Annotated in this window: 86 protein-coding genes, 2 tRNA genes, 1 pseudogene and 1 riboswitch (1 of these 90 cut by a window edge); of the genes and pseudogenes, 45 read left to right on the forward strand and 44 right to left on the reverse strand. The window is 63.1% G+C overall.

Going from position 1 to position 98536, the window contains the following annotated elements; genetic code table 11:
- The 9 genes from tsaE to AB5Y80_RS03455 form a co-directional block, all read left to right on the forward strand.
- On the forward strand, positions 1 to 197 hold the 3' end of the coding sequence (tsaE, locus tag AB5Y80_RS03415) for a tRNA (adenosine(37)-N6)-threonylcarbamoyltransferase complex ATPase subunit type 1 TsaE (RefSeq protein WP_029313846.1). The gene continues 277 nt to the left of window position 1, outside the view; 197 of the gene's 474 nt are visible here — the last part of the coding sequence; the start codon falls outside the window, past its left edge; it ends in the stop codon at positions 195 to 197.
- Positions 188 to 1738, forward strand: coding sequence for an N-acetylmuramoyl-L-alanine amidase (locus AB5Y80_RS03420; RefSeq protein ID WP_048208301.1), 1551 nt, complete (start codon positions 188 to 190; stop codon positions 1736 to 1738). The genes tsaE and AB5Y80_RS03420 overlap by 10 nt, the downstream gene beginning before the upstream one ends.
- A gap of 106 nt (positions 1739 to 1844) precedes the next feature.
- Complete coding sequence (gene mutL, locus AB5Y80_RS03425) at positions 1845 to 3728, forward strand: DNA mismatch repair endonuclease MutL (RefSeq protein WP_201969580.1); 1884 nt, start codon at positions 1845 to 1847, stop codon at positions 3726 to 3728.
- 92 nt (positions 3729 to 3820) lie between these two features.
- The gene (gene miaA / locus AB5Y80_RS03430) at positions 3821 to 4738 is read left to right on the forward strand and encodes a tRNA (adenosine(37)-N6)-dimethylallyltransferase MiaA (RefSeq protein WP_080990034.1); all 918 of its coding nucleotides are present in this window, start codon (positions 3821 to 3823) and stop codon (positions 4736 to 4738) included.
- A gap of 72 nt (positions 4739 to 4810) precedes the next feature.
- Positions 4811 to 5074, forward strand: coding sequence for an RNA chaperone Hfq (gene hfq / locus AB5Y80_RS03435; protein WP_368172523.1), 264 nt, complete (start codon positions 4811 to 4813; stop codon positions 5072 to 5074).
- Between the two features lie 63 nt (positions 5075 to 5137).
- Complete coding sequence (hflX, locus tag AB5Y80_RS03440) at positions 5138 to 6424, forward strand: ribosome rescue GTPase HflX (RefSeq protein ID WP_368172524.1); 1287 nt, start codon at positions 5138 to 5140, stop codon at positions 6422 to 6424.
- 93 nt (positions 6425 to 6517) lie between these two features.
- Positions 6518 to 7669, forward strand: a complete 1152-nt coding sequence (gene hflK / locus AB5Y80_RS03445) for an FtsH protease activity modulator HflK (RefSeq protein WP_010673195.1) — start codon at positions 6518 to 6520, stop codon at positions 7667 to 7669.
- Positions 7670 to 7672: 3 nt separating this feature from the next.
- Positions 7673 to 8557: a protease modulator HflC gene (gene hflC, locus AB5Y80_RS03450; RefSeq protein ID WP_323941823.1), complete on the forward strand. Its 885-nt coding sequence runs from the start codon at positions 7673 to 7675 to the stop codon at positions 8555 to 8557.
- A 91-nt stretch (positions 8558 to 8648) separates the two neighbouring features.
- Positions 8649 to 8837, forward strand: a complete 189-nt coding sequence (locus AB5Y80_RS03455; protein ID WP_010673197.1) for a DUF2065 family protein — start codon at positions 8649 to 8651, stop codon at positions 8835 to 8837.
- 88 nt (positions 8838 to 8925) lie between these two features.
- Here AB5Y80_RS03455 and ispB read toward each other — a convergent pair whose 3' ends face one another.
- On the reverse strand, positions 8926 to 9897 hold the full coding sequence (gene ispB / locus AB5Y80_RS03460) for an octaprenyl diphosphate synthase (RefSeq protein WP_010673198.1): 972 nt from the start codon (positions 9895 to 9897) through the stop codon (positions 8926 to 8928).
- A gap of 242 nt (positions 9898 to 10139) precedes the next feature.
- Between ispB and rplU the strand changes: the two genes are divergently transcribed.
- The 4 genes from rplU to AB5Y80_RS03480 all read left to right on the forward strand — a co-directional run bounded on the left by rplU (position 10140) and on the right by AB5Y80_RS03480 (position 13855).
- On the forward strand, positions 10140 to 10451 hold the full coding sequence (gene rplU, locus AB5Y80_RS03465; RefSeq protein WP_005304210.1) for a 50S ribosomal protein L21: 312 nt from the start codon (positions 10140 to 10142) through the stop codon (positions 10449 to 10451).
- A 17-nt stretch (positions 10452 to 10468) separates the two neighbouring features.
- Positions 10469 to 10726: a 50S ribosomal protein L27 gene (gene rpmA, locus AB5Y80_RS03470; RefSeq protein ID WP_010673199.1), complete on the forward strand. Its 258-nt coding sequence runs from the start codon at positions 10469 to 10471 to the stop codon at positions 10724 to 10726.
- A 189-nt stretch (positions 10727 to 10915) separates the two neighbouring features.
- Entirely contained in the window at positions 10916 to 12118 is a 1203-nt protein-coding gene (gene cgtA / locus AB5Y80_RS03475; protein ID WP_010673200.1) for an Obg family GTPase CgtA, read from the forward strand.
- A gap of 366 nt (positions 12119 to 12484) precedes the next feature.
- Positions 12485 to 13855 (forward strand): YjiH family protein, encoded by a 1371-nt coding sequence (locus AB5Y80_RS03480; RefSeq protein ID WP_010673201.1) that lies wholly within the window; start codon positions 12485 to 12487, stop codon positions 13853 to 13855.
- Positions 13856 to 13925: 70 nt separating this feature from the next.
- Here the strand turns inward: AB5Y80_RS03480 and AB5Y80_RS03485 are convergent, their stop codons facing one another.
- On the reverse strand, positions 13926 to 16811 hold the full coding sequence (locus AB5Y80_RS03485) for an HD domain-containing phosphohydrolase (RefSeq protein WP_323941826.1): 2886 nt from the start codon (positions 16809 to 16811) through the stop codon (positions 13926 to 13928).
- A 216-nt stretch (positions 16812 to 17027) separates the two neighbouring features.
- On the opposite strand from AB5Y80_RS03485, the gene AB5Y80_RS03490 reads away from it, so the two are divergent.
- Positions 17028 to 18017 carry a luciferase-like monooxygenase gene (locus AB5Y80_RS03490; protein ID WP_010673203.1) on the forward strand — a complete coding sequence of 330 codons (990 nt, stop codon included), beginning with the start codon at positions 17028 to 17030 and terminating at the stop codon, positions 18015 to 18017.
- A gap of 184 nt (positions 18018 to 18201) precedes the next feature.
- Complete coding sequence (locus AB5Y80_RS03495; protein ID WP_041211140.1) at positions 18202 to 18687, forward strand: 2TM domain-containing protein; 486 nt, start codon at positions 18202 to 18204, stop codon at positions 18685 to 18687.
- A gap of 126 nt (positions 18688 to 18813) precedes the next feature.
- On the opposite strand, the gene AB5Y80_RS03500 is transcribed toward AB5Y80_RS03495, so the two are convergent.
- Genes AB5Y80_RS03500 through lptD form a run of 6 tightly spaced genes read right to left on the reverse strand, consistent with a single transcriptional unit; the run spans position 18814 to position 25612 of the window.
- The gene (locus AB5Y80_RS03500) at positions 18814 to 19635 is read right to left on the reverse strand and encodes a symmetrical bis(5'-nucleosyl)-tetraphosphatase (protein WP_039040022.1); all 822 of its coding nucleotides are present in this window, start codon (positions 19633 to 19635) and stop codon (positions 18814 to 18816) included.
- Positions 19636 to 19641: 6 nt separating this feature from the next.
- Positions 19642 to 20004 (reverse strand): Co2+/Mg2+ efflux protein ApaG, encoded by a 363-nt coding sequence (apaG, locus tag AB5Y80_RS03505; RefSeq protein WP_010673206.1) that lies wholly within the window; start codon positions 20002 to 20004, stop codon positions 19642 to 19644.
- Between the two features lie 4 nt (positions 20005 to 20008).
- Positions 20009 to 20821 carry a 16S rRNA (adenine(1518)-N(6)/adenine(1519)-N(6))-dimethyltransferase RsmA gene (rsmA, locus tag AB5Y80_RS03510; RefSeq protein WP_010673207.1) on the reverse strand — a complete coding sequence of 271 codons (813 nt, stop codon included), beginning with the start codon at positions 20819 to 20821 and terminating at the stop codon, positions 20009 to 20011.
- A complete protein-coding gene (gene pdxA / locus AB5Y80_RS03515; protein WP_368172532.1) occupies positions 20811 to 21806 on the reverse strand; it encodes a 4-hydroxythreonine-4-phosphate dehydrogenase PdxA in 996 nt (331 codons plus the stop codon). The genes rsmA and pdxA overlap by 11 nt, the downstream gene beginning before the upstream one ends.
- A gap of 50 nt (positions 21807 to 21856) precedes the next feature.
- The gene (surA, locus tag AB5Y80_RS03520) at positions 21857 to 23149 is read right to left on the reverse strand and encodes a peptidylprolyl isomerase SurA (protein WP_048208296.1); all 1293 of its coding nucleotides are present in this window, start codon (positions 23147 to 23149) and stop codon (positions 21857 to 21859) included.
- 30 nt (positions 23150 to 23179) lie between these two features.
- Positions 23180 to 25612, reverse strand: coding sequence for an LPS assembly protein LptD (lptD, locus tag AB5Y80_RS03525; RefSeq protein WP_039040025.1), 2433 nt, complete (start codon positions 25610 to 25612; stop codon positions 23180 to 23182).
- A 174-nt stretch (positions 25613 to 25786) separates the two neighbouring features.
- Between lptD and AB5Y80_RS03530 the strand changes: the two genes are divergently transcribed.
- The 3 genes from AB5Y80_RS03530 to djlA are packed head-to-tail and all read left to right on the forward strand — an operon-like array spanning position 25787 to position 28306.
- Positions 25787 to 26797, forward strand: a complete 1011-nt coding sequence (locus AB5Y80_RS03530; protein WP_128296465.1) for an aminoglycoside phosphotransferase family protein — start codon at positions 25787 to 25789, stop codon at positions 26795 to 26797.
- Entirely contained in the window at positions 26794 to 27462 is a 669-nt protein-coding gene (gene murU / locus AB5Y80_RS03535) for an N-acetylmuramate alpha-1-phosphate uridylyltransferase MurU (RefSeq protein WP_183149409.1), read from the forward strand. The genes AB5Y80_RS03530 and murU overlap by 4 nt, the downstream gene beginning before the upstream one ends.
- 19 nt (positions 27463 to 27481) lie before the next feature.
- Entirely contained in the window at positions 27482 to 28306 is an 825-nt protein-coding gene (gene djlA / locus AB5Y80_RS03540) for a co-chaperone DjlA (RefSeq protein WP_039040028.1), read from the forward strand.
- Positions 28307 to 28391: 85 nt separating this feature from the next.
- Here the strand turns inward: djlA and AB5Y80_RS03545 are convergent, their stop codons facing one another.
- The 4 genes from AB5Y80_RS03545 to AB5Y80_RS03560 all read right to left on the reverse strand — a co-directional run bounded on the left by AB5Y80_RS03545 (position 28392) and on the right by AB5Y80_RS03560 (position 33152).
- Positions 28392 to 29747 carry an NCS2 family permease gene (locus tag AB5Y80_RS03545; RefSeq protein ID WP_010673214.1) on the reverse strand — a complete coding sequence of 452 codons (1356 nt, stop codon included), beginning with the start codon at positions 29745 to 29747 and terminating at the stop codon, positions 28392 to 28394.
- Between the two features lie 255 nt (positions 29748 to 30002).
- Positions 30003 to 30332 carry a hypothetical protein gene (locus tag AB5Y80_RS03550; protein WP_201901547.1) on the reverse strand — a complete coding sequence of 110 codons (330 nt, stop codon included), beginning with the start codon at positions 30330 to 30332 and terminating at the stop codon, positions 30003 to 30005.
- Between the two features lie 111 nt (positions 30333 to 30443).
- A complete protein-coding gene (gene ettA, locus AB5Y80_RS03555; protein ID WP_010673216.1) occupies positions 30444 to 32111 on the reverse strand; it encodes an energy-dependent translational throttle protein EttA in 1668 nt (555 codons plus the stop codon).
- A 198-nt stretch (positions 32112 to 32309) separates the two neighbouring features.
- Positions 32310 to 33152: a lytic transglycosylase domain-containing protein gene (locus tag AB5Y80_RS03560; protein ID WP_041214605.1), complete on the reverse strand. Its 843-nt coding sequence runs from the start codon at positions 33150 to 33152 to the stop codon at positions 32310 to 32312.
- A gap of 312 nt (positions 33153 to 33464) precedes the next feature.
- On the opposite strand from AB5Y80_RS03560, the gene AB5Y80_RS03565 reads away from it, so the two are divergent.
- From AB5Y80_RS03565 to AB5Y80_RS03575, 3 genes are read left to right on the forward strand one after another with little or no spacing between them, the layout of a single operon-like run.
- The gene (locus AB5Y80_RS03565; protein ID WP_124813446.1) at positions 33465 to 34205 is read left to right on the forward strand and encodes a glycosyltransferase family 2 protein; all 741 of its coding nucleotides are present in this window, start codon (positions 33465 to 33467) and stop codon (positions 34203 to 34205) included.
- Positions 34205 to 34564 (forward strand): lipid-A-disaccharide synthase N-terminal domain-containing protein, encoded by a 360-nt coding sequence (locus tag AB5Y80_RS03570; protein WP_042864347.1) that lies wholly within the window; start codon positions 34205 to 34207, stop codon positions 34562 to 34564. Before AB5Y80_RS03565 ends, AB5Y80_RS03570 begins: the two co-directional genes overlap by 1 nt.
- A complete protein-coding gene (locus tag AB5Y80_RS03575) occupies positions 34554 to 36242 on the forward strand; it encodes a glycosyltransferase family 39 protein (protein WP_323879725.1) in 1689 nt (562 codons plus the stop codon). Before AB5Y80_RS03570 ends, AB5Y80_RS03575 begins: the two co-directional genes overlap by 11 nt.
- Positions 36243 to 36284: 42 nt before the next feature.
- Here the strand turns inward: AB5Y80_RS03575 and AB5Y80_RS03580 are convergent, their stop codons facing one another.
- Both AB5Y80_RS03580 and AB5Y80_RS03585 read right to left on the reverse strand, forming a co-directional pair.
- On the reverse strand, positions 36285 to 37283 hold the full coding sequence (locus AB5Y80_RS03580) for an NAD-dependent epimerase (RefSeq protein ID WP_368172525.1): 999 nt from the start codon (positions 37281 to 37283) through the stop codon (positions 36285 to 36287).
- Positions 37280 to 38629: a UDP-glucose/GDP-mannose dehydrogenase family protein gene (locus AB5Y80_RS03585; protein ID WP_202015625.1), complete on the reverse strand. Its 1350-nt coding sequence runs from the start codon at positions 38627 to 38629 to the stop codon at positions 37280 to 37282. Before AB5Y80_RS03585 ends, AB5Y80_RS03580 begins: the two co-directional genes overlap by 4 nt.
- Positions 38630 to 38921: 292 nt before the next feature.
- Between AB5Y80_RS03585 and AB5Y80_RS03590 the strand changes: the two genes are divergently transcribed.
- Positions 38922 to 39530: a YitT family protein gene (locus AB5Y80_RS03590; RefSeq protein WP_039040037.1), complete on the forward strand. Its 609-nt coding sequence runs from the start codon at positions 38922 to 38924 to the stop codon at positions 39528 to 39530.
- A gap of 97 nt (positions 39531 to 39627) precedes the next feature.
- On the opposite strand, the gene AB5Y80_RS03595 is transcribed toward AB5Y80_RS03590, so the two are convergent.
- Genes AB5Y80_RS03595 through AB5Y80_RS03605 form a run of 3 tightly spaced genes read right to left on the reverse strand, consistent with a single transcriptional unit; the run spans position 39628 to position 42308 of the window.
- Positions 39628 to 40419: a heme ABC transporter ATP-binding protein gene (locus AB5Y80_RS03595; RefSeq protein WP_041214610.1), complete on the reverse strand. Its 792-nt coding sequence runs from the start codon at positions 40417 to 40419 to the stop codon at positions 39628 to 39630.
- Positions 40420 to 40434: 15 nt separating this feature from the next.
- Positions 40435 to 41466, reverse strand: a complete 1032-nt coding sequence (locus tag AB5Y80_RS03600; RefSeq protein WP_042881318.1) for an iron ABC transporter permease — start codon at positions 41464 to 41466, stop codon at positions 40435 to 40437.
- Positions 41463 to 42308, reverse strand: a complete 846-nt coding sequence (locus AB5Y80_RS03605; protein ID WP_119197366.1) for a hemin ABC transporter substrate-binding protein — start codon at positions 42306 to 42308, stop codon at positions 41463 to 41465. Before AB5Y80_RS03605 ends, AB5Y80_RS03600 begins: the two co-directional genes overlap by 4 nt.
- 167 nt (positions 42309 to 42475) lie before the next feature.
- Here AB5Y80_RS03605 and hutX point away from each other — a divergent pair, with 167 nt between their 5' ends.
- Positions 42476 to 42988 (forward strand): heme utilization cystosolic carrier protein HutX, encoded by a 513-nt coding sequence (gene hutX, locus AB5Y80_RS03610; RefSeq protein WP_041214612.1) that lies wholly within the window; start codon positions 42476 to 42478, stop codon positions 42986 to 42988.
- Entirely contained in the window at positions 42985 to 43542 is a 558-nt protein-coding gene (gene hutZ / locus AB5Y80_RS03615) for a heme utilization protein HutZ (protein ID WP_010673228.1), read from the forward strand. Before hutX ends, hutZ begins: the two co-directional genes overlap by 4 nt.
- 64 nt (positions 43543 to 43606) lie before the next feature.
- On the opposite strand, the gene AB5Y80_RS03620 is transcribed toward hutZ, so the two are convergent.
- The 3 genes from AB5Y80_RS03620 to AB5Y80_RS03630 are packed head-to-tail and all read right to left on the reverse strand — an operon-like array spanning position 43607 to position 45588.
- A complete protein-coding gene (locus AB5Y80_RS03620) occupies positions 43607 to 44014 on the reverse strand; it encodes a hypothetical protein (protein WP_368172526.1) in 408 nt (135 codons plus the stop codon).
- A gap of 39 nt (positions 44015 to 44053) precedes the next feature.
- Positions 44054 to 44605, reverse strand: coding sequence for a cysteine hydrolase family protein (locus AB5Y80_RS03625; RefSeq protein ID WP_039040040.1), 552 nt, complete (start codon positions 44603 to 44605; stop codon positions 44054 to 44056).
- Positions 44606 to 44619: 14 nt separating this feature from the next.
- Positions 44620 to 45588, reverse strand: coding sequence for a ChaN family lipoprotein (locus tag AB5Y80_RS03630; protein ID WP_216987942.1), 969 nt, complete (start codon positions 45586 to 45588; stop codon positions 44620 to 44622).
- Positions 45589 to 45784: 196 nt separating this feature from the next.
- Between AB5Y80_RS03630 and AB5Y80_RS03635 the strand changes: the two genes are divergently transcribed.
- The 4 genes from AB5Y80_RS03635 to AB5Y80_RS03650 all read left to right on the forward strand — a co-directional run bounded on the left by AB5Y80_RS03635 (position 45785) and on the right by AB5Y80_RS03650 (position 55803).
- Positions 45785 to 47878 (forward strand): TonB-dependent hemoglobin/transferrin/lactoferrin family receptor, encoded by a 2094-nt coding sequence (locus tag AB5Y80_RS03635; RefSeq protein ID WP_042881282.1) that lies wholly within the window; start codon positions 45785 to 45787, stop codon positions 47876 to 47878.
- A gap of 260 nt (positions 47879 to 48138) precedes the next feature.
- Complete coding sequence (locus AB5Y80_RS03640) at positions 48139 to 49281, forward strand: 3-phenylpropionate MFS transporter (protein WP_010673233.1); 1143 nt, start codon at positions 48139 to 48141, stop codon at positions 49279 to 49281.
- 63 nt (positions 49282 to 49344) lie between these two features.
- Positions 49345 to 52806, forward strand: a complete 3462-nt coding sequence (locus AB5Y80_RS03645) for a PAS domain-containing hybrid sensor histidine kinase/response regulator (protein ID WP_010673234.1) — start codon at positions 49345 to 49347, stop codon at positions 52804 to 52806.
- A gap of 201 nt (positions 52807 to 53007) precedes the next feature.
- Positions 53008 to 53094: riboswitch (cyclic di-GMP riboswitch) on the forward strand.
- Positions 53095 to 53205: 111 nt separating this feature from the next.
- Positions 53206 to 55803 (forward strand): glycosyl hydrolase family 18 protein, encoded by a 2598-nt coding sequence (locus tag AB5Y80_RS03650; RefSeq protein ID WP_368172527.1) that lies wholly within the window; start codon positions 53206 to 53208, stop codon positions 55801 to 55803.
- A gap of 140 nt (positions 55804 to 55943) precedes the next feature.
- Here AB5Y80_RS03650 and AB5Y80_RS03655 read toward each other — a convergent pair whose 3' ends face one another.
- Both AB5Y80_RS03655 and crp read right to left on the reverse strand, forming a co-directional pair.
- Positions 55944 to 56744 carry a putative RNA methyltransferase gene (locus AB5Y80_RS03655; RefSeq protein ID WP_368172528.1) on the reverse strand — a complete coding sequence of 267 codons (801 nt, stop codon included), beginning with the start codon at positions 56742 to 56744 and terminating at the stop codon, positions 55944 to 55946.
- A 127-nt stretch (positions 56745 to 56871) separates the two neighbouring features.
- Positions 56872 to 57510, reverse strand: coding sequence for a cAMP-activated global transcriptional regulator CRP (gene crp, locus AB5Y80_RS03660; RefSeq protein WP_010673237.1), 639 nt, complete (start codon positions 57508 to 57510; stop codon positions 56872 to 56874).
- 373 nt (positions 57511 to 57883) lie between these two features.
- On the opposite strand from crp, the gene AB5Y80_RS03665 reads away from it, so the two are divergent.
- Both AB5Y80_RS03665 and AB5Y80_RS03670 read left to right on the forward strand, forming a co-directional pair.
- On the forward strand, positions 57884 to 58288 hold the full coding sequence (locus AB5Y80_RS03665) for an OsmC family protein (protein ID WP_010673238.1): 405 nt from the start codon (positions 57884 to 57886) through the stop codon (positions 58286 to 58288).
- 48 nt (positions 58289 to 58336) lie between these two features.
- The gene (locus tag AB5Y80_RS03670; protein ID WP_010673239.1) at positions 58337 to 58636 is read left to right on the forward strand and encodes a hypothetical protein; all 300 of its coding nucleotides are present in this window, start codon (positions 58337 to 58339) and stop codon (positions 58634 to 58636) included.
- Between the two features lie 69 nt (positions 58637 to 58705).
- On the opposite strand, the gene AB5Y80_RS03675 is transcribed toward AB5Y80_RS03670, so the two are convergent.
- The 3 genes from AB5Y80_RS03675 to AB5Y80_RS03685 form a co-directional block, all read right to left on the reverse strand.
- Positions 58706 to 59239, reverse strand: a complete 534-nt coding sequence (locus tag AB5Y80_RS03675; RefSeq protein WP_319904133.1) for a hypothetical protein — start codon at positions 59237 to 59239, stop codon at positions 58706 to 58708.
- A 16-nt stretch (positions 59240 to 59255) separates the two neighbouring features.
- A complete protein-coding gene (locus AB5Y80_RS03680; protein WP_010673241.1) occupies positions 59256 to 60125 on the reverse strand; it encodes a phosphoribulokinase in 870 nt (289 codons plus the stop codon).
- 235 nt (positions 60126 to 60360) lie between these two features.
- The gene (locus tag AB5Y80_RS03685; RefSeq protein ID WP_010673242.1) at positions 60361 to 60606 is read right to left on the reverse strand and encodes a YheU family protein; all 246 of its coding nucleotides are present in this window, start codon (positions 60604 to 60606) and stop codon (positions 60361 to 60363) included.
- A gap of 89 nt (positions 60607 to 60695) precedes the next feature.
- Here AB5Y80_RS03685 and AB5Y80_RS03690 point away from each other — a divergent pair, with 89 nt between their 5' ends.
- The gene (locus AB5Y80_RS03690; protein WP_010673243.1) at positions 60696 to 61847 is read left to right on the forward strand and encodes a GGDEF domain-containing protein; all 1152 of its coding nucleotides are present in this window, start codon (positions 60696 to 60698) and stop codon (positions 61845 to 61847) included.
- Here AB5Y80_RS03690 and AB5Y80_RS03695 read toward each other — a convergent pair.
- The 3 genes from AB5Y80_RS03695 to AB5Y80_RS03705 form a co-directional block, all read right to left on the reverse strand.
- Positions 61829 to 62812: a hydrolase gene (locus AB5Y80_RS03695; RefSeq protein ID WP_323879738.1), complete on the reverse strand. Its 984-nt coding sequence runs from the start codon at positions 62810 to 62812 to the stop codon at positions 61829 to 61831. The genes AB5Y80_RS03690 and AB5Y80_RS03695 overlap by 19 nt on opposite strands.
- Before the next feature lie 51 nt (positions 62813 to 62863).
- Complete coding sequence (locus AB5Y80_RS03700; protein ID WP_039040047.1) at positions 62864 to 63763, reverse strand: chemotaxis protein; 900 nt, start codon at positions 63761 to 63763, stop codon at positions 62864 to 62866.
- Positions 63764 to 63901: 138 nt separating this feature from the next.
- On the reverse strand, positions 63902 to 64588 hold the full coding sequence (locus AB5Y80_RS03705; protein WP_301479823.1) for a hypothetical protein: 687 nt from the start codon (positions 64586 to 64588) through the stop codon (positions 63902 to 63904).
- Between the two features lie 39 nt (positions 64589 to 64627).
- Here AB5Y80_RS03705 and AB5Y80_RS03710 point away from each other — a divergent pair, with 39 nt between their 5' ends.
- Positions 64628 to 64834, forward strand: a complete 207-nt coding sequence (locus tag AB5Y80_RS03710; RefSeq protein WP_010673247.1) for a YheV family putative zinc ribbon protein — start codon at positions 64628 to 64630, stop codon at positions 64832 to 64834.
- A gap of 146 nt (positions 64835 to 64980) precedes the next feature.
- On the forward strand, positions 64981 to 65607 hold the full coding sequence (slyD, locus tag AB5Y80_RS03715; RefSeq protein WP_103244369.1) for a peptidylprolyl isomerase: 627 nt from the start codon (positions 64981 to 64983) through the stop codon (positions 65605 to 65607).
- A 64-nt stretch (positions 65608 to 65671) separates the two neighbouring features.
- On the opposite strand, the gene AB5Y80_RS03720 is transcribed toward slyD, so the two are convergent.
- Entirely contained in the window at positions 65672 to 65887 is a 216-nt protein-coding gene (locus AB5Y80_RS03720) for a SlyX family protein (RefSeq protein WP_010673249.1), read from the reverse strand.
- Positions 65888 to 65901: 14 nt separating this feature from the next.
- A complete protein-coding gene (locus AB5Y80_RS03725; protein ID WP_368172529.1) occupies positions 65902 to 66870 on the reverse strand; it encodes a WD40 repeat domain-containing protein in 969 nt (322 codons plus the stop codon).
- A gap of 119 nt (positions 66871 to 66989) precedes the next feature.
- Here AB5Y80_RS03725 and fkpA point away from each other — a divergent pair, with 119 nt between their 5' ends.
- Positions 66990 to 67799, forward strand: a complete 810-nt coding sequence (fkpA, locus tag AB5Y80_RS03730) for an FKBP-type peptidyl-prolyl cis-trans isomerase (protein WP_029313875.1) — start codon at positions 66990 to 66992, stop codon at positions 67797 to 67799.
- Between the two features lie 148 nt (positions 67800 to 67947).
- Positions 67948 to 69351, forward strand: a complete 1404-nt coding sequence (locus tag AB5Y80_RS03735; RefSeq protein WP_323941845.1) for a sigma-54 dependent transcriptional regulator — start codon at positions 67948 to 67950, stop codon at positions 69349 to 69351.
- 69 nt (positions 69352 to 69420) lie between these two features.
- Here AB5Y80_RS03735 and AB5Y80_RS03740 read toward each other — a convergent pair whose 3' ends face one another.
- The 3 genes from AB5Y80_RS03740 to AB5Y80_RS03750 form a co-directional block, all read right to left on the reverse strand.
- Positions 69421 to 70287, reverse strand: a complete 867-nt coding sequence (locus tag AB5Y80_RS03740) for a tetratricopeptide repeat protein (RefSeq protein WP_323940108.1) — start codon at positions 70285 to 70287, stop codon at positions 69421 to 69423.
- A 98-nt stretch (positions 70288 to 70385) separates the two neighbouring features.
- Entirely contained in the window at positions 70386 to 70721 is a 336-nt protein-coding gene (locus AB5Y80_RS03745; RefSeq protein ID WP_201920540.1) for a hypothetical protein, read from the reverse strand.
- 115 nt (positions 70722 to 70836) lie between these two features.
- Positions 70837 to 71175: a DUF2956 domain-containing protein gene (locus AB5Y80_RS03750; RefSeq protein WP_042016818.1), complete on the reverse strand. Its 339-nt coding sequence runs from the start codon at positions 71173 to 71175 to the stop codon at positions 70837 to 70839.
- Positions 71176 to 71421: 246 nt separating this feature from the next.
- On the opposite strand from AB5Y80_RS03750, the gene ushA reads away from it, so the two are divergent.
- Complete coding sequence (ushA, locus tag AB5Y80_RS03755) at positions 71422 to 73092, forward strand: bifunctional UDP-sugar hydrolase/5'-nucleotidase UshA (RefSeq protein ID WP_041211202.1); 1671 nt, start codon at positions 71422 to 71424, stop codon at positions 73090 to 73092.
- Positions 73093 to 73285: 193 nt separating this feature from the next.
- Here the strand turns inward: ushA and AB5Y80_RS03760 are convergent, their stop codons facing one another.
- Positions 73286 to 74140, reverse strand: a complete 855-nt coding sequence (locus AB5Y80_RS03760) for a Tim44 domain-containing protein (protein ID WP_010673257.1) — start codon at positions 74138 to 74140, stop codon at positions 73286 to 73288.
- A gap of 421 nt (positions 74141 to 74561) precedes the next feature.
- Here AB5Y80_RS03760 and dnaB point away from each other — a divergent pair, with 421 nt between their 5' ends.
- A complete protein-coding gene (gene dnaB, locus AB5Y80_RS03765) occupies positions 74562 to 75956 on the forward strand; it encodes a replicative DNA helicase (RefSeq protein WP_039040054.1) in 1395 nt (464 codons plus the stop codon).
- Between the two features lie 138 nt (positions 75957 to 76094).
- A complete protein-coding gene (gene alr / locus AB5Y80_RS03770) occupies positions 76095 to 77168 on the forward strand; it encodes an alanine racemase (protein ID WP_041214623.1) in 1074 nt (357 codons plus the stop codon).
- Positions 77169 to 77325: 157 nt separating this feature from the next.
- On the opposite strand, the gene putA is transcribed toward alr, so the two are convergent.
- Complete coding sequence (putA, locus tag AB5Y80_RS03775; protein WP_368172530.1) at positions 77326 to 81273, reverse strand: trifunctional transcriptional regulator/proline dehydrogenase/L-glutamate gamma-semialdehyde dehydrogenase; 3948 nt, start codon at positions 81271 to 81273, stop codon at positions 77326 to 77328.
- 398 nt (positions 81274 to 81671) lie between these two features.
- On the opposite strand from putA, the gene AB5Y80_RS03780 reads away from it, so the two are divergent.
- Positions 81672 to 82109: a VOC family protein gene (locus tag AB5Y80_RS03780; RefSeq protein ID WP_039040057.1), complete on the forward strand. Its 438-nt coding sequence runs from the start codon at positions 81672 to 81674 to the stop codon at positions 82107 to 82109.
- A 199-nt stretch (positions 82110 to 82308) separates the two neighbouring features.
- Here AB5Y80_RS03780 and fumC read toward each other — a convergent pair whose 3' ends face one another.
- A complete protein-coding gene (fumC, locus tag AB5Y80_RS03785; protein ID WP_323941847.1) occupies positions 82309 to 83700 on the reverse strand; it encodes a class II fumarate hydratase in 1392 nt (463 codons plus the stop codon).
- Positions 83701 to 83822: 122 nt separating this feature from the next.
- On the opposite strand from fumC, the gene AB5Y80_RS03790 reads away from it, so the two are divergent.
- From AB5Y80_RS03790 to AB5Y80_RS03800, 3 genes are read left to right on the forward strand one after another with little or no spacing between them, the layout of a single operon-like run.
- Positions 83823 to 84251 (forward strand): MarR family winged helix-turn-helix transcriptional regulator, encoded by a 429-nt coding sequence (locus AB5Y80_RS03790; protein ID WP_039040059.1) that lies wholly within the window; start codon positions 83823 to 83825, stop codon positions 84249 to 84251.
- A gap of 36 nt (positions 84252 to 84287) precedes the next feature.
- A complete protein-coding gene (locus tag AB5Y80_RS03795; protein WP_041214625.1) occupies positions 84288 to 85349 on the forward strand; it encodes an HlyD family secretion protein in 1062 nt (353 codons plus the stop codon).
- A gap of 7 nt (positions 85350 to 85356) precedes the next feature.
- Entirely contained in the window at positions 85357 to 86895 is a 1539-nt protein-coding gene (locus tag AB5Y80_RS03800; RefSeq protein WP_048208249.1) for a DHA2 family efflux MFS transporter permease subunit, read from the forward strand.
- A gap of 66 nt (positions 86896 to 86961) precedes the next feature.
- Here AB5Y80_RS03800 and pepE read toward each other — a convergent pair whose 3' ends face one another.
- The 3 genes from pepE to AB5Y80_RS03815 all read right to left on the reverse strand — a co-directional run bounded on the left by pepE (position 86962) and on the right by AB5Y80_RS03815 (position 90379).
- Positions 86962 to 87690, reverse strand: a complete 729-nt coding sequence (gene pepE, locus AB5Y80_RS03805) for a dipeptidase PepE (RefSeq protein WP_103260730.1) — start codon at positions 87688 to 87690, stop codon at positions 86962 to 86964.
- A gap of 120 nt (positions 87691 to 87810) precedes the next feature.
- Positions 87811 to 88422, reverse strand: a complete 612-nt coding sequence (locus AB5Y80_RS03810) for a response regulator transcription factor (protein ID WP_277856185.1) — start codon at positions 88420 to 88422, stop codon at positions 87811 to 87813.
- 1 nt (position 88423) lies between these two features.
- Complete coding sequence (locus AB5Y80_RS03815) at positions 88424 to 90379, reverse strand: PhnD/SsuA/transferrin family substrate-binding protein (RefSeq protein WP_323941850.1); 1956 nt, start codon at positions 90377 to 90379, stop codon at positions 88424 to 88426.
- A 260-nt stretch (positions 90380 to 90639) separates the two neighbouring features.
- Here AB5Y80_RS03815 and dsrO point away from each other — a divergent pair, with 260 nt between their 5' ends.
- The 3 genes from dsrO to AB5Y80_RS03830 are packed head-to-tail and all read left to right on the forward strand — an operon-like array spanning position 90640 to position 95631.
- Positions 90640 to 91428: a sulfate reduction electron transfer complex DsrMKJOP subunit DsrO gene (gene dsrO, locus AB5Y80_RS03820; protein WP_042649144.1), complete on the forward strand. Its 789-nt coding sequence runs from the start codon at positions 90640 to 90642 to the stop codon at positions 91426 to 91428.
- Positions 91418 to 92524 carry an NrfD/PsrC family molybdoenzyme membrane anchor subunit gene (gene nrfD / locus AB5Y80_RS03825; RefSeq protein ID WP_323941852.1) on the forward strand — a complete coding sequence of 369 codons (1107 nt, stop codon included), beginning with the start codon at positions 91418 to 91420 and terminating at the stop codon, positions 92522 to 92524. The genes dsrO and nrfD overlap by 11 nt, the downstream gene beginning before the upstream one ends.
- Complete coding sequence (locus AB5Y80_RS03830; protein ID WP_368172531.1) at positions 92524 to 95631, forward strand: tetrathionate reductase subunit A; 3108 nt, start codon at positions 92524 to 92526, stop codon at positions 95629 to 95631. The genes nrfD and AB5Y80_RS03830 overlap by 1 nt, the downstream gene beginning before the upstream one ends.
- A gap of 56 nt (positions 95632 to 95687) precedes the next feature.
- Here the strand turns inward: AB5Y80_RS03830 and AB5Y80_RS03835 are convergent.
- The 5 genes and pseudogenes from AB5Y80_RS03835 to AB5Y80_RS03855 form a co-directional block, all read right to left on the reverse strand.
- A pseudogene (locus tag AB5Y80_RS03835) lies at positions 95688 to 96993 on the reverse strand (endonuclease/exonuclease/phosphatase family protein).
- 82 nt (positions 96994 to 97075) lie between these two features.
- Positions 97076 to 97807, reverse strand: coding sequence for an EAL domain-containing protein (locus AB5Y80_RS03840; protein ID WP_323941856.1), 732 nt, complete (start codon positions 97805 to 97807; stop codon positions 97076 to 97078).
- A gap of 113 nt (positions 97808 to 97920) precedes the next feature.
- A complete protein-coding gene (locus AB5Y80_RS03845; protein WP_010673275.1) occupies positions 97921 to 98193 on the reverse strand; it encodes a hypothetical protein in 273 nt (90 codons plus the stop codon).
- A 136-nt stretch (positions 98194 to 98329) separates the two neighbouring features.
- A tRNA-Tyr gene (locus AB5Y80_RS03850) sits at positions 98330 to 98414 on the reverse strand.
- 31 nt (positions 98415 to 98445) lie between these two features.
- Positions 98446 to 98530: transfer RNA gene (locus AB5Y80_RS03855), tRNA-Tyr, on the reverse strand.
- Between the last annotated feature and the right edge of the window lie 6 nt (positions 98531 to 98536).

Below are 98536 nucleotides of genomic sequence, written 5' to 3' on the forward strand. Positions count from 1 at the left end.
TCATGGGCATTCGCGACTATTTCGCCGCCGATACCCTCTGCCTGGTGGAGTGGCCAGAGAAGGGCGACGGCTGGCTGCCAGCCCCGGATCTCGAGATCACCCTGAGTTATGCAAACGAGCAGCGCGAGGTGCAGATTGATGCCCGCACTGCTATCGGCGAAGCCATTCTGGAACGGTTGTCATCTCAGTGCGCGTGATCCTTGTTTTTGTTCTCTCCCTGATGGCATTGCCCACCTGGGCCAATCAGCTCAAGAGTGTGCGGGTGTGGCCATCACCGGACAACACCCGGGTGGTGCTCGACATGAGCAGCGCCCCCAATTTCAACTACTTCACCCTGACCGGTCCGAACCGTCTGGTCATCGACCTGAAAGGGGCGAGCAACGCCACCAACCTGGCCCGCATCGAGAACAAGAGCGAGCTGGTGCGCAAGATCCGCGAGAGCACGCCGCTGGAGAAGGGGGGCCTGCGACTGGTGCTGGATCTCGGCTCTGCCATCAAGCCGGTGGTCTTCCCGCTGGCGCCGGCAGGCCCCTATGGCCACCGTCTGGTGATCGATCTTCCCTATGAAGAGAAGGGGAGCGCTGCGGCGCAGCCCGCTCCCGTCGGGGGACACGGCAAGGCCATCGTCATCGCCATCGATCCTGGTCACGGTGGGGAAGACCCGGGCTCCATCGGCCCGCGCCGCACCTACGAGAAACGGGTGACCCTGGCGGTCTCCCAGAAGCTGGCGGCCCTCATCGACCGGGAGCCCGGCATGCGAGCCGTGCTGACCCGCCGTGGCGACTACTTCGTCGATCTCAACAAACGCTCCGAAATCGCCCGCAAGGCCAAGGCCGACCTGCTGGTGTCGGTGCATGCCGACAGCTTCCACAACTCGACTCCTCGCGGCGCCTCCGTCTGGGTGCTGTCGACCAATCGCGCCAACCGCGAGATGGGTAGCTGGCTCGAGAAGCAGGAGAAACAGGGGGAGCTGCTGGGGGGCGTTGGCAAGGTATTGGCCGAATCCGATCCCAACCCCTATCTGGCGCAGACCTTCCTGGATCTCTCCATGGACAAGTCCAGGGCCGAGGGCTATGACGTCAGCCGCCAGATCCTGCGCTCGCTCGGCCGGGTGGCCAGATTGCACAAGAAGGCGCCGGAACATGCGAGTCTGGCGGTGCTGAAGGCGCCGGACATCCCCTCGGTACTGGTGGAGACGGGCTTTATCTCGAACCACGCCGAGGAGAAGCTGCTGGCCACCGCCAGCTATCAGGATCAGCTGGCCCGGGCCATCTTCGAGGGGATCCGCAACTATTACCGCAGTCATCCGACCAAGGGGCCCATGCTCACCGGCAAGGGCCAGGTTGCTGCCCCGCCGCGTCAGGCGCCTGCCAGCAAGCCGGTCGCTGTCAGCAAGCCGGCTGCCCAGCCAACGCAGCAGGTCGTAACCAACCGGATGCCGGCGAGCGAGCCCTATCGCGTCGGTGATGGCGGCGCCCCGGTCAGCAGTGTCGGCAGCGCCTCCGGTGCCGGCGTGATCAAACCTTACAAGGTCGCAGCCCAGGAGCCGAGTGCGCCGGTAGCCAGCGTGCAGAGCAACGACAAGTCCAACATGATCCGCCACGTGGTGACCCGTGGTCAGAGTCTTTCCCGTCTCGCCGAGAAACACGGGGTGAGTCAGGCGCGACTGGTGGAGATCAACAAGCTCAAGTCACGGGACATCCAGATAGGGCAGGTGCTCTATATTCCGCGAAAATAGCGCGGGCTGAAGAACGCCGCTCTTCTCTGCCGATGGCAGGGAGGGGCGGTGAGCGTTGATGGCGCCAGGTCCACCTCTTCCCCTTTTTCATCTGCAGGAGCAAGCGATGCCAATCCGTATATTGCCGCCGATTCTGGCCAACCAGATTGCTGCCGGTGAGGTCGTGGAGCGGCCCTCCTCCGTGGTGAAGGAACTGGTGGAAAACAGCCTGGATGCGGGGGCTGACCGGGTCGAGATCGACATCGACAAGGGAGGCGCCAAGCTTATCCGCATTCGTGACAACGGCTGCGGTGTCGCCAGGGATGAGCTGGTGCTGGCGCTGTCGCGCCACGCCACCTCCAAGGTGGCGACCCTGGACGATCTGGAAGGGATCAACAGCCTGGGCTTTCGCGGGGAGGCGCTCGCCTCCATCAGCTCCGTCTCCCGCCTCACCTTCACCTCCCGTACGGCAGAGCAGAGCGAGGCCTGGCAGGCCCAGGCGGAAGGGCGCGAGATGAGCGTCACCGTCAAGCCGGCAGCCCACCCGGTGGGCACCACGGTGGAGGTGGTGGATCTCTTCTTCAACACCCCGGCGCGGCGCAAGTTCATGCGCAGCGAAAAGACCGAATTTGCCCACATCGACGAACTGGTGCGCCGCATCGCGCTCTCCCGCTTCGACGCTACCCTGATCCTGCGCCACAACGGCAAGGTGGTGCGCCAGTACAAGGCGGCCAACACGGTGGCGGAGCAGGAGCGCCGCCTCGCCGCCGTCTGCGGTTCCCCCTTCATGCACCATGCCCTGGCGGTATCGAGCGAACACAGCGACGTGCGGTTGTGGGGCTGGCTGGCCACCCCGGCAGGAGCCAGGCCGCAGAACGACCTGCAATACACCTATGTCAATGGCCGCATGATGCGGGACAAGCTCATCAATCACGCCATTCGCCAGGCCTATGACGAGCTGCTGCCCGCCGATCGCTTCGCGGCCTATGTGCTTTATATCGAGCTGGATCCCCGCCAGGTAGATGTCAACGTCCATCCGGCCAAGCACGAAGTGCGTTTCCATCAGGCGCGTCTCATCCACGACTTCATCTTCCAGGCGCTGTTTACCGCCTTGCGCCACGACGGAGCAGGGAGCGCCACCGATGCACCCCTGGCCGAGACCCAGGTCGAGCTGCCGGGCAGCCCGGAGATCACCTATCCGGGTCAGGCGCCGCGCACCGAGTGGTACGGTGCCGAACACGGCTATCGGGCTCCTGCCCCTGCACGAGATGGCGACGGCGTGCGGGAAGGCGGTGGTGGCAGGGGAGGACACTACCAGCCTCCCGAACCCCCGAGCCGGGCCGCGATGCGAGGCATGGGCGCCTTGCTCACCACCCTGCCCGAGGTGGCGACGCCGGCATCCCGGCCCGGAGCCGAGAGCGGTGCCGTCGAGACGCCAGCCCGAACGGGGGAGTGGCGCGCCCTGAGCCTGGTCGAGCAGGCCTATCTGCTGATGGAGCGTCAGGGGCAACTGGCGCTGCTCTCCCTGGTGCGCGCCGAGCGTCTGTTGCTGCGCCACTGGCTGCTGGATGCCTGGGGCCAGGGGCTGGCGGCCCAGCCTCTGTTGCTGCCGGTCTCCTTCAAGCTGCCGAAAAACCTGGTCGCCCTGGTGGAGGAGCGGGAACGTCTGCTCAAACGCATGGGGCTGGAGTTGAAAAGCGGGGGACGCGACACCATGATCCTGACTCGGGTGCCCGCCCTGCTGCGCCAGACCGATCTGGCCCGCCTCTTACCCGAATTGTTGCAATTGGTCGAGAGCGGATCTGACAGTGATGCAGACGCGCAGGCTGGAGTACTATGCCAGTGGTTGGTGGAACAAGGCATAAGTGCCGAAAAAATATACGATTTTGCCACTGCCACCCGGTTGTTGACGGAACTTGTTGCCGATTTCAGTGACCAACTGGCAGACGTTCGCATGGTGCGCCCGTTGCCGCTGGCGAACGTGCTGGCCGAGTTTGCCGATGGCAACTGACGGCGTCTCGTCGTCTGTTGCATCCATATGACCAGTTTTATGCCGGCTCGCCCGTGAAGTGGCGGCCGAAGGGAGTGTTTAACGTGGCTGACTTGCCGACTGCAATTTTTCTGATGGGGCCGACGGCCTCCGGCAAGACGGATCTCGCCATTGAACTGTGCCAGGCCCTGCCCTGCGACATCATCAGCGTGGACTCCGCGCTCATCTATCGCGGCATGGACATAGGCACCGCCAAGCCGACGCCAGCCGAGCTGGCGCAGGCCCCGCATCGGCTCATCGACATCCTGGATCCCGCCATGAGCTATTCGGCGGCGGATTTTTGCAAGGATGCCCTGCGGGAGATGAAAGAGATCGCCGACCGTGGCCGCATTCCGCTGCTGGTGGGCGGTACCATGCTCTATTTCAAGGCGCTGCTGGAGGGGCTTTCTCCGCTGCCTTCCGCCGATCCCGCCGTGCGGGCCGGCATCGAGGAAGAGGCTGCCCGCCTCGGCTGGCAGGCGCTCCATGACGAACTGGTGCGCATCGACCCGGTGGCCGGTGCCCGCATCCACCCCAACGATCCCCAGCGCCTGTGCCGGGCGCTCGAGGTTTACCGCATCAGCGGCAAGACCCTCACCGAGCTGACCCAGGTACAGGGAGAGGGGCTGCCCTACCGGGCGCTGCAGTTTGCCATCGCGCCGAGGGATCGGGCCGTGCTGCACCAGCGCATCGAACAGCGGTTTGACAAGATGCTGGGCAGCGGCTTCGAGCAGGAGGTCAGGGCGCTTTACGAGCGGGGGGATCTCACCCCGGATCTTCCCTCCATTCGCTGCGTGGGATACCGCCAAATGTGGGACTACCTGGCGGGGGAAGTGGAGTATGATGAGATGCGTTATCGCGGCATTGTTGCCACCCGCCAGTTGGCCAAGCGTCAGATGACCTGGTTGCGCGGTTGGCCTGATGTGACCTGGTTGGAATCTGGTGAGTCTGGCAATCTGGCCAGGGTCGTCGCCCAAGCTGGTCCGGCTTGACACTCCTGTATAATCAGGTTGTTATATTGAATATCCGGTGTTTAAAAACAACAAACTATAAGGAAAAGAAAGATGGCTAAGGGGCAATCTCTCCAAGACCCGTTTTTGAATGCGCTGCGCCGTGAGCGTATTCCTGTTTCTATCTATTTGGTGAACGGCATCAAACTGCAGGGTCAGATCGAATCGTTTGACCAGTTTGTCATTCTGCTGAAGAACACCGTGAGCCAGATGGTCTATAAGCACGCCATTTCCACCGTGGTGCCGGCCCGTGCCGTCAACCATCACCAGCACACCCCGGGCGCCGCCGGTGAAGAGCAGGGTGAAGCCGAGGCGTGATATCCTGCGGCGAGTCCACTCGCCAACTCAGATCCATCATGATACCTGTCAAGGAGCAAGCGCTTGTTTGACCGTTACGAAGCTGGTGAACAGGCCGTTCTGGTACATGTCAACTTCAGCGATGAGGGCGAGCGGGAGGATCTGGACGAGCTCAAGATGCTGGTGAGCTCGGCCGGGGTCAATGCACTGGGGGTGATCACCACCAGTCGCAGCGCACCCAGCGCCAAATTTTTTGTCGGCAGCGGCAAGGCGGAAGAGATCGCGTCCCAGGTCCAGATGCTGGACGCCGACGTGGTCATCTTCAACCATGCCCTGACCCCCGCCCAAGAGCGCAACCTGGAGCGTCTGTTCCAGTGCCGGGTCGTGGACAGAACAGGCCTTATCCTCGATATCTTCGCCCAGCGCGCCCGCACTCACGAAGGCAAGTTGCAGGTCGAACTGGCCCAGTTGCGCCATCTTTCCACTCGTCTGGTGCGAGGCTGGACCCACCTTGAGCGACAAAAGGGGGGGATCGGTCTGCGCGGCCCGGGTGAAACCCAGCTTGAAACCGACCGACGCCTGCTGCGTGAGCGCATCAAGGCCATTTTGCGCCGCCTCGACAAGGTGGCCAAGCAGCGGGAGCAGGGGCGCCGTGCCCGCAACCGCAACGAAGTGCCGACCGTTTCTCTGGTGGGGTATACCAACGCCGGAAAATCCACTTTGTTCAACCAACTTACAGATGCCAGCGTGTATGCTGCCGACCAATTGTTCGCAACCCTGGACCCCACCCTGCGCAAATTGGTGATCCAGGATGTGGGTGATGTGATCCTGGCGGATACAGTTGGATTTATTCGGCACTTGCCCCATGATCTGGTCGCGGCCTTCAAGGCGACCCTGCAGGAGACTCGCGAAGCGGACCTGCTGCTGCACGTGGTGGACTGCGCCGATGAACAGATGCAGGAGAATATCGAGTCGGTCCAGCGTGTGCTGGCCGAGATCGAGGCGGATGACCGTCCCCAACTGATGATCTGCAACAAGATCGACAAGCTGGGGGATCGTCCAGCTGGTCTTGAACGGGATGAGGCTGGACGACCGGTGCGAGTCTGGTTGTCGGCCCAGACTGGCGAGGGCAGTGAATACCTGTTCCAGGCACTGACCGAACTGCTGGCCGGCTCCATGGTGCATCACACCCTGCAACTGCCCCCTTCCGCCGCCAGACTGCGCAGTGCGCTCTATCGGCTGAAAGGTATCGAGCAGGAAGGTTTCAGCGAAGAGGGGGACTTTGTGCTGGAAGTTCGCCTGCAACTGGCTGACTGGAACCGCCTCATGAAACAAGAAGGTGAGAGTTTACAACGCTTTATCAGGCCTTGATGGGTCGATGAACATAACTGGTTTGCTGACTTCATCGCCCCTCTGTGGCCCGATAGAGATGATATCCATCCGCATGTATTAATGGAGACGCTGATGGCTTGGAATGAGCCTGGTAACAATGGCAAAGACCGTGACCCCTGGGGGAACAACGGCAAGAATCAGGGCCCCCCTGATCTGGACGAGATGCTTCGCAAGGTGAGCCGTCGTTTTGGCGGTCTGCTCGGTGGTGGCAAATCCGGTGGTGGTGACGTCGGCAAGTTCGGCCTCTCCATCGCGCTGGTGGTGGCCGTGGTGGTGTGGGTCGTCAGCGGCTTCTACACCATTCGCGAAGCCGAGCGGGGCGTGGTGCTGCGCTTTGGCGAATACTCCCACAACGTGGATCCCGGCCTGCGCTGGAAACCGACCTTCATCGACCGGGTGATCCCGGTGGACGTGGAGTCTGTCCGTTCCCTGCCGGCGTCCGGTTTCATGCTGACCCAGGATGAAAACGTGGTGCGGGTCGAGATGGACGTGCAGTATCGCGTGGTCGATCCCGAGCAGTACCTGTTCAGCGTGACCAACGCAGACGAGAGCCTGAGCCAGGCCACCGACAGCGCCCTGCGCTACGTGGTGGGTCACACCCGGATGGATGATGTGCTGACCACGGGTCGTGAGAAGGTGCGTCAGGAAACCTGGCAGGTGATCGACAGCATCATCGAGCCCTATCAGATGGGTCTGCAGATCGTGGACGTCAACTTCCTGCCGGCGCGTCCGCCGGAAGAGGTGAAGGATGCGTTTGATGACGCCATCTCCGCCCAGGAAGATGAGCAGCGTTTCATCCGTGAAGCGGAAGCCTATGCCCGTGAAGTGGAGCCCAAGGCTCGTGGCCAGGTCAAACGTCTGGAGCAGGAGGCCGAAGCCTACAAGTCCCAGATCGTGTTGAAGGCCAAGGGTGAAGTCGCTCGCTTCAACGAGCTGCTGCCCCAGTATCAGGCCGCGCCCGAGCTGACCCGTGATCGTATCTACCTGGAAACCATGGAAGAGCTCTATCAGCAGGCCAACAAGGTGGTGGTCGACATGCCGGCTGGCAACAACAGCATGATCTACCTGCCGCTCGACAAGCTCTCTGGCAAGGCGAATGCCGTGCAACCGGCACGTCCTGCGGGCACCCCAGCAGTCGAGGCGGCGCAGCCGTCCAACGAAGGGGCCAACTCCACTCCGACCCCGCTGCGTGGCGGTGATCGTTTCAGCACAGGGAGAAACTGATAGATGAAAAAGCTAGCTATTGGTGTCATCGCTGTGGCCGCCATGGTCTGCTTCTCTTCCATCTTCATCGTCGATGAAGGACAGAAGGGGATCGTGGTGCAGTTTGGCAAGGTGAAACGGGTCGACTCTGGTGAACCGCGCCTGTACGAGCCGGGTCTGCACTTCAAGGTGCCGCTCATCGACCAGGTACGCAAGATGGATGCCCGCATCCAGACTCTGGAAGGCCAGGCGGATCGCTTCGTTACGTCCGAGAAGAAGGACCTCATCATCGACTCCTACGTGAAGTGGAAGATCGAGGACTTCTCCAAGTACTACCTGGCGACCGGTGGTGGCAACAAGATCCAGGCTGAAGACCTGCTCAAGCGCAAGATCAACAACGGCCTGCGTTCCGAGATCGGTAACCGCACCATCAAGGACATCGTCTCCGGCGAGCGCAGTACCGTGATGGAAGATGCCCTGATGAAGATGGCGCGCTCCTCCGAGCTCGGCATCAAGGTGGTGGATGTGCGCATCAAGCAGATCAACCTGCCGGTGGAAGTTTCCAGTTCCATCTATCAGCGGATGCGTGCCGAGCGGACCGCGGTTGCCCGTGAACACCGTTCACAGGGCCGCGAGCAGGCCGAGATCCTGCGTGCCGACATCGACCGCAAGGTGACCGTGATGATCGCCGACGCCGAGAGTAATGCCCGTCAACTGCGTGGTGAAGGGGATGCCGAAGCCGCCAAGATCTATGCCGACAGCTACAAGAAGGACCCGGAGTTCTTCAGTTTCGTGCGCAGCATGGAGGCCTATCGCAAGAGCTTCGCCGGTGGCAACGACCTCATGGTCCTGAAACCGGACAGCGAGTTCTTCCGCTACCTCAAGTCGCCGCACGGCAACAAGCAGTAAACATGTGTTGATATGACCCAAGGGCCTGATGATTCAGGCCCTTTTGTTTGGCGGTCACAGACCGGCAGGGGAACAGGTATAAGGAGAGGTGATGCTGACATCCATGTTGATGGGGCTGGGGTTGCTGCTGCTCTTCGAAGGATTGGGGCCCTTGCTCGCTCCCAGGGCATGGCAGCAGATGCTGCGCCTGCTCGGGGAGTTGCCGCCGGAACAGCTGCGTCGCATCGGCGGCTGTCTGGTGGTGGCAGGTGGCGTCATCTTGTGGGCGTTGGCCCGTTAGAGCCTGTGTTGATACGACAGTGGCACGGTGAATTCGGACAATAAAAAAGAGGCCCTCTGGCCTCTTTTTTATTGTCCGCCGGCTGGCATCAGGCGCTGCGCTGCACCGCCATGTGGGCCAGGGTCTCCAGCGCTTGCTTGTGCCGGGAGTCCGGCAGGATGGCGAGGGCGGCGATGGCCTTGTCAGCCTCTTCCCGAGCCCGCTGGCGGGAGTATTCGAGAGCTCCGGTGCGATCCAGGATGCCCAGAATACGCTCCAGGTGATCCATACCGTTGCGGTGCTCGATGGCATCGCGCACCAGTTGACGCTCTTCCGGGGTACCCACTTCCATGGCGCGCAACAGCGGCAGGGTCGGCTTGCCTTCAGCCAGATCGTCACCCACGTTCTTGCCCATCTCCTCGCTCTGGGAGCAGTAGTCCATCACGTCGTCGATGATCTGGAACGCGGTACCCAGGTACTTGCCGTAGTCGGTCATGGCCTGCTCGACGGGCTCGGGCTGATGGGTCAGCACGGCGGCGAGTCGGGTCGCGGCTTCAAACAGCTTGGCGGTCTTGCAGTAGATGACCGTCATGTAGCTCTCTTCCGTGGTATCCGGATCGTTGCAGTTCATCAGCTGCAGCACTTCGCCTTCGGCGATGGTGTTGGTGGCATCGGAGAGGATCTCCATCACCTTCAGGTTGGAGAGTTCGCTCATCATCTGGAAGGAGCGGCTGTAGAGGTAGTCACCCACCAGGACACTGGCGGCGTTGCCAAACAGGGCGTTGGCGGTTTCCCGGCCGCGGCGCAGGTCGGATTCGTCGACCACGTCGTCGTGCAGCAGGGTGGAGGTGTGAATGAACTCGATGATGGCGGCCAGTTTCAGGTGATCTTCACCCTCATAGCCCAGTGCGCGTGCGGCCATCACGGTCAGCATGGGGCGCATCCGTTTTCCGCCTGCACTGACAATATAGAAACCCAGCTGGTTGATCAGGCTGACATCGGACTGGAGTCTCGCCAGGATCAGTTCATTGACCGCCGTCATGTCGGCGGCACAGAGCGCACGGATAGTCTGTTGGTCCATAAGTCTCGTAACGTGACGGCAGCATTTACTGCGTTTTTAGCAATGGCGGGGATTCTACACGATTTCACAATGGGTTACAGTTAGGCGTTTATTCACGGGGGCAGATATGCGCACAAAATAAACTTTTTGCTAAATTGGCCTTGCCTCGGCAAATCGTTCTGCGTAGAATGCCCGCCCATTGTTATAGGTTTTTGTGCGTGTCTGGCCTTGAGCAAAAGACACGCCTTTACGGAGTTAATCAAATGTACGCGGTATTCCAAAGCGGCGGAAAACAACACCGTGTGGCCGAAGGTCAAATCGTTCGTCTGGAAAAGCTGAACGTTGAGACTGGCGCTACCATCGACTTCAACGAAGTGCTGATGGTTGCTGCAGGCGACACTTTCAAAGTAGGTGCTCCTTTCGTTGAAGGTGGCAAGGTTGTGGCTGAAGTTGTGGCTCACGGCCGTGGCGAGAAAGTGACTATCGTCAAGTTCCGTCGTCGTAAGCACCACCGTAAGCAAGCGGGCCACCGTCAGTGGTTCACTGAAGTCAAAATCACTGGCATCAGCGCTTAATTAGAGGAGTCCGATAGATGGCACACAAAAAAGCTGGCGGTTCATCCCGCAACGGTCGCGATTCTGAAGCTAAACGCCTGGGCGTGAAGCGTTTCGGCGGCGAAACAGTTCTGGCTGGCAGCATCATCGTTCGTCAGCGCGGCACCAAGTTCCACGCTGGTGAGAACGTTGGTCTGGGCAAGGACCACACTCTGTTCGCTACCGCGAACGGTAAAGTGCAGTTCGAAGTTAAAGGTCCGCAGAATCGTAAGTACGTCAGCATCGTTGCTGAGTAATTACGGACCGCAAGGATCCGAAGCCCCGCCAACCTGGCGGGGCTTTTGTTTTTCTGATGAGTTTGACGAAAAAACGGCACGCGGATGAGCCGGCGCAGACAGCCCTCATCGGCCAGATGCGCCTCGCCCGAAGGGGCCCGTATCACTATAATTGCGTATCGGTTTTTCGAATTAAGGTGACGGTTACCTATGAAGTTTGTTGATGAAGTCCAGATTCGAGTCGATGCCGGTGACGGTGGTAACGGTTGTGTGAGCTTCCGCCGCGAGAAGTACATCCCGAACGGCGGCCCGGACGGCGGTGACGGCGGTGATGGTGGCGACGTGTATCTGGTGGCCGATGAAAACCTGAACACCCTGATCGACTACCGTTTCGAGCGCTTCCACGCCGCCGAGCGTGGCGAGAACGGCCAGAGTGCCAACTGTACCGGTCGTCGCGGCAAGGACAAGATCCTGCGCGTGCCGGTGGGAACCCGTGCCACCGATGAAGACACCGGCGAACTGCTGGGGGATTTGACCAGTCACGATCAGAAGCTGCTGGTTGCCAAGGGTGGCTTCCACGGCCTTGGCAACACCCGCTTCAAGAGCTCGGTCAACCGGGCGCCGCGCCAGAAGAGCAACGGCACCCCGGGTGAAGTGCGTACCCTGAGGCTGGAGCTGCTGCTGCTGGCGGATGTCGGCATGCTGGGTCTGCCCAACGCAGGCAAGTCCACCTTCATTCGCGCCGTTTCTGCGGCCCGTCCGAAAGTGGCAGACTACCCCTTCACCACCCTGGTACCGAACCTGGGTGTGGTACGTGGCGAGAACTCCCGCTCCTTCGTCATTGCCGACATTCCCGGCCTCATCGAAGGGGCTGCCGAGGGTGCAGGCCTGGGGATCCGCTTCCTCAAGCACCTGGAGCGTTGCCGCGTCCTGATCCACTTGGTGGATATCTGCCCGGTGGATGGTTCCGATCCTGCCGAAAACGCCGTGACCATCGTCCGGGAGCTGGAAAAATACAGCCCCGAGCTGGCGGGCAAGCCGCGCTGGCTGGTGTTCAACAAGATGGACCTGATCCTGGAAGAAGAGGCTCAGGAAGTGATGGACAGAGTCAAGGCAGCCCTCAACCACGAAGGTCCGGTCTACGCCATCACCGCCATCAGCAAGGAAGGCACCAAGAAGGTGTGCTACGACATCCTGGATCTGCTGGACACCATGCCCCGTCAGCTGGCGGAGGATGCCAGAGACGCCATCGAGAAGGTGGAGTTCAAGTGGGACGACTACCACAAGAACCAGCTTGCCAAGGCGGAAGCCGATGCCCTGGCGGCGTCCAAGGCCTTCGATGATGGCCTGGACGATGACGACTGGGACGATGAGGACGACGACGGCGTCGAAGTCATTTACGTTCGCGATTGAGCATCATGTTCATGACAAGACCGGGGCCAGACAGGCTCCGGTTTTTTTATGGGAGGATCGACGGGATCACCCTATAGATATATTTTTCATGTCTCTTATTGCCTGACAGTGGCTGCGGATTATACTGCGCACCTGAATGTAACCTGTGTGAAACATTATGCTAACCATTCAAATTGAATCGATATGCATGACTGTTTTGGTTTGTTCTTATGGATGGTTCGCCTGATAAAATATTTATGCTTGAAATGATCAATTAACGGCTTGTTTGTGCAGTTTTTTGGGTTATTCTTGCGCCCGTTTTCCGGGCGAGGGCATGAGTATGCAGGCGGCCCGGCTGAAGGAAAAGTCACATTTAAGGCTGTTTATATGTTGGAAAAGACCCTGGAAGCACCGGCAATCCGTACTCGCCGCAACGTGCTGATGTTTTTGATCCCGTCACTGATCGGGATCCTGCTGTTCATGACCCCGGTCATCTATGACGGCAATGTCACCATTCCCGTCGCCGTGTTGGCGAAGCTGGTTCAAACGGTGTTTGCCGATCATCTGGTGGCCATGGTCAGCGCCATCATCACCACCACCATGCTGATGACCCTGATCGCCTGGCTGTTCAAACCGGCGATCCTGGTGAAACGCCCCTTCCTCAACAGCCTGTTCAACGTCTCCCCCTTCTGGGCGTGCGTGCGGGTGCTGGGCGGGGTCTTCGTGCTGTTGACCTTCTTTGAAGCCGGTCCCGAGGTGCTGCGCTCAGGGGCGACCGGCGGCCTGGTGTTGCACGATCTGCTGCCGGTACTGTTCTCCGTCTTCATCTTTGCGGGCCTGCTGCTGCCCTTGCTGCTGGATTTTGGTCTGCTGGAGTTTGTCGGTACCATGATGACCCGCATCATGCGTCCGGTGTTCCGTCTGCCGGGGCGTTCTGCGGTGGACTGCTTCGCCTCCTGGCTCGGTGATGGCAGCGTCGGGATCCTGCTGACCAGCAAGCAGTATGAAGGCAAGTTTTACACCCAGCGGGAAGCGGCCGTCATCGGTACCACCTTCTCCGCCGTCTCCATCACCTTCTGCCTGGTGGTGATCTCCCAGGTGAAGCTGGAGCACATGTTCGTCCCCTTCTACCTGACCGTCTGCCTGGCCGGTGTGGTGGCCGCCATCGTGGTACCGCGCCTGCCGCCGCTCTCCTGGAAGAAGGATGTCTACAGCGACGGTACTCCCCTGTGCCGCAAGCAGGAGGCCATCCCCCATCAGCACAGCGTACTGAGCTACGGCTACCATCGTGCCCTGACCAAGGCCGACAGCATGACGGATCTCGGCGCTGTGGCGCGTGAAGGGGTGAAAAACGCCCTGGACATGGTGTTTGGCGTGCTGCCGGTGGTGATGGCCGTCGGGACCTGTGCCCTGATGCTGGCGGAGCACACCCCGGTGTTCAACTGGCTGGGGGCGCCCTTCGTGCCTTTGCTCGAGCTGCTGCAACTGCCGGAGGCGGAAGCTGCTTCCAAGACCATCATGGTGGGCTTCGCCGACATGTTCATCCCGGCGGTGCTGGCCTCCACCATCGAGAGCGACATCACCCGCTTCGTGATCGCCGCCATGTCGGTCACCCAGCTCATCTACATGTCGGAAGTGGGCGCTCTGTTGCTGGGCAGCAAGATCCCGGTCAAGTTGTGGGAGCTGTTCGTCATCTTCCTGCTGCGCACCCTGGTCACCCTGCCGGTGATTGCCGGTGTGGCGCACCTGCTGTTCTAAGGGGCGAAGTGGAACGAAAAACGGTCAACCCGGGTTGACCGTTTTTTTATGGGCGAGAGCCAGCGGAAGGTCAGTGTGATCCTGCCAGCAAGGCCCGGCATTCGACCTCGTCCAGCTGCTCGGGGGCGAGGAAGCGTCTGGCGTAGTCCCGCCAGATGCCGCTCTCGATGAAGAGGGCAAACAGGGCCGGGTCTATGTGCTGTTCCTGCACCATCTTCACCATGATGGCCAGGGACTGGGAGACCGTTTTGCCAGACTTGTAGGGGCGGTCGCTCGCCGTCAGCGCCTCGAAGATGTCTGCAATGGCCATGATGCGGGCTGGAATGCTCATCTGCCCCCCTTGCAACTGGCGCGGATAGCCCGTGCCGTCCATCCGCTCGTGATGGCCCCCCGCAATCTCCGGCACTTTGCGCAAATGGCGGGGGAAGGGAAGCTTCTCCAGCATGCGTATGGTCTGGATGATGTGATCGTTGATCTTGTAGCGCTCCTCTTCGGTGAGGGTGCCGCGGCCGATGGCGAGATTGTAGCGTTCCCCCCTGTTGTAGAGGTGAGTGGGCACCCGCACCTTGAAGCCCCATGGGTTGTGTCGGGCGAGATTGTCATGCTCGGGGCGAGGGATGAGATGGACCGCCTTGTCGGCGAGCAGCGACTCGCGGCAGGGGAGGGGAGAGGGGGCCTCCTGGTGGCGCTTGCGCTCCTCCTGACTGATGCCGAGCCGATCGTCCAGAGTGCGCAACCAGGTACGGCTGGCGATGGCATCCAGCCTGGCTAGCTTCTCCGGCGCCATCCACTCGCCCCCCAGATTGCACTCGGCCACGAAGGCGAACTCCTGATCCAGGGTGTGCCAGAGGGGGGTTACAGCCTCGAGGGCGCCCTGCTGCCCGGATGGGGGCAGCAGGGCGCAGAGTGCCTCGATGTGGGCATCCCGCTTGAGCACCTCGAAGCGAGTGCGGATCTCGTGGATCCTGTCGTAAATGGTCTCGAGTTTGGTCGCCTTGTCCACCACGAACTCCGGGGTGGTGACCTTGCCGCAGTCGTGCAGCCAGCTCGCGATATGGATGGCCTCCCACTCCTCTTCGTTGAGCCGGAAATCGGCAAAGGGCCCCGTCTGCTGTGAGCAGGCAGCCTGGGTCAGCATCCTGGCCAGTTCCGGCACCCGCTGGCAGTGGCCGCCGGTGTAGGGGCTCTTGGCATCGATGGCACCGGCGATGAGCTCGATGAAGGCTTCCAGCAGCTGCTTCTGCTCCTCCAGCAGGCGCTGGTTTTCGATGGCGGAGGAGGAGGTGCCCGCCAGCGCTTCGATGAGGCTGATGCGCGAGGCCAGTTCGCGGGCCGAGCAGTCTGGCAGGATCAGCAGCAGGCAGCCGATCAGCTCCTGACGGTGGTTGTGAAGGGGTTCGACCAGCAGTTGGCAGGCACCGGGGAAGGGGCCCCAGTCGCTGAGGTAGCGGGCCCACTGTGCCTCGTCGAGGGGCAGGCAGAGGCGCTCCGTGTGGTAGAGACCGCCGAGCAGCGCCGCCTGCCACTGTACCTGTTCGCACGCCAGCGGCTGCCCCTGCCAGATGGCGTGAACGGCCTGCATCTCGCTCTCCTGGGCCAGGAAGAGGCAGCCGCCCTCGGCCTGGGCTGCCGCCACCGTCTCGTGCAGGATGCGGCTGAGCAATGAATCGAAGCGATGCTCTGCCGCCAGCGCCCGGCCCATGTTCATGAAATTGCCGAGGGTCAGGCGCATGCTGGACATGGCGCGGGCGAGGTCGTCAATTTCGCGGATCGCCGAATCCGGCCCCGGGCTTTCGCCAAAGTCGAAGTGCTGGATCCGCTCAGCCTCCCCGGTCAATACCAGCAAGGGGGCGGCAGTGCGCCGGGCAGCCAGCCAGATGACGGGCAGCAGGAGCAGCAGACCGGCAAGGGCCCAGGCGAGATTGTGCAGCGCATCCTGGCGCGCCGGGGCGGTGAGCACCTCGGTGGGCACCAGGAGGGCGAGATAAAACGGAGACTCTTCCCCGAGGGAGGAGAGGTTGACCAGCCACTCCTGACCCTGAACCGTTGCCAGGGTCAGCTCGGCGGGGTGATGCAGCAGGGCAGGCCGCGCAGCCATCTCCTGTTGCAGCCTGGTGAGAATGGGGTGATTGAGGGCCGACAGCATGGGCAGGCGGCTCAGTTGCTCGAAGCTTGGGAGGCGCTCGGGATCCGTGGCCAGCAGGGTCCCGACCTCGTCAAACAGCACCAGCTGGCTGTGACCGGGCAGGGGCAGCTCGCCGATGAGGGAAGAGAGTCCCTCCACGCCCGCATCGAGCCCGATCACCGCCCGGCGATCGTCGCTCTCCACCGCCAGTGTCATGCCTGGCTCCCGGGTAGTGAAGAAGAGGTAGGGGTGGGTCACTATGATGCCCGTGCTCCAGCGCGCCTCCTTGTACCAGCCCCGATCTCGCGGATCGAAACGGTAGTCCGGCATGGGGCGCCGCTCCAGCAGCCGCAGCCGCTGGTCGAAATAGAGGAACTCTCCCTGTCCCTGATGCAGGCTCTGGACCAGCAGGCGGCTCTCGGGCGGAGGCGCCTCCAGCGCCCCTCTCGCCCGTTCGGTCAGCTTGCGAACCAGAAAGAAATCGCCGTCCTCGTAACCGGCATAGATGGCGCCGTAACTGGTACTGTTGGCCAGTACTTCCGCCAGCTGGGGCAGGAAGGCGAGCCGCGTCTCGAGGTCTGTCATGGCGGACAGCTGGCCGCTGCGCAGCAGATTCAGGGACATGCGGGCCGGTCGCTGGTTCAGCTTGATGGCGAGGGCAAGCTGCTCCCGGTATTGCTGGAAGCTCTGACGTTCGTGCTCCAGCCCCTGCTGCATGCCCTGCTGGAACTGCAGCACGATGAGGGCGCCCCCCAGCAAGGAGAAAAGCAGGATGAAAAGGGTGGCAATGTGTACGTAAAAGGGTCTGCGACTGAGACTTGCGTTTGTCATGGACGGATCCTTGTCCCCTGGCGATCGCCGTATTGGTCACCTAACAGTGTGCTTGCTGGATGACAAAAAGCCTAGGACTCGATCTTGCGCTCTTCAGCCCCAAATCAACAGCCAGCCTTCGCGCTGCGTCCTTGCCCTGTGGTGAGATGATTCGTCCAGATATCTCGTGCTACATTGCTCCCCTGATAAACGCCCTGTGAACCAATGGAGTGTCCCATGTCTGTCGTCCCCTATTCCGTGCTGGATCTAGTGCCCGTTCCCGAAGGTGGTCTACCGGCCGAGTCGTTTCGCCACTCGCTGGATCTGGCTCGCCATGCGGAGCGCTGGGGCTACCACCGCTACTGGCTGGCGGAGCACCACAACATGCCGGGCATTGCCAGCGCCGCCACAGCGGTGCTGATTGGCCACCTGGCCGGGGGCACCACGACGTTGCGGCTCGGGGCTGGCGGCATCATGTTGCCGAACCACTCCCCCCTGGTCATTGCGGAGCAGTTCGGCACGCTGAGTTCCCTCTATCCGGATCGCATCGATCTCGGCCTGGGCCGCGCCCCTGGCAGCGATCAGCGCACCATGCAGGCGCTGCGCCGCCAGCGCAGCGGCGAGGTGGATGACTTCCCGGCGGATGTGCGCGAACTGATGAGTTATTTTGGCGACGAGGTCGGTGCCGTGCAGGCGGTGCCGGGTCAGGGACTCCATGTGCCCATCTGGCTGCTGGGCTCCAGCCTCTACAGTGCCCAACTGGCTGCGGCCATGGGGTTGCCGTTCGGCTTTGCTTCCCACTTCGCTCCCGCCATGTTGCTGCAGGCGCTGGAGATCTACCGTACCCAATACCGCCCCTCTGCCCGCTGGCCCAAACCCCATGCGGTGGTGTGCGTCAACCTGATCGCCGCCGACACCGACCGTGAGGCCCGCTTCCTGTTCACCACCCTGCAGCAGCAGTTCCTGCGTCTCTACCGGGGGGATGCCGGCAAGCTGCCACTGCCGGTGCAGACGCTGGGGGATGAGTGGTCTCCCCGCGAATTGATGGCGATGGAGCAGACCCTGGCTCGCTCCCTGGTGGGGGAGCCGGATCGGGTACGCCACGGCCTCAAGGCTCTGCTGGCAGAGACCGGAGCGGACGAGCTGATGTTCAACGGCCCCATCGTCGATCATCAGGCGCGCCTGCGCTCCTTCGAGATTGGTGCCGAGCTGATGCAGGGGTTGTAACCCCCCGTGACGTCTGGCCGCCAGCGGCACGCCAAGCCTGGCTGCTCGGGGCGCAAAAGCCACGATTGCGCGGTAGTAAGATTTTGATTTTTAAAGGAAGTCAGGTGAGTGTCGGCCATCTGTCGTGTCGCCTCTCATCCCCTTTCCCTATGCTGGCCCTGTCAATCACCACAAGGAGCGCAAGATGATCGTCAGGAAGTTGAGATTGCAACGGGGATGGTCCCAGGAACAGCTGGCGACCCTCACTGGCCTGAGCGTTCGCACCATTCAGCGAATAGAGCAGGGACAACAACCCGGACTGGAATCCCTCAAGGCCCTGGCCGCCGTCTTCGAGCTCGATGTGACCCAACTGCAGGAGAGCGAGATGAAAGGGAATGAGGGCGAAGATCGGGGACGCGTGCAGGTGGCGCGAGATGAGCGGGAGGCGATGAAGTTCGTGGAGGGGCTCAGGGGCTTCTATGGCCACCTCATGAGCTATGTGCTGGTGATAGGGGGGCTGTTTGTCATCAACTACCTGAGCAACCCGGATTATATCTGGGCCTGGTGGCCCATGCTGGGCTGGGGGTTGGGGCTGGCTTCTCACGCCATCAACCTGTTCCAGCCCTTCAAGCTGTTTGGCCCGGAATGGGAGCGGCGCCAGGTCGAGAAACGGCTGGGGCGCAGGCTCTGATCCGCTCATCATGAAAAAACGGGCCCGGCATTGCCGGGCCCGTTCTGTTTTCAGCTCCATTTCGCAGGAGAGGGCATTGCTCTCCTCTCAACGGCGGATCATTCCCTTGTTCCGCAGAGAGCCGATCTACTTGGCATAGGCCGGGCAGGGGGTGGCGATCAGGGCGTCGTCCTCGTAGCGCCACAGGGTGAGGCTGTTGCCCCAGACGCACCCGGTGTCGAGTCCCTTGATATCGGATTTGCCGGTGTTGCCCATCAGGGCCGCCCAGTGGCCGAAGACCAGGATGGGGTCATCTACATGGTGCTCGCGCTGCTCGAACCAGGGGCGCAGGCCCGGGGTCGATTCGGTGGGGCCCTTCTTGCATTTGAAGTCGAGGCGCCCGTCGAAGTAGCAAAAGCGCATCCGGGTGAAGCTGTTGATGATGTAGCGGTAACGCTCTATGCCCAGCAGGTTGTCGTTCCAGCTGTCGGGCTGATCGCCATACATGTTGTGCAGCAGCCAGCTGTACTGATCCCCGCGCAGCAGGCTCTCCACCTCCCGGGCACAACTGCGGGCGGTGTGGGCGTCCCAGGCGGGGGAGAGGCCCGCATGCACCATCATGATGGGCAGGTCGGGGTGTTCTGCCAGCAGGGGACGGTGACGTAGCCACTCCAGCAGCTCGTCCCGATCCGGCGCCTCCATCAGCGCCTGCAGCTTGTCTTTCTTCTTGAGCGGGGCGACCCCGTGGGCCACCGCCAGCAGGTGCAGGTCGTGGTTGCCGAGCACGGTGACGGCCTGCTGCCCCAGTGATTTGACGAAACGCAGGGTGTTGAGGGAGTCCGGTCCCCGGGCGACGAGATCGCCGCACAGCCAGAGCGTGTCGTTATCGAAGTCGAACTCGGCAAGATCCAGCAGACGGCGCAAATCGTCGTAGCAGCCCTGGATATCACCGACGAAACAGTTCGCCATGAAACCTCAGTTGATTATGTTGGGGACGGCCAGCGTGAAGGGGGCGATGGGGGCTTCGAATTGTTGCCCCGATTCATCCTGCAGGATGTAGCTGCCTTCCATCACGCCAAGCGGTGTGGCGAGGGGAACGCCACTCTGGTAGGAAAAGGTCTCGCCGGGGGCGATCAGGGGTTGTTCACCGACCACGCCGGGACCTTCCACTTCCAGCATCTTGCCATTGGCATCCGTAATGAGCCAGCGTCGATGCAGCAGTTGCACCGTGCCCGGACCCAGGTTCTCAATCTCGATGCGATAGAGAAAATGGTAGGGATCTGCGGTTCCCGCCACATAGCTTGGGTGGGGGCGGACCACTATCCGGGCTTGGGTCATGGGATCAGGCCTGTTGCTGGTCGGCCAGCCAGTTGGCGATCGTGACGAACTGCTCGAGGGAGAGATTCTCCGGGCGCAGGTTGCCATCGATGCCAAGCTCGGTCAGCTGGGCGTCGGTGATGAAGTTGGAGAAGCTGTTGCGAATGGTCTTGCGACGCTGGCCGAAGCCTTCGGTGCAGACCCGGTTCAGGCAACGAATGTCTTTCGCGACGATAGTCGGGTTCTTGTGCGGGATCAGACGCACCACGGCGGAATCCACCTTCGGCGCCGGCTTGAAGGCGCCCGGACCCACTTCCAGCACCGGCACTACCTGACAGTAGTACTGGGTCATCACGCTCAGACGGCCATAGGCCTTGCTGCCCGGGCCGGCGGCCAGACGCAGTACCACTTCCTTTTGCAGCATGAAGTGCATGTCCTCCACCCGGTCGGCAAATTCGCACAGGTGGAAGATGAGGGGGGTGGAGATGTTGTAGGGCAGGTTGCCGAAGATGCGCAGCGGCCCCTTGCCTTCCCCCATCAGGGTGCTGAAGTCAAAGCGCATGGCATCGGCTTCGATGACGGTCAGCTTCTCTTTCAGGGTGGGGTGTTCGCGCAGACGTGCGGCAAGATCCCGGTCCAGCTCGACCACGGTCATCTTGTCCATCTGGGCGGCGACCGGCTCGGTGAGCGCGGCCAGACCCGGGCCTATCTCCACCAGATTCTGACCCGGTTGCGGGTTGATGGCGGCCACTATCTGGTCGATCACATACCGGTCGTGCAAGAAGTTCTGACCGAAACGCTTACGGGCCGTGTGGCCCATGTGCACCTTACTGCTCATATCTTTTTTTCTCTACCATCTGGATGGCGTGGTTGATCGCGGTGGTGAGGCTGCCGGGGTCTGCCAGGTTCTTGCCTGCCAGATCCAGCGCGGTGCCGTGGTCCACCGAGGTACGGATGAAGGGAAGTCCGAGGGTGATGTTGACCGAGTTGCCAAAGCCCTTGTACTTGAGCACGGGCAGCCCCTGATCGTGGTACATGGCGAGTACCGCATCCGCATCCTTGAGGTATTTGTCCTGGAACAGGGTATCGGCCGGCAGCGGGCCGACCAGATCGATCCCTTCCTGGCGCAGGGCGGCCAGGGCGGGTTCGATGACATCGATCTCTTCACGGCCCAGATGACCCCCTTCCCCGGCATGGGGATTGAGGCCGCAGACATAGATCCGGGGGTGTTCGATGCCGAACTTGCGCTTGAGATCCGCATTCAGGATGCGGATTACCTTGCCAAGGCGATCTTCGGTGATGGCCTTGGCCACATAGGCAAGGGGAATATGGGTGGTCGCGAGGGCCACTCTCAGCCCTTCGGTGGCCAGCAGCATCACCACATCGGCGGTGTCGGACTGCTGGGCGAAGAACTCGGTGTGACCGCTGAACGAGACGCCTGCCTGGTTGATGATCCCCTTGTGCACCGGCCCGGTCACCACGGCGGCGAATTCGCCGCTCAGGTTGCCGTCGCAGGCGCGCTGCAAGGTGGCCAGCACATAGGCGCCGTTACCCTCATCCAGCTTGCCTGGCACCACGGGGGCGCCGAGCGGCACGGGGCAGACGGTCAGAGTCCCCGCTCGCTGCGGACGGGTGGGGGCGCTTTCGTCATAGGGTTCAAGCTCGACGGGCAGCCCCAGCAGGGCGGCCCGTTCGCGCAACAGGGCGGGATCGGCGATCACCACCAGCTGATGGGGCCAATCCTGCTGGGCAATCTGCAGCACCAGATCCGGACCGATCCCGGCCGGTTCACCCGGGGTGATGGCAAGCCGGTGGCAGCTCAGTTGTGCCTCGGCGTGCCCTGGATGCACCTTGTTCATCTGAGTGTCGCCCATCAATTGGGTTCGATCTGGATGTAGGCTTCGTCGCGCAGCTCATCCAGCCAGGCCTGGGACTCTTCGGCGAAGCGGCGGTTGAAGATGAGCTGGTAGGCGCGTTGCTCCTGGGCCTTGCCGGTGGCGTCCTGGCTGCGGCGCTCCTCGAGCTGCACGATGTGCCAGCCGTGGCTGGTACGGAAGGGTTCGCTGATCTGGCCCGGTTGCAGGCGACCCAGCATGTCGCGGAATTCCGGCACATAGACGTTGGGATCAGACCAGCCCAGCTCGCCACCCTGCACCGCAGAGCCCGGATCTTCGGAGTATTTCTCTGCCATGCTGGCAAAGCTGGCCTTGCCGCTCTTGATGTCGTGCAGGATGCCGTCCAGGGTGCCCTTGGCCTTCTCCTCGCTCAGGATGATGGAGGGCTTGATCAGGATGTGGCGCGCCTTGACCTCGGTCTGCATGACCTGTTGCTGACCCTTGGTGTCGAAGATCTTGATGATGTGCAGACCGGCGCCGGAGCGCAGCGGGCCGACGATGTCACCCTTGCCGGCCCCTTGCACGGCTTCCGCCATCAGGGTGGGCATCTCCTGCGGGCTCAACCAGCCCCAGTCACCCCCTTCCAGCGCCTTGGGACCGTTACTCTCGGCAATGGCCAGCTTGCGGAAGTCGGCCCCCTCTTTCAGGGACGCCAGAATGCGCTCGATCTTGGCCTTGGCAGCGTTGAGCTGCTCGGCATTCGGGTTGTCCGGCAGCGCGACCTGGATATGGCCGATATGATATGACGTCTGCTGCTGGCCCTGTTTGCTCAGGGCTTCGACCACCTGCTTGACCTCCTGATCGGAGATGTTGATGCGACGGCGGACCTGGCTGCGGCGCACCTCGTTCATCAGGATTTCGCGGCGCACCTCCTCACGGTACTGGGCGTAGGTCAGGCCTTCCCGCTCCAGCTGGGCGCGCAGTTGCTCCAGGTTCATCTTGTTGTCGGCGGCGATGCTCTGAATGGCCTGTTCCAGCTGGGTGTCACTGATCTTGAGCCCCTGGCGCTCCGCCAGTTGCAGTTGCAGGCTCTCCTGGATCAGGCGATCCAGCGCCTGCTTGCGCAGGGTGACGTCATCGGGCAGGGACTGGCCGCTCTCCTGGGCGGAGGCCTTGACCTTTTGCACCAGGGCCTCCTGCTGACTGGCCAGCACCACATCCTTGTTGACCACGGCAAGCACCTTGTCCATCAGCTCGGGGGCGGCGAGGGCACCCTGGCTCATGACTCCGAACAGGCCTGCGGTCAGCAGGGAAATCAACGTCTTCTTCATATCCATCTCTCAAGGCGTTTGCCAGACCGGTTACTGGTCTCGCAGGTTAAACGGACGAATGTAAGGCAGTGCTTCGGTGTCCAGGGAGGTGCCCTTGGAGCCGGTACCCACGCTACCCAATCCTTTCATTTCAAATTGAATGCCGAGGCTGCGCTCGGACGTCGGGGTCAGGTTCACGTTGTCTGGCGTGTTGACCCATTCCAGGTTGAAGTTGATGCTCCAGCAGCAGGAGTCGTATTTCAGACCCACCTTGCGGTCCACTTTGACGTTCTGGTTGAGCTCCTGATAGTAGCCGCCATAAAGGTGCCAGCGATCGTCCAGCGGGGTGGTCAACAGCAGGCCGATCTGGTTGAGATCCGTCACCTGGCCCTTGTGGTCGAGGTCGTAGTTGGCATCCCGCACGAAGCGGTGGTTCAACTGGCTGATCAACTTCTCGTGACGGTACTCCAGGGCGCTGTTGGCAGAGCTTATCTGGCGCTGTTCCATATCATATTGTGCCCCCGCATGGGCATACCACTGCTCGTTGATCTTGGCGTCACCCTCGAACGACAGAGGGGAGCGGGTATTGGTACTCAGCTCATCGCTGCTGTAAAGCTTGACCCTGGGCGCCACGAAGTCGAAGGCTTGGGCAACGGCCAACCGGATTCGTTCATCCCCGGCCGGATCATAAATGCGGGTGGTGACCCCCAAGGAGAGCCGGTTGGAGTCGCTGATGCGGTCCAGACCGGCGAAGCGGCGATCGCTGAAGAGGCTGTAGTAGTCCTGGCGCATGGTGGTGGAGTCATAGACACCGATGTTGTCCTGATCCTTGTAGGGCACATAGAGGTACTGGAATTCAGGCTCCAGGGTCTGGTTGGCACCCTCGCCAAACCACTGCTGATCCCGCTCGAAGGTCATGCCGCCCTTGAGACGGAACGAGGGCAGTACCCGGGTGATGGTCCCCTCTTCCAGGGTGACGTCGCCGCCCTCTCTCGGGGTGAAACGATTGGTGAAGGTGCTGCTCATCTGGTCAGGCACCGTCTGGTCGTAACGGGTGTACATCAGCTTGTACTGGCTGTCGAGGAAGTAACCCGCCTCGTCAACGAGGGGGATGGTCAGGGTGGGGGCCGTGTAGACCCGGGTGCCGGTGTAGGCTTCACCCTTGTTCTGCTCGATGGCCTGATCGTTGTTGTAGCCGAAGTTGGTCAGCTCGGTATTCCAGGCCAGATCGTACCAGCTGCCCTGCTGGTAGTAGTTGTGGTTGATGCGCGGCATCAGCTCGTGGGGCTGCTGGGCGCTGGCCAGCAGGATCTGGTAGGTCCGTACCTCGGCATCGAGGTTCCAGTTCTGCTGGTAGTAACCCGCCTTCAGGGATTGCTGCAACTGGTTGTCGACCTGGGTCCCCACCTTGGGGGTGAAGTCGTTGAAGTAGTTGTAGTCCTGGTCCCGTACCTTGGTGTAGTCCACCGACACCCGCATGGCGTTGTCCATGAACATGGAGGTGTGGCGGGCACTGAGCAGGTAACGGTGACCATCAGAGAGATGCTGATTGAGGCTGGCCGTCTCGTCGTACTGCTTGTCGTCCGCCAGGTTCTCGAAGTAGAGGCTCCCCACGTGGGCCGGGTCCGGCATGTAGCGGAACTCGACCTGTTCCATCAGGCCCCGTCTGTCCATGAAGCGGGAGGTGATGGTGGCATCGTAGTTGGGGGCGATGTTCCAGTAGAACGGCTGGGTGATGTCCATACCGTTCTTGGAGCTTTGGGTATAGCCCGGGTAGAGCAGACCGGTCTTGCGCTCATCCTTGATGGGGAAGTTGATATAGGGGAAGTAGAAGACCGGATAGTCATAGAGCCAGAGGCTGGCGTTCCAGGCCTCCCCAAATACCTCGGACTGATCGATGTCGATGCTGCCGGCCTTCAGGGTCCAGGCCTCCTGGCCCGGTGGGCAGGTGGTGTACTGGGCCCCTTCCAGAGTGATGTTCTGGTTGTTGTTGGTCATGGTCACCTTTTCGGCGAAGCCGCGCACCGGTGAGCCATGGACCTGATATTTGCCCTCTTCCAGCTCGGAGTTCTTGGTGTCCAGGTTGGATTTCAGGGTCTTGTCGCTGGTGACCGTGATCTGGCCATCGTTGTAATAGATGTTGCCGATGGCGATGACATCCCGGCTCTTCTGGTCGAGCTGGGCATAGTCGGAGTCGAACTTGCGCACGCCCTGGCGCACCTTGACGTCACCCTCGTAGACGGCGGTACCGCCCTGCTTGGCCTCCAGGCGATCGGCATCCACCTCGACGGGCTGGGCATTGGCGTCCTGGTCCGCACTGGGCTTCTCTATCTTGGGAACATAGTCATAGCAGAGGCTGTCGAGGATCCCGGTAGCGGGTGGCGCATTGAGTGGAGCTGCCTGGGCCATGAGCGGGCTCAGGGCAGGAACAAGGCTGATGGTCAGGGCGATGGGACAGGAGTATCCCAGTGTCCATTTTGTCATGTGAAAGGCTCGCGCAATCCGTAGTAAAAACGGTGGATTCAGGGCATGCATTTTATGTCAGGATCCATCGAGTTGACATTGCATGTCATTGCTTTATGTTAGCCGGCAATGATAAAGCATTATTGCGGCCAGGGCTAACAGCCAAGTGCTGCTTTCCAATTTGGTTCCCGACTCATGCACGATCGCGCTTCCCTGCTTTTGCAATGGGCTCGCCGGATTTCCGGTGACGCCAACCTCTCGTTGACGCTTATTTCCGGTGACGCCAGTTTCCGCCGCTACTTCCGGGGCGGCGGTCTGGTGTGGGTGGATGCTAATCCGAAAACCGAAAAAAATCATGAATTCGTTCGCAATGCGGCCGCCCTGCACGATGCGGGGCTGCTGGCCCCCGAGGTAAAGGGGGTCGACTACGAGCAGGGATTGCTGGCGGTGACGGATCTGGGGGATACCCAGCTTATCGGCTGCCTGAACGAAGAGAGCGTACTGGCCTGGTACGGCAAGGCCATCGCCCTGCTGCCAGGGCTCGGCGCCGTGGCGCTCGAGCTCGAGCCCTTCGATGAGGCCTTCATGGCCCGGGAAAATGCCATCTTCCCCGAGTGGTTGCTGGGGCATCACTTGCAACTGGCCCTGAGTGATGAAGAGCAGCAGTTGCTGGCGGAGACCTTCGCCTGCCTCACGGCGAGCAACCTGGCCCAGCCACAAGGAGTGATGCACCGGGACTTCCACAGCCGCAACCTGATGGTGTGCGGCGGGACGAACCCGAAGGAGAGCGACCTCGCCCTTATCGACTTCCAGGACATGGTCATCGGGCCGCTGAGCTATGACCTGGTCTCCCTGCTCAAAGATTGCTACGTGCGCTGGCCGGACGTGGTGATCGAGCAGGGCATGCGACTTGGCTTCGACACCCTGCAAGGGGCCGGTCTGCTCGGCAATCTGGACTATGCCGCGTTTCGTCGCGCAGCCGATCTCACCGGCATGCAGCGCCACCTCAAGGCGGCGGGGATCTTCACCCGCCTCTATCACCGCGATGGCAAGGCCGGCTACCTCAAGGACATTCCCCGTACCCTGGGCTACGTCGTTGATGTCTGTCGCAGCCATGGCGCCGCCTATCCGGTGCTGGCCCGCTTCGGCCAGTGGCTGGAGCAGGTGGTGCTGCCCGGATTGGCGCGCACCGGGGTGACACCATGAAGGCGATGATCCTGGCCGCCGGGCGCGGCGAGCGGATGCGTCCGCTCACCGATCTGCTGCCCAAGCCGCTGCTGGCGGCGGGGGGCAAGCCGCTCATCGTGCACCATATCGAAAAACTCAAGGCAGCCGGCGTGACCACACTTGTCATCAACCACGCCTGGCTCGGACACAAGCTGGTGGCGGCCCTCGACGATGGCAGTGCACTCGGGGTCTCCATCCACTGGTCGGCCGAAGAGAGCGCGCTCGAGACCGCCGGCGGCATCGTGCAGGCGCTGCCCCTGCTGGGCCGCGAACCCTTTCTGGTGATCAACGGCGATACCTGGCTCGACCTGGATTATCGCGCTCTGGTGAACCAGCCGCTTGGGGACGATCTCGCCCACCTCTGGCTGGTGCCCAACCCTCCCCAGCACCCGCAAGGGGACTTCTCCCTGCAAGCGGGTCGGGTGCTGGACACCCCGGCCCTCACCTTCAGCGGCGTCGGCCTCTATCAGCCCGCCGCCTTTGCCGGCTTGCCCTGCGGGGCGCGCAAGCTGGCCCCCCTGCTGCGCGACTGGATGGTGCAGGGACGGGTGGGTGGCAGCCTGCTGGCAGGCGAGTGGCGCGACATCGGCACAGTGGATCGGCTGCGCGAGCTGGACGAGCAACTGCTCGCCGGCACCCATTAACTTCACGAGGTCTTGAACCATGCGTATTTGGGGCAAGGTGCTTGGCACCTTCTTCGGTTTTCTGCTCGGCAACATCTTCGGTGCCCTGCTGGGCCTGTGGATCGGCCATCGCTTCGATCGGGGCATGGGGATCCGCGGGGCCTTCCAGCGGGCACCCAGCCAGCAGCAGCAGGCCGTTTTCTTCCATGCCACCTTCGCCGTCATGGGCCACATCGCCAAGGCGAGCGGCCAGGTCACCGAGCACGAAATACGGGTCGCGTCCAACCTGATGGACAGGATGCGGCTGGCCGGAGAGCAGCGAGTACGGGCCCAGGAGTCATTCCGCCAGGGCAAGGAGAGTGACTTCCCCCTGCGCGAGACCCTGGCGGAGTTTCGCCAGGCGAGCCTGGGGCAGCGTGACATCCTGCGCTTCTTCCTCGAGGTCCAGCTGCAGGCCGCCTTCGCCGACGGTCAGGTGGAGGCGAACGAGCGGGCCATCCTGCAAACCATCGCCGACGAGCTGGGGTTCAGTCGCATCGAGCTGGCCCGCATTCTGGCCATGGCCGAGGCCCAGATGAACTTCTTCCACCGTCAGCAACAGCAGGGCGGTGGCCAGGGGCAGCAATACCGTCAGGAGCCCCCCTCCCGGGATCGCCTCAAGGATGCCTATCAGTTGCTTGGGGTGAACGAGAGCGACAGCGATCAGGAGATCAAGCGCGCCTATCGCAAGGAGATGAGCAAGCATCACCCTGACAAGCTGGCCGCCAAGGGATTGCCCCCCGAGATGATGGAGATGGCCAAGGAGAAGACCCAGGAGATCCAGCAGGCCTGGGAGTGGATCCGCGAGGCCCGCGGTATTCGCTGAGCCCTGTGCCCGCCATAAATAAATGCCCGTCGATGACGGGCATTTTTGTTTTCAGAGTCTGGTTTTTCTTTTCATGGAAGAAAAATCAGTGGGCATCGACCCAGACAAACTTGAGGACGAAGAGCAGGGCCACCACCAGCACGCAGGGGTTGATCTCGCGCCAGCGGCCGGTGCCCGCCTTCATCACGCAGTAGGAGATGAAGCCCACGGCGATCCCCTCGGTGATGGAGAAGCTGAACGGCATCATCACCGCGGTCATGAAGGCCGGCACCGCTTCGGTCAGGTCTTCCCACTTCACCCGGGTCAGCTCGGAGCACATCAGCACGCCCACGTAGATGAGGGCCCCCGCTGCGGCATATGCCGGCACCATGGCGGCGACCGGAGAGAAGAAGATGGCCAGCAGGAACAGGATGCCCACCACGATGGCGGTCAGGCCGGTACGGCCGCCGACGGCGACCCCGGAGCTGCTCTCGATATACGCAGTGACCGAGGAGGTGCCCATAAAGGCGCCGCCGACGGAGCTGACGCTGTCTACTACCAGGGCCTGCTTCATGCGCGGGAAGTGTCCCTTGTCATCGGCCAGCTTGGCACGGTTGGTCACGCCGATCAGGGTGCCGGAAGAGTCGAACAGGTTGACCAGCATAAAGGAGAAGATGATCCCGGCAAGGCTGATGTCCAGCGATCCCATCAGATCCAGCTGGCCGAAGACCGGTGCAATGCTCGGCGGCACGGAGACGAAGCCCTTGAAGGTGACATCGCCGAACAGCCAGCCCAGGGTGGTGGTGACGACGATGGCGATGAGCACGGCGGAGTGGACACCGCGGGCGGAGAAGATGCAGATGAGGAAGAATCCCAACAATCCCAGCAGGCAGGGCAGGGAGGTGAGGTTGCCCACGGTCACCATGGTGGCGGGGCTCGCGACCACGATGCCGGCATTGTGCAGGCCGAGCAGGGCGATGAGCAGACCGATGCCGGCGGTGATGCCGACCCGCAGGGTCAGGGGAATGTTGGCGATGAGCCAGTAGCGTACCCGCAGCAGGGTCAGGATCAGCAGGCCCAGCGCACCCCAGAAGATGGTGCCCATGCCGACCTGCCAGGAGTAGCCCATGCCAGCCACCACCACGAAGGCGAAGAAGGCGTTGAGGCCCATGGCGGGAGCCAGGGCGATGGGCAGGTTCGCCAGCAGACCCATCAGGATGCTGCCGACACCGGCGATGAGGCAGGTGGTAACGAACACGGCCTGGGTGTCCATGCCTGCCGCAGAGAGGATCTGCGGGTTGACGAAGACGATGTAGACCATGGTCAGGAAGGTGGTGATGCCGGCGATCACCTCGGTGCGGGCCGTGGTGCCATGACCGCGCAGGGCAAACAGGCGCTCGAGCAATCCCTGCCCGGCAGCCGGGCTGGCGGTCTGCCCGGTAGCGTGATGTGGTTGATTCATGTTGGATTCCAATGGGTGACGTGAAATAGGCAGCAGGGGACCCGGCCCATCCATGCGGGGCGACGGACCCTGATTCTGGCGGTGAAGTGACCAGACTCGTCCTGATACCGTGACAGCGCGCACATTTTCACACAGGCGGCCAGGTTTACAAACCCCGGATGTGCGAGGCGGATCAATGAATAGAGTAAAAATTCAAACGTTTTCCCCCGGAGGCAGGAAAAAGGGGACCAATAGAGCCCCGTTTCCACATCGGGATCAACGGTTTTTCTGGTAGCGTTCGATAAGCTGGCTCAGCACGGCATCGCTCTGCTCCAGCAAGGGATCGAGGGCCAACCCCATGCGTTGTAGCAGCAGGGTGGCCTGGGTTTCGCTCAAGGGACGGCCATCAAGGAAGTAGGCCTGCTCGGCCAGTTGCTTGTCATGGCGGGGCAGCAGCACCCAGTGCACTCGTCGGGGTTCGATGACGGCGAGGATCCGGTTGGCGGCCGCGCAGAAGGTATCGATGTGCTGCTTGCCATCCGGCCCCAGGCAGCCGGGTTCGAGCCGGATCTGGATGGTGAGTCTGGTGGTGGAGGCTTGGGTCATGGGTCGCTATCGCTGGGGTAGAGGTGGAGATTGTAAGTCAGAAGAGGCAAAAAAGGGGAGCCCCGGCTCCCCTTGTGACGTCATGCCTGGCGGCGCGGCTGTTGCCTCGCCTTACTTGGCAATGCGCTTGTACTTGGCGCGGCGCGGCTGGATAGCCTCGGCACCGTAGGTCTTCTTCTTCCACTCTTCGTATTCGGTGAAGTTGCCTTCAAAGAATTCGATCTTGCCCTCGTCCTGGTAGTCCAGGATGTGGGTGGCGATGCGGTCGAGGAACCAGCGGTCGTGGGAGATGACCATGGCGCAACCCGGGAACTCCAGCAGGGCGTTCTCGAGGGCGCGCAGGGTTTCGATGTCCAGATCGTTGGTCGGTTCATCCAGCAGCAGCACGTTGCCGCCGGTCTGCAGCAGCTTGGCCAGGTGCAGACGGCCACGCTCACCACCGGAGAGCTCGCCGACCCGCTTCTGCTGGTCGGAACCCTTGAAGTTGAAGCGGCCGATGTAGGCGCGGCTCGGGAACTCGTAGTTGCCGATGCGCAGGATGTCCTGGCCGTCGGCGACTTCCTCGAACACCGTCTTCTTGTCGTTCATGCTGTCGCGGAACTGATCCACGGAGGCCAGCACCACGGTGTCACCCAGGGTGATGGAACCGGAATCCGGCTGCTCCTGACCCGACATCATGCGGAACAGGGTCGATTTACCGGCACCGTTCGGACCGATGATGCCGACGATGGCACCCTTCGGAATGGAGAAGGAGAGATCGTCGATCAACTGGCGGTCGCCATAGGACTTGCAGAGGTTGGCCACCTCCACCACCTTGTCGCCCAGGCGCGGTCCGGGCGGAATGAACAGCTCGTTGGTCTCGTTGCGCTTCTGGTAGTCGTTGGTGTTGAGCTCTTCGAAGCGAGCCATACGAGCCTTGGATTTGGCCTGACGGCCTTTCGGGTTCTGACGAACCCACTCCAGTTCCTTCTCGATGGACTTGCGACGGGCGGCTTCGGAACTGGCTTCCTGGGCCAGACGGGCATCTTTTTGCTCCAGCCAGGAGGAGTAGTTGCCCTCCCAGGGGATGCCTTCGCCGCGGTCCAGCTCCAGGATCCAGCCCGCCACGTTGTCGAGGAAGTAGCGGTCGTGGGTGATGGCCACGACGGTGCCTTCGTAGTCGTGCAGGAAGCGCTCCAGCCAGGCCACGGATTCCGCATCCAGGTGGTTGGTCGGTTCGTCCAGCAGCAGCATGTCCGGTTTTTCCAGCAGCAGGCGGCACAGGGCCACGCGGCGGCGCTCACCACCGGAGAGGTGCTTGATCTGGGCATCCCAGGCCGGCAGGCGCAGGGCATCGGCCGCGCGCTCCAGCTGGTTTTCCATGTTGTGGCCGCCCTGGGCGGCGATGATGGCTTCCAGCTCGCCCTGTTCGCGGGCCAGCTTGTCAAAATCCGCATCCGGGTCGGCATAGGCTGCATAGACCTCGTCGAGGCGCGCCATGGCGCGTTTGACGTCGCCGACCGCCTCTTCGACCGCTTCGCGTACGGTCTGCTCCGGATCCAGCTTCGGCTCCTGGGGCAGGTAGCCGATCTTGATGCCGGGCTGCGGACGGGCTTCCCCTTCGATCTCGGTGTCGATGCCCGCCATGATGCGCAGCAGGGTCGATTTCCCGGCGCCGTTCAGACCCAGCACGCCTATTTTGGCCCCCGGGAAGAAGGAGAGGGAGATGTTCTTGAGAATATGACGCTTGGGCGGCACGACCTTGCCGACCCTGTTCATGGTGTAAATAAATTGAGCCATTGGCTAATTCTCTTCCTTTCAGCAGTTTAATGGCTTGGCATTAACAAACTGATGTCGTGGTGGGGCCGGGTCGACGGGCCGTCAACCCGGTTCCAAAAAACCCGTCGATTGTAAACCAATGGGAGAGGGGCGGCAAAGCCGGGCGCCGCAGGCCGGGACGGCCGACAGGCGCGAGGGAAGAGGGGCAACCGGGTAAGCTCAGCGCGGTGAGTTGCGGCGGGCCGGTTTGTCAGGATCCTGCCCCGAGTAGTAGAGCACCCGCTGCACATACTCCTGGGTTTCCTGATAGGGCGGCACACCGCCGTGGCGCAGCACGGCCTGCTCCCCGGCGTTGTAGGCGGCGCTGATCCTCACCCAGTCCGGACCGAACTGCTTCTCCAGCCACTTCAGGTAGATCATGGCACCACGGATGTTCTGCTGGGCATCGAACGGCCGGGTCACGCCGAAGCGGGCCTGGGTTTCGGGAATGAGCTGCATGACGCCCTGCGCCTGCTTGGGGGAGACGGCGGTACTGTTCAGATTGGATTCGGCGATGGCGATAGCCAGGGCGAGTTGAGGGTCCACTTTGTGACGCTGGGCGGCCTGGCGGATCATGATGGCCAGCTTTTGCTTGGCCTGTGACTGTCTGGCCAGGTAGCGCTCCTGATCGAAGGGGGTACTGGGGCGCACCCAGGGGGCTCCGCCACCGCCTCCAATGCCGCAGGTACCCAGGGGCGCATTGCCGACCCGCTCGTTGTAGTAACGGGCGGCTTGCTGGTTGCCAAGGCGCATGGCCATGGCCAGGTAGGCGTTGGCGCTGCGGGCATTGCGGATCCCCTGGGGGCCGCGGGCCAGCAGGCGGCCGATGCGGTAATAGGCTTCCGGGTTGCCAAGGTTGGCGGCGGTGCAGTAGTGGGCGATGGCCTGCCGCGGGTTTCCCTGTTCCATGGCGGCACCCTGGCGCAGTGCGCTCATGGCCTTGGGGGCCTGACGAAAGGGATCTGCGTGGGAAGTGGTGGCGAGCAGTATCAGGAGTCCCCAGCCCCAGAGTCGTTTTTTCATGGAAACCTCGTCGTTGGTATCCGCAACATATAGGCCCGATCCGGGGAGGGACGCCAGCCAGCAGATGGAACATCTGGTTATGTGGGTGAGCGGCAGAGATGAAAACGGTATGGAACTTTTGGTGCAGGGGAGAGGCGGTATGACTCCCGGGTCAGTGACTGCTTTGATAGATTTGTTAATTGAAGTTCAATATGCTGACAGAGTTGTTTTCTAACGCCTTGTATTTGCATGATGTCAGCCAGGCCATCGATGCAATGTCGTCGGGTCTGCCGGGTGAATCGATAGCGCCTCTGATGAGGGCAGGATGTGCATATGGTCGAATCGGTCGATATCTCTGTCGTGGTGCCTGCCAAGGATGAGCGGGACAATCTGGCCCCGCTTGTCGGCGAAATAGATGCCGCCCTTGGGGGCAGGTTCGAATACGAACTGATCTATGTGGACGATGGCAGTGTGGACGACAGCCATGTGGTACTGCGCGATTTGCAGACGCGTTTCCCCAGGCTGAAGGTGCTACGCCATGTCCATGCCGTGGGCCAGAGCATGGCGGTGCTGAGCGGAGTGCGCCACGGGCGTGGCGACTGGCTGGTGGTACTCGACGGCGATGGTCAGAACGATCCCGCCGACATTCCCGCCATGCTGGAGGAGGCGATGCGCCGCTACCAGAGCGATCCATACCAGGTGGGCCTCATCGGCCACCGGGTCAACCGCCGTGACGACTGGGTCAAGCGCCTCTCTTCAAAGCTGGCCAACGGCTTTCGCGACCTGCTGCTGCGCGACGGCATTCCGGATACCGGCTGCGGGCTCAAGGTGGTGCGTCGCGACTGGTATCTGAAACTGCCCGCCTTCAATCACATGCACCGCTACATCCCCGCGCTGATCCAGGCACAAGGGGGGCGCATGGCACCCTGGCCGGTCAACCACAGGCCACGCCAAGCGGGGATCTCCAAATACGGGGTCTGGAACCGGCTCTGGGTCGGGCTGGTGGACGTGGTCGGGGTCTGGTGGTTGCAGCGCCGATCCAAGGTGGTTGAAATCCGGGAGATGCTGGAGTGATGGACGCCTGGCTGTCTGCCCCCATCGACTGGCTGGACTGGACCGGGGTGCATGTCACCGGCTGGAAGCTGATCGGCTATACAGGGGCGCTGATGTTCGGCGGACGCTGGCTGGTGCAGTTTCTGGCGTCCAGGCGGGCGGGACGACCCGTCATCCCGCGCTTGTTCTGGTACATGAGCGTGATCGGCAGCCTGATGACGCTCAGCTACTTCACCTTCTCTCCCAAGCAGGACTCTGTCGGCGTGCTGCAAAACCTCTTCCCCACCTTCACCGCGCTCTACAGCCTCTATCTCGATATCCAGCATCGGGGCTGGCGGCGGGACAAGGCAGTGACCGGGGATGCTCGTCATGGTGAGTGATCGCACCCTGCTCAATCAGACGTCCCTTGGCTGGTTGCTGCTGATCGCGCTGGTGGTGCTGGGGGCCGGGCTGGGTCTGCGGGACCCCTGGCCGGCGGACGAGCCGCGTTTCGCCCTGATCGCCCGGGAGATGGTGGAGAGTGGCCAGTGGCTCTTCCCCATGCGCGGCGGGGAGCTCTATCCGGACAAGCCGCCGCTGTTTATGTGGGGGATCGCGATCGGTTATGTGTTGACTGGCTCCATCAAGGTGGCCTTTCTGCTGCCCTCCCTGCTGTCTGGCTTGCTGACCATCTTGCTGGTGTGGGATCTGGGGCGCCGCCTGTGGGATCCGGCGACGGGATTTCTGGCGGGCTTGCTGCTGCTCTTTACCGTCCAGTTCACCCTGCAGGCCAAGACGGCGCAGATCGACGGCCTGGTCACCTTCTTCATCACCCTCGGTCTCTATGGTTTTCTGCGCTTCCTCCTCTGCGGTGGCGGGTGGCGCTGGTACTGGCTCGGCTGGTTTGCCGCGGGGCTTGGCGTCATCACCAAGGGGGTGGGAGTACTGGCCCTGCTGGTGCTGCTTCCCGCGCTCTGGACCCACAGGGCACAAATCCGCGCCGCGCCGTTGTCAGCCTGGCTGAAGGCCCTGCTCGGGCCGCTGGCCATGGCCCTGGCGATGGGCCTCTGGCTGGTCCCCATGCTGGAGGCCGTGACCCGAAGCGGAGATCCCCTCCTGCTGGCCTACAGAGACAACATACTGCTGCGCCAGACGGTGACTCGCTATACCAGCGCCTGGCACCACGTCAAACCCTTCTGGTACTACCTCACCTCGGTGATCCCGCCGTTCTGGCTGCCGCTCTCCCTGCTGCTGCCCTGGCTGGTGGTGGCCTGGCGGCGCGCCATCCGGGCGCAGGACAGGCGTATCCTGCTGCTGCTGGGTTATCTGGTGCTGGTGGTGCTGTTTTTCTCCTGCTCGCCGGGCAAGCGGGGCGTCTACATCACACCCGGTACGCCCGCCCTGGCGCTCCTTACCGCACCCTTCATCGGCACCCTGCTGGTCCGGGTCTGGCCGGGGCGACTACTGGCCGGGCTCGGCTGGCTGCTGGGGGGGGCAGGGCTGGTGGGGGCTCTGGTGCTGGCATTTAGCGACAGAGTGGCCAGCCGTCTGGGGGAACTGGGGCCGGATCCCTGGCTTCCCCTGCTGGTGCTGGGGGGATCCTTGCTGCTGATCAATGCCTGGCTTCGCCGGGCGCCACTGACCGCCATTCTCAGCTCCCTGGCAGTGGGGTGGCTGATCTACTCCTGCTGGATCAGCGTGCGCCTCAACGAGGTGCGCACCCCTCAGGCAGTCATGGCATTGGCGGCGCAGAAGGTGCCTGTGGGGGATGAACTGCTGCTGGCGGGCTTCAAAGAGCAACATCTGCTGTTTAGCCTGCAACCAGTGAAACATTACCCTTATCTGATGGGAGACGGGGAGCAGGCCAGGGAAGCTGCCGCCTGGATAGGGGCTGCCCCCGGGCGCTGGGTACTGGGGAGCGCCGACCTGATGGTGAGGTGTTTTGACTCCGCGAAGATGGAAAACCTCGGCAACCGTCACCGCACCGACTGGCTGCTGGCAGGCCCGCAGGCCCTCAAACCCGCCTGTCGTGGGCTCTCCCCCACCATGGTGCCCTTCAGCTATACCCCTTCATCCTGAGCACAGGGTCGCGAGCCAGGGGACCCTGCCACCTCGTTTGGCTCAGACCCGGTAGTAGTCCCGATACCAGCGGACAAAGCTGTCTACCCCTTCCTTGAGCCCGACACGGGGGCGATAGCCCGTGGCGTCGAACAGCGAGCGGGTGTCGGCCCAGGTGGCGAGCACGTCGCCGGGCTGCATGGGCAGCATGTTGCGGATGGCCCGTTTGCCGAGGGCCGACTCGATGGCATCCACGAAGTCCAGCAGCCTGACCGGGCTGCCGTTGCCGATGTTGAAGAGGCGATAGGGGGCCGGGCTGGCGTCCGGGGCCCCCTGCCAGTGGGCATCGCCCGCGGGGGGGCTGTCTGCGATGCGCACTATCCCCTCGACGATGTCGTCGACATGGGTGAAATCCCGGCTGAGCTGGCCCTGGTTGTAGAGGTCGATGGGGTCGCCGTTCAGGATGGCGTGCACGAACTTGAACAGGGCCATGTCGGGCCGGCCCCAGGGGCCGTAGACGGTGAAAAAGCGCAGCCCGGTGGTGGGCAGGCCGTAGAGATGGGAGTAGGAGTGGGCCATCAGCTCCCCCGCCTTCTTGCTCGCCGCATAGAGGGAGACGGGATGATCCGCCCCATCGGACGGCTTGAACGGCATCTGTTCGTTCAGCCCGTAGACCGAGCTGGAGGAGGCATAGACCAGATGCTGCACCCGGGTCTGGCGACACCCCTCCAGCACGGTAAGGTGGCCGGTGAGGTTGCTGTCGGCGTAGGCGAAGGGGTTGTCCAGGGAGTAGCGCACCCCGGCCTGGGCCCCCAGATGGATCACCCGGTCAAACTGCTCGTGGGCAAAGAGCGAGGCCATGGCCGCGCGGTCCGCGAGATCGAGGTGTTCGAAGCGAAAGCCGGGCAGAGGCGTGAGCAGGGCGAGGCGCGCCTCCTTGAGGCTCACCGCGTAGTAGTCGTTGAGGTTGTCTATCCCCACCACCTGATGGCCGTCGCCACAGAGCCTGCGCGCCACATGAAATCCGATAAACCCGGCGGCGCCGGTGACGAGGTACTTCATCGCTCCTCCTGATGAGCCAGGCTGTCGCCACGGCCGATGGCATAGTAGGTGAAACCGCGCTGGCGCAGACGGGCCGGATCATAGAGGTTGCGGCCGTCGAAGATGATGGCCTGCTTCAGGGTCTGGCGAAGCAGGTCGAAATCCGGTGCGCGGAACTGTTGCCACTCGGTGCAGACGAGCAGGGCGTCAGCCCCCTGGAGGGCGGCTTCCTGGGTGTCGCACAGGGTCAAGTCCGCCCGCTGGCCATAGAGGCGGGCGGCCTCGGTCATGGCCTCGGGGTCGAACGCCTGCACCTTGCCTCCTGCCGCCCAGATCGCCTCCATCAGCACCCTGCTCGGGGCTTCGCGCATGTCGTCGGTATTGGGTTTGAAGGCGAGTCCCCATAACGCGAAGGTGCGCCCCGACAGACTGGCGCCAAAATGGTGGTGCAGCCGGGTCATGAGCCTGTGTTTCTGCGCCTCGTTGACCTGCTCCACCGAGCGCAGCAGGGGGGTCTCGCACCCCGCCTCCTTCGCGGTGTGGATCAGCGCCCTGACATCCTTGGGGAAGCAGGATCCGCCATAACCGCAGCCCGGGTAGATGAAGTGGTGGCCGATGCGCGGATCGGCACCAATGCCCTTGCGCACTTCCTCGATGTCGGCGCCCAGGGCTTCGGCCAGGGTGGCCATCTCGTTCATGAAGGAGATGCGGGTCGCCAGCATGGCGTTGGCGGCGTACTTGGTCAGTTCGGCGCTGCGTGCATCCATCCGCAGGATGCGGTCTCGCTTGCGGTTGAAGGGGGCGTAGAGCTCCTCCAGCAGGGAGAAGGCGTGATCGGAGTCGGTGCCGATGATGATGCGATCCGGCCGCAGGCAGTCGGCGACGGCGGCGCCCTCCTTGAGAAATTCGGGGTTGGAGACCACGTCGAGCGGAAGGTCGAGACCACGGTCGGCGAGGCGCTCCGCAATGTGTCGCCGTACCCGGCTGGCGGTGCCGACAGGCACAGTGCTCTTGTTGACCACCACCTTGCCCCCTTGCATCAGGCGGCCTATGGTGTCCGCCACCGTCATTACCTGATGGAGGTCGGCAGACCCGTCCTCGTCCGGCGGCGTTCCGACCGCGATGAAGATAAGCTCGGCAAACTCCACCGCCCGGGCCGGGTCTGTGGTGAAGATCAGGCGACCGGCCTGATGGTTGCGCTGCACCAGGGGGGCGAGACCGGGCTCGAAGAGGGGAATGCGCCCCTCTTTCAGGCCCGCGACCTTGTCGGCATCCACATCCACGCAGGCCACCTTGTGACCCATCTCCGCCAGTACGGCGGCCTGAACCAACCCGACATAACCTATTCCGAATACGGTGACTCTCATCCGCTGTTGTTCCGCTGGCAGTGACAAGCGACTCATTCTAGAACGATTCGGGCGCGGGGGCAGCGGCCCGTTTCAGGTTTTTCAGCATCAGGCCGGCGGTGAGTGTGGGACATTTTGGTGCAAGGATTGTAACGCCTGGATGACGCGCACCATTTTGGCGCGTGAAGGGCGGGACTTGTGATCCATCTCACTCAAATTGGAGACTGTCGGCATAACGAAGCCCCGGTTAACGGGGCTCGCTCCGCCCGATGGGCGGCCAACACTCTCTTGCTTCGCGACTGGATACCTGGTTATGGACAACACTTCACGCTCTGCGCACCCGCTCTATGAGGATGTGCTCGCCTTGCTGACCGCAGCAGGCTTCGTTTCCCTCGGCATCTTCCTGTTCCATCAGGTCGGCCTGCTCACCGGTGGCACCGCCGGCCTGGCGCTGCTGCTGCAACAGGTGACCGGCATCAGCTTCGGCCTGCTGTTCTTCGCCATGAACCTGCCTTTCTATGCCCTGGCCTGGCTCAGAATGGGGCCGCGCTTCACCCTCAATACCTTTGCCGCCGTGGCCACCGTCTCCTTCATGACGGATCACCTCAACGCCGTGCTGCAAATCGGCAAGATCGAACCCGTCTATGCGGCGCTGATCGGCGGCACCCTGATCGGCATGGGACTGCTCATCATGTTCCGCCACAAGGCGAGCCTGGGGGGCTTCAACATTCTGGCGCTCTTCATTCAGGACAGATGGGGTGTGCGGGCAGGCAAGCTGCAAATGGGACTGGATTGCGCCATCGTCGTCGCCTCTTTCTTCGTGGTCTCCCCCTGGCTGCTGGCGCTTTCCGTGGTGGCAGCCATCATCTGTAATCTGGTGTTGACACTCAATCACAAGCCGGGGCGCTACCAGATAGCCTGATGTGCCCGTGGGGATTGCCCTGCTGGTCAGCCCAAGGCTGGATACCGCAAAAAGACAGAGCGCCTGATGGCGCTCTGTTGCTATCTGCCCCTGGGTGTCACACCACCATGGGAACGCCACTCTCGGGGTGGTGGATCACCTGTGCGGGGTAGTCGTAGAGGCGCGCGATGAGCGCTGGGGTCAGCACCTCGCCTGCGTTGCCGTCAGCCATCAGCCTGCCCTGCTCCAGCATCACCAGCCTATCGGCGTAGCGGGCTGCCAGATTGAGGTCGTGCAACACCACCAGCACGGCGGTGTTGCGACCGGCCAGCGCCCGGGCCATGGCGAGCAACTGGTGCTGGTATTTGAGATCCAGCGCCGAGGTGGGCTCGTCCAGCAGCAGCAGCCGCGCTTGCTGCGGTTCCTCCGGGGCCTGCCAGATCTGGGCCAGCACCCGGGCGAACTGCACCCGTTGACGCTCCCCGCCGGAGAGGCCGGGATAGAGGCGGTTCGCCAGATGGTCGACTCCGGCGTGGGTCATGGCGGCGCGTACTATTTCGTCGCGCCGGCTGGCAGGCTCGCTGTGGGGCAGCCGACCCATGGCCACCACCTCTTCGCACAGGAAGGGGAAGCTCAAGGAGGAGCTTTGCGGCAGCACACCGACCCGGTGGGCCAGAGCGTTGCCGGCCCACCCCCTGCGGGTCTGGCCGAACAGGTGGATCTCCCCTTCATGTTCCAGCTCGCCGGTCAGGCACTTGAGCAGTGAGCTTTTGCCCGCCCCGTTGGGGCCGAGCAGGGCGGTCAGGCTGCCAGCATGCAGGTCGAGATCCAGGCTGTCCAGGATAAGCCGGTTGCCACGACTGAGGCGAAGACCCCGGCAACTGAGCAGGGGGGAGGGGGATCCGGGCAAAGTGGCGATCTCCTGTTACAGGGTTCGGCGGCTCTTGACCAAGAGCCAGATGAAGAAGGGGGCACCCAGCAGGGCGGTGATGATGCCGACCGGCAGCTCGGCCGGTGCGAGCAGGGTGCGTGCCAGCATGTCGGCCCCCAGCAGCAGGCCAGCCCCCAGCAGGGCAGACAGCGGCAACAGGCGGACATGGTTGGGTCCGGCCAGCAGCCGTACCAGATGGGGAACCACCAGGCCGACAAAGCCGATCATGCCGGCCACCGCCACCGCCACGCCGACACCGGCAGCGGTGAGCAGGATGAGGCGACGCTTCAGCATCTGCACGTTCACCCCCAGATGCCGGGCCTCTCCCTCTCCCAGCAGCAGGGCGTTGAGGGGATTGGCATCGCGCATGAACAACAGCAGCAGGGCGGCCAGGGTCAGCAGCGCCAGCGTCACATCGACCGGCTTGCCTGCCGCCAGGGAGCCCATCTGCCACAGGCTCAGGTTGCGCAGCATCTGATCGTCGGCGAGATAGGTGAGCAGTCCGATGACGGCGCCGGAGAGCGCCGTGATGGCCACCCCGGCCAGCAGCATCACGGTGACCGAGGTGCCCCCTTCCCGGGTACCCAGCAGATAGACGAGGGTGGTGGTGAGGGCTCCGCCGAGAAAGGCGAGCAGGGGCAGCAACCCCAGGCCGAGCAGGCTCTGCAGGTGCGAGCCCAGCGGGGCGAGCAGCACGATGGCCAGGGCCGCGCCGAGTGCCGCGCCACCCGACACCCCTATGATGCCGGGGTCTGCCAGGGGGTTGCGAAACAGTCCCTGCATCACGGCGCCGCAGAGGCCGAGAATGCCCCCCACGGCGATGCAGAGCAGGGTTCGTGGCAGACGGATCTCCTGCACGATCAATAATTTGTGAGCCTCAATCCCGCTCTGTGGTCCGGCAAACAGGGCGCGCAGGCTCTCACCAAGGGAGAGGGACATGGGGCCGGTCGCGAGGGACCCGACCAGCAGCAACGCCAGCGCGCAGCCGGTCAGGGCGAGCAGCCAGGGCAGAGGCAGGCGCATCAGGAACCCTGCTTGATCCACTGGGCGATCTGGTTCGCCTGTTGCAAGGAACGAAGGCTGAGGCCCCCTTGCAGGGCATGTCCGTCGATGGCGTGGATAGCCTTGTTCTTGCCTGCCGGGGTGGCTGACAGGGCGGGCACCTGACTCAGGACGGCGTCGGGATCCTGATACTGCTGCCAGTCGCGGCCGCTCACCAGCACCAGATCAGGTTGCAGCTCGATGAGGGATTCGGTGGAGACGGGCTTGTAGTCGTGGAGCCCAGCCACCGGATTGACGCCGCCCGCCAGGGTGACGAGGGCGCTGGCGGTGGTGTTGCCACCGGCGATGCTGGTGGGCTGACCCTTGTGCAACAGCAGGAAGGCGACCTTGAGGGGCTTGTTCTGCTTCGCCTGCGCCGCCAGGGTGTCGCTCTGGGCGGCAATCTCCTCCTTGAGCTTGCTCCCTGCCGCCTGGTCACCCAGGAGATGGGCCAGGGTGTCGATACGCTCGTTGAGGTTGGCCAGCGTAGGGGCTGTGGCCATGACCTCGACCTTGACGTTGGCACGGCGCAACTGATCAAGCGTGCTGTTCGGGCCCATCTCGTCGCTGCCGACCACCAGGGTCGGAGAGAGACTCAGGATCCCTTCGGCGGCGAGGGCACGGTGATAGCCGACCTTGGGCACGCCTCTGGGCTCCGGACTGCTGACATCGGTGGCGACCAGGCTCTGCTCGCCCCCCAGTGCCAGGATGAGTTCCGTGGTGGCCGGGCCTATGCTGACGATACGCTCCACCGCCATGACGGATGGGGAAGAGAGGGAAAGGGCACAGCCGAGCAGGCTGAATGCGAGGGCAATACGACGGCCCATGCGAACCTCCGAAGGGTGAATGAAATAGGGTTGCCGCCGAGAATATCAAGTCGTCCATCAAAATGCACTGAGAATGAAAGCGATTATCAATTGCGTTACTTGGGGCGCTTTATTACAGTATCCGCCGCGACACCGAGCACCATCGCCAGATCATCCAGGGAGAACCGATGAGCATTGCACAACGCATTCACGCGCTGCTGGAGCAAGACCCCAGCGCCCACCCGTCCACCCTCGCCACCGAGCTGGCCGTCAGCGAGTGGGAGGTGGTACGCCATCTGCCTGCCGCCCTGATGACGCAAGTGCCGGCCGGGGAGGCCGAAGCCCTGCTGGCGGACCTGGCCAGCTGGGGTCAGGTGACCACCATCGTCGAATCCGATGGCTCCATCTTCGAGGTGAAGGCTCCCTTCCCCAAGGGCAAGAACGCGCGCGGCTACTACAACCTGATGGGGCGGGACGGGGAGCTGCACGGCCACCTCAAGCTCGACAACGTGGCAGGCATCGCCCTGGTCAGCAAGCTCTTCATGGGCAAGGAGGGGCACTCCTTCCAGTTCTTCGGCCACAGTGGCCGCTGCATCTTCAAGATCTACCTGGGCCGGGACGAGCAGCGTCAACTGCTGCCTGAGCAGGTGGAGCGTTTCATGGCCCTGCGCCGTCAGTATCAAGAGGAAGTGAAAGCATGAGTGAACGTCAGGAGCGCCTGCAAAACCGCCTGCAACCGGAGATCCGCGAGTTCCGCGACGGTTGCCGTACCCTGCAGCTCGCCACTGTGGATGGCGAAGGCAACCCCAATGCCAGCTATGCCCCCTTCGTGCTGCAGGAAGATGGATACTATGTGCTCATCTCCGAGATAGCTCGCCACGCCCGCAACCTGCAACAGGTGCCCAAGGTATCGCTGATGCTGATCGAGGACGAAACCGGTGCCCGCGAGCTGTTTGCCCGCAAGCGTCTGACCTTCGATGCGGTCGCGGAGGTGGTGGCGCGCGACGACGCACGCTGGGAGAAGGCCGTTGCGGCGCTGGAAGGGCGCTTCGGCGAGATAGTCAAAGGGCTCTCCAACCTCAAGGACTTCGTGCTGTTTCGGCTCAAGCCCGAGCAGGGGCTGTTCGTCAAGGGATTCGGTCAGGCGTTCCGTGTCTCCGGCGACGAGCTGGTGGACTTCGTTCACCTGGTGGAAGGGCACAAACGCATCGACAACGGCGCCGAGCTGACCAGCCCGGCGGATGAACCCGTTTGAGGGGACAATCAGCGAGATGAGAAACGGGCAGCCTGGGCTGCCCGTTTTGTTGTTATGTCCCGGGTTACTCCTGCCAGCCTGCCTGGTTGGGGAAGGCATCGCGGTCGGCCTGGCTGGCGCTTTCGTTGCATTCCCCGCGGATCTTCCAGGAGGTCTGGCTGAGGACGATATAGCCGCTTCGGCAATACTTGCGCGTGGCCAGCATCTGGGTGAGCTGCTCGTCCTGCAGGGCTTCCCGGCGTTCCAGCAGGCTCTTGTCGCGGCGGCTCAGCCGGTTGTCATCTCCCTCCTGCAACCGGGTGGGCAGGACGTCGAGAGGGGCGGCCTCGAAGGTGAAGCGCTTGCTCCCGTCGTCGCTGATATGGGTGTGGAACAGGGGGGCCGGGCCATCGGGTGCTGCCCCCGGCAAGCCGGAGCAGGCGGTGAGCGCCGGTAACAGCAGCGTGAGGGCAACGTCAGAGAGTAGACGCACACAAGACTCCAATCGGGTGTTCACATCAGGACGGGCAGCTTAACACGCCCGCTCGGGTTGAATGGTGGCCAGCAGCTCATCCGTCGTGAGCAGGGTCACGCTTCTGCCTTGAGGCAGGCTCAGATGCCGCCACATGAAGTGGTGGTGCTGGATGATCTGCTCCGCACTCAGGTGCGGCCTGTCCGCCGTGGTATGGGCGTCGGTCACCGCAAAGGCGTCAAAGCCCCTGGCGGCGGCGCTGCGCAACGTGGTATCGACGCAAAAGTCGGTGGCACAGCCGCAGATGAGCAGTCTGTCTACCGACTGCTCTGCCAGCAGGAAGCCGAGCTCGGTGTCGAGGAAGCTGTCACAGGCAGTCTTGCGCACCCGGCTGTCGTGGGGAGACGGGGCCAGATCGGCGTGCAGTTGCCAGCCCGCACTGCCAGGTTCCAGCTCGGAACCCGGTTCGTCGTGTTGCACATAGATGACCCGTCCGTGTTGGCCCCGCACGCGATCGGCCAGACGATTGATGTTGGCGATGACCTGGGCATCCTGATGGCGGGGGTTATCGAACAACCCCTGTTGCATGTCGATGACGAGTAACACATCCATATGAAATCCTTGGGCTATTTTGAGGGTTGCAACCATTGGCTGCAGTCACGGCTTCGGGATTGATGCAGTGCGCCCATATCTTGCTTCATTTCCTTTGCATTTAGCCAGCGTTCCGGCAGGGGAGCTATGTGGACCCTGACATCGGCGTCTCTCCCGGGGGCTGTCTCGTCACCGGTTTGCGGCACGATGAGTGCCACCTTGAGTGCCGGATTGCGGCTGGCGATGCGACTGGCGATCCCTAGCCCCCCTTCCACGTGGAAGTTGCCTGCGATATGCATGATGCGCCTGCCGGGATGCTTGCCCAGATAATCCACCATGCTTTCGGCCATGGTGTCGTCCCAGCTGGTCTGGGCGGCGAAGCGACGGGCGTTGCCGTCCGCATCCCCATGGTGCATGGAGGCCATGAACTTCTGGCGGTAGCCGTCATCCCCCAGAGTCAGCTCGCGGGCAAGCTGGCTGCGGCGATTGGCCGGCAGTTTGTCGAGCCAGGCCGGTCCCTCCTGACCGACGCAGCTCACCAGAGGTTTGGGGGCATTGGCGGCAATCACTGGCAGGTGCTGTGCCTTGGCGAACTCCACCAGAGGGCGGTAATCACTCTGGTAGTTGGGCCAGGCATGGCCATCTCGAATGAGGGCCGATTCGCCGATGCGTCCGGCCAGGTAGGCATCCAGCACCGGTTGATCGGCGCGGCTGAACTGCTCCATGGAGAGTACCAGGGCCCGGCCATCTGCCTGCGACGTCTCGTCAAGCCCCGCCAGCAGACGGGCCTGCAACAGATGGATGGCCGGGTGAGTGTGAAGTTCCCCCACCAGCACGATGTCGGCATCCGCCACCCGGGCCACCGCCTGCTCGAAGGTCAACGCCTGCCCCTGGGCCGTATCGAGCCGTGCGTCATAGAGGGTCTCGGGTGGGGTGTTCTGCGGCGTGGTGGCACAGGCGACCAGCAGCAGGGGCAGGGCGAGCAGGGGGAGTCGTCGGATCATGGTTACTCACTCAAGAAACAGGGGATGGGAAAAGGCTGCACCATGGGATGGCGGCATGGCGAGCGAAAAAGTGGCGCCAGTGTAAGGGGGAATGACGATAAAGTGAAATGAGAATGATTCACTTTATTATTGATCTTTGTCTCTGGCGGGGTAATATGCCTCCCGCTTGATAATAATTCTCAATAAGGACTTTACAGTGGCGCACAACAACACCCCCTCCCTGATAGCCCTCGCCGTGGCGGCCGGGCTGATCTCCCCCGCTTTCGCCGCAGACAAGAAAGCCGATGAAGTCATGGTCGTCAGCGGCTCACGGATGGAACAGAAGCTGGAAGATGTTTCCGGTCCCATCGCTGTCATTACCTCGGAGCAGATTGAAGAGCAGGTCGTCAGCAACGTCGCCGATCTGTTCCGCTATGAGCCCGGGGTGAGCGTGCAGGGAGGCGCAGGAGATGCCCAGACCTTCACCATTCGCGGCATGAGCGAAAACCGGGTCAAGGTGGTGCAGGACGGTGTGCGCCAGAACGATGCCTACAAGAATGGCGGCGTGGGTCAGACCTACTTCGACACCGACATGATCAAGCAGGTGGAAGTGGCCAAAGGGCCGGCCTCTGCTGCTTACGGTTCCGATGCTCTGGGAGGCGTCATTGCCATCACCACCAAGGATGCTGGCGACTTCCTCAAGGGCCGCGACAGCTATCTGGATGCGACCACGGGTTATGCCTCCAGCAGCCACCAGAGAATGGCCGGCATCACGGGGGCGCTGCGCACCGGGGAAGTCGAGAACCTGCTGCGCTACACCTGGCGCGATGGCGGTGTCACCCAGAATTATGACGGCGACAAGAACGAGTTCGACATCGTCAGCCAGGCCGTGCTGTTCAAGAGCAAGTGGAATCTCTCCGATGATCAGTTCCTGAAACTGACGGTGGATTACTTCACCGAGGGGCAGGATCCGGATGCCATCGATCTGACCAAGGCGGGCTCCGTCTTCAACCAGCCCATTACCGACAAGGAGACCGACAACCTCTCCCTGGTACTGGATCATGGCCTCGCCCTGAACGCCCCCTGGGCGGATCGCGTGGACAGCAAGATCTACTACAGCCGCGCCAAGCAGACCCTGGATCAGTACGCTTCGTCCAAGTATCCGGTCATGCCGGGCAACCCCTATGTGACCAAGAACTCCCTGGATCACAACGGTTTCGAGCAGGAGAGCCTGGGCGCCCAGGTGAAGTTCAACAAGGCGCTCGCCAGCCAGCGTCTGGCCTGGGGCCTGGAATACGAGCATACCGACAACGAGCGCACCCGCTTCAAGGGGCCGACCGTTCCGGGTGACTTCGTTGGCTACAACGAGCTGAGCTTCCCCTCCACCACCAGCGAGCGCAGTGCGCTCTGGGCCTTTGACGAGATCAAGTTCGGCGAGCGTTGGGTGCTGACCCCGGGCGTGCGTTACGACTACTACAAGATGACCCCGGACGAGGATCCCGCCTACACCGGCGAGAACATGAAGAAGATCTCCGAAGGGGAGTTCTCTCCCAAGCTGGGGCTGGTATTCAAGGCGCACGAGGCGGCGAACCTGTTCGCCCAGTACAGCCACGGCTTCAAGGCGCCCATGTATGACAACGCCTTCTCCACCCTGAACCACCAGGCGTATGGCTATCGCATTGAGCCCAACCCGAACCTCAAGCCAGAGAGCAGCGACGGCATCGATCTGGGGGTGCGCGGCAGCCGCGGCGGGTTCAGCTATGAAGTGGCCACCTTCTACAACAAGTTCGACGACTTCATCGAGCTGACGGCCGTGGGCACCGAAGGCCGTACCGCCCTCTATCAGTACCAGAACCTGGACAAGGCGACCACCAAGGGGGCCGAGGCCAAGGCGGACTACTGGTTGAACGAGCTGGTCAACGTCTGGGGCAACCTGGCCTACATCGAGGGCAAGGATGGCGAGGGCAACTACATCAACAGCCTGAGCCCCCTGAACGGCAGCGTCGGGGTGCGTCTGGAGCAGCCGAACTGGAACATCAACACCGCATTGCGCTTTGCCGACGACATGGACAAGGTGGGCAAGGATGCGCGAGGCAACGACAACATCAAGAGCGCAGGCTGGGGCGTGGTGGATCTCTATGCCCAGTTCAAGCCGGTGCAGGACCTGCAGCTCAACGTGGGGGTGTTCAACCTGTTTGACAAGGAGTACGTGAGCTACGAGAGCATCACCGGCCTTGCCGCCACCGCGGATACCAGCAAGCAGACCGAGCCTGGCCGCAACCTCAGTGCACGGGTCAAGTACGTGTTCTGATGGTCGTGGACCAGCATGCAGGAAAGGGGCCCTCGGGCCCCTTTTGTCATGAAGGTCGGCGTCTGCAAAAAAGAAACCCGCCAGGGGCGGGTGGAAGGATTGCAACACTCATCAGGAAGCGGTGTTACCCAATAGACAGGGGGATGTGACAAAGGTTCAACTTTATTGATATTTATGGTTTTTATCTGTCATGCCGCCTGGGGATCCCCGCCCCGAAATCGGTTATCATTTGTGCCCCTTGTCATGCAGCCCGAGCCTCTATGCCCGCGTTCTCCTGGTTAGCCCTGTTTTTTGGCGCCTTCTACTTCGTTTATGGCGCCTACCTGCCGTTCTGGTCGCTCTGGCTGGAAGGCATCGGGGTGAGTACTGAACAGATAGGGCTGTTGCTGGGGGTGGGCATGGCCATCCGCTTTGCCGGCAACCTGATGGTGATGGGGCGAGTTAAGGGGGCCGGCCAGTTGCTGCCCGTCACCCGGCTGCTCTGTCTGCTGAGTCTGCTGGCCTTCCTCGGTTTCTATCTGGGCCACAGCCTCTGGTGGTTGGTGGTGCTGACCCTCGCGGCCAACTTCATCTACCCGACCCTGATGCCCATGGGAGAGGCGCTTGCCACCCGCATGGTGGTTCAGACCCACCTGGACTACGGCAAGGTGCGGCTGTGCGGCTCCTTTGCCTTTATCGTCGCCTCCACCCTGGTGGGGGCCCTGGTGGGCAACTTTGGCAGCGACTGGGTGCTGCACACCATGGTGGCCGGGCTGCTGATCATGCTGGGGCTCAGCCTGCTGCCGCTGCGACCCGCCCCCCGGGAGCTGCAAGGGGAGCGGGCTAAGGCCTCGCTGCTCGTCACGCTCAGGTCGGCCCCGGTGCGCCGCTTCCTGCTCATCACCGCCCTGCTGCAGGGGAGCCACGCGGCCTACTACGGTTTCAGCGCCATCTACTGGAAAAGCGCCGGCTACAGCGGCACCCTGATCGGGTATCTCTGGGCTCTGGGAGTGGTGGCGGAGATCGCCATGTTCGCCGCGGACAAGCGCTTCCTCCAGCGCTTTGGCGCCCAGACCCTGTTTCTGGTGGGGGCCCTTGGCTGCGTGGTGCGCTGGGTGCTGCTCGGCAGTTCTACCGACCTGGCGGTGCTGGTGCTCGGCCAGCTGCTGCACGGGGTCACCTTCTGCGTCAGTCACCTCGGCGCCATCCGCTTCATGACCCGCCAGTTGCCCGCGGAGCAGCAGATCCCCACCCAGGCGCTCTATGCGGCCCTGGGCCTTGGCATGACGGTGGCGGCCCTGATGGCGATCTGCGGCGTGCTGTTCGAGCCGCTGGGAGGCGGCATCTTCTTTATCATGGTGCTGGTAGTGCTGCCGGTCTTCGTGTTGCGGCTGCGTGAAGAGAGCCCTGAACAGGGCCGATGACACAGGTCTGCCGGTCTCTGGCGCGGCAGGCCTCCGACTTATCTGGACAAGGGAAGTAGAGAGATGCACCAAGGATGGCTGCTGATCGGGTTGTCGCTCGCCTATCTGGGCTTGCTGTTCCTCATCGCCTATGTGGCGGACAAGAACAAGCGCCGTCGCCCCAAGGGGCAGCCTCTGCTCTACAGCCTGTCGCTGGCGGTCTATTGCACCTCCTGGACCTTCTTCGGCACCGTGGGCCAGGCCAGCGAATCCCCCTGGTCGCCGGTGCCCATCTACCTGGGCCCCATGCTGGTGTTTCTGTTTGGCTGGCGCCTGCTGGCCCGCCTCATCCTGGTGGCCAAGCGCGAGCACATCACCTCCATCGCCGATTTCATTGCCGCCCGTTATGGCAAGTCCCAGCGCCTGGCCATGGTGATCAGCCTCATCGCCGTCATGGGGATACTTCCCTATCTGGTGCTACAGCTCAAGGCGATCGTCACCGGGCTCGATCTGCTGATGGCCAACAGCACGGGGGTCAGTCCCACCAGCAACATGGCGGAGCTGGCGCTGGGGGTCACCCTGCTGCTGGCCCTGTTCAGCATTCTATTCGGCACCCGCAACCTGGATGCCACCGAGCACCACAGGGGCATGGTGGTGGCCATCGCCTTCGAGTCCGTGGTCAAGCTGCTCGCCTTCATGGCGGTGGGGGGCTTTGCGCTCTGGCTCATCATCGCCAGACCGAGCGAGGCGCGTACTCTGGTGGCGGGCGACTTCCTCGATGCGGTGGTGGCGGTGACGCCGGGCAGTCTGCTGGAGCTCGCCATCTACACCCTGATCGCCATGTGCGCCGTCATCTGCCTGCCGCGCCAGTTTCACGTGACCGTGGTGGAGAACAACCAGGGGCAGGATCTGCACTGGGCCCGCTGGATCTTCCCCCTCTATCTCTTCCTGATGGGGCTCTTCATCTGGCCGCTGGCGCTGGCAGGCAAGCAGTGGGTCGGGGCAGACATGGCCTCGGACACCTATGTGATAAGCCTCCCCATGTCCCTCGGATTCGACGGCATGGCGATGCTGGCATTTCTCGGCGGTACCTCGGCGGCCACCGGCATGGTGATCGTCTGCACCATCGCCCTGGCCATCATGGTGAGCAACGATCTGGTGTTGCCGGTCCTGCTGCGCCGGGTCTGGCAACAGGGGCGGGACGAGCGTCTGATGCGGTTGCTGCTGCAGGTGCGTCGGGGTGCCATCTTGCTGATTTTGCTGGCGGCCTGGGCGCTCTATCTCTGGCTCGGGGATCTCACCAGTCTGTCGCGCATCGGCTATCTCTCGTTCGGGGCCGTGGCCCAGTTCGCACCGGCCCTGCTGCTCGGCCTGTACTGGCGTCATGGCAATCGCAAGGGCGTCTATCTCGGGCTCGCCCTCGGGGTCAGCCTCTGGTTCGTGACCCTGCTGGCGGAGAGCGGACTGCTGGCTGGCTCCCCCCTCGAAGCCCTGCTGGCGCCCCCAGACTGGCCGGCGGTGCGGGATCTGAGCCTGGGGGCCTGGTGCCTCTTCCTGAGTCTTCTGCTCAACCTCGCCGGCTATGTGGCGGGCTCCCTGCTGTCACGGGCGGCGGTGAGTGAGCGGCTGCAGGCAGCCAACTTCGTCGGCAAGACGAGCCGGGATACCTCGGCGCTTTATCATGCGCGGGTCTCGGTGAAGGAGCTGGAGATGCTGGCGGCCCGCTTCGTCGGTTCCAGCCGCGTCAAGCGGGCCTTCGGTCGTTTCGCCGGCGAGCGGGGAGGCACCCTGGCGCCCCAGATGCAGGCCTCCGCCGAGCTCATCGCCCACACGGAGCGACTGCTGGCCGGGGTGTTCGGTACCTCGTCCGCCCGCCTGGTGCTAGCCTCCGCCCTGCAGGGACGCAACATGCAGCTCGAGGAGATCGCCACCATAGTGGACGAGGCCTCCGACATGTTCCGCTTCAACCGCGGCCTGTTGCAGGGGGCAATCGAACACATGGGGCAGGGGATCTCCGTGGTGGACAGGGAGCTCAGGCTGGTGGCCTGGAACCGACGCTACATCGAGCTGTTCTCCTATCCCCCCGGTCTCATTCAGGTGGGCCGTTCCATCGAGGAGATCATCCGCTACAACGCCGGACAGGGGTTGTGCGGTCAGGGAGACATCGAGGCCCAGGTGGCGCGGCGGGTTGCCTTCATGAAGCGTGGCAGCCCCCATGTCTCGGCGCGGGAGCGTCCCGATGGTCGGGTCATCGAGATGCAGGGCAACCCCATGCCTGCGGGGGGCTTTGTCATGACCTTCACCGATATCACCCCGTTCAGGGCGGCGGAGCGGGTGCTGCGGGAAGCGAACGAGCACCTGGAGGCGCGGGTGGCCGAGCGCACCCACGAGCTCTCCGAACTCAACCGCCAACTGCTGCTGGTAAACCAGCAGGTGGAGCGGGCCAACCAGTCCAAGAGCCGGTTCCTGGCGGCGGTGAGCCACGACCTGACCCAGCCGCTGAACGCGGCCAAGCTCTTTACCTCCTCCTTGCTGGAGATGCTGCCCCCGGAGGACGAACCGGCTCGCATCGCTCGCCACATCGACGACGCCCTGGGGGCGACCGAGGATCTCATCACGGATCTGCTGGACATCTCGCGCCTCGAGGCGGGCAAGTTCAAGGCGAAGAAGCTCGATTTCGCCCTGAGCGATGTGCTGGACAATCTCAAGGCGGAATTCGGCGTGCTGGCCCAGGCCGGTGGGATCCAGTTCTCCGTGGTGGAGAGCCGCCTTGCGGTCTACAGCGATGTGCGCTTGCTGCGGCGGGTGTTGCAGAACTTCCTCACCAACGCATTTCGCTACAACCCCGGCGGTCGGGTGCTGCTTGGCTGTCGCCGCATGGGGGAGAAGGTGCGCATCGAGGTGTGGGACAACGGCCCCGGCATCCCGGAGGGCAAGCAGGAGGCGATCTTCGACGAGTTTTCCCGCCTCGATCACTCCCGCACCGCCAGGGAGCAGGGACTTGGCCTCGGGCTCGCCATCGCCCGCGGCATTTCGCTGGTGCTGGGTCATCAGCTCTCCCTGCGCAGCTGGCCCGGAGCGGGGTCCGTCTTTGCCATCACCCTGAACCTCGCGACCCGGCCCGTCATCCCCAGCCAGGTGACGACCCCGGCCCTGCGAGACAGCCAGCTGGAAGGGGTCAGGATCCTCTGCATCGACAACGAGGAGGATATCCTCATCGCCATGGCCTCGCTGCTGGGACGCTGGGGCTGCGAGGTGCGCTGTGCCCAGAGCCTGGAGCAGGCGGAGGAGATCATCGGCGGCGGCTTCCTGCCTGCGCTGGTGCTGTCGGATTATCACCTGGATGACGGCAAGACCGGGTTGCAGGCGCTGCACATGATCAGGCTGGCCCACGGCAACGGTATCGGCGGCATCATCATCAGTGCGGATCGCAAGAGCGAGTTGCAGGCACAGATCCGTGAGCACGGCTTTGGCTACGTGAGCAAACCGGTCAAACCTCTCAAGCTGCGCGCCCTGATGAACAGCCTGCTGATGCCGGTTCAGTGACTGGTCTCACAGAATCGAGCATTGGCTGAACGTTTTCTGGATGCCACCCAGGCGTCATGATCGCCGATGATGGTACCTATTTCGTCGCCATTTGCCGCGATTGGTGATAATTGAGTCTTGCTGGGTGTCACTTTTGGCAGGTGGCGGCCGAGCGACTCTCCTCTATAGTCATTCGGCGATTATTTTTGTCGCAAATCAAGTTGTGCAAAAAGGCAAACCGGATGAAAGTCCGGGACGCAAAGCTTCCGGTCTAAGGGTCTGCGTACCTAGGATAGCGGGGCCACCACAGGTTGTATCGTCCATGGGCCAAGCCATGGTTGCGATGTTGTCTGCGTTACCTGGCAGGTTGCGTTGCCTTTTTCGTTGTTAATTCCAATAACGAAATAAGGAAGTTCAAATATGTTAAGTCCAAAACTTTCCCTGCTGGCGCTTCTGGTCGGGGGGCTTTGCACTACCTCCGCCTTCGCCGCTGCCCCGGGCAAACCCACCATTGGCTCCGGCCCCACCAAGTTTGCCATCGTTGAAGTCAATCAGGCCGCTTCGGCCTACAACCAGCTGGTGACCGTCCACAAGGATGGCGCTCCCGTCAGCGTGACATGGAACCTATGGTCCGGTGACGTCGGACAGACCGCCAAGGTACTGCTCGACGGCAAGGAGGTGTGGTCAGGCCCGGCCTCCGCCGCGGGTACCGCCAACTTCAAGGTCACCAAAGGGGGGCGTTACCAGATGCAGGTGGCCCTGTGCAACGCCGATGGCTGCACCCTCTCCGACAAGAAGGAGCTGATGGTCGCCGATACCGACGGTAGCCACCTGGCGCCGCTCAATGCGCCCCTCAAGGAGAACAACAAGCCCTACGCCAACAAGTCCGGCAAGGTGGTGGGGGCCTACTACGTGGAGTGGGGTGTCTATGGTCGCAAGTTCACCGTGGACAAGATCCCGGCCCAGAACCTGACCCATATCCTCTACGGCTTCACCCCCATCTGCGGTGGCAACGGCATCAACGACAGCCTCAAAGAGATCTCGGGCAGCTTCGAGGCGTTGCAGCGCTCCTGTGCGGGCCGCGAAGACTTCAAGGTCTCCATCCATGATCCCTGGGCGGCGATCCAGATGTCCCAGGGCAACCTCAGCGCCTGGGATGAGCCCTACAAGGGCAACTTCGGCAACCTGATGGCCCTCAAACAGGCCCACCCGAACCTCAAGATCCTGCCGTCTGTCGGCGGATGGACCCTCTCCGATCCCTTCTATTTCCTGGGTGACAAGACCAAGCGCGATACCTTCGTCGCCTCGGTCAAAGAGTTCCTGCAGACCTGGAAATTCTTCGACGGCGTGGACATCGACTGGGAGTTCCCGGGCGGACAGGGGGCCAACCCCAGCCTGGGCGGCCCGAATGACGGCGCCACCTATGTGGTGCTGATGAAGGAGTTGCGAGCCATGCTCGATGAACTGGAAGCCGAGACCGGCCGCCAGTATGAGCTGACCTCGGCCATCAGCGCCGGCGGTGACAAGATCGCCAAGGTGGATTATCAGGCGGCCCAGCAGTACATGGACCACATCTTCCTGATGAGCTACGACTTCAGCGGCGCCTTCGACCTGACGAATCTGGCCCACCAGACCAACCTCTTTGCCTCCAGCTGGGATCCGGCCACCAAGTACACCACCGACAAGGGCGTCAAGGCGCTGCTGGGTCAGGGGGTGACACCGGGCAAGATTGTGGTGGGGGCGGCCATGTATGGCCGTGGCTGGACCGGAGTGAAGAACTACCAGGCCGGCAACCCCTTCACCGGCACCGCCACCGGACCGGTGAGCGGTACCTGGGAAAATGGCGTGGTGGATTACCGCGACATCGTCAACAACCGCATGGGCGCAGGCTGGGAGCAGGGCTATGACGAGTCGGCCGAGGCCCCCTATGTCTTCAAGGCCAGCAGTGGTGACCTCATCACCTTTGACAACGACCGCTCGGTCAAGGCCAAGGGGCAGTACGTGCTGGCGAACCAGCTCGGCGGTCTGTTCGCCTGGGAAATTGATGCGGACAACGGCGACATCCTCAACGCCATGCACGAGGGGCTGGGCCACGGCGAGGGTACGCTGCCGCCGGTCAACAATCCGCCGGTTGCCAATGCCGGCAGCGATCTGAGTGCCACCGGCCCGGCCGAGGTGACCCTCAACGGCAGCGCCTCCCACGATCCGGAAAACGGGGCGCTGACCTACAGCTGGAAACAGGTCTCCGGACCCCAGGCCAGTCTGCTGGATGCCACCCAGGCCAAGGCCCGTGCGGTACTGGATGCCGTCAGCAGCGACATCAATCTGGTGTTCGAGCTGACCGTGACCGACGATCAGGGGCTCTCGGCCAAGGATCAGGTGGTGGTCACCAACAAGGCGCCGCAGCCGAACCTGCCCCCCGTGGTCAGCGTACCGGCCAGTGCGACCGTCGAGGCCGGCAAGCAGGTGAGCATCAAGGCCACCGCTTCCGATCCCAATGGTGATGCCCTGAGCTATCAGTGGACAGTGCCGGCCGGTCTTAGCGCCACCGGTCTGGACAGCGCGACCCTGGTGGTCACGGGCTCGAACGTGACCAGTGACACGGCCTACGATCTGACCCTGGTGGTCACCGACGGGGCGCTGGATGCCACAGGCGTTACCCGCCTGACCGTCAAGCCGGCCAGTACAGGTGGTGGCTGCGAGGCCAGCGATCCGGATGCGGCCAACCACCCGGCCTGGAGTGCAGGTACCGTCTACAACACCAATGACAAGGTGAGCCACAAGCAACTGGTGTGGCAGGCCAAGTATTGGACCCAGGGCAACGAGCCGAGCCGCACCGCCGATCAGTGGAAACTGGTGAGCCAGGTGCAACTGGGTTGGGATGCCGGAGTGGTCTACAACGGTGGTGATGTCACCAGCCACAACGGCCGCAAGTGGAAGGCCCAGTACTGGACCAAGGGCGATGAGCCCGGCAAGGCCGCCGTCTGGGTCGATCAGGGCGCGGCGAGCTGCAACTGATCTGCCGTGATGAAAAATGGGGCCGAGGGCCCCATTTTTGTCTTGTTGCGTGGTCGGGTGTCTCTTCCCTGTCAGGGGAAAGGCGCACTCGCTTTGTCAAAAAGGCCCGTCAGGGCCTTTTTTCATGGTATGTCACCGGTTTACAGCGGTTTTTGCCACAGGCTGAGCAGCAGATCCTGCTCGAGGGCGTCGGGCCCCTGGTGGGTGAAGGCATGGCGCTGCTCGCCGCTGGCACGCCAGCCGAGGCGGCTGGTCTCCAGAATGTGCTCGCGCAGGCCCTGATCCAGCGCCGTACTGAACTGGGCGCGTTGCTGGGCAACATTGACAAGCCCGGTGAAGGCGGGCCAGCTCAGGGGATGTTCCATGCTCACCGGATTGAGGCTGACGCGCAATTGCCACTGATGGCGAGGGCCTGGCTGCACGTGGAGCAGATAGCCGCCCGGCGCCAGCCAGCTGACCAGGAGTTCCGTCTTAACCTTGAGGTCGTTGACCAGCAGCACCTGGGCCGTGCCAGGCTGCAGCGGGGCGCGCGCCGGGTCGGCGATGACGAACTGGCCTTCCGGTTGCGCCTTGTTGGCAGCGAAGATGGCATTCTTGGCCAGATCGAAACCGCCGACCTGCCAGCCGGGCAGCCGCTCAGCCAGGGCGCGGCAGTAGTACCCCTCGCCACAGCCGAGGTGGACAAGCTCGCGCTCGCCAAGAGGAGCGAGCAGGTTCGCCATGGCGTCCACCAGAGGCAGCTGGTGGCCTTGTTCCAGGAAGCGGCGCTTGGCGCGCAGCAGGGCCCGGCTGTCGCTGTCCTTGGGGTTCTTCTTGCCGGGGATGAGGTCCAGATAGCCTTCCGGTGCGGGATCGAAGTGGTGCTTGTTGTCGCAATAGACCCCGCGGGAGGCGGCATGAAGGTGCAGGGGGCTGCGGCAAAGGGGGCATTGAAGGTGCATAGGAGTTCTCTTGGCGAAGGCCATGACGGCGGGGCGCTCGGGATTATAGGGGAGAGGATCGGAAAAGGCTGCCATGGGCAGCCTTTTTATCCAACGGCGCTGTGCGGGCGCCGTCGGCGGAACCCGGTCAGCGGGTACCAAACACCACTATGGTCTTGCCGTGGGCGGAGATGAGCTCTTGCTCTTCCAACATCTTGAGGATGCGGCCGACGGTTTCACGGGAGCAGCCGACGATCTGGCCGATCTCCTGGCGGGTGATCTTGATCTGCATGCCATCCGGGTGGGTCATGGCATCCGGCTGTTTGGCCAGGTTGAGCAGGGTCTGGGCAATGCGGCCGGTCACGTCCAGGAAGGCGAGGTTGCCGACCTTCTGGCTGGTGTGTTGCAGGCGCTTGGCCATTTGACCGGATAGACGCATCAGGATGTCCGGGTTGACCTGGATCAGCTGGCGGAACTTCTTGTAGGAGATCTCGGCGACTTCACAGGCGCCTTTGGCACGCACCCAGGCGGAACGCTCCGGATTCTCGTTCTCTTCGAACATCCCCATCTCGCCCAGGAAATCCCCCTGATTCAGGTAGGAGAGGATCATCTCCTTGCCTTCGTCATCCTTGATCAGGACGGCGACGGTGCCCTTGACGATGTAGTAGAGGGTTTCCGCTTTTTCACCGGCGTGGATCAGGGTGCTCTTGGCGGGATACTTATGAATGTGGCAATGCGACAAGAACCACTCAAGGGTGGGATCGCTTTGCGGTTTGCCAATGATCATGAGACTTCCTCTGTAGTGTCATTTTTATGGACTGTGCGTCCAGGCAAGTTGCCAAGCTTGCCATTCCTTACTCTTTGGTCGCAGTAGAATAAGAGCCTTTGCCTGTGCTGACAAGGCTTTGGGGTTTTGCCGTCCACCGGTGAGCCGCCATCTGCTGCGTCGTCCGGGGCATTCTAGGCAAGAAGAGGAGGTCGGATGTTGATTTCGATCTATTTCCCTTTGGGTCGTCGCCCGTTTCGCAGGAGAGGCTTGTCGCCGCAAAACGGAGCTTTATCGCCGGGAACGGGCAAGATCCTGGCGCATGTGCCACTCGACCCCGGCTTGAGGTATGCTATGGGCGTTAGAACCGTCGTCATTGAGAGGAAAGTGAGAGATGAAAGCCAAGGTCAGCTGGGTGGAAGGCATGAAGTTTGTGGGGGAGAGCGAGTCCGGTCATCAGGTGACCCTGGATGGCGCCAACCCGGGTGAAGGTGCCAGCCCGATGGAGATGATCCTGCTGGCTGTCGGCGGTTGCAGCTCCATCGATGTGGTCTCCATCCTGGAGAAGGCCCGTCAGTCCGTGACCGCCTGCCATGTCGAACTGGAAGGGACCCGCGCCGATACCGTTCCCCGGGTATTTGAGCAGATCCACCTCAAGTTCGTGGTGACCGGCAAGGGTCTGGCGGAGAAGCAGGTCGCCCGTGCGGTGGATCTGTCCATGGAAAAATATTGTTCAGTTTCCCTGATGTTGGAAAAAGCGGTAGAAATTACCCATAGTTATCAAATCCTTGAGGGTTGACCGCTATAGTTTGTCCCGTCGATAACGCCATGACATAAGGAAAGTGCGATGAAAAAAATGATGATGTTGCTTCCCCTGTTCGGTCTGGCCGCCTGCAGCATGCCGCAGCCGACCCAGTATCAATACAGCCAGTATCAGTGCGGGGAAGAGTTGCTGGCCATCACCTATGATGCCCAGGCCGACATGGTGCAGTTCCCTTATGCCGGTGTCTATCACAAGCTGGGGCGCATCGAGTCGCCCAAAGAGACTGCCAGCTATTCCGACGGGGTGACTACCTTCTCCCGTCAGGACAAGCAGGCTACCCTGGTCAAGAGCGGTGTGACCCAGCTGACCTGCGAGTTGAAGTGACCCTGATGCCGTCACGGCGTGCATGGAAAACGGCCTGTGTGAAGCAGGCCGTTTTTGTTGAACGAGACATCACTCTGACGGTATCGAGCCCAGCAGCTGGGCGGCCAGTTGCTGGCTAAGCTGGCCACGGGCTTCCTCTGCGACGGGTACGTCGCTGGCGAGCTGGATGGCGCTGCTCCACACCGCTTTCTGGCTATGCCTGTCGAGCAGCACGACGGCCAGGGTCCCCTTGCGGGCATTGGCGGCGGCGTTCAGGCCCGGTGTCATGCCGAGGCGGGAGAAGATCTCGCCATCGCTCATGTCCTGGCTGCCAGCTACCCCGATGGCGACCCAGACGTCGGCCTCATCCAGGGGAACGCTGCGCCAGCCTTTGCCGTCCAGCTGTCGGATGACGGCCTGCTGTACCGGCTCGAGCCAGGGCGCGGCGCTGTTGCCCGCATACTGGAACTGTTCGGCCAGCGCATAGCGTGGTGTCGCCCCGTAGGTCCAATGCTCCGCCGGGCGAACCACCATGGTGCCCGTTTCGACCGTGGGTGCGGCGGGGCCGGAGCTGCAACCCCCCAGCAGGGTTGCCAGCATGAATGAGAGAAGTGCAGCGCGCATCGTTAAGCTCCTTGGCTCAGGTGATCTTGCCCGTTTCGATCAGTTGCTGGATCAGGGGGCGCAGGATCAGTTCCATTGCGAAGCCCATCTTGCCACCCGGCACGACGATGGTGTTCATCCTGGACATGAAGGCGCCGTCAATCATCGACAGCAGGTAGGGGAAGTCCACCTGTTTGATGCCCCGAAACCTGATCACCAGCATACTCTCGTCCAGGCTGGGTATCACCTTGGCGCTGAAGGGGTTGGAAGTATCGACGGTCGGCACCCGCTGGAAGTTGATGTGGGTGCGGGAGAACTGCGGCGTGATGAAGTTGATGTAGTCATCCATGGAACGCACGATGGAGTCGGTTACCGCCTCGCGGGAGTGGCCGCGTTCCGAGGTGTCGCGAATGAGCTTCTGGATCCACTCCAGGTTGACGATGGGCACCACGCCGATGAGAAAGTCCACGTGCCGCGCCACGTTGTGCTCCCCCGTGACCACGCCGCCATGCAGTCCTTCGTAGAACAACAGATCCGTCTCGCCGGGCAGATCCTGCCAGGGGGTGAAGGTGCCCGGCATCTGGTTGAAAGGCACCGCCTCGTCGAAGCTGTGCAGATAGCGCCGATACTGGCCGGTACCGCTCTGGCCATACTCCTGGAAAAAAGACTCGAGCAGACCGAAATCGTTAGCCTCCGGGCCGAAGTAGCTGATATGCCGCCCCTGCTCCCGGGCCTTGCGGATCGCCACGTCCATCTCGGGCCTGGTGTAGCGGTGAAAACTGTCCCCCTCGACCACGGCCGCCTTGTATCCAAGCTGGTGGAACATGGAGCGAAAGGCGTTGGTGGAGGTGGAAGTACCGGCACCGGACGAACCGGTGACCGCGATGATGGGATGCTTGGCGGACATAGAATTCTCTCTTCCTTGGGAGTTCCGTTATAAGGGGTGGCCCAAAGTGCGGTCAAGTGCGCCGTCATCCTCCTGCAGCCACCACGCTTCCCGGCAATAGCGGTGAACGAGGGCTGCCCTGTGCTCTGGGTACGTTGGAATAGGTGCTTCTGGATGGCGAACTGGCCATGCGGCCTGATGGTGCGAGTTGGATAGGGGGAGGGCGGGGTGAGCCGCCCGATAAGCCGTGACCGCGCTACGCTTGGGGGAAGTCGTCAGTGGGTGACTTGCTTAAATGAGTCTTTGGGACGACATTGACACTTTCGTGCAGCTCGCTGTAGACAAGCACGGCGCTACCTTGTAGCAATTGTTGCCTGACTGCTTCGACCTTGTCGGTCAGGCTGACATCCTGTTCACCGTATTCGGTGCCTTCTTGCAGCACAAAGTGTTCGAGCAGGTTGGTGAGGGTGTCCGGCTCCAGTTCTTGCCAGGGGATAATCATGATTTCATCTTCACTCAGTGGGTTGCGGATATTGTCGGTGTCTGGTCGGCAAGCGCAAGGGATTTGTCTCGTTTTGGACGAGGGGTGCCATGCAATCCATTGACGCACGCCGACCCTCCAGTCAATTCGAACAGCACCTGTTCGATGCCCGCCGCCGCGCCCTGAGCGCCGGTTTGCGCTGGTACTGGGTCATCAATCTCATCGCCCTCGTATTTCTGCTGACCCGTTTCTACATCTATCGGGATGCACACCTGGTACTGGTCGGCAACCTGCCCTGGTCATACAAATGGCAGCTCTTTGCCATGATAGGAGTCGGCCTGTTGCTGCCGCTCGGGTGGGGCTGGCTCTCCCGTCAATCCCATGCCATCTGGCTGGTGTCCCTGTGCGTCTGTGCCCTGGCCTGGGGGCTGGCCTGGGCCATGGTGGGTTACACCATCTCGATCGTCGACTTGAAGGGAGGCTTCAGCTTCATTTTCAACATGGTCAGTCTGTTGCTGCTGACCGGTCTTGTCGCCGCGTATTGCGATGTGCGGCTGTTTTACGCACTGGTGTCGGTCCCCCTGCTGTTCTTGTTGATGAGAGCCTCCTGGAGTCCTGAGCCCTTTGTTCTGGTCAACACCATCGTGGTCGGGGTCTTGCTGGTAGTGCTGGAGACGGGGCGGCGCATGCTCAACGGCTGGTTCGAGCTTGCGGTGTCAAGGGAACACGACAACCTGATGCTGGCAAACAAGATGAATGCCATGGCCAACCGGGATCCCCTGACCGGCATAGCCAACCGTCGCCACTTCGATCAGGCGTGCAAGCGTGCCATTGCGCAAGGCACCACCCAGGATGTACCGCTCACCGTGATCCTGCTCGATGTGGATTTCTTCAAGCGCTACAACGATCGCTATGGTCATCAGGCGGGGGATGAGTGCCTGATCCTGGTGGCCGAGTGCCTGGAGGAGAGTGTGCGGGAGCCCGGCGATCTGGTGGCGCGCTACGGGGGAGAGGAGTTCGTGGTGTTGCTGCAGGAGACGACGCTGGCCGGTGGCCAGGAGGTGGCGGAGCGCATTCGCGCCACTCTGGCGGCCAGGGCTCTGCCCCATGAGGATTCCGACGTAGCCCCCCACCTCACCCTGAGCCAGGGGATAGCCCAGTGGCGAGCCGGGGAGAGCCTCGTCATGCTGCTCGAGCGGGTCGATGGCGCCCTCTATCAGGCCAAGGAAGAGGGGCGCAACGGTTACCGGTTCGCCCCCTGAGTCTGTTCCCGCAACCACTGGCTGATGCGCTCATCCAGCCAGAAGCGGGGGCGCCAGGGAGAGCCGTGCAGGAAGCCCACGTGGCCGCCCTGGCGGCTCAGCTCGTAGCGCACCAGAGGGGAGAGCTGCTCCGCCGCCGGAATGACGGCATCGGTCATGAAGGGATCGTCGGCGGCGTGAATGACGAGGGTCGGGATGGGAATGCGGGCCAGCAGGCTCAGGCCGGAGCAGGTCTGGTAGTAGTGATCGGCGCTTTCGAAACCATGGAGTGGTGCCGTCACCAGCTCGTCGAACTCCCTCAGTGTGGCGATGCGGGTGATCTGGGCCGGCTGCCAGCGCGCCCGTGCCGCGCTCTGGCGCCGGATCTTGCTTTGCAGGTTGGTTCGCATGGTGCGCAGCAGGTAGTTCTGATAGACCCGTGAGAAGCCCTGATTGACCCGATCGGCACAGCTTGCCAGTTGCAGCGGGGCCGACACTACCACCGCCGCCTTCAATGGTGCCGGGCAGGCCCGCGCCAGCAGATTGACCAGCATGTTGCCCCCCAGGGAATAGCCGATGGCGACCAGGGGACGGCCAGGAAAACGCCGCCCCAGCTCGACAATCACCGCCTGGGCGTCCTCGATGGCGCCTGAGTGATAGGCCTGCAGCAGCCGATTCGGCTCGCCACTGCACCCCCGAAAGTGCATCAGCACCGCCTCGTTCCCTTGCCGCTGCAGGTGGGCAAAGAGCCCCTTGGCATAGTGGGAGTGAATGCTCCCCTCCAGTCCGTGGAACACCACCACCAGGGGTTGTTCATCCTGGACGGGTTCGCCGCTCCAGGCCAGATCAACGAAATCGCCGTCCGGAAGTTCGAAGCGCTCCTGGATGAAGCGGGCAGGCGAGCGGCGCAGCCACTTGGGCAAAATGGTTTGCAGATGGGGGTTGCGGGCCCACCAGGGGGCGTGAAAGTGGCTTTCTGTCAACATGCAACGACTCGGAAGAGCAGGGAGGAAAAGGNCCCTTGGCTCGCCGCGACATCAGGCCATCAGACGATCGTGGTGCTCGGCGCCGCGCAGCATGGCCTGGATCAGTTCGTTGGCTTCAAACTTGGTGAGCGCCTCGTGGGCGCCGACCTGATGGGCCCGCTCCACGCTGATCTCGCTGGAGAGGGAGGTGTGCAGGATGATGTAGGCTCCCGCCAGCTTGGCATCGCTCTGCACCTCGAAGGCCAGCTCGTAACCATCCAGTCCCGGCATCTCTATATCGCTCACCAGGATGTCGATCCGCTTGCCCTGGGAGACCCGGGTCTGCATCAGGGTGAGGGCGTCGCGTCCGTTGGTGCAGACCTCGTAGGGGATGTTGATGTAATCGAGCGCCGCCATGAGCTGGCGACGGGCGACAGAGGAGTCGTCCACCAGCAGGATCCGCATCGGCTTGAGCCGCTCGCGCTGCACGTCGGTCAGCACGGGGTAGAGATGGCTGGGATCGTCCGGATAGACCCGCGACAGGATGAGTTCCACATCCAGCAACTGGATCAACTGATCTCCCACCCGGGTCACGCCGGTGACGAAGACGTTCTGTCCCAAGGAGGGAGGGGGCGGCTCGATGTCACGCCAGTTGCACTCAGTGATCTTGTCGATGCCCCGCACCAGAAAGCCCACCAGGGTGCGGCGGCAATCGGTGATGATGATGAAGCAGTGGGGCATCTCCTCCCGGGTGATGGGGCGGTAGCCCACGGCCATTGCCATGTCGATCACCGGGATGGTGGTGCCGCGCATGCTGGCGGCACCGAGCACGGTGGGATGGGATTGTGGCAGGGCGGTGAGCTGGGTGTAGGGCACGATCTCCTTCACCTTGAGGGTACCGATGGCGAAGGATTGTCTGGCAGAGAGGTGGAACAGCAACATGCCCTGGGATTGGTTGGCCTTGCTCGTCATGGCGGATGTCCTGTTGATCTAGTCGGTGACGGTCAATCGGGTGTTCAGCATAAAGGATGGTGACATGAATGACTCCTTTGTTGTTAGCGGCGGTGAGCCGCAAAACTGGATTTCTTTTGCCATCCTTTTATGCCTCTCTTATCGGGTCGCGGACGGCTGAGGGGAGAGGGGCGCCCCGAGCCATTGCAGATGAGCCTCGGCCAGCGCGCTTTCATCCCGATAACCCAGCCTGTTCACCACCTGTGACGGTGTGCTGCCGCTTCGCAGCAGGCGAATCCCCTGCAACAGTTGCCACTGATCCTGCAGTGCCTGGGCGTCCGGGCCCTCGAGACCGCGAGTGCCCAGCAGGGTCTGCCAGGCAGCCACGCTATCCGGCTGCGCTCTGGCCAGGGCTTGCCAGGCATCTTGCAGTGCCTGATCCCCCAGTGACGAGATGGTGCAGCCATGCAACTCATCTCCCACCACTTGCAGCCGCTGCCCATAGGGGCCTTGCCAGTCGCGTGGGCGTGACCAGGCCGCCAGGCTGTCCAGCAGTGCGTCCATCAACGGGCTTGCTTGCAACCAGCCAGCCTGGGCGGGCTGGGGCACCCGCACGGAGCAGGCCAGCAGATCATGCTGGCAGCCAGCCAGAGGGGTGAAGGCGGCGAGGGCATCGGCACAGAGCCAGAAGTGGCTGCCAGGTGTCAGCAGCAGCTCATGGGCACCCAATTTCAGCAGCGCCGCCCCCTGGGTGACGCGCAGCAATTGGCCCATGGGGGAGCGCTTGCGGGGGCCGACCTGAAGGGTGGAAGTGGAAAAATGCTGATATTCGATGGCGTGATGCATGTAAAAACCCTGATATGATGCTGCCTGGAGGTAACAAAAATGGAAACCAGACGTAAAAAGCGCTTCATTGCCGGGGCGGTTTGCCCGGCGTGCGGCAAGATGGACACCATGATGCTGTATATGGAGCATGGAGTCGAGAAGGTGACCTGTGTCGAGTGCGGGGATACCCAGGTGCAGACTCAGGAGCAGGTGGACAAGGCGACGCGTGAGGCGGAGCAGGTGATAGGGGTGTTTCGTCCCGAGTGAGTGGCATGCCTCAAGGTGATGGTACGCCGGTCAGGCTGGTCGCTGTTGATGACTTTTTCATCACACCGAAGCCGGACCGACCATATGCTTGTCTGCCTTTTTGAGGTATTCTGAGCCCGTTTTTTTCTATCCGCAGGATCCCTGACATGAAAGTAGCTCCCCTGAGCGTGGTTACGCTGGAATACACGGTCACCGACGAACACGGTGAAGTCATCGACACCACTGTCGGTAAAGAGCCGCTGGTGTATCTGCACGGTACCCGTTACCTGGTCTCCGGCCTCGAAGCCGAGCTGGAAGGTCGCAGCGTGGGCGAGGCGTTCGACGTCACCCTGACGCCGAACCAGGCCTATGGCGAGTACGACGAGAATCTGGTGCAGGAAGTGCCCGGCGAGCTGTTCGACGGCATGGAAGTGTCTGAAGGGGATACTTTTGTGGCCGAGACCGACGATGGTCACCGCCCGGTGACCGTCATCGAGGTGTCCGAGGAGTTCATCAAGGTGGACGGCAACCATCCCCTGGCTGGCGTGACCCTGGGCTTCAAGGTCGAGATCAAGGACGTGCGTGCCGCGACCGCCGAAGAGCTGGCCCACGGCCATGTGCACGGCGCCGGTGGCTGCGGTCACGATCATGGTCATGACCATGATCACGATCATGACCACGGTGGCTGCTGTGGCGGCCATGGTCACAACCATGCACACGATCACGGCGACGATCACGGTCACGGTGGTTGCTGCGGTGGTGGCGGTTGTGGTGGCAAGGGCCATCAGCACTGATCACGGCCTGGCCGATGATAAAAAAACCCGCGCATGGCGCGGGTTTTTTTATGGCTGGCACGCATCAGTAGTGCGGTGGCGGCGTCTCTTCGGCCATGCTGGCGATCTGGCTCGGCTGTACGCTCTGCAATTTATCCACCAGTAGATGGATCTGGTGTTTGAGCCGGTCCAGCTCGCGACCCTGGGTGGTGACCTCGTCGTTGAGCTGCTCCACCGTGTATTCGGCAAAAGCGAGGCGGCTTTCCAGGGTTTCGAGGCGTTCGTTTAGTTGCTGACTCATGGGCCTTTTGGTCCTTACTTGATAGTCCAGATTTCAGCCAGGCCACTGGAGCTGGCACTGACGAGGTGGTTATTGTCGCGCAAAGCCACGCCATAGACCACAGCGCTCGGTGGTTTCACCTTGGGATGGGGCGAGACGCGCCAGCTCTGCAACGGCTGGCCGTCACTCACCTGCCACAGAGTGAGCTGGCGGGAGGGGGCGCCGGTGATGAGCCAGTTGCCGCCGTTGGCAAAGCGGGCGCTGGTGTAGACCTCGAAGCGGTGATCGTATTGCAACCTGCTGTGCTCCTTGCCGGTTTTGAGATCCCAGATGCTGGCCTGGCGACTGTCTGCGGTGAAGGCGAAGCGTCCGGACGGATCCAGTCTCGCCATCACGACTCGCCCGGCGTGGTTGAAGCGCCACACCACCTGGCCCGTGCGGGTATCCCACAGATAGGCGCTGTAATCGTTGCCGCCGGTGAGGGCATAGCGACCATTGGGGGAGAGATCCACCGTGTTGACCTGTTCGGTGTGGCCGAGGAATTGCAGCCGGCGTCCGGTCTGGGTGTCGACCACTTCCGCCTTGCCGTCTTCACGGCCGATGAGCACCTGGCGGCCATCCGCCGAGATCGCCGCATCGCGCAGGCGGGATTCTGGCAGGGAGTAGTAGCCCTGGGAGCGGCCATCCTGCAAGCGCCAGATGGCGAAGGTGTGCTGGGTGGCGGTGATGGCATGGCTGTCATCGGGGGAGAAGCGGGTCAGGGTGACGAACTCCTCCTGGTCGTCGCTCTGGCGCCAGCGCCAGCGCTCTTTGCCCTGTTCCAGATCCCACACCACAGTGCCCTGACTCAGGCTGGAGACGAGCGCGAGCTTGCCGGAACTGGCGAGATCCGCGCTCAGCAGCCCCTGGTTGGCGAGGTGGATCTGCTGGCTGGGAAGTGAGCGTTGTTCGCACCCCGTCAGCATCAGGCAAATACCGATGAGATAAATGGCACTTTTGATCATTTTTCCTGTCTCATGCTTTCGTTACCTGCGATCACGGCGTTAGTATAAGGCGCTTATCACGATAAACCTCTCATTTCACGAAGGAACCGAGAGCGGTATTTAGAGTTTTGGAGAAACTGATGAACAATTTTCTGAAGGTGTCCCTGTTGGCTGCGGCGGTTGCCGTCGGTCTGACTGCTTGCCAAAAAGATGAGAAACCTGCTGCGACCAACACCGCAGAGGTCAAGGCAGAAGCCAGCAAGCCGGCAGAGGCCCCCAAGGCTGAGGCCAAGAGCTTTGAAGAGCAATCCGGCTATGCGATCGGCCTCTCCATGGGTCGTTATATCGCCAATACCCTGGAGCGCCAGCAGGAGCTCGGTATCAAGCTGGACAACACCGTGATCCTGAAGGGTGTCACCGACGGTCTGGGCAAAGAAGCCAAGATGACCGACGAGGAGATCCAGAAGGTTCTGCAGGAATACGACGCCAAGATCAACGAGCTGACCAAGGCGAAGGCCGACAAGGATGCCGTCGAAAACCTGAAGAAGGGTGAAGAGTTCCTGGCTGCCAACGCCAAGAAAGAGGGCGTGAAGAGCACCGAGTCCGGCCTGCAATATCAGGTCGAGAAGATGGGTGACGGCGCCAAGCCGAAAGCCACCGACATCGTCAAGGTGCACTACACCGGTACCCTGACCGATGGCACCAAGTTTGACAGCTCCGTCGATCGCGGCGAGCCGGCTACCTTCCCGCTCAACCAGGTGATCCCGGGCTGGACCGAAGGGGTGCAATTGATGCCGGTCGGCTCCAAGTTCAAGTTCTTCCTGCCGTCCAAGCTGGCCTATGGCGAGCACGGTGCAGGTTCCATCCCGGCCAACGCCGTGCTGGTATTTGACGTAGAGCTGCTGGCCATCGAAAAACCGGCTGCCGATGGCGACAACGCCAAGAAATAAGCTCAAAGCACCATAAAAACGGCTCCCCAGGGAGCCGTTTTTGCTTGTGTATTGTCGCAATCCCCCGGATAAAGCGATGAGGCCGTCTTGAGTGTGTGGCGGCTAGCCCCCAGAATAGACAACAAAATCAAGCGCAAGGATGGATCTCGTGGCTGAAAGCAAACCCCGTGTCCTGTTGGTGGAAGATACCCGCAGTCTGGCGGTCGTCTATGAGCAGTATCTGGCCCAGGATGGCTACGAGGTGCAGCTGGCAGATTGTGGCCAGCAGGCTTTGGCACAATTGCTGGCAAGCCCGCCCCCCGTGGTGCTGCTCGACCTGGAGTTGCCCGACATGTCCGGCATGGACATCTTGCAGCAGATCACGGAGCGGCAACTGCCCTGCTCCGTGGTGGTGATCACCGCTCACGGCTCGGTGGATGTAGCGGTGGAGGCGATGCGGTTCGGGGCCTTCGATTTTCTCACCAAGCCGTTCGATGGCAAGCGCCTGTGCGCCACGGCGCGCAATGCCCTGAAACACCAGCAGCTCAGCTCGCTGGTGGCCCAGTATCGGGAAAACTTCGAGCGCAGCTCCTTTGCCGGTTTCATCGGCGCCTCCATGGCGATGCAGGCGGTCTATCGCATCATCGAGAGCGCGGCGCCGAGCAAGGCTACCGTCTTCATCACTGGCGAGAGCGGCACCGGCAAGGAGGTGTGCGCCGAGGCCATCCACCAGTGCAGCCCGCGTCGAGATCAGCCCTTCATCGCCCTCAACTGCGCCGCCATTCCCCATGACCTGATGGAGAGCGAGATCTTCGGCCACGTGAAGGGGTCGTTTACCGGTGCCCAGGGGGATCGCAAGGGGGCGGCCAGTCTGGCGGACGGCGGTACCCTCTTCCTCGACGAGATCTGCGAGATGGATCTCGACCTGCAGAGCAAGCTGCTGCGTTTCATTCAGACCGGCACCCTGCAGCGGGTCGGCAGCGGCAAGCTGGAGACGGTGGATGTGCGCTTTGTCTGCGCCACCAACCGGGATCCCCTGGTGGAGGTCAAGGCCGGACGGTTTCGTGAAGACCTTTACTACCGCCTGCACGTGATCCCGCTGGCGCTGCCCCCCCTGAGGGAGCGGGGAGAGGACATCCTGCTGCTGGCCCGGGAGTTGCTGCTGCGTTATGCCGGTGAGGAGAACAAGCGGTTCAGGGATTTTGATGCGGACGCAGTGCAGGTGCTGCTCGACTACCCCTGGCCCGGCAACGTGCGCGAGCTGCAAAACGTGGTGCGCAACATAGTGGTGCTCAATGATGGCGAGCTGGTGAGCCCGGATATCCTGCCACCTCCCCTCAACGGGGGGCGTACCCTGGCCCCGGAGCCTGTGGTCGGAATGGCGGATCCCCAGTCAGAATCCGTCGTCGTTCTCAGGCAGGTCCGTCCGCTCTGGCAGGTGGAGAAGGAGGCCATCGAGCAGGCCATCGCCAGTTGTGACGGCAACATCCCCAAGGCGGCGGCCCTGCTGGAAATAAGCCCTTCCACGATTTATCGCAAGAAGCAGAGCTGGGAAGAGGCGAGTCCGGCCTGAGCCGTCACCTCTGCTCCCGGGCAGACATGCTGATGTGCGGGGCGGCCAATTGGTCGCCCCGCACGCTTATCAGAGTTTGGCGAGCAGCTTGAGCCTGGCCAGTCGTTCTGCCTCGTTGGCGGTGAACCAGCCATCCTGTGACAGCAGAAACCAGGCGCGGGCAAAGTACTCGGTCGCCGCGGGATCATTGAGCACGAGTGCATTCTCCCCCAGCTCCTCGAACACATAGCCATCCTCGGGGGTGCCTGCGGCGGCCATGTCGTCGCGCAACTGCGCCAGTTCGGCCATGGCCTGTTCATGGCGCTCCTGGGCCCGGCTCAGGCGCGCCAGACTCCAGCGGGCGATAAAGGCTTTGCCCTGGTTGTTGTGCTGCTCGTGCCAGGCCAGGCACTTTTGCTGACAGGCGATGGCCTCGTCGAGGCGACCCAGCTCGAACAGGGTCCAGCCCTGATTGTTATAGAGGGTGGCGAGCCAGCCTCGCGTCCGCTTGTCGTGACTGCGCTCGGCCAGGGTCATCGCCAGCTGGTGCCAGTGGCTCTGCTCCTCCAAGGGGGCGGCGATGGCCACCATGTGGGCCGCATCGATGGCCAGATAGTGTTCTTCGTGCTGCTCTCCCAGTTGCCAGGCCTGTTCAAACAGGGCTTTGGCGCTGACCTTGTCACCGGCGGAGTTGAAGGTGCGGCCACGCTCCAGCAAGGCGCGCAGGCGGGCCCGTGGAGTCGCCTCGGTGAGGCGGGGTTCTATCTCGTCGAGCAGCTGGTGCGCCTGTGCAAACTGGCGTTGCAGCGAATGGGTACGGGCTATCTGGGTGAGGAGCTCCAGCTCCCATTGCAGGTTGGTGGCACGCGCCTCGGGCAGCAGTGCTTGAAAACGCTGGGCGCTGGCAACGGGATCCTGATAATCCCACAGCGCCATGAAATCGGGCGGATTGTTCATCTGGCCTCCATGCCGGTTATCCGCCCACCAAGATGCCTGAAGGCCATTCTTTGTACAAGAAGGGGGGCTGGCGCCATCGTGACGCCAGCGTTTGCCGATCAGTAGACCATGGCAAGGCTCATCAGCATCAGACCCAGGGCAGCAAAGGCTCCCTCCTTGATAGCCAGGCGCGGTACCAGTGCCTTGGGCAGGGCAGGGAACAGGCTCAGGGCAAAGCCGAACCCCGGCATCAGCCAGTGGAAAGCAGGGCTTCGCAGGGCGGGATCCGCATTGCCATTGATGACGATGAGCAGGATAAAGAGGGTGAAGGCGGGCAGGATAAACCAGCGGGCATGGCCGGCGGCGACCGCCCGCAGTGGCGAGATGCGATAGAGCACCAGGGTCACGAGGAAGAGGGCGAGGGGAGCCAGCAGATAGAGCGGGGCCGGGTTCATGATGAGGGTCTCCTGACAAGGGGGGCAGAGTGTAGGCAGTCCGGGTGGGGAATGACCAGTCCCCCGCGCCCGGGCTGTGAAGCGGATCGCAGGGCAAAGGTTTGCCTGGGCAGGATCAGCGGAACCAGAACCAGAGCACGGCAAATACCAGCCAGCTCAGCATCAGCAGGATCCAGGGCAGCGGGTGCTGGCGGGTGAGCTCGATGACCTCGGCTTCGCTCTCCTCTTCCGGCGTCTCTTGGGAAGAGTGCCTGGCTTTGGCTTGCAGTTTCTTCTGGCGGTTGGCTTCGCGGGCCTTCGCTTTCATCTGTTTCTTGTATTCGTCTATGCCCTTCTGGATCCCCTGGGCGATGAGCTGGGTCTGCTCCTTGGTCTGCCCCGGCTTCTGGTTGGCACGGGCGATTTTCATCGCCTCCTGCTGGGTTTCGGGGGAAATTTTGTCGTACTTGGCCATTCCAGGCACTCCTTGGCATTGATTGGCGGGCAGTATGCCATAACCGTTACCGGCGGGCTGCCATCATGGGGGAAATTGCTCTGCGAGTGGGGCCTCTGTTCCAAATAGGGGAAACAGGTTGCGTGGATGATCACATTTGGCGGAATTTGTGAGTCGCCGATGAAAAACCGTCACATGTTGTTTGTTATATTACCGCCCGATCCTGGATAGGGTCGTCCAATAACAAAATAACAAGGTGATATGGAAATGAATTATAAATTTGTCAAAGGAAGTATCGCACTGGCAGTGCTTGCCGCATTGAGCGGCTGCAATACCTCAAGCAACGACAGCGTCGCCCCCTGCACCGAAAATGTCTGCAAGCTGACCATTTTGCATACCAATGATACCCACGGTCGTTTCTGGCACAACGACAAGGGCGAATATGGCATGGCGGCCCAGAAGACCCTGGTCGAGCGGCTGCGTGCCGAGGCGAAAGCGGCGGGCAGCGAAGTGCTGGTGCTCTCCGGCGGTGACGTCAATACCGGGGTGCCAGAGTCGGATCTGCAGGATGCAGAGCCGGACTTCATGGCCATGAACAGCATCCGTTACGATGCCATGGCGGTGGGCAACCACGAGTTCGACAACCCCCTGACCATCCTCGAGAAACAGCGCCAGTGGGCCCAGTTCCCGATGATCTCCGCCAACATCTATGACAAGACGAGCGGCAAGCGCTACTTCGATCCCTACAAGGTGTTCAAGCTGGAGAGCGGCCTCAAGGTCGCCGTGCTGGGTCTGACCACAGAGGACACCGCCCAGCTGGTGGATCCCAACAACGTCCAGACCCTGGAGTTCCGCGATCCGACCACGGAAGCCGCCAATCTCGGCAAGCAGATCCGCGACAACAAAGAGGCGAACCTGGTTCTTGCCATCACCCACATGGGCCATTACGAGAATGGTCAGCACGGCAGCAACGCACCGGGTGACGTGGAGATGGCCCGTGCACTGCCGGCAGGCACCCTGGACGCCATCATCGGTGGTCACTCCCAGAACCCGGTCTGCATGGAGCCGGGCACCCCGGACAAGTACGCCGACTTCAAGCCGGGCGACGACTGCCAGCCGGATCAGCAGAACGGCACCTGGATCATGCAGGCTCACGAGTGGGGCAAGTATGTGGGTCGTGCCCAGTTTGACTATCAGAATGGCAAGCTGACCCTGACCCAGTACGATCTGATCCCGGTCAACCTGAAGAACGCGGACGGTGATTTCATCCAAGAAGAGATCGTCAAGGATCCCGAGCTCTACAACACCCTGCTCACCTATCAGGAGAAGGGACAGCAGGAGCTGGGCGTGGTTATCGGTGCCACCGATGGCGTACTGGACGGTGAGCGCGCCAACGTGCGCAACAAGCAGACCAACCTGGGTCGTCTCATCACCACCGCGACCGCCGAGAAGCTGAGCACCGACTTTGGCATCGTCAACTCCGGTGGGGTGCGTGCCTCCATCGCGGCAGGGGACATCAGCTACCGTGACGTGCTGACCGTGCATCCGTTCGGCAACACCGTCAACAAGGCGACCATGAGCGGCAACGAGCTGCTGACCTACCTGGGCCAGGTTGCGACCAAGACCGCCAATACCGGTGGCTATGCCCAGTTCGGCGGCATCAAGATGACGGTGGATTGCCAGGCCAAGAGCGTGGACATCGCCACCATCGGCGGGAAGGCCTTCGATCCGGCGGCAACCTACAGCTTCTCCATCCCGAGCTTCAGCGCGGCCGGTGGTGACGGTTATCCGAAGATCGACACCATCAATGCCGGTCTGGTGGATGCCGGTGTGCTGAAGGATTATATCGCAGCGAAGAAGACCATTCAGGTCGCCGATTATCAGCCGGCCGGCGAGGTCAGCTATATCAACTCCACCTCGGTAGAGGGTTGCAAATAATCCCTGCACCCCGAGCCAATAAAAAAGAGAGGCAGCCATGGCTGCCTCTCTTTTTATTTTCAATGTCATCAGCAGTGTCTCTCGGGAAATATATCCGGTCACGGGGAGCTGCCTCGAAATAGGGCATGACACGATCTGATGGCAATAAAAAGGCGACCCTGAGGTCGCCTTGATGAAATGGGTCGGTTGAACCTTAGAGCTGCTCGATGCCGACGATATGCCAGGGGGCATTGTCCTTGGCGAGATCACGCTCGAGGTGCCACACCTCCTTGATATCCTCCTCGACCTGCTCCTGACGGTCCATGTAGCGGCCGCTGAAGCGCACGCTCACCTGGGCCCAGTCGCTGCCGTAGTCGGCACGGACCAGCTGGGTGTCCACGTACATCACCTCGGTGTGCTGCTCACCGGAGAGCTCGGCGCGTTCGGCCTTGAGGTGCTCGAACAGCTCGGGGCTCACGTACTCGCGGATCTTCTCCAGGTCGTTCTTGTTCCAGGCCTCTTGCAGGGTGCGGTAGTGATCGCGGGCACCGGCCAGGAAGCCGTTCATGTCAAAGCCCGGGGGCAGACGGAAGGGCACGTCGCTGTCGGCAAAACCGGTGGCCTGCGGGGCGCTGTGGCTCTGCTCGAACTGCTGGGGGGCCGCGCTCTGGGGCGGTTGATAGCCCGCATAGGCCGTCTGTGGCTGGGCCGCTGCCGCCTTGTTCCTGCGCAGGGCTCGGAACAGGAAGACACCGCCCAGTGCCAGCAGGGCGATCAGCAGGAAGTCCATCCCTTGCAGACCTTCGAAGGCACCGCTGCCCAGCAGGTAGGCGAACAGGCCGCCGGCCAGCAGACCACCCAGCAGGCCGCCCATCATGCCGCCTTTCTTGGGTGCCTGGGCGCCCACGGTCGGGTTCTTGGTGTCGACCGGCTTGGCCGCAGGTTGGGCCGGGGCCGTCTTGTAGCTCTTGCCAAAGGATTTGCCGCCACCAAGTTTCTTGGCCTCGGCGATGGGTGCCCCAAGGCCAATGGCCAGGATCAGGGCAAACAGGGTCAGCATCTTTTTCATTTTGACTCTTTCACTCTCATGTAGGTGGGGGCATGCTCTGCTTGTGCAAGCTCAGCGAGGCGCATGGCAGGCTGCCAGTCCCTTTTTGTGTTGCAGCTTGCGGGTATGATTATCACGGATGGCATGAATTATTCATGAACAGATTGAGTCGTCCGACAGGGGAGGCGCCCATGAAACAAAGACGGCCGAGTCGCTCGGTGCGCAGGCTGCGCAACAAACAAAGAGCAAGAACGAAAGATCAGACCCTGGTCTGGCCCTTTCTCGTACTGTGAGGCAGGTCTGCGGCGCAGAAGTGGATGGCGCTGACGAGGCCAGGGTCCCGTCTTGTCGCCGGATGCGATGACGGGACGTATTAGCACTCGCGATGGCGGGGTTTCTTTTGTAAAATTCCCGTCCCCTTCCCGCTGCGGTTTTTATGTGTATGGCAGAGCAAGTGACGGCGAAAAAAGACGCCAAGACACAACAGCTGAAAGTACCTCCCCACTCTTTTGAGGCCGAACAGTCCGTACTGGGCGGCCTGATGCTGGACAACGAGGCCTGGGATCGGGTCGCCGAACGGGTGATCGACAAGGATTTCTACAGCCGCCCGCACCGCCTGATCTTCCAGGCCATGACCCGCCTCTCCAACGCGGGCAACCCCATCGACCTCATCACTCTGCAGGAGGAGCTCGAGCGCTCCGAGCAACTGGAAGAGGCCGGTGGCTTCGCCTATCTGGTGGAGATCGCCAAGAACACCCCGAGTGCCGCCAACATCAGTGCCTACGCCGAGATCGTGCGTGAGCGGGCGGTGGTGCGGGAGATGATCTCGGTCGCCAACGAGATAGTCGAAGCGGGCTACGAGCCCCAGGGGCGTACCTCCAACGATCTGCTGGACTTGGCCGAGAGCAAGGTATTCCAGATCGCCGAACAGCGCACCAGCGCCAACGAGGGCCCCCAGCCGCTCAAGCTCATCCTCGAGCAGACCGTCGACAAGATTGAAGAGCTGTTCAAGACCCCCCACAACGGGGTGACCGGCGTATCGTCCGGCTACAACGATCTGGACAAGATGACCGCCGGCCTGCAGCGTTCGGATCTGGTCATCGTCGCCGCCCGTCCTTCCATGGGCAAGACCACCTTTGCCATGAACCTGTGCGAGCACGCGGCCCTCACCGCCGACAAGCCGGTGCTGATCTTCTCCCTCGAGATGCCCTCCGAGCAGATCATCATGCGTATGCTCGCCTCGGTGGGCCGCATCGACCAGACCAAGGTGCGGACCGGCCAGCTCGACGACGAGGATTGGGCGCGGCTCTCCTCCACCATGGGGCTGCTGCTGGAGAAGGGGAAGATGTACATCGACGACTCCTCCGGCCTCACCCCGACCGAAGTGCGCTCCCGTGCCCGTCGGGTGGCGCGGGACAACGGCGGCATCAGCATGATCATGGTGGACTACCTGCAACTGATGCGGGTGCCGGCGCTGTCTGACAACCGTACTCTGGAAATCGGTGAAATCTCCCGCTCCCTCAAGGCGCTGGCGAAAGAGCTGCAGTGCCCCGTGGTGGCGCTCTCCCAGCTCAACCGAAGCCTGGAACAGCGGGCCGACAAGCGCCCGGTCAACTCGGATCTGCGGGAATCGGGCTCCATCGAGCAGGATGCGGACTTGATCATGTTCATCTACCGCGACGAGGTCTATCACGACGACAGCCCCGACAAGGGGATCGCCGAGATCATCATCGGCAAGCAGCGTAACGGCCCCATAGGACGAGTGCGGCTCACCTTCCAGGGTCAGTTCTCGCGTTTTGACAACTACGCGGGCCCGGCGTTTGACGATGACTACTAAGTAAGTCGGGAGCCTGCTCCCGGCATCCATAAACAGTTTTCCCGGTTCGACAATTCTGCCGGTCCGGCCTTAGACGATGAGATTTGAGGGCTGACACCACCCGGTGCCTGATTATCATGCCCTCGTAAGGGAAAACAGATGAAAGCGGCTATCGCCCAGATCAACACAGCGGCCCTGCGCCACAATCTCGCCGTGGTGAAACGCCACGCCCCCCAATGCAAGATCATTGCCGTGGTCAAGGCCAATGCCTACGGCCACGGCCTGCTACCGGTCGCCCGCACCCTGGTGGATGCGGACGCCTACGCGGTGGCCCGCATCGAAGAGGCGCTGATGCTGCGCTCCTGCGCCGTGGTCAAGCCCATCGTGCTGCTGGAGGGCTTCTTCAGCGCCGCCGACCTGCCGGTGCTGGCGGCCAACAACCTGCAGACCGCGGTGCACACCTGGGAGCAGCTCGAGGCGCTGGAGCAGGCGGAGCTGCCTGCCCCCGTAGTGGCCTGGCTCAAGCTCGATACCGGCATGCACCGCCTCGGGGTACGGGCCGAGGAGATGCCCGCCTTTATCGAGCGCCTCGGCAAGTGCAAGAACGTGGTGCAGCCGTTCAATGTCATGACTCACTTCAGCCGCTCCGATGAGCTGGAGCAACCCACCACCCGCGAGCAGATCGACCTGTTCAGCCAGCTGACCGCGCCGCTCAAGGGTGAGCGGGCCATGGCCAACTCGGCGGGCATCCTGGCCTGGCCGGATTCCCACTGCGACTGGGTGCGCCCCGGCGTCATCCTCTACGGCGTGTCGCCTTTCCCCAATACGGTGGCGGCGGATTACGACCTGCAGCCGGTGATGACCCTCAAGACACAACTGATCGCGGTGCGGGATCACAAGGCGGGCGAGCCGGTGGGTTATGGCGCCAACTGGGTGTCGGATCGCGATACCCGGCTCGGGGTCATTGCCATCGGTTACGGCGACGGCTATCCGCGCATGGCCCCCAACGGCACGCCTGTGCTGGTCAATGGCCGCATCGTGCCCCTGGTGGGTCGCGTCTCCATGGACATGACCACGGTGGATCTCGGTCCCGGCGCCACCGACAAGGCCGGCGACGAGGCTGTGCTCTGGGGGGAAGGGCTGCCGGTGGAGCGGGTGGCCGACCAGATCGGCACCATTCCCTATGAGCTCATCACCAAGCTCACCTCCCGCGTCTTTATGGAGTATGTGTAGGCGAGTCGCCTCTCATCCCCCACCCTTCTCCCGCGAGGGGAGAAGGGAGAACAAAAAGGCCGCCCCGACAGGGGCGGCCTTTTTCATGGGCGTGTCCCAGAGACGAAAGAACAAGCCCCGCATCGGCGGGGCTTGAGTCTCCGTCACTATGTGGCGCTTAGCCTATGGTCATCAGGCTGGCGTTGCCACCGGCGGCGGCGGTGTTGACCGAGAGGGCGTGCTCGATGAGCAGGCGCTCCAGCGGGATGTCGGTCTCGCCGCGATGCAGGCCGTGCACACCGATGATGGCGCCGTTACGGGCTGCCTGGCGCGCGGCGGCGAGCTTGCTCACCTCCCGCAACTGATCCGAGTCGCCGTGGTGCAGCAGGGCATCGAAGTCCGTCTCCCCCGTGGCCCAGTCCGCCACCAGCGCGATGGGATCCCGCACCTCGGTCGGCAGGGAAGAGAGCAGGGAGCGTCTCTGGGCATCGTCCGGCAGCAACACCTGGCTGCCGACCGCCAGACAGGCGGCCAGCTGGGCCAGCAGGTCGGCCTTCTCCTGGGCAAGACAGAGCACCCGTTCCCGGGGCAGCAGGCTGTAGCTGTTGCGCTCGCCGGTGGGGCCGGTCAGCAGCTGGGTACGGCCGCTCTGGGAGAGCGCGGCGTAGTGATCGCACAGGGCGGCGAGGGCCGGATCCTGCTTGCTCGCCCAGTCGCGCAGGGCCACGAGGGGGGCTTTCGCCTCGGCATGCAGGGCACCGGACTCCTGGTGCAGCTGGTTGGCCACCGCCTCCTGGGGACGGGCGCCGAGCAGGCGATACATGTAGAGCGGGCCACCGGCCTTGGGACCGGTGCCGGAAAGCCCTTCCCCACCGAAGGGTTGCACCCCGACCACGGCACCCACGATGTTGCGGTTGACGTAGAGGTTGCCCACCTTGGCCACGTTCACCACCTGGGCGATGGTCTCGTCGATGCGGGTATGGACACCCAGGGTCAGGCCGTAGCCGCTGCCGTTGATCTGCTCGAGCAACTCCCCGAGCCGGGTGCGCGGGTAGCGGACCAGGTGCAGCACAGGGCCGAACACTTCGCGTCCCAGTTCGTCCAGACTGTCGAGCTCGATCAGGGTCGGCAGCACGAAGGTGCCGCGGCTGCAGGCATCCCCCTGGGTGCGGGCGATCTGGTGCACCTTGCGCCCCTTGTCGCCCATGGCCTTGATGTGGCGCTCGATGTTGGCCTTGGCCTCGGCGTCGATGACGGGGCCGATGTCGGTGGAGAGGTGCTCGGGGCTGCCGACCTTGTACTCGGCCATGGCGCCCTTGAGCATCCGGATCACCCGATCCGCCACGTCATCCTGCACGCACAGCACTCGCAGGGCGGAGCAGCGCTGACCGGCGCTGTCGAACGCCGAGGAGATGACATCCATCACCACCTGTTCGGTCAAGGCGGAAGAGTCGACGATCATGGCGTTCTGGCCGCCGGTCTCGGCGATGAGGGGAATGGTGCGGCCCTGGGCGTCGAGGCGACCGGCCAGGTTGCGGGAGATGATGCCCGCCACCTCGGTGGAGCCGGTGAACATGACGCCGCGCACCCGTTCGTCCGCGATGAGCGCCGCACCCACGGTCTCACCACGGCCCGGCAGCAGTTGCACCGCTCCGGCGGGTACCCCCGCTTCCAGCAGGATGCGCACCGCTTGTGCCGCGATGAGGGGGGTCTGCTCGGCAGGCTTGGCCAGCACCGTATTGCCGGCGGCCAGGGCCGCGCACACCTGGCCGCTGAAGATGGCCAGCGGGAAGTTCCAGGGGCTGATGCAGACCACGGGGCCGAGCGGCCTGTGGGTGTCGTTGGCGAAGTGGTTGCGCGCCTGGGCGGCGTAGTAGCGCAGGAAGTCCACCGCTTCGCGCACCTCGGCGATGGCGTTGGCGAAGGTCTTGCCGGATTCGCGAACCAGCAGGCCCATCAGGGGTTGCAGTTCGGATTCCATCAGATCGGCGGCCCTGTCCAGCACGGCGGCCCGCTCGGCTGGCGGGGTGGACTGCCAGATCTGGCCGCTCGTGAGGGAGCAGGCGAGCGCCTTGTCCACCAGCGCTACCGTGGCTTCGCTCACCTGACCGACGACATCGCGGTGATCCGCCGGGTTGAGCACGGGCTGGAACTGGGTCGGCGCCTCGGTGTCGCAACCCAGCATGGGCACGGCCTGATAGGCGGTGTTGGTGCTGGCGAGCAGGGCGGCGGAGAGGGACCCCAGGCGGTGCTCGTTCGCGAGATCCAGACCTGCGGAGTTCGGGCGCGCCTCGCCGTAGAGATCCCGGGGCAGGGGGATGCGCGGATGGGGCAGACCCAGGGTCCCTTCACGGGCGGCCATCTGCTCGATCTGCTGCACCGGATCCTGCACCAGATCCGAGAGGGAGATGTTGTTGTCCGCGATGCGGTTGACGAATGAGGTGTTGGCCCCGTTCTCCAGCAGGCGGCGCACCAGGTAGGCGAGCAGGGTCTCGTGGCTGCCTACCGGTGCATAGATGCGGCAGGGGCGACCCAGCTTGCCGTCGGCCACCTTGCCGACCACCTGTTCGTAGAGCGGTTCACCCATGCCGTGCAGGCACTGGAACTCGTACTGACCCGGGTAGTAGTTCTGACCCGCCAGCTGATAGATGGCAGACAGGGAGTGGGCGTTGTGGGTGGCGAACTGGGGATAGATGGCCTCGGGCACCGCCAGCAGCTTGCGGGCGCAGGCGAGGTAGGAGACGTCCGTGTAGGGCTTGCGAGTATAGACCGGGTAGCCTTCCAGCCCTTCCTGCTGGGCGCGCTTGATCTCGCTGTCCCAGTAGGCGCCCTTCACCAGACGGATCATCAGGCGGTGACGGCTGCGCTTGGCGAGATCGATGACGTAGTCGATCACATAGGGGCAGCGCTTCTGGTAGGCCTGGATGACGAAACCGATGCCGTTCCAGTCGGTGAGGGACGGATCGAAGCAGAGCTTCTCCAGCAGATCGAGGGAGATCTCCAGGCGATCGGCCTCCTCGGCGTCGATGTTGATGCCGATGTCATACTGCCTGGCGAGCTGGGTCAGGCCCAGCAAGGTGGGGTAGAGCTCCTCCATGACGCGATCGTACTGGGCGCGGCTGTAGCGCGGATGCAGGGCGGAGAGCTTGATGGAGATACCCGGCCCCTCGTAGATGCCGCGACCGTGGGAGGCCTTGCCGATGGCGTGGATGGCCTGCTCGTAGGAGGCCAGATAGCGTTTGGCGTCCTCCTCGGTCAGGGCCGCTTCCCCCAGCATGTCGTAGGAGTAGCGGAACCCCTTGCTCTCCATGCCGCCTGCGTTCGCCAGCGCCTCGGCGATGGTCTCGCCGGTGACGAACTGTTCACCCATCAGGCGCATCGCCATGTCGACGCCCTTGCGGATGAGCGGCTCACCCCCCTTGCCGATGAGTCCCTTGAGGGAGCTGTTCATGCCCGCCTCGTTGTGGGTGGCCACCAGCTTGCCGGTGATGAGCAGACCCCAGGAGGCCGCGTTGACGAACAATGAGGTGCTCTGGCCCAGGTGCTGGCTCCAGTTGCCGCCGCTTATCTTGTCGCGGATGAGGGCATCCCGGGTCGCCTTGTCGGGGATGCGCAGCAGCGCCTCCGCCAGGCACATCAGGGCCACCCCTTCCTGGGAGGAGAGGGAGAACTCCTGAAGCAGCCCCTGGACCAGGCCCTGACGGCCGCTGGCGCTCTTCTGGTTGCGCAGCTTCTCGGCGATGCCCATGGCCAGCTTCTGGGTCGCGTCAGCCTTGTCCTTGGGCAGACGGGCCTGCTCCAGCAGCATGGGGACGGCTTCGGTCTCGGGGCGGCGATAAGCCCCCGTGATGGCGGCCCGCAGCACGGACTGGGGCAGAATGCTCTCGGCAAACTCGAGGAAGACCTGGATGCCCTGCTCGGTCAGGGTCTCGACGGCCTCTTCCCCGGCGGCGGCAGCCAGCCCGGAGTGCTCGGGCGGGGTCAGACCGCGATCCAGTTGCTCCAGATAGGTGAAGATGGCTTGCTTGATCAGCCAGTGGGGAGTGCGATCCAGGGTCTGCGCAGCCTGTTTGAGGCGGTCGCGGGTCGCTTCATCGAGTTTGACGCCGAGGGTGGTAGTGGCCATGGGACTTCCTGTGTCTAGAAGGTAACAATATTACCGGACGGTTAAATTTCGCCGATGATGGTGCAACTAGGTGCAACCTTCAAGCAAGAAATTTTAATGTATTGGTTACATTGTTGAATTCTTCCATGAATCCGGTCTCCATCAGACTCCTTTCAAGCCCGCCGCTTGTCCGCTTTTCACAGCATTATTAATGGGTTGGCAATGCATCTTATGAATGCCTATATGAGGTGCAACCCACTGCAAATCGGGTTGCACTTTTGCGTGTTCGACCGAACCTGGGTTGTGAGTGCGGCTCCCCCGTGCGCAGAAGGGAGCGGAGCGCCACCTGACAGAGCCCCGTGCTCTTCTATGCTGTTAGCTGGCCACAGGGGCCAGCTATCGGTGACAAGGAGAAACCCATGGCGCGTGTCAGTACCTATCTCAATTTTGCCCGGGAGACGGAGGCTGCCTTCCTCTTCTATCGCGAAGTGTTCGGCGGTGACTTCAGCGGCCCCATTCACAGGTTCAAGGAGTCCCCGGGCTGCCCGGGCCAGCCCCCTTTGTCGGAGGAAGACGGGGAGCTGGTGATGCATGTGGCCCTGCCCATCCTCGGGGGCCACGTGCTGATGGGCACGGATGCTCCGGCCAGCATGGGGTTCACCCTGGTGCAGGGCAACAACAGCTACCTCAACCTGGAGCCGGACAGCCGGGGCGAGACCGATCGCCTGTTCGCAGCCCTGGCCGAGGGAGGCAGGGTGGAGATGCCGCTGGCGGAGATGTTCTGGGGTGACTATTTCGGATCCCTGGTGGACAAATTCGGCACCCACTGGATGTTCAACTGCCAGAGCAAGACTTGACGGCAGATCTGCAATGAAAAGGGCGCCATGGCGCCCTTTTCATCTTTGTTGCCCATCACTGTCCCTATTTGCTGCGCCCCGCCACCTGCGCTGGTATGCCCCGGGCATGGGATTGCCGTGCGCTGCGCGGCCTTATGGCGTGTGGCCCACCATGTCAGCGGGATCACCCGAGCATGGGATTGCCGTGCGCTGCGCTGCCTTATGGCGTGCGGCCCACCATGTCAGCGGGGATCACCCAGGCATCGAATTGCTCCGCGCTGAGGTGGCCAGAGGCAATGGCCGCCTCCCGCAGACTCAGCCCCTGATGGTGCGCCCGTTTGGCGATCTCGGCCGCCTTGTCATAGCCGATATGGGGGTTGAGGGCCGTCACCAGCATCAGGGAGCGGGAGAGCAGATCGTTGATCCTGGCCTGGTTCGGGGTGATGCCGACGGCGCAGTGGTCGTGGAAGCTCTGCATGCCATCAGCCAGCAGCCGCACGCTCTGCAGGACGTTGTAGGCGATCATCGGCCTGAACACGTTGAGCTCGAAGTTGCCGCTGGCACCGCCGATGTTGATGGCCACATCGTTGCCCATCACCTGGGCGCAGAGCATGGTGAGGGCCTCGCTCTGGGTCGGGTTGACCTTGCCGGGCATGATGGAGGATCCGGGCTCGTTCTCGGGGATGAGCAGCTCCCCCAGCCCGCTGCGGGGGCCGCTCGCCAGCCAGCGTACGTCGTTGGCGATCTTCATGAGGGAGGCTGCCAGCGTCTTGAGGGCACCGTGGGCGTGAACCTGGGCGTCACTCGCCGCCAGGGCCTCGAACTTGTTGGGGGCGCTGATGAGCGGCAGACCGGTCTGCTCGGCCAGGGTTCTGGCCACCGCCTCGGCAAAGCCGGGAGGGCAGTTGAGGCCGGTGCCCACGGCGGTGCCGCCGAGCGCCAGCTCGCACAGATGGGGCAGGGCGGCCCGTAGATGGCGCTCCCCCTGTTCAAGCTGGGCGACCCAGCCGGAGATCTCCTGGCCCAGGGTGAGGGGAGTGGCATCCTGCAAATGGGTGCGGCCAATCTTGACGATGTGGTCGAAGGCGGCGGCCTTGCCTGCCAGGGTCTGCTTCAGGGCAGCGAGGGTCGGCAGCAACCGCTGCGTGATGGCGGTGACCGCCGCCAGGTTCATGGCGCTCGGGAAGACATCGTTGCTGGACTGGCTCTTGTTTACCTCGTCGTTGGGATGCACCAGCCGCGCTTCCCCCCGGGGGCCGCCGAGCAGTTCGCTGGCCCGGTTTGCCAGCACCTCGTTGAGGTTCATGTTGGTCTGGGTGCCGGAGCCGGTCTGCCACACCATCAGGGGAAACTCGGCGTCGTGCAGGCCGCGCAGGATCTCGTCGGCAGCGGCCATGATGGCCTGGGCCTTGCGGGCGGGGAGCAGCCTCAGGGCGTGGTTGACCCGGGCGCAGGCGGACTTGATGCGGGCCAGGGCATGGATGATCTCCATGGGTTGGCGCTCCCCCGAGATGTTGAAGTGATGCAGGGAGCGCTGGGTCTGGGCCCCCCAGAGCCTGTCCGCCGGGACGGCTATCTCCCCCAGGCTGTCCCGCTCCATCCTGATATCCATGACGTGTCTCCTGCCGTTGAGGTGGTGGCACCCAGCATGAACCCAAACGGCTGCCGGAGCCAGCTTGCACATGGATACGCTTTGTATATAATAAGTAAAGCTTACTATATGGGTTGCATATCATGAACAAACAACCGGACACCCTTGGCTTTCTCATCGGCGACGTCCAGCGCCTGATGCGCCGCCAGTTCCAGCAGCAGCTGGAGGGAAGCTGCCTCACCCTGGCCCAGGCCAGGGCTCTGGTGCACATTGCACGCAGCGAGGGCATACGCCAGGTGGATCTCGCCGAGCGGCTGGACATCCAGCCCATCACGCTGGCGCGCCAGCTCGATCAGATGGCCGACAACGGTCTGGTGGAGCGGCGCAACGACCCCAACGACAGGCGTGCCCATCAGCTGTTCCTGACCGAGGGGGCGGAACCCTATCTCGAGAAGATCAAGCAGGCCTCCGCTGTGGTGCATCAGCACGCCATCGGTGAGCTGGGGGAGGCGGGCACCCGCGCCCTCTGCGACGCCCTCAAGACCTTGCGCGACAATCTATCGAAGTATTGATCTCATCTTTATCAGCATTGAATGTGGAGTGTTTCTATGAATGCCGAATCTTCCCCTCCCCAAACGCCGGTGACGAACCGCCGCCGGACCCGTCTGCTTCTGCTGGTGGTGGTACCGGCCCTGGCCCTGCTCGGCATAGGTGCCATCTACATGCTGGGTGGCCGTTATGTCGAGACCGACAACGCCTATGTGAAGGCGGACAAGGTGCCCATCAGTACCGAGGTGCTGGGCCGGGTGGCCAAGGTCTATGTGAATGAGAACGAGCAGGTCAAGGCCGGTCAGCTGATGTTCGAGCTGGATCCCGAGACCTTCCAGGTGGCGGTAACCAAGGCCGAGGCGGAGCTCGCCAAGGTGCGCACCGATCTGGTGGCGCTGCAGACCAGTTATCGCGGCCAGCAGGCGGAGATCGCCGTGGCACGCACCCGCCATGCCTATGCCCTGAAGGAGGAGCATCGCCAGGCGGATCTGGTGGCCAAACACTTCACCTCCACCGCCAACTATGACGATGCCCGTCAGCTCACCATACAGACCGCCCAGCAACAGGTGGCGCTGGAGGAGGGGCTCAAGAAGATTGAAGCCTCCCTGAACGGCGACGTCAACCTGCCGGTGGAGCAGCAGCCCGCCTATCAGGAGGCCGCCGCCGAGCTCGCCAAGGCCAAGCTGGATCTCGCCCGCACCAAGATCTACGCCCCCGCCAACGGCATCGCCAGCCAGCTGCCCAAGCCGGGCCAGTACAGCATCGTCGGCATGACCGCCATGATGCTGGTAGAGACCGACAGCCCCTGGATAGAGGCGAACTTCACCGAAACCGAGCTGACCCATGTTCAGCCGGGGCAGGAGGTGGAGATCAGCCTGGACACCTACCCGAATGCCCATTGGCACGGGGTGGTGGAGAGCCTGAGCCCGGCCACCGGCTCCGAGTTTTCGGTGATCCCGGCCCAGAATGCCACCGGCAACTGGGTCAAGATCGCCCAGCGAGTCGCGGTGCGCATCAAGCTGGACGAAATGGCCTCCGGGCCTACTCTGCGCGCTGGCCTGAGCGCCATCACCAAGATAGACACCGGCCACAAACGCAGCCTGCTGGGCTGGTCATTCTGAGGTTAATATGACGACGCAAAGCCATCAGGGGGTGGATCAGAGCTCCCGACGTGGCTTCATCACCCTGTCGGTGATGTTGGCCACCATCATGCAGGCGCTGGACACCACCATCGCCAACGTCGCCCTGCCCCATATGCAGGGGGCCATGGGCGCCACCCAGGATCAGATCTCCTGGGTGCTGACCTCCTACATAGTCGCGGCCGCCATCTTCATGCCGCTGACCGGTTTCATCTCGGCAAGAATTGGCCGCAAAAGGCTGTTCATGTGGTCGGTGGCGGGCTTTACCGTTGCCTCCATGTTGTGCGGCGCGGCCCAGAGCCTGGATCAGATAGTGCTGTTCCGCCTGCTGCAGGGGATCTTCGGTGCCAGCCTGGTGCCCCTCTCACAGGCGGTGCTGCTGGACACCTATCCGCCTGAGAAGCACGGCTCTGCCATGGCGCTCTGGGGGATAGGGGTCATGGTGGGTCCCATCCTGGGGCCGTCGCTGGGGGGCTGGCTCACCGAGTACTACAACTGGCGCTGGGTCTTCTACATCAACCTGCCGTTCGGCCTGCTGGCCTGGTTCGGGCTTGCCGCCTTCATCGAGGAGACGAAGATCGATGCCAGCCGCCGCTTCGATCTGCTGGGCTTCGCCCTGCTGAGTCTCGGCATAGGGGCATTGCAGATGGCGCTGGACAGGGGGGAGTCACAAAACTGGTTCGCCAGCCCCGAGATCGTCATCGAGACCATCCTGATGGTGATGGCGTTCTACCTCTTCGTGGTGCATATCTTCACCCACCCGCACCCCTACATAGAACCGGCCCTGTTCCGGGATCGCAACTTCAGCGTCGGTCTGCTCTTCATCTTCATCGTCGGCATCATCTTGCTGGCGACCATGACGCTGCTGCCTCCCTTCATGCAGGGGCTGATGGGTTACCCGGTGATCGACGTGGGTTACCTGCTCGCCCCGCGCGGGGTGGGCACCATGGTTGCCATGATGCTGGTGGGCAGGCTGTCGGGCCGGGTGGACGCCCGTTACCTCATCCTGTCAGGGCTGCTGCTCACCAGCTTCTCCATGTGGGAGATGACCCTGTTCAACACGGACATCGGCAGCTGGGACATAGTGCGCACCGGCATCATCCAGGGGCTGGGGCTCGGCTTCATCTTCGTGCCCCTCTCCACCATCACCTTTGCGACCCTGGCGCCGCGCTATCGCAACGAGGGGACGGCGCTGTTCAGCCTGGTGCGCAACATCGGCAGCAGCATCGGCATCTCGGTGGTGATCACCTATCTGGCCCAGCGATCCCAGATGAACCACGAGGCGTTCGCCGCCTACATCACCCCGTTCAATGTCAACCTGCATCAGGGCGGGGGCATGGCGGAGCTGATGACGCCGAAGGGGCTGGCCATGATCAACGGCGAGGTGACCCGGCAGGCCAGCCTGCTCGCCTACCTGCAGGATTTTCGCCTGATGATGTGGGTCAGCCTGTGCGCCGTGCCGCTGGTGGTGTTGCTGAGGGCTCCCGGGCGCAGCGGCTCTCGGGAGGAGATGGCCATTCTGGAGTGAATCACGAAGGGGCGAGCAACAAAGAAAGAGGGATGGCGCAGGCCATCCCTCTGTCGTTTGGCAGGATCAGCGTGCCGGCGTGAAGGGGGTGAGCGCTGCCAGAGGCGCAGCGTCCCCGTATTCCCGGACGGGCTCGCCGTGCTTGAAGATCTTGAAAGTCTCGCCCCGGGCGCTCCAGTATTCGATGCTCTCGCCGCCGATCTGCAACAGGCTCGCCTCGCGCAGGGCCACCACGGATTCGCTCGGGTTGATGGCGCAGAATTCGGCCAGACGCTCGTCCCGGGTCTCCCCCATGTGGCCGCTGATGCTGGCGTCCAGATAGTGGGGGTTGATCTGCACGGGGAAGAGCCCCAGCGCAGGCAGCACCACGGCGCTGCACACCGGCATGTCGTTGGTGGTGCGGATGCTGGGGGTGGCCACGTTGCAGCCGGCGCTCCAGCCCACATAGGGCACGCCCCGCTCGCGCACCGCACGCTGGATGGGGACCACCAGACCATACTCGTGCAGCCGCTGGTTCAGGAGCCAGGTATTGCCGCCGCTGATGAAGATGGCGTCGGCCCGGTTGATGGCATCCACCGGATCGTCGAAGTGATGGATGCTGATGGCGTCCACCCCCAGACTCTCGGTGAGCTCCCGGGCGCGGGCATCCCAGTCGCTGCGGATCACCGCGTAGGGGATGAGCAGGATGCGCTTGACCTGGTTGCGAGCGAGCAGGGTTTGCACCCGGTCGCGGGCCCAGCCGAGCAGGCCGGGGTGTTCTGTGGTTTTACCGTTGCTGAGCAGAAGCAGTTCCATGATGTGTCCTCGAAACAAGGCGCAGGACCCGGGCGATCCTGGTGAAGAGAAGAGGGCACTCTACCGCCATCGAAGCGCCAAATGTGTGATCTCGGCCCGTTTTGTACGGTTGCAGGCCACTCAGGGGTGTTCGTTCACCTGCGCGTAGCGCAGCAGCATCTCGGCGAGGGAGTTCACCGCCAGGCGTTTCATCAGGCTGGCGCGGCACACCTCGACGGTGCGCACCGAAATGCAGAGATCCTGCGCTATCTGCTGGTTCTTGTGGCCCCGGGCGATGAGCTGCAACAACTGGCGTTCGCGCGGGGTGAGGCGCTCAAAGGCGGCCAGCTGGGCGAGGCGGGTGGCCGCCGCCTGCGTCGCCTGCTCGGCCCGCTCGATGGCGGCGAGCAGGGGGGCCAGCTGCACCGGTTTTTGCAAGAAATCCACCGCCCCCAGCTTGAGGGATTCCACCGCCAGTGGGACCTCGCCGTGGCCGGTGAGAAACAGGATGGCGATGGGGCTCTGGGCCGCCTTCAGCCGCTGCTGGACCTCGGGGCCCGAGAGCCCAGGCATGCGGCAGTCGAGGATGAGGCAGGCGGGCTGGTGCAGATCGACCTCGGCCAGGAAGCGCTCGCCATCGGCAAAGCTGAACAGCTGCCGCTCGTCGCAGCTCTCCAGCATGAATCGCAGGGAGTCGAGCACGGCCTCGTCGTCATCGACCAGATAGAGCGGGGGGCGGGAGGGAAACGTCATCTCAGTTCCTCGGCATGTCGGTGGATGAAGGGAGGGTTTCGGGGGGCGGCACGGGCAGGGTGACCCGGGCCAGACAACCGTGGGGGCTCAGGTTCTCCAGGCTGAACTGGCCGCGATGGCTCTCGACCACCTCCCGGCAGATGGCCAGCCCCAGCCCCATGCCGTCCGGCTTGTCGCTGTAAAACGCCTGCTGCAGTTCGGTGGCGGGGACCCTCAGGCCGGCACCGTTGTCGCAGATCTCCAGCAGCAGGCTCTGCGCCTCGAAGGCGATCAGCAGCTCGACCCGGGCAGGCTCCTGTGCCGGTGCTTGCGTAGTGGGGTGAGTAGGGGAGTGAACAGCGGGGCGCGCACTCTTAGCTGCCCTCTGCGCCGCTCTCTTCGCTGCACTCTCGGCGCCATTCTTGATGAGGTTTACCAGCAACTGCTCCATCCCGGTGCCGTCCAGAGGTAACGGGCGTGGCTGGCCCCGCCAGTGCAGGGTGAAGGCGACGTCGAGCGGCGCCAGCATCTGCTCCAGCAGGGGGTGCAACTCCGCCACCAGGGTGGGCAGGTCGCAAGGCGCGAAGCGGGGAGGGCGCTTTTGCAGCCTGGCTCTGAGCCGGTTGACTGTCTGGGTGATGCGCTGGACCTGGAGCCCTATCTGCTCCAGGGCCTGACGCAGGGAGGCCTGGGCGGCAACCTGGGCCGGATCCTGTGCCAATCTGTCCAGTCGCAGCAGTGCCCCCTGGCTGTAGTTGGCGATGGCGGTCAGGGGCTGATTGATCTCGTGGGCCACGTTGGCGCCCAGCTCACCCAGTTCGGCGAGTCGTCTGGCCTGTGCCAGCTGGCGTCCCTTCTGCTCAAGCTGGTGGCGGGCTTTGAGCAGCCGGCGCTGGCTGCGGTTGAACAGGTATTGCAGTAGCAGGTGGTGGCCCCCCAGCAGCAGTACCAGCGCCAGGGCGCCCCAGCCCCACTGTTGATGCTGGCGCAGCCAGTGCCAGGCCGCTTGCCACCAGGGGCCCTGCAGCGGGTGGCGATCCAGCGCCTTGAGCAGGCGGTCGATGGCAAGCTCGCTGGTGGGCACGGTCCAGCCCGCCGAATCGGCGGCGATGGCCGCCTCGCTATCAGCGGGCAGAGCGTACAGCGCGCGGGTCACCGCCAGCGCCAGCGCGGGGGAGGCCCGCTCTGTCTTGGCGAAGGACCAGTTGGGGTAGAGCCGGGTCGAGCTCTGGCAACCAAAGCCGGCCGGCGCCTGATCATCCAGCACCCGAAACGCTCCCCTGGCGACCTTGCCTTCCCGCTCCATGCGCTCCAGCTGACACACCGGCACGATGGCGGCGACCACCTCCCCTGCCGTCAGCCGCTCGATGAGCCGGTCCAGCGGAAAGCCGGTGAACTGCACGGTGGAGAAGAAGCGCTCCAGCCGAACTCCCTGTTCGCCCGCCTCGAAGCGATAGGCGAGGTAGCCGCCGAAGGCGTTCTCCGAGACGGCGGCGACCGCTTGCCCCTTGAGGTCACGCCAGTGTCGGTAGGGGGTCTGGGCAGGCACCACCAGGGCGGCGCCGATGGCGAGGTTGTCCCCCCCGGCCGGACTCTTGAGGGTGGCGAGCCAGGCCAGCGGATACTGGCGCGCCAGACTCACCGACTGGCCCGGGTTGGTGATGACGAAATCGAGGTGCTCGCGGGCGACGGCCTCGGCCAGTTCATCGAGCCCCAGCGGATGCAGCACGAAGCGATGGTCGGGCACGCGCTGTGCCAGCCAGCGCAATAGCGGTTGCCACTGGGCTCTGGCTAGGGCCGGGCCACGGGTTGCCAGCACGCCGATGCGTATCGGTTCGGCCAAGGCCTGCACCGGCGCGGCCTGGGATGGTGCGGGTTGCTGCCGGGCCGGCGCTGGCGAAGAGGGAGTCGGGGCGGCCTGCACCCGCAGCGGCAGGGCTGACAGGGCGAGCCAGAGCAGCAGGCTGAGCAGGGACAAGGGAACTGGGGCGTGCAGGGGGCTCTCCTCTCGGTGCAAAGGGGGCAGTCTATCACCGGGACGTGCGCTTGCATGCGAACGGGGGCCGGGAGGGGCGGCAAACGCCGCCCCGGTCACAGTTCAGCAGGGCTGGGCCATTTTTTATTGCGCTGGATCAACCCGGCTCCCGGTATGTGGAAAACCACAATAGAGGCGACTTCCTGCGTTGAGGACAATCGGCCCAACCCCTTTCAAGCCAGCTCAGCAGAAGGAAAGACGCCATGGAGCCCAGCAAGCGCCGATTGTTATCCGGGATCGCCGCCCTCACCGCAGGGGCGGCCCTGATCCCCGTCACCCAGGTTCAGGCGCAGTCCGTTCCCGCGCCCCGCAACGGGCGGGCGGCCATCAGCCGGGGGGATGGCCGCAAGCGTTACGGCATGCTGATCGACCTGCGCCGCTGCGTCGGCTGTCAGGCCTGCACCGTGGCCTGCACCATCGAAAACCAGCCTCCACTCGGCCAGTTTCGCACCACGGTGAGCCAGTACGAGGTGAGTGACGTGGCCGCCCTCGAGGCTCCCGCCTCCCTCTTGATGTTGCCAAGGCTCTGCAACCACTGCGCCGAGCCCGCCTGCCTCGATGTCTGCCCCACCGGCGCCACCTTCCAGCGGGACGACGGCATCGTGGTGGTCAACAACGACTGGTGCGTCGGCTGCGGCTACTGCGTGCAGGCCTGCCCCTATGATGCCCGCTTCATCAACCACGAGACCAACACCGCCGACAAGTGCACCTTCTGTGCCCATCGGCTGGAGGCGGGGCTCTTGCCCGCCTGCGTCGAGAGCTGTGTCGGCGAGGCGCGCATCATAGGCGACTTGAACGATCCCAAGAGCCGGATAAGCCGCTTGCTGCGCGAACACGAGCCGGCGCTCAAGGTGCTCAAGCCGGAGGCCAATACCCAGCCGCGGGTCTTTTATCTCGGTATGGACGAGGCCTTCGTCAGCAAGGTCGACGGCAACCCGGCCCTGCGCACCCTGCTCACCGACGATGGCAAGGAGATAGCCCATGGTCATTAACGAACTGCTGGCCCCGGCTCAGCCCATCACCTGGCTGCCCTGGGCGGTGCAATATTTCTTTCTGATCGGCCTCGCCTACGGGGCCCTCTGGCTCGGCGCGTTTGAGCTGTGGCGCAAGGCGCCGGATCCGCGGCTGCAGACCCTGGCGGCGGTGCTGATGGTGGCGGCCGGTCTGGTGGCCCCCATCGCCCTGACCGCGGATCTGCACCAGCCGGCCCGGGCCTGGCACTTCTACGCCCAGACCCGCTTTGGCTCCGTCATGTGGTATGGCGCCTATCTGCTGCCGCTGTTCAGCCTGCTCTCCATGCTGCTCGGCTGGCTGCTGCTAAGGCCTGCCCTGGCCCGGCGCGGCGCAGAAGGGGACAAGATAGCCCGCTTTGCCAGGCTGCTCTGCCTGGGAAGCTGGTCGGGGCACGTCTGGCAGCGGCCCCTTTCCCTGCTGGCGGCCCTGAGCGGGCTCAGCATCGCCCTCTACACCGGGCTTGAGACCATGGCGGTGGCGGCGCGCCCGCTCTGGCATACCCCCTGGTTGCCCTGGCTGCTGACCCTGAGCGCCGTGCTGGGGGCCCAGAGTGCCCTGCTGCTGCTCAACCGCTTGTTGGCGGGCTGGCATGCCCAGACCGAGTCGACCCTGCTGCGCCAGAGTGGCTGGACGTTAGGCCTGCTGGCGCTCTCCCTGCTGGGCTGGGCCCTGTTTGGCGGCGCCTCGGCGGCAGAGGCCGCGGCCCTCTATCGGCTCGATCCGAGCTGGCGGCTGGCGGCCCACTGGCTGTTGCTGACCCTGGGGCTGGCCGGCCTGCTGATGCTGGTGCGGCCAAGGATCTCTGCCCGCCTGGCACTCTGGGGGCTGGGGCTGTTGGGGCTGCACCTGGTGTGGGGCCTGCGCTGGCTGGTGCTCATTCAGGGGCAGCTCGCACCCAAGTACGGGGCCGGCGTCTACCTCTATGAAATCGCCTGGGGCCCGGCCGGTGTGCTCGGCATTCTCGGCACTTTCGGTCTGCTGCTGGCCCTGCTGGTGGCCCTCTCGGAGCTGGTGCGCCCCTCTGTTTCCCCCGCCATCAAGGCATCCACAACTTTTGCAGGCGAGGCACTCTGATGGATCACAGCAAACGCAAGTTTCTCAAGGGCGCCGCCATTGCCGGCGGCACCGGGCTGTTCGTCGCCGGTTACAGCGACACCCTCAAGCAGGTGGCGAGTGGTCTTGCCACCGGCAGCTCGGGCAAACCGACCCGGGATCCCATCCATGGCAACTCGCTGGCCGTGGAGTACAGGGTTGATGAGCAGGGGGAGTTGCATCCCAGCCCGGCCCAGCGGGTTGCCAACACCATGTGTCTTGGCTGCTGGACCCTGTGTGGAGTGCGGGCCCGCATCGACAACGAGCGCGACCAGATAGTGCGGATCCTGGGCAACCCCTATCACCCCCTCTCCGCCCGGCACCACATCGACTTCAAGACCCCGGTCAAACAGGCGCTGCTCGCAACCAGCGGCTACCAGGAAGGGGGGCTGGACGGGCGCTCCACCGCCTGCGCCCGGGGCAACGCCATGCTCGAGCAGCTCGACAGCCCGCAGCGGGTCACCCGCTGTCTCAAGCGGGTGGGGCCCCGTGGCAGCGGTCGCTGGCAGAGCATCCCCTTCGAGCAGCTGGTGGCCGAGGTGGTGGAGGGGGGGGATCTGTTCGGCGAGGGCCAGGTTGAGGGGCTGCGGGCCATTCGCAACCTCGCCGAACCGCTCGACCCGGCCAACCCGGAGTACGGCCCCAGGGCCAACCAGCTGCTGGTGAGCAACGCCTCGGACGAGGGGCGGGATCACTTCATCAAGCGCTTCACCTTCAACAGCTTCGGTACCCGCAACTTCGCCAACCACGGCGCGTATTGCGGCCTGTCGTTCCGGGTCGGGGCCGGCGCCCTGCTGGACGATCTGGAGAAGAACGCCCACCTCAAGCCGGACTGGGACGAGAGCGACTTCCTGCTGTTCATGGGCACCTCGCCCCAGCAATCGGGCAACCCCTTCAAGCGCCAGTCCCGTCAGCTGGCGGCTAACCGGGCGCGACCGGGCAAGCCGTTCTCCTACGTGGTGGTGGCCCCCAGCCTGCCCAACACGGTGAACATGCCCTCCGCCCCCGCCAACCGCTGGCTGCCCATCCGCCCTGCCACTGATTCCGCCCTGGCCATGGCCATGCTGCGCTGGATCATCGACAACCAACGCTACGCCGAGCCCTTCCTGACGGCACCCCATGCAGCTGCCGCCGAGCGAGCCGGCTATCGCGGTTTTTGCAACGCCAGCCATCTGGTTGTCTGCAACGAGGGGCATCCGCGCTTTGGCCAGATGCTGCGGGCCAGCGATCTTGGCTTGCCTTTTGAGGGGGAAGCCTATGGAGAGGGGGACGCCATGCTGGTAGAGGAGGCGAGCAGCGGCGAGCCGAGACCTGCCGGCCAGTGTGAGCGGGCCAACCTCTGGGTGGATCGCACCATTCAGGGCCCCAAGGGGGCGTTCGCGGTCAAGAGCAGCTTCCAGCTGCTGGCCGAGGCGTGCCGGGAGCACTCTCTCGCGCAATACAGCGCCGAGTGCGCCGTGCCGGTGGCCGACATCGAGGAGCTGGCGCGGGAGTTCACCAGCCACGGCACCCGGGCTGCAGTGGTCTCCCACGGCGGCACCATGAGCGCCAACGGCTTCTACTCGGCCTGGGCCATCATGATGCTCAACGTCATGATCGGCAACCTCAACGCCCGGGGCGGCGCCGTGGCGAGCGGCGGCAAGTTCGATCCCTTCGGGGCGGGGCCGCGCTACGATCTGGCGAGCTTCCCCGGCATGGTCAAACCCGCCGGGGTCTTCCTGTCGCGCTCCAAGTTCCCCTACGAGAAGACCTCTGAATATCGGCGCAAGCGCGAGGCGGGTCAGAATCCCTATCCAGCGCAAGAGCCCTGGTTCCCCATCTCGGGTCCATTGCTCGGCGAACACCTGACCGCGGCGGTGAACGGTTACCCCTACCGGCTCAAGGCCTGGATCAACCACATGGGCAATCCCCTCTACGGCCAGGCCGGGCTCAGCAAGGCCATAGGCGAAGAGCTCAAGGACCCTGCCGTGCTGCCCCTTGTGGTCAGCATCGACAGCTTCATCAACGAGTCGTCGGCGCTGTCGGACTACCTAGTGCCGGACACCCTCACCTACGAGTCCTGGGGCTGGGCCACCGCCTGGCACGGGGTGATGACCAAGGTCTCCACCGGCCGCTGGCCTATCGTGGAGCCAAGAGTCGCCAAGACTGCCGAGGGGGATCCGGTCTGCATGGAGTCCTTCTTTATCGCGGTGGCCAAACGGCTGGGGCTGCCGGGCTTTGGCGAGGGGGCGCTCAAAGGGGCGGATGGCAAGCTGCATGCCCTGCATAAGGCGGCGGACTTCTCCCTCTACGGGGCGGCCAACGTCGCCTATCTCGGCGAGCCGGTGCCACCTATCGGGCCTGAGGATCTCGCCTGGTCCGGGGTGGAGCGGATCCTGCCGGTGCTGAATGCCACCCTGAGTGCGGAGGAGGCGGGCCGCGCCGCCTATCTCTTCGCCCGTGGCGGGCGCTTCGAGCCGGCGGCCAAGGGGCGCGATGACGCGGGTCAGCCAAGCAAGCGCTGGCCCAAGCCGCTGATGGTGTGGAACCCCGAGGTGGGCAGCCGCCGCCACAGCCAGAGCGGGCAGTTCCTGAGTGGTACCCCGCGCTTCTTCCGTCCCCAGCTGGCGGACGGCACGCCGCTCAATGAGGCGTTCAAGCCGGCCCAGTGGCCGCTGCTGCTCACCAGCTACAAGTCCCACACCATGAGCTCCATGAGCATCGGCTCGGATCGCCTGCGCCAGGTGAACCCCAGCAACCGGGTGCGGCTCAATGTGCAGACGGCGGCGCAGCTGGGCATCGAGAGCGGGGACAGGGTGCGGGTCAGCACCCCGGATGGGAGCGTGATCGGGGTGGCCGAGTGCGTGGCCGGGGTGCAGGCCGATGCCATCGCCATCGAACACGGCTTCGGCCACAAGGAGCTGGGGGCGCGGGAACACTGGATAGACGGCCAGAAAGTGGTCGCCAATCCGCTGCGCGGAGCCGGAGTCAACCTCAACGATCTGGCGGTGCTGGATCCGAGCCGCCACGGCCGCTACCCCCTGGTGGACTGGGCCATCGGCTCGTCGGCCCGCCAGGGGCTGCCGGCCCGGGTGGAGAAGCTGGTATGACAAACCAATGAAAACGGGGCCTGCGGGCCCCGTTGCTTATCTGCTCTGCGTCACTGTCACAGTGTGACGTCGACCCACACCAGGCGGTGATCCGAGCTGACTCCCTTGGCGATGCCCAGCTTGGCGTCATACACCAGGTGGTAGCCAGGTTCGAAGCTGGCCGGCCAGAACACGCCGGAGGCGACCGCGTTCAGGTTGGCGGAGGGCAGCACGTGGTCGAGCTGCAGGCCGCTGCTGCTGGTGATGCGCTCCGGGGTGGGGCGGTTGTTGTTGCGCTTGCACTGATCCGGCTGGCTGGCGAGGCACTCGGGGCCGCCCTGGCTGACCGGGATCAGGGCGCCGTTGGTGACGGCCTGATTGACCAGCACATGGTTGTGCAGCGCCTGAATGGCGGTGAGATCCCCATCGCCAATCTGGGGATCGGCGTTGAGATCGCCGGCGATGACGAACCTGGCGCCCTCGGCCAAGCCACCGGCCTTGCCGGCGTCATCCACCATGTAGCCAGCCCCTGCCACATAGTCCTGCCAAAAGGCTATCTCCGCACGGTTGCGTTTGACGTTGTGGCGCGCCGCGTTGCCGAAGATGGGCGGAGTCGGGTGGGAGATGAGGAGGTGGACCACCTCCTCCTTGTTGCCGCGCTTGATGCGCACCGGCACGTCGGCGTGGTTCTTGGACGAGAGCGGGAAGGCCTGCCAGGCGGCGTCGTCATACCAGGCATCGCCGCACTGGCGGCCGGCCGGGATCGGCGCCTTGGCATTGTTGCAGTCGTCGATGACGGGGTTCGCTTCGCCCGGCATGTCTTTCCACTTGAATTTCTGGAAGGTGCGGGTCTGCTTGGTATCGATGGGGTACTGGGACATCACGGCGAAGGCGTACTGGCCGTGGTAGTTGCCAAAGCCCCAGGTGTCGTCCGGCCCGTTGTTGACCTTGCCGTCCAGGTTGAGGTCATGGCCGCTCATCAGGCCGGTGTTGGTGGCAAAGTTCTGCAGCACCGGGTAGCTGATGGCCTTCACTTCGTCGTGCTGGGCGTGGGACAGGTAGTTGTCGTTGAAGGCGTTGAGGTCCGTGGTGTCGCTGCCCTTGCCGTCATTGTCGAATTCGTTGAGCAGGAACACGTCCGGCCGGGTACGCTGGATGATTTCGGCGATGTTGCGGATCTGCTGCACGTCGAGGGCCTTGGTCTTCTCGGCGCCGCTCAAGGTGCCGTCGGCGAGGCGGGCCAGCAGGGCATCCTGCTCGGTGCGGGTCAGGGCGAGCTCTTCCCCCAGCATGCCGGGTGCAGTGCGATCGAAGGCGAGATTGAAGGTGGCAAAGCGAACCATGGCGGGCCTCGGCGTCAGTGTGGCCGGGACAGCCTGCCATCTTTGGCAGGAAAATGGCAGCACCCTGCCGAATTTCATGGGAAAGGTGCCCGGGTTTCCCCCGTGACACGCAAGCGCCCGGCTCAGGCCCAGCGGGAGAGAGGGGAGGGAATGGCGTAGGCGTAGCCCTGCTGGTAGTCGCAGCCCAGCAGGTTCGCCACCTCGATATGGGCCTGGGTCTCCACCCCCTCGCACACCACGGCCATGCCGAGTCGTTGCAGGTATTTCACCAGCCCCGTCAGCATGTTGAGGGCGTGGCTACTGCGCGTAGCCTGAAGCAGCAGGGAGCGATCCAGCTTCACAATCTCGTAGGGGAGCATCATCAGGCGCTGGAAGTTGCACGCCAGAGAGCCGAAGTCGTCACAGGCGATGTGGGCGCCATGGGCCCGCAACACCTCGATCATTTCCCTGTGCTGGTGCTTGATCCTGACGTGTTCCAGCACCTCGAACCAGATGTTGATCCCCAGCTTGCGGGCCTGGAGCAGCACCAGCAACAGCAGATTGCGGTAGGTGGGGCTGGAGAGCGCCGGATTGAGGTTGATGGAGAGTGCATAGGGGCCTTTTTGGGCGAGCACGGGCAGATCGCGCATGATGGCCCTGAGCATGACGATATCCAGGTGCAGGGCATCATCCTCGCCGAGGGCGGCAAAATCGATGCCCTGATAACCCTGGCTATCGGCATCCCAGCGCCTGGCCAGCACCTCATACCCCTTGACTTGACGATCCTGGCCGATGATGGGCTGATAAAAGGGGACGACGATATCCGCCATGTTGGCCATGGCACTCACGGGATACTCTTCTTTGAACGCAAACATGGTTCTCACCTGACGGGAACATGGTTACGCATCATACAGGGAGGGTCTAAACGGAGGCTGTAGGAAGAGTCTGATAATGGGCCCTGTTTGGGTGTGGGCAGGATGAGAGGGGGTCAGGGAAGAGCATGGCCCTGTGCAGGTGCGGCGCCAGCCAGGGGGGCTGCGTGCATGGCCTGGGCAAGCCAGGACCAGTCGAGCATGGGGGAACCCGCCTTGAAGCGCTGATAGGCACATCCCTGGCGGATGGTCAGGAAGAGGGTGCTCGGCAGGCCGAGGCGGTTGAGGTAACGCACCATCACGTCTCCCTGGTAATCCCGCAGCCGCAGTTGCAGCTCGGGCAGTGTCAGCCCGTGCTCGCGACCCGTTTCATCCCAGATTTCAAACATCTGTGTGCACTCCTTGCGACATGAGGCTCCACTGTTTCTAAAAAGTGCGGGGAGAGCAATTGTCAGATCTGACAGCGCCATATGGATTCTATCCAGAAAAGCGAAAACCCGGCGCGAGGCCGGGTTGTCTGAAGGATGGTGGAGGGAGAAGGATTCGAACCTTCGAAGGCAGAGCCGTCAGATTTACAGTCTGATCCCTTTGGCCGCTCGGGAACCCCTCCACAGGGGCATTGCATATTGTGTTCAGGAAGATGGTGGAGGGAGAAGGATTCGAACCTTCGAAGGCAGAGCCGTCAGATTTACAGTCTGATCCCTTTGGCCGCTCGGGAACCCCTCCACGGGG

It is taken from the genome of Aeromonas sp. R2-1 (assembly GCF_040908425.1).
Taxonomy (GTDB): domain Bacteria; phylum Pseudomonadota; class Gammaproteobacteria; order Enterobacterales; family Aeromonadaceae; genus Aeromonas; species Aeromonas caviae.

What these genes read in the sequence shown, in the direction of transcription:
- mutL (WP_201969580.1), top strand. Translation starts at nt 1,845, where the DNA reads ATGCCAATCCGTATATTGCCGCCGATTCTGGCCAACCAGATTGCTGCC.
- hfq (WP_368172523.1), top strand. Translation starts at nt 4,811, where the DNA reads ATGGCTAAGGGGCAATCTCTCCAAGACCCGTTTTTGAATGCGCTGCGC.
- hflK (WP_010673195.1), top strand. Translation starts at nt 6,518, where the DNA reads ATGGCTTGGAATGAGCCTGGTAACAATGGCAAAGACCGTGACCCCTGG.
- hflC (WP_323941823.1), top strand. Translation starts at nt 7,673, where the DNA reads ATGAAAAAGCTAGCTATTGGTGTCATCGCTGTGGCCGCCATGGTCTGC.
- AB5Y80_RS03455 (WP_010673197.1), top strand. Translation starts at nt 8,649, where the DNA reads ATGCTGACATCCATGTTGATGGGGCTGGGGTTGCTGCTGCTCTTCGAA.
- ispB (WP_010673198.1), bottom strand. Translation starts at nt 9,897, where the DNA reads ATGGACCAACAGACTATCCGTGCGCTCTGTGCCGCCGACATGACGGCG.
- rplU (WP_005304210.1), top strand. Translation starts at nt 10,140, where the DNA reads ATGTACGCGGTATTCCAAAGCGGCGGAAAACAACACCGTGTGGCCGAA.
- rpmA (WP_010673199.1), top strand. Translation starts at nt 10,469, where the DNA reads ATGGCACACAAAAAAGCTGGCGGTTCATCCCGCAACGGTCGCGATTCT.
- cgtA (WP_010673200.1), top strand. Translation starts at nt 10,916, where the DNA reads ATGAAGTTTGTTGATGAAGTCCAGATTCGAGTCGATGCCGGTGACGGT.
- AB5Y80_RS03480 (WP_010673201.1), top strand. Translation starts at nt 12,485, where the DNA reads ATGTTGGAAAAGACCCTGGAAGCACCGGCAATCCGTACTCGCCGCAAC.
- AB5Y80_RS03485 (WP_323941826.1), bottom strand. Translation starts at nt 16,811, where the DNA reads ATGACAAACGCAAGTCTCAGTCGCAGACCCTTTTACGTACACATTGCC.
- AB5Y80_RS03490 (WP_010673203.1), top strand. Translation starts at nt 17,028, where the DNA reads ATGTCTGTCGTCCCCTATTCCGTGCTGGATCTAGTGCCCGTTCCCGAA.
- AB5Y80_RS03495 (WP_041211140.1), top strand. Translation starts at nt 18,202, where the DNA reads ATGATCGTCAGGAAGTTGAGATTGCAACGGGGATGGTCCCAGGAACAG.
- AB5Y80_RS03500 (WP_039040022.1), bottom strand. Translation starts at nt 19,635, where the DNA reads ATGGCGAACTGTTTCGTCGGTGATATCCAGGGCTGCTACGACGATTTG.
- apaG (WP_010673206.1), bottom strand. Translation starts at nt 20,004, where the DNA reads ATGACCCAAGCCCGGATAGTGGTCCGCCCCCACCCAAGCTATGTGGCG.
- rsmA (WP_010673207.1), bottom strand. Translation starts at nt 20,821, where the DNA reads ATGAGCAGTAAGGTGCACATGGGCCACACGGCCCGTAAGCGTTTCGGT.
- surA (WP_048208296.1), bottom strand. Translation starts at nt 23,149, where the DNA reads ATGAAGAAGACGTTGATTTCCCTGCTGACCGCAGGCCTGTTCGGAGTC.
- lptD (WP_039040025.1), bottom strand. Translation starts at nt 25,612, where the DNA reads ATGACAAAATGGACACTGGGATACTCCTGTCCCATCGCCCTGACCATC.
- AB5Y80_RS03530 (WP_128296465.1), top strand. Translation starts at nt 25,787, where the DNA reads ATGCACGATCGCGCTTCCCTGCTTTTGCAATGGGCTCGCCGGATTTCC.
- murU (WP_183149409.1), top strand. Translation starts at nt 26,794, where the DNA reads ATGAAGGCGATGATCCTGGCCGCCGGGCGCGGCGAGCGGATGCGTCCG.
- djlA (WP_039040028.1), top strand. Translation starts at nt 27,482, where the DNA reads ATGCGTATTTGGGGCAAGGTGCTTGGCACCTTCTTCGGTTTTCTGCTC.
- AB5Y80_RS03545 (WP_010673214.1), bottom strand. Translation starts at nt 29,747, where the DNA reads ATGAATCAACCACATCACGCTACCGGGCAGACCGCCAGCCCGGCTGCC.
- AB5Y80_RS03550 (WP_201901547.1), bottom strand. Translation starts at nt 30,332, where the DNA reads ATGACCCAAGCCTCCACCACCAGACTCACCATCCAGATCCGGCTCGAA.
- ettA (WP_010673216.1), bottom strand. Translation starts at nt 32,111, where the DNA reads ATGGCTCAATTTATTTACACCATGAACAGGGTCGGCAAGGTCGTGCCG.
- AB5Y80_RS03560 (WP_041214605.1), bottom strand. Translation starts at nt 33,152, where the DNA reads ATGAAAAAACGACTCTGGGGCTGGGGACTCCTGATACTGCTCGCCACC.
- AB5Y80_RS03565 (WP_124813446.1), top strand. Translation starts at nt 33,465, where the DNA reads ATGGTCGAATCGGTCGATATCTCTGTCGTGGTGCCTGCCAAGGATGAG.
- AB5Y80_RS03570 (WP_042864347.1), top strand. Translation starts at nt 34,205, where the DNA reads ATGGACGCCTGGCTGTCTGCCCCCATCGACTGGCTGGACTGGACCGGG.
- AB5Y80_RS03575 (WP_323879725.1), top strand. Translation starts at nt 34,554, where the DNA reads ATGGTGAGTGATCGCACCCTGCTCAATCAGACGTCCCTTGGCTGGTTG.
- AB5Y80_RS03580 (WP_368172525.1), bottom strand. Translation starts at nt 37,283, where the DNA reads ATGAAGTACCTCGTCACCGGCGCCGCCGGGTTTATCGGATTTCATGTG.
- AB5Y80_RS03585 (WP_202015625.1), bottom strand. Translation starts at nt 38,629, where the DNA reads ATGAGAGTCACCGTATTCGGAATAGGTTATGTCGGGTTGGTTCAGGCC.
- AB5Y80_RS03590 (WP_039040037.1), top strand. Translation starts at nt 38,922, where the DNA reads ATGGACAACACTTCACGCTCTGCGCACCCGCTCTATGAGGATGTGCTC.
- AB5Y80_RS03605 (WP_119197366.1), bottom strand. Translation starts at nt 42,308, where the DNA reads ATGGGCCGTCGTATTGCCCTCGCATTCAGCCTGCTCGGCTGTGCCCTT.
- hutX (WP_041214612.1), top strand. Translation starts at nt 42,476, where the DNA reads ATGAGCATTGCACAACGCATTCACGCGCTGCTGGAGCAAGACCCCAGC.
- hutZ (WP_010673228.1), top strand. Translation starts at nt 42,985, where the DNA reads ATGAGTGAACGTCAGGAGCGCCTGCAAAACCGCCTGCAACCGGAGATC.
- AB5Y80_RS03625 (WP_039040040.1), bottom strand. Translation starts at nt 44,605, where the DNA reads ATGGATGTGTTACTCGTCATCGACATGCAACAGGGGTTGTTCGATAAC.
- AB5Y80_RS03630 (WP_216987942.1), bottom strand. Translation starts at nt 45,588, where the DNA reads ATGATCCGACGACTCCCCCTGCTCGCCCTGCCCCTGCTGCTGGTCGCC.
- AB5Y80_RS03640 (WP_010673233.1), top strand. Translation starts at nt 48,139, where the DNA reads ATGCCCGCGTTCTCCTGGTTAGCCCTGTTTTTTGGCGCCTTCTACTTC.
- AB5Y80_RS03645 (WP_010673234.1), top strand. Translation starts at nt 49,345, where the DNA reads ATGCACCAAGGATGGCTGCTGATCGGGTTGTCGCTCGCCTATCTGGGC.
- AB5Y80_RS03650 (WP_368172527.1), top strand. Translation starts at nt 53,206, where the DNA reads ATGTTAAGTCCAAAACTTTCCCTGCTGGCGCTTCTGGTCGGGGGGCTT.
- AB5Y80_RS03655 (WP_368172528.1), bottom strand. Translation starts at nt 56,744, where the DNA reads ATGCACCTTCAATGCCCCCTTTGCCGCAGCCCCCTGCACCTTCATGCC.
- crp (WP_010673237.1), bottom strand. Translation starts at nt 57,510, where the DNA reads ATGATCATTGGCAAACCGCAAAGCGATCCCACCCTTGAGTGGTTCTTG.
- AB5Y80_RS03665 (WP_010673238.1), top strand. Translation starts at nt 57,884, where the DNA reads ATGAAAGCCAAGGTCAGCTGGGTGGAAGGCATGAAGTTTGTGGGGGAG.
- AB5Y80_RS03670 (WP_010673239.1), top strand. Translation starts at nt 58,337, where the DNA reads ATGAAAAAAATGATGATGTTGCTTCCCCTGTTCGGTCTGGCCGCCTGC.
- AB5Y80_RS03675 (WP_319904133.1), bottom strand. Translation starts at nt 59,239, where the DNA reads ATGCGCGCTGCACTTCTCTCATTCATGCTGGCAACCCTGCTGGGGGGT.
- AB5Y80_RS03680 (WP_010673241.1), bottom strand. Translation starts at nt 60,125, where the DNA reads ATGTCCGCCAAGCATCCCATCATCGCGGTCACCGGTTCGTCCGGTGCC.
- AB5Y80_RS03685 (WP_010673242.1), bottom strand. Translation starts at nt 60,606, where the DNA reads ATGATTATCCCCTGGCAAGAACTGGAGCCGGACACCCTCACCAACCTG.
- AB5Y80_RS03690 (WP_010673243.1), top strand. Translation starts at nt 60,696, where the DNA reads ATGCAATCCATTGACGCACGCCGACCCTCCAGTCAATTCGAACAGCAC.
- AB5Y80_RS03695 (WP_323879738.1), bottom strand. Translation starts at nt 62,812, where the DNA reads ATGTTGACAGAAAGCCACTTTCACGCCCCCTGGTGGGCCCGCAACCCC.
- AB5Y80_RS03700 (WP_039040047.1), bottom strand. Translation starts at nt 63,763, where the DNA reads ATGACGAGCAAGGCCAACCAATCCCAGGGCATGTTGCTGTTCCACCTC.
- AB5Y80_RS03705 (WP_301479823.1), bottom strand. Translation starts at nt 64,588, where the DNA reads ATGCATCACGCCATCGAATATCAGCATTTTTCCACTTCCACCCTTCAG.
- AB5Y80_RS03710 (WP_010673247.1), top strand. Translation starts at nt 64,628, where the DNA reads ATGGAAACCAGACGTAAAAAGCGCTTCATTGCCGGGGCGGTTTGCCCG.
- slyD (WP_103244369.1), top strand. Translation starts at nt 64,981, where the DNA reads ATGAAAGTAGCTCCCCTGAGCGTGGTTACGCTGGAATACACGGTCACC.
- AB5Y80_RS03720 (WP_010673249.1), bottom strand. Translation starts at nt 65,887, where the DNA reads ATGAGTCAGCAACTAAACGAACGCCTCGAAACCCTGGAAAGCCGCCTC.
- AB5Y80_RS03725 (WP_368172529.1), bottom strand. Translation starts at nt 66,870, where the DNA reads ATGATCAAAAGTGCCATTTATCTCATCGGTATTTGCCTGATGCTGACG.
- fkpA (WP_029313875.1), top strand. Translation starts at nt 66,990, where the DNA reads ATGAACAATTTTCTGAAGGTGTCCCTGTTGGCTGCGGCGGTTGCCGTC.
- AB5Y80_RS03740 (WP_323940108.1), bottom strand. Translation starts at nt 70,287, where the DNA reads ATGAACAATCCGCCCGATTTCATGGCGCTGTGGGATTATCAGGATCCC.
- AB5Y80_RS03745 (WP_201920540.1), bottom strand. Translation starts at nt 70,721, where the DNA reads ATGAACCCGGCCCCGCTCTATCTGCTGGCTCCCCTCGCCCTCTTCCTC.
- AB5Y80_RS03750 (WP_042016818.1), bottom strand. Translation starts at nt 71,175, where the DNA reads ATGGCCAAGTACGACAAAATTTCCCCCGAAACCCAGCAGGAGGCGATG.
- ushA (WP_041211202.1), top strand. Translation starts at nt 71,422, where the DNA reads ATGAATTATAAATTTGTCAAAGGAAGTATCGCACTGGCAGTGCTTGCC.
- AB5Y80_RS03760 (WP_010673257.1), bottom strand. Translation starts at nt 74,140, where the DNA reads ATGAAAAAGATGCTGACCCTGTTTGCCCTGATCCTGGCCATTGGCCTT.
- dnaB (WP_039040054.1), top strand. Translation starts at nt 74,562, where the DNA reads ATGGCAGAGCAAGTGACGGCGAAAAAAGACGCCAAGACACAACAGCTG.
- alr (WP_041214623.1), top strand. Translation starts at nt 76,095, where the DNA reads ATGAAAGCGGCTATCGCCCAGATCAACACAGCGGCCCTGCGCCACAAT.
- putA (WP_368172530.1), bottom strand. Translation starts at nt 81,273, where the DNA reads ATGGCCACTACCACCCTCGGCGTCAAACTCGATGAAGCGACCCGCGAC.
- AB5Y80_RS03780 (WP_039040057.1), top strand. Translation starts at nt 81,672, where the DNA reads ATGGCGCGTGTCAGTACCTATCTCAATTTTGCCCGGGAGACGGAGGCT.
- fumC (WP_323941847.1), bottom strand. Translation starts at nt 83,700, where the DNA reads ATGGATATCAGGATGGAGCGGGACAGCCTGGGGGAGATAGCCGTCCCG.
- AB5Y80_RS03790 (WP_039040059.1), top strand. Translation starts at nt 83,823, where the DNA reads ATGAACAAACAACCGGACACCCTTGGCTTTCTCATCGGCGACGTCCAG.
- AB5Y80_RS03795 (WP_041214625.1), top strand. Translation starts at nt 84,288, where the DNA reads ATGAATGCCGAATCTTCCCCTCCCCAAACGCCGGTGACGAACCGCCGC.
- AB5Y80_RS03800 (WP_048208249.1), top strand. Translation starts at nt 85,357, where the DNA reads ATGACGACGCAAAGCCATCAGGGGGTGGATCAGAGCTCCCGACGTGGC.
- pepE (WP_103260730.1), bottom strand. Translation starts at nt 87,690, where the DNA reads ATGGAACTGCTTCTGCTCAGCAACGGTAAAACCACAGAACACCCCGGC.
- AB5Y80_RS03810 (WP_277856185.1), bottom strand. Translation starts at nt 88,422, where the DNA reads ATGACGTTTCCCTCCCGCCCCCCGCTCTATCTGGTCGATGACGACGAG.
- dsrO (WP_042649144.1), top strand. Translation starts at nt 90,640, where the DNA reads ATGGAGCCCAGCAAGCGCCGATTGTTATCCGGGATCGCCGCCCTCACC.
- nrfD (WP_323941852.1), top strand. Translation starts at nt 91,418, where the DNA reads ATGGTCATTAACGAACTGCTGGCCCCGGCTCAGCCCATCACCTGGCTG.
- AB5Y80_RS03830 (WP_368172531.1), top strand. Translation starts at nt 92,524, where the DNA reads ATGGATCACAGCAAACGCAAGTTTCTCAAGGGCGCCGCCATTGCCGGC.
- AB5Y80_RS03840 (WP_323941856.1), bottom strand. Translation starts at nt 97,807, where the DNA reads ATGTTTGCGTTCAAAGAAGAGTATCCCGTGAGTGCCATGGCCAACATG.
- AB5Y80_RS03845 (WP_010673275.1), bottom strand. Translation starts at nt 98,193, where the DNA reads ATGTTTGAAATCTGGGATGAAACGGGTCGCGAGCACGGGCTGACACTG.